The sequence below is a fragment of the Pseudonocardia sp. Ae150A_Ps1 genome (genome assembly GCF_001932315.1).
Lineage (GTDB): Bacteria > Actinomycetota > Actinomycetes > Mycobacteriales > Pseudonocardiaceae > Pseudonocardia.
Genome location: NZ_MCIJ01000001.1, coordinates 1545765 through 1656415, shown reverse-complemented (window position 1 = coordinate 1656415; position 110651 = coordinate 1545765). Strand labels below are relative to the sequence as shown.

Below are 110651 nucleotides of genomic sequence, written 5' to 3'. Positions count from 1 at the left end.
CACATGGCCGTCGTCGTCGACGAGTACGGCGGCACGGCCGGTGTCGTCACGATCGAGGACATCCTCGAGGAGATCGTCGGCGAGATCACCGACGAGTACGACACCGAGGAGGTCCCGGAGGTCTCCGAGCTCCCCGAGGGGGCGTTCCGGGTCGCCGCCCGGGTGCCGGTCGAGGACCTCGAGGAACTCTTCTCCGGCCGGTTCCGCGGCACCCCGCGGGAGGACGAGCTGCGTGAGGCGCTGGAGGCGGCCGACGTCGACACGGTCGGTGGCCTGCTCGCCCAGCGGCTCGGCAAGGTCCCCCTGCCGGGGGCGACCGCCGAGGTGGAGGGCCTGCTGCGGCTGGAGGGCGAGGGCGGCAAGGACGCGCGCGGCCGCATCCGGATCACCTCGGTGCTGGTCAGCCCGCTGGTCCCGGCCGAGGACGACGACGCCGACGACGCGGGTGGATCCGGCACCGGCGGTCCCGACGGCGACGTCCCCGACCCGGTCGCCGGCGACCCGACCGAGCACACCGGCGACGCCGCACGCCGCGCATGACACCGCTCCCCGCGCCGGGAGCACGACGAGCTGGAGACGGACCCGCGACCCGCGGGCCGGAGGAGGAACCGATGGCTGCACGCACGTCCGCCCCGACCGTGGAGCGTGCCGCGTGACGGGGCTGCCCGCGACGCCGTCGCACGACCTGGTGGTCGTCGGCGGGGGGATCGTCGGGCTGGCCACCGCCTACGCCGCGACGCGGTCCGGGCTGTCGGTCGCCGTCGTCGAGCGGGAGTCCCGCCTCGCGAACCACCAGACCGGCAACAACTCCAACGTCATCCACTCCGGGCTCTACTACGCGCCCGGCGGGTACAAGGCACGCCTCGCCGTCGCCGGGTGTGCCGAGACGGTCGCGTTCTGCCGTGAGCACGACCTGCCGCACCAGGTGTGCGGGAAGCTCGTCGTCGCCACCGAGCCCGAGGAGCTGCCGCGGCTCGACGAGCTCGCCCGCCGCGGCGCGGCCAACGGCGTCGAGAACCACCGCCTCGACGAGAACGGGATCCGGGACTACGAGCCCGACGTCCGCGGGCTCGCCGCGCTGTGGGTGCCCTCCACCGGCATCTGCGACTACCGCTCGGTCGCCGAGAAGCTCGGCGAGCTGATCGAGAAGAACGGCGGCGAGGTGCACCTGGGCCGCACGGTGACCGGCTTCGCGCGGCGGCCGTCCGACGTCGTCGTGCGCACCGACCAGGGCGACCTGCTCGGCTCCCGGGTCGTGGTCTGCGGCGGGCTGCGCTGCGACGAGCTCGCGACGCTGGCCGGGGCCGACCCGGGCGTGCGGATCGTGCCGTTCCGCGGGGAGTACTCGGGCTTCTCCGAGCAGGCGGCCTCGCTGGTCCGCGGCCTGATCTACCCGGTTCCGGACCCGGCGTTCCCGTTCCTCGGGGTGCACGCGACCCGCGGCATCGACGGCCACGTGCACGCCGGCCCGAACGCAGTGCTGGCCATGGCCCGCGAGGGCTACTCCTGGGGCACGGTCAAGCCGAAGGAGCTGCTCGGCACGCTCACCTACCCGGGCATGATCAAGGTCGCGCAGAAGCACTGGCGGTACGGGATCGGCGAGGTCCGGCGCTCGCTCTCGAAGGAGGCGATGGTCCGCCAGATCCAGCGGATGCTGCCCGACGTGCGGGCCGAGGACCTGCATCCCGCCGGCGCCGGTGTCCGCGCGCAGGCGGTGAAGGCCGACGGCACCCTGGTCGACGACTTCCTGTTCCTCGACCAGCCGGGCCCGGCCGGCACCGGCGGTGCGGGCTCGATCCTGCACGTGCTGAACGCGCCGTCCCCGGCGGCGACGGCGGCCCTGCCGATCGGGCGCGAGATCCTGGACAGGCTGGGCGCGTCGTGACCGTCCCCCAGCCCGCCGGGACCTTCCGCTCCGGCTTCGCCTGCTTCGTGGGCCGGCCCAACGCCGGCAAGTCCACGCTGACCAACGCGCTGGTCGGCCAGAAGGTCGCGATCACCTCGTCGCGGCCACAGACCACCCGGCACACGATCCGCGGGATCGTGCACCGCCCGGACGCCCAGATCGTCCTGGTCGACACCCCCGGCCTGCACCGGCCGCGCACGCTGCTCGGGTCCCGGCTGAACGACCTGGTGCGCGAGACCTGGGCCGAGGTCGACGTCGTCGGGTTCTGCGTCCCGGCGAACGAGAAGGTCGGCAAGGGCGACCGGTTCATCGCCGAGGAGCTGCGGAAGATCGCGACGCACACGCCGGTGGTCGCGGTCGTCACCAAGACCGACCTGGCCCGCCCGGAGCAGGTCGCGGAGCGGCTCACCGAGGTCTCCGGGCTGATGGACTTCGCCGAGATCGTGCCGACCAGCGCGCAGTCCGGCTACCAGGTGCAGCTGCTGGCGGACCTGCTGGTCGCGCGGCTGCCGGAGGGCCCGCAGCTCTACCCGGACGGCGACCTGACCGACGAGCCGGAGGACGTGCTCGTCGCCGAGCTCGTGCGGGAGGCCGCGCTGGAGGGCGTGCGGGACGAGCTCCCGCACTCGATCGCCGTCGTCGTCGAGGAGACGATCGCGAAGAAGGACCTCCTGGAGATCTACGCGATCATCTACGTGGAGCGGTCCAGCCAGAAGGGCATCGTGATCGGCCGCGGCGGCGCCCGGCTCAAGCAGGTCGGCACCGACGCCCGCCGCCAGATCGAGAAGCTGCTGGGCACCCGGGTGCACCTGGACCTGCACGTGAAGATCGCGGAGGACTGGCAGCGGGATCCCAAGCAGCTGCGCAAGCTGGGCTTCTGAGCACGCTCTAGGCTGGGTGCATGGCCCAGCTCTACCGCGACACCGGTGTGGTGCTGCGCGTGCAGAAGCTCGGCGAGGCCGACCGGATCGTCACCATGCTGACGAAGCAGCGGGGCAAGATCCGGGTCGTCGCGAAGGGCGTCCGGCGCACCCGGTCCCGGTGGGGGGCGCGGCTGGAGCCGTTCAACCACGTCGACGTGCAGTGCTACACCGGCCGCACCCTCGACGTCGTCACCCAGGCGCAGACCGTCGACGCGTTCGCGCCCGCCGTCGTCGCGGACTGGTCGGCGTACTCGTGCGGCTGCGCGATCCTGGAGACCGCGGACCGGCTGGTGTCCGAGGAGGGCGAGCCGGCGCTGCGGGTGTACCTGCTGCTGCTCGGGGCGACGCGGGCGCTGGCCGACGGCGTCCGGGAACCCGCGCTGGTGCTCGACGCGTTCCTGCTGCGCGCGATGAGCCACGCCGGATGGGCGCCGTCGCTGTCGGAGTGCGCCCGGTGCGCGACGCCCGGGCCGCACCGGGCCTTCACCGTCGCCGGGGGCGGGATGGTGTGCCCGCGCTGCCGCCCGCCCGGCTCGGTCACCCCGGCGACGGAGACCGTGTCCCTGCTCGAGGCCCTGCTGCACGGTGACTGGGCGACCGCCGACGCCTCGGCGACGCCGAACCGGCGGGAGGCGAGCGGGCTGGTGGCCGCGTACCTGCAGTGGCACCTGGAACGGCAGCTGCGATCCCTGCCGCTGGTGGACCGCCGGGCCCGCACGCGGGAGCCGGAACCGGCCGTCCCCGCCGGTCCGGAGGCCCCGGACGCCGCCACCGACTGACCCGGCAGGCGGTACGTCGTGCGTCCGTCCGGCCGGATGCGTTGTGCGGCAGGGCCGCCGAAAGGCCGGACCGGGCCGACGAACGGTCCCACCCGCCGGCGCCGGTGTCCCGGTACCACCGCCGGTCGCGTTGCGTGTCGCACCCGCCGACTCCACCGGGTGAATCCCGTCGTGGGTGGGCGACCGGGCGCCGATCTCGTTACGATCCTGTGATCGACGGGACCCCAGCCCGTCGACGGAGAGGTAGTCGTGACCCGACCCCACACCCCGCGGGACGACGACGGACGAGCCGAGAGCACCACCCGCCGGCTCCCCGCGACGACCCAGCGGATCCCCGTCCCGCCGACCCAGCAGATCCCGGTGCGCACCGAGGTGCTGCCGGAGTCCCCGCAGGACGGTCCCACCCGCGCGATGCGCCAGGTCCGCACCCGCACCGACGACGGCGCCTGGCCCGCGATCCCGATGCTGCCGGTGATCCGGCCCGACGAGTCCGACCCGCTGTCCGAGTCCGACCGCGTCCGCGGGCACCGCGGGATGCGGGACCTGCGCGAGACGGTGGAGCGCCTGGAGGACTCGGAGGTCCCCGCCTGGCCCGAGCGCGAGGAGCCCGACGAGCAGTTCCGGATCTGAGCGGCCCGGGGCCTGCCGGGCGGTCCGGCCGGGCGGCGGACGTAGGGTGAGGTCGTGCCGTTCCAGCCCCCACCGCCGCACCCGTCCGGTGCACGGCCCCCGGCGATCCCACCGGAGCTGGTGCCGCGCCACGTCGCCCTTGTGATGGACGGCAACGGCCGCTGGGCCAACGCCCGCGGCCTGCCCCGCACGGAGGGGCACAAGCGCGGCGAGGCGTCCCTGATGGACGTCGCCCGCGGCTGCATCGACATCGGGGTGACGTGGCTGTCGGCCTACGCCTTCTCCACCGAGAACTGGCGCCGCAGCCCCGACGAGGTCCGGTTCCTGATGGGGTTCAACCGCGACGTCATCCGCCGCCGGGTCGACGAGATGCACGAGATGGGTGTGCGGGTCCGCTGGGCGGGCCGCCGCCCGCGCCTCTGGCGCTCGGTCATCAAGGAACTCGAGGTCGCGGAGGAGCGGACGAAGCACAACGACGTCCTCAACCTCACGATGTGTGTGAACTACGGCGGCCGCGCCGAGATCGTCGACTCGGTCCGGCACCTCGCGCGGCTCGCGGCCGAGGGGAAGATCAAACCGGACAGGATCGACGAGCGGATGCTCGCGCGGCACCTCGACGAGCCGGACATGCCCGACGTCGACCTGTTCGTGCGGTCGTCGGGGGAACAGCGGACGTCGAACTTCCTGCTCTGGCAGTCCGCCTACGCCGAGATGGTCTTCCTGGACACGCTGTTCCCGGACTTCGACCGCAGGCACATCTGGGAGGCGATCGAGATCTACGCGCGCAGGGACCGCCGCTTCGGCGGCGCCGTCGACAGTGCGGGGGCGTCATGACCGACACCGTGATCGAGGGCATGCTCGCGACCGCCCGCGCGGCGCTGGAGCGGTTCCACGACGTCCAGGTGGACGACGACGGCGCCCTCACCTTCGCGCACGGCGGGGTGCTGTGCGTGGTCCAGGGCACCGAGCTGGAGGAGGGCCTGCCGGTCCTCAACATCACCTGTGTCGTCGCCTGGGACCTGGCCGACGACGACGTGCCCCGCCGGGTCGGGACGGGTGTCGGCGAGGGGCTCTTCGGGACCCCGCGAGTGGTGCAGGGCGAGCACGGCTGGGACGTGACCCTGCGCTACGCGTTCCCGGCCGTCGGACTCGAGGAACAGCCGATGGGGACGCTGCTGATGCTCGTCGTGTCGTCGGCGTCGAGCATGCGCGCCGAACTCGTGGAGTCCTGAGCCGCCGCCCGGGACCGGGAGGTCACCGGACGGCGGCGTACCGGGCACTCACTTCTTGCGGTTGGTGCCCAGCTCCTCCTCGATCGGGTTGACCGGGTCGACGTCCTTGGTGGCCTCGGACAGGCCGCCGTGGGTGTGCTCGGTCCGCCGCTGCTTGCGGAGCTGCTCGGTCTCCTCCTCGGACTCGTCGGCGGTGTCGACCGCGGCGACGACGTCGGAGGCGGACCGGTAGTCCTCGGCCGGCACGGCGCGGATCGCCTCGGTCGTACGGGCGTCGGCCCCGTTGCGCTCGGCGCCGGCGGCCAGCTCGTCCTTGCCTGCCGGGAACGTCACCCCGTCCAGGGCGGCGTGGACGGCGTCGGGGGTGGTCGTGCGGGCGGTCATCCGGTCGTTCCTCCTCGGACGGTTCGTGCGTGTCCTGAGAGGTGTTGCCGCTGCGCGCCGTTCCATGCACGTCCGGGCCGGTGGATCACCTCACCCGGCGCCGGTCCCGCCGTCGCCGTCCCCGTCGTCCCCGCCGGACAGGTGCATGATCGGGAGTGCCGAGAGCTGCGCGGGGGACATGTCCCGCGCGACGCCGAGGACGTCGTTCTGCGACCTGGTCATCCGGGCGTCGACCAGCGCGGACAGGCCGTAGGCGACCCGGCCGAGCAGCCGGACCGTCGTCTCGTCGACCTGCGGGCGGGGCGTCGAGACGATCGCGACGCCCCGCGGGCTGCCGTCGTTCGACTGGGCCACGCCGATCGTGTACGACTCGCGCGGGTTCACGTGCCGCGACGCGTAGTGGTCCCGCAGGGTGAGCACCATGTCGTGGAAGGCCGTGACGTCGCCGTCCAGCTCCAGCTCCCCCAGGTCGTCCTTCGTCAGGGTCCTGGTCCGCCCGGAGAAGCACCGCACGTAGCCGGTGACGGCGCCGGTCCACAACGCCTCGACGAGTGCGGGATCGGACTCCACCCGCACCGGGCCGGACTCCGGGCCGCCGAGCGTGGTGACCAGGTGCTCGCAGCACCGCAGGACGTACTGCAGGTCGTCGAGGACGCCCGCCAGCTGGGCCAGCTCACCCGACTCCGGGACGTCGATCCGGCGTACCGATGTCGGCGCCGCGGGCGCACCGTCCTGCTGCGTGTCGGTCATCGTCGACCCACCTCCGAACGTCCGAAGCTCCGAATGCCCGACGCTAGCCGCGCGGGCGGGGGCACGGTGTCGCGTTATGAGACGTCCGGTGACGTGGCACGCACCGCGACCGGGTCCGGACGGCCGCGTGCTAGCGTCTCGGCCCGAAGGTCACGAGTGCCAGCGCGAAGCCCCGGCTTGCTGGCCGGCAACCCTCCTCCGCGGCGGGGTGCCCCGGGTGATGACCGGGCCGTCGCGACACCCGCGCCGGCAAGCGCGGATCCGAGCTCGCCGTACCGGGCTCCGGGTCCCCGAGATCCGGAGGCCGGATCATGACTGCTGCCCTGCTGCGCGACACCGTCGCCACCACCCGTACTACGCCCGCCGGCGCGCTGCCGCGCGTCGTCGGCGCCGACCTGACCGTCCCGCTGGTCGACGGCACCCACGTCCGCTACTGCGACCTCGACTCCGCCGCGTCGGCGCCCGCGCTCGAGGCGGTCGCCGCACACGTCGCCGAGGTGCTGCCCCGCTACGGCAGCGTGCACCGCGGCGCGGGTTGGACCTCGCGGATCTGCACCTCCCTGGTGGAGCGGGCCCGCACCGACGTCGCGCGGTTCGTCCGGGCCCGCCCCGGCGACGTCGTCGTGTTCACCCGGAACGCCACCGACGCACTCGGCCTGCTCGCCCGCGCCGTCCCCGGCCCCGTCGTGACCCTCGATCTCGAGCACCACGCGACGCTGCTGGCCTGGCGGCACTCCGAGCACCGCGTCGTCCGCGCCGGGCGGACCGTCGCCGCCACCCTGGACGCGCTGCGCGCCGAGCTCACCGCGCGGCCGGACGCGGCGCTGGTCGCCGTGACCGGCGCGTCCAACGTGACCGGTGAGCTGCTGCCGGTCGCCGACATCGCCGCGATCGCGCACGCGGCGGGCGCCCGGGTCTGCGTCGACGCCGCGCAGCTCGCCCCGCACCGGCGGGTCGATCTCGCGGGCTGGGGCGCGGACTACGTCGTGCTGTCCGGGCACAAGCTCTACGCCCCCTACGGCGCCGGTGTCCTGGTCGGACGCCGGGACTGGCTCGACGCCGCCGAACCGCACCTGGCCGGGGGCGGCGCGGTCCGCTCGGTCGCGGTCGACGGCGACACCACCCGTACGGAGTGGCTGCCCGCGCCGCAGCGGCACGAGGGCGGCACGCCGAACGTGCTGGGTGCGGCGGCGCTGGGCGCGGCCTGCCGGGAGCTCGAGCCGCTGATCGACGACGTCGTCCCGGCGCACGAGCGGGCGCTCGCGCAGCGGCTGCGAGCCGGTATCGCCACGGTGCCGGGTCTGCGGACCCTGTCCGCGTTCGACGACGCCGGCGACCGGACCGCCACCGTCTCCTTCACCCTGGGCGACCTGCCGGCCGGGCTGGTCGCGGCGGCGCTCTCGGCGGAGCACGGGATCGGCGTGCGCGACGGCCGGTTCTGCGCGCACCCGCTGCTGGACAGGATCACCGGGGGCGACGCGGTCCGCGCCTCGCTCGGGCTGCGCACGACCGCGGACGACGTCGACCGGCTGGTCGGGGCGCTGGACCGGCTGGCGCGGCGGGGGCCGTCCTGGACCTACGCGATCGTCGACGGCCGGTGGGCCCCGACGCCGGACCCGCGCCCGGACCTCCCCTGCTGAGGGACTCCTCGTGGCGGGTCAGGACTCGCGTGCGGCGGTGCAGCGCCCGCACAGCCCGAAGATCTCCAGGGTGTGCGACACCTCGGTGAAGCCGTGCTGCTCGGCGACGGACTGGGTCCACGACTCGACGGCGGGGCCCTCGATCTCGACGGCGGCGCCGCACCGGCGGCACACCAGGTGATGGTGGTGGTGCTCGGTCTCGCACCGGCGGTAGACGGCCTCGCCGGACGCGGTCCGCAGCACGTCGACCTCGCCGCCCTCGGCGAGCGTCTGCAGGGTCCGGTAGACCGTGGTCAGGCCGATGCCCTCGCCGGTGCGGCGGAGCTCCTCGTGGATCTCCTGGGCGGACCGGAAGTCCTCGATCCGGTCGAGCAGCGCCGTCACCGCGGCGCGTTGCCGGGTCGCCCGGATGCCGCGCGGACCGGCTGTCGACCGCGTCGGCCCGTCCTGCACCGCCTGGTCCGTCACGGGCCCTCCTCCACGTGTGCCACCGCGTCCACCACGATGTGCGCGAGATGATCGTCCACCAGCGAGTAGAGCACCTCGCGTCCCTTGCGCTCACCCTCGACCACGCCCGCCGACTTGAGCACCCGCAGGTGCTGGCTGATCAGCGGCTGGGCGACACCCAGCGCGTCGACCAGGTCGTGGACGCAGCGCGAGTGTTCCAGGAGCTGCAGGACGATCGCGATCCGGACCGGCGCGGCCAGCGCCCGCAGCAGGTCGCCCGCGGCGGCCAGGGTGCGTTGGTCACGGACGGGGCCCGGCTCGGGCGCGGGGTGGTGGTCCCCGGAGTGGTCGTCGGGGGCCCGAGTCGCCTCCGTCGCGGCTGACATCAGATGACCGTCCCGTCCCCGGGGGCGGCGGTCACACCCCCGGCACCGAAAGAGCAGTGCCGACCGCGCCCGACATGGTAGGCGTGTTCGTTATCGTCGCGGGGTGCTGCTGGTCTGCCGGTTCTCCGTGTCGCCCGCCGGTGCCGCCGGCTTCACCGCCCGCGCCGCCAGGGCCCTCGAGCTGCTGGCCGCCCAGCGGGGGTACCGCGGTGGTGAGGTGGGCCGTGCGATCGAGGACCCGGAACAGTGGGTGCTGACCGTCCGGTTCGACTCGGTCGACGCCTACCGCCGCGCCCTGGGCCCGTTCGCGGTCCGGGAACACGTGCACCCGCTGCTGGCCGAGGCGGACACGACCACCGAGGCGACCTACGAGACCCGCATCTCGGCACCCCCCGGCACGACGGTCACCCACCACCCGAGCCTCCTGACCGACTGACGCACCCTCGCCGCCCCGGCCCCGGCCCCGGCCCCGGCCCCAGCCCCGGTTGCGGCGCCGGCCCGTTCCCGGCGCGCCGCTCCGTCGAACCCGCCTCGGCAAGTGACGGATCCAGGCACTGACGGATCCCGGCGCCCACGGATCCCGGCGCCCACGGATCCCGGCGCCACCGAGGGCCCCGTTGCCGCCCAGGGACTCCAGAGCCCCGGCAACGCTCACGGGTTCCGGTGCCGCTCGCGCGATCGGGTGAGCGTCGGCGTATCTGGTGAGCGTGTGCGGATGCGGTGGATGGTGCGGCGCGCGGGATCTGGCGTCGCTCGCGGGTTCGGGCACCCTTCGCGGGGGTGGGCACCGCCCGCGGGGGTGGGCGGCGCTCACTTGATCGGGCGGCGCTCACGCGATCGGGTAAGCGTCGGCGGATCTGGTGAGCGTCAGCGGATCTGGTGGGCAGCGCGCCTCGCGAGTTCTGGCAACGCTCACGGGTTCTGGCAGCGCTCACGCGATCCGGCGACGCTCGCGGAATGTGGGGCGCTCGCGGAATGCGGGGGCGCTCACGCGATCCGGTGAGCGGCGGCGTAGTCGGTGAGCGTCTGCGGATCCGGTGAGCAGCGCGGCTCGCGGATTCTGGCGGCGCTCACGCGATCCGGTGAGCATCGGCGGAACCGGCGAGCGTGTGCGGAGACGGTGGGCCCACGGATCCGTTCCGCACCCACGGATCTGCTGAAGCCCCACGGATCCGGTGAGCACAGACGGTCCGGTGAGCACAGACGGTCCGATGAGCGCCGGCGGGTCGGTCAGGGTCGGCCCGACCGGTGGGCGCCCGGACCCGCCGGGACCGCTGGGGGTGGTGGCGGTTGTCCACAAGTCGGTTCGGTGTCCACAGGTTCGCAGGCCGTCGGTACAGGGGCGTGTCGCGGCGGCAGGGTCGTGGCATGGGCGAACTGCACCTGAGACGCAGGCTCCTCGCGGAGGGCCGCACCGACGAGGAGGTCCGCTCCGCGATCGGGCGCGGAACGCTGTGGCGGGTACGCCCCGGCGCCTACCTCGACGCCGACGACCCTCGCCGACGCAGCGCGGTGGAGCGCCACCGGCTGCTCGTCGAGGCGACGCTGCCTCTTCTCGGGCCGGGCGCCGTCGTCAGCGGTCTGTCCACGGCGGTCCTGCAGGACCTGCCGGTGTGGGGCGTGCCGCTGCGCCGGGTCCACGTCACCCGTGACCGTTCCGGGGGTGGCCGGAGCACAGCTCGTGTGTGCCTGAGCGCGGCCCCGCTCCCGGACGGGGACGTCACCACGGTCGGCGGGGTCCCGGTGACCTCCGCCGCGCGCACGGTCGTCGACGTGGCGCGGACCGCACCGTTCGAGACGTCGGTGCCGGTCGCCGACGCCGCACTGTTCCGGGGGCTCTGCACGGAGGCCGAGGTCGCCGACGCCGTCGGGCGGGCCGCCGGCCGCCGGGGTGCGGGCCCGGCACGGGCGGTCGCCGCGTTCGCCGACGGGCGCGCCGACGGCCCGGGGGAGTCGCGGAGCAGGGTCCGCATGCAGGTACAGGGCGTGCCGGCGCCCCGCCTGCAGCACGTCGTGCGGGACCGGTCCGGGGGCTTCGTCGGGCAGGTCGATTTCTGGTGGCCGGAGCACGGCGTCGTCGGCGAGTTCGACGGCATGGAGAAGTACGGCAGGTCGCTGCGTCCGGGGGAGACCGTGGCCGACGCGGTCCTGCGGGAGAAGCGGCGGGAGGACGCGCTGCGGGCACAGCCGGCCGTCCGGACCGTGGTCCGCTGGACCTGGCACGACATCGACCACTACGACGAGGTGACCACGAGGCTGCGCTCCCTGCTGGAGCCGCAGACGCTCACGAGTTCCGGCAACGCTCGCCCGATCGCGTGAGCGGCGGCGGAACCAGTGAGCGTCCGGCGGGTGAGGGCGAGCCGGGCGCGGGCCGCGGCGCGAGCTGCGCGCGGGCCGGGCGGGAGAGATGCGGTGACGGCGGGTCGGTAATCTGGGACGCCCCTCTGGCCGCCCTGCCGGTGGGAGAGTCCGAACCACGTTCCTGGAGTACCGCTGTGGCCAGCAAGCCGACCTCCGCCAAGATCGAGACCATTGTCGCGCTGACCAAGCGGCGCGGATTCGTCTTCGCCTCCAGCGAGATCTACGGCGGTACGCGGTCGGCGTGGGACTACGGACCCCTCGGCGTCGAGCTGAAGGACAACATCAAGCGCCAGTGGTGGAAGACCGTGGTGACCGGCCGCGACGACGTCGTCGGCCTGGACTCGTCGGTCATCCTGCCGCGCCAGACCTGGGTCGCGTCCGGCCACGTCGGCACGTTCTCCGACCCGCTGGTCGAGTGCGAGTCCTGCCACAAGCGCTACCGCGCCGACCAGCTCGCCGAGGAGTTCGCCGAGCGCAAGGGCCGCGACCCGGAGCAGGCCGACCAGAACGACCTCTCCGAGGTCCCGTGCCCGAACTGCGGCACCCGCGGGCAGTTCACCGCGCCCCGCGAGTTCAACATGATGCTGAAGACCTTCCTCGGCCCGGTGGAGTCCGAGGAGGGGCTGCACTACCTGCGCCCGGAGACCGCGCAGGGCATCTTCGTGAACTTCCTGAACGTGCAGACGACCTCGCGCAAGAAGCCGCCGTTCGGCATCGGCCAGATCGGCAAGAGCTTCCGCAACGAGATCACCCCGGGCAACTTCATCTTCCGCACCCGCGAGTTCGAGCAGATGGAGATGGAGTACTTCGTCGAGCCGGGCAGCGACGAGGAGCTGCACCAGTACTGGATCGACGAGCGCACCCGCTGGTACACCGACCTGGGCATCTCCCCGGACAACCTGCGGCACTACGAGCACGCCAAGGAGAAGCTCTCCCACTACTCGAAGCGCACCGTCGACATCGAGTACCGGTTCAACTTCACCGGCCAGGAGTGGGGCGAGCTCGAGGGCATCGCGAACCGCACGGACTTCGACCTGACAGCCCACTCGAACCACTCCGGCGTCGACCTGTCGTTCTACGACCAGGCCACCGACACCCGGTACAAGCCGTACGTGATCGAGCCGGCGGCCGGTGTCGGCCGGTCGATGATGGCCTTCCTCATCGAGGCCTACACCGAGGACGAGGCGCCCAACGCGAAGGGTGGCGTCGACAAGCGGGTCGTGCTGAAGCTCGACCGCCGGCTCGCCCCGGTCAAGGCCGCGGTGCTGCCCCTGTCGCGCAACGCCGACCTGTCGCCCAAGGCGAAGGACCTGGCCGCGCAGCTGCGAAAGAACTGGAACGTCGACTTCGACGACGCCGGCGCCATCGGCCGCCGCTACCGTCGTCAGGACGAGATCGGCACCCCGTTCTGCATCACGGTCGACTTCGACACCCTCACCGACCAGGCCGTCACCATCCGCGAGCGGGACTCGATGGCCCAGGAGCGCGTCGCGCTCGACCAGGTCGAGACCTGGCTGGCGACCCGCCTGCTCGGCTGCTGAGCACCCGCGCACGAGAACGCCCCGCCCGGATCCCGGGCGGGGCGTTCTCGTGTCGGGGGCCGGTCAGGCCCGGTAGGCCAGCAGCTGCACGCCGAGCTCGTTCTCGGTCCGGCGGACCTCGGCGAGGTCGTCCTCGCTGAGCGCCGCGTACGGCGACTCCGGACGGTAGGCCACCAGCGGCCCGCCGATCCGGTCCTCGAGCTGCTTCAGCCGGGTGAGCGCTGCGTCGTCCAGCTCGGCCGGACGGAGCGACGGTGCGGTCATCGGTGGGACCTCCCACGGGAAGTGGCGACGGAAGGCGACCCAGAGTAGGACGGTCCCGGACCGGGCGCAGCGCCGGTACCCGGTCCGGGGGACGTCCTACACCGGTTCGGGCAGCAGTCGTTCCACCAGGTCGGACAGGGTGACGATGCCGACCTGCCTGCCGTCGGACTCCACCAGCGCCAGATGCGCACGCTGGTCGCGCATCGTGTTCACCGCCGTGTGGTAGAGCGTGTCACCCGGCAGGGTGAGCACCGGGCGCATCAGGTCGCGGGCCCGGGTGCCGGGATCGCGGGTCAGCGTGTCCCGGACGTGGACGTAGCCGACGGGTGTCTCGCCGTCGCGGACGATCAGCCGCAGGTGCCCGGTGCGCCGGGCGGTGTCCTGGACGGTGCTGACGTCGTCGTCGGCCGACACCCCGGACGGCTCGTGCGCCAGATCCCGCAGCGGGGTGCGCTCCAGCTCCAGCGCGGTGACCAGCTGGTCACGGTGCTCCTGGTCGAGCGCGCCGGTCTTCGCCGAGTGGTCGACGAGCTCACGCAGGTCGTCGGCGTTGCGGCCGGACGCCATCTCGTCGACCGGCTCGACACCGACGGCACGCAGGCAGCGGTTCGCCGCGCCGTTGAGCAGCAGGAGCAGCGGCCGGGCGACGACCATGAACGCCCGCATCGGGATCGCCAGCATGATCGCCGAGCGCTCCGGGTGCGAGATCGCCCAGGACTTCGGCGCCATCTCACCGACGACGAGGTGCAGGAACGTCACGACGATCAGGGAGATCACGAACGACACGACGCCCGCGACGCCGCCGGGAAGCCCCCAGCCCTCCAGGACCGGGCGCAGCGCGTAGTCGACGGCCGGCTTGGTGACCGCACCCAGACCCAGCACGCACAGCGTGATGCCGAGCTGGGACCCGGCCAGCAGCAGCGAGATGTCCTTCGCGCTGCGCAGGGCGGCACGTGCCGACGCCGAGGTCTGCGCGGCCTCCTCCAGGCGGTAGTTGCGCGCGGCGACGAGTGCGAACTCGACCGCCACGAAGAACGCGCTCGCCGCGATGAGCGCGACGGAGACGACGATCTCGACGGTGCTCATGCGCGCACCTCCTGCTCGTCGTCGGAACTGGTGGCCGGTTCGGTCCAGACCAGGTGGACCGCGGCGGGGACGCGGCGGTCCACCTCCTGCACCGTCAGGCGCAGGGCGCGGTCGTCGTCGTCCGGGTTGTCGGCGGGGATGACGACGGTGACCTCGTCACCGGTCTCCGGCAGCCGCTGCAGCTCGGCCATCACCAGGCCGCCGACGGTCTGGTAGTCGCCGTCGGGCAGTTCCGCGTCGATCAGCCTGCCGACCTCGTCGACGTGCCGGTCGCCGGGCACGACCCAGCCGTCGCCGGCCGCGGTGGCCTGGTCGGTGCCCGCCTGGTCGTGCTCGTCGGTGATCTCGCCGACGAGCTCCTCGGCCACGTCCTCGACGGTGATCACGCCGGCCAGGCCGCCGTACTCGTCGAGCACGCAGGCGAGCTCCTCGTCCTCCTCGCGCAGCCGGGCCAGCACCTGCGGCAGCGGCAGCGACGAGGGCACCAGCACCGGCACCCGCATGAGCTCGGAGACCCGGACCTCGGCGAAGCTGCGCCCACCGAGGCGCTCGGACAGCGCCAGCACGTCCTTGAGGCAGACGACCCCGACGAGCTCCATCGCGTTCTCCGGGTCGGCGGCGTCCGGCGGGGTGCCGAGCACCGGGTAGCGGGAGTGCTGCACCGCCATCTGACCGATCAGGCTCTCCACCGTGGCGTCGTCGCGGACCCAGGACACCCGCGGCCGCGGGATCATCGCCGCGCGCGCCGTGCGGTCGCTGAAGTCGACCGCGCGGTCCAGCAGCGTCGCGAGCTCCGGGTCGATGTCACCGGAGTCCTTCGAGTCGTCGATGATCGCCTCGAGGTCACGCCGGGTGGCGGAGTGCTCGACGTCGTGCACCGGCTCGATCCGCAGTGCCCTGAGCAGCACGTTGGACGCGGCGTCGAAGATCTTGATGATCCAGCCGAAGATCGCCAGGTAGGTCTTGGTGGACAGCGCGAGCGCGCGGGCCACCGGCTCCGGGCGGGCGATCGCCAGGTTCTTCGGGAACAGCTCGCCGAAGACCATCTGCACGACGGTCGAGAGCAGCAGCGCGAACGCGATGCCGATCGCGGCGCCGACGCCGGTCGGCACGTTCACCACGCCGAGCAGCTCGCCGATGCCGTCGCCGATCAGCGGTTCGGCGACGTAACCGACGAGCAGACCGGTGACGGTGATGCCCAGTTGGGCGCCGGACAGCATGAACGACGTCCGGCGGGTGATGTCGAGGGCGCGGGCGGCGCCGGCGTCGCCCTCGGCGGCCCTGGCCTTGAGCCGGGACCGGTCGACGGCCATGTAGCCGAACTCCTGGGCCACGAAGTAGCCGGTCAACGCGGTGATCGCGAGGACGACGAGGATGCCGAGCAGGATGCCGAGGATCGTGCCGATCACCGGAGCGTCACCACCCGGTCATCGGGGCGGGCGGGCCGGAGGGCCGTGCGCGCGGGGACGAGGGCGGTGCGGGGTCGCCGTCCGGGTGTGGGGCGGACGGCGCCGGGACTGTCGCTGGGGTCCATGACTCCTGACTCGAAATCGGATGGGCGTACGACGCGTACAACGCGTGCCGGAATCGTACGGTTCCGGGGCGGCTCCGTCGTCCCGGTCACCTCTCTCTCGCCCGAACGGCGGTACCGGACATCCGCTCACCTGCGGGAACACCGTCCACTGCTGGATCCGACACGCTCGGCGGCGCCGCGTACGCAGCTCTCAGCGTCCTGTCAGACCCCGTCGTTACCCTGACGGCGTGACCACTCCCACGACGCAGGCCACGGCGGATCCGCGGCGCGCGCTCGGTGCCGCGCTGCTCCGCTGGGCGTCCGGGGGCGCCGGCGGGATCGGCGTCGTCCGGGTGCTCGACCGGCACGGCTTCGGCTCCGTCGAGTCCGGCCAGCTGATCGCGGGCACCCCGGCCGGCGAGGTGTCCGGCAGCCTCTACCTGGGGGCGCTCGACGACTCGGCGCACCCGCTGGCGGCCGAGGCCGCCGGGGAAGCGACGAGCGTCCGGGAGGCGCAGGTCGCCGAGGCGTCCGCGGTGGCCGCCGGGCTCGCCTGTGCGGGCGGGGCGACGCTGCTCGGCCACCCGCTGCCGCACGGTCCGGCGGCCGCGCTCGGCGAGGCGCTGGAGAACGCCCGCCCGGCAGCACTGCTGTCACGGTCCGACGGCGCCGCCGCGCTCGTGCTGACCGGCCCGGAGCTGACCGAGGAGCACGGCGACCTGGGCGCCGTCACCGCCGCCGCGGCCGGTGAGGCCCGCACCCTGCTCCGGCGCGGGGCCACGACCACCGAGCGGGTCACCGCCGACGGCGTCGACGTGCTGATCGACCTGTGGGTGCCGGTGCCGTCGATGCTGGTCGTCGGCGAGGGCGCGCTCGGTGCCGCGTTGCAGGCCCAGTCCGGGCTGCTCGGCTGGTCCGCGCGGACCGTGACCACCCTCGACGACGCCCGCGCCGCCGTCGCCGCCTTCTCCGACGCCGACGTGCTGGTCCTGCTCGACCACGACCCGGCGTTCGACGCGATCCTGCAGGACGGGCTCGCCCACGGGCGCGGCTTCCTCGGTGCGCTCGGCTCCCGCCGCACCCAGGCCGCACGCCGCGAGCGGCTGCTCGCCGCCGGTGCCGACGCCGACGCGCTCGCCGCGATCCACGGGCCGGTCGGGCTCGACCTCGGTGCCCGCACCCCGGCCGAGACGGCGGTGTCGATCGTCGCCGAGGTGATCGCGCTGCGGGCCGGGCGCTCGGCGTCCGTGCTGGCCGGGACGACGGGGCGGATCGGCGGATGAGCGCGCCCTCCTCCCGTCGCGGCCTGGGCGGGTCGCCGCCCGCCGGCCGCCCGTCCGCGCGGCCGTCCGCACCGCCGCCCGGTCCGGTCCGCACCGGGATGACCTGGGGCGCCCGGCTGGTGGTCGGCGGTCTCGTGATGCTGATCGCCGTGGTCGGCGTGACCGCGCTGCGGGTGTGGCAGGTCGCCCGGATCGACGACCAGCGCCCGGTCGACGCCGTGATCGTGCTCGGGGCGGCGCAGTACAACGGTGAGCCGAGCGCGGTGCTCGCGGCCCGGCTGCGGCACGCGGAGGACCTCTACCGCGACGGTGTGGCCCCGCGGATCGTCACGGTCGGCGGCGGGCAGTCCGGCGACCGCTACACCGAGGCCGAGGCCAGCCGGGAGTGGCTCATCGAGCAGGGCCTGCCGAGCACCGCGGTCGAGGCGGTGCCGGAGGGCGTCGACACGCTCGGCAGCCTGCAGGCCGTCGCCGGGACCGCGCGCGAGCAGGGCTGGGAGTCGGCGCTGCTCGTGTCGGACCCGTGGCACAGCCTGCGCGCCCGCACGATGGCCCGCGACGCCGGGCTGGAGGCGTGGACGTCGCCGACCCGCAGCGGGCCGATGGTCCAGACCCGGGAGACCCAGTTCCACTACATCTACCGTGAGACCGGGGCGCTGCTGTTCTACGAGCTGACCCACGCCTCGGTCGACACCGCGAGCAGCGGCCAGGGATGACCTCGTCCGTGGACCCGGGCTACACCCCGGCCGACGCCGAGCGCCGGCACCCCGAGCCGCCCAAGGGGTCCGGGCTCGGTGAGCGCGGCCGGGTGGAGCGGCGCAGCCCGTTCTCCCGTGACCGGGCGCGGGTGCTGCACTCCGCGGCCCTGCGCCGGCTGGCCGGCAAGACCCAGGTCGTCGGGCCGGGGGAGGGCGCCGAGGTCACCGGCATCCCGCGGACGCGGTTGACGCACTCGCTGGAGGTCGCCCAGATCGGGCGCGGGATCGCCGAGGAGCTGGGTCTGGACCCGGACGTCGTGGACGCCGCGGGGCTCGCGCACGACATCGGTCATCCGCCGTTCGGGCACAACGGTGAACGTGCTCTCGACGAGGCCGGAGCGGCGTGCGGCGGGTTCGAGGGCAACGCGCAGACGTTGCGGATCCTGACCCGGCTGGAGCCGCAGTCCCGCTCGGTCGACGGCCGCGTGCCCGGCGGGCTCAACCTCACCCGCGCCACCCTCGACGCGTCCACCAAGTACCCGTGGCCGCGCCGCGGCGCGGAGCGGAAGTTCGGCGCCTACGCCGACGACGCCGCCGCGCTGGAATGGGTGCGGCTGGGTGCCCGCCCGGGCGTGCGGAGCACGGAGGCCCAGGTCATGGGCTGGGCCGACGACGTCGCGTACTCCGTGCACGACGTCGAGGACGCGGTGCTGGCCGGCCGGATGGATCTCGCCGTGCTGTCGTCGCGCGCCGAGCGGGAGGCGCTCGCGGCCGAGGCCGCGGCCGGGTTCGGGGCGGACGCGGCCGCCTGCACCGAGGCCGCGGCCCGGCTCGACGCGCTGCCGGTGGTCCGGGCCGTCCGCGGGTTCGACGTGCGCACCGCGGCCGGTGACGACCTGGTCGCCATGAAGCGGATGACGTCCGAGCTGGTCGGGCGGTTCGCGCTGGCCGCCACCGACGCGACCCTCGACGCCCACGGCGACGCACCGCTGGCCCGGCACCGTGCCGGGCTGGTCGTCCCGGCGCGGGCCGAGGCCGAGGTCGTGCTGCTCAAGGCGCTCGCGACCCGCTACGTGATGAGCGATCCGCAGCGGCTGGCGATGCAGTCCCGCCAGCGGGAGCTGCTCCACGAGCTGGTCGCGACCCTGGCCGGGCGGGGTCCGGCCGGCCTGGACCCGGTCCGGGCCGAGGACTGGGCGGCCGCCCCCGACGACCGGGTCCGCCTGCGGGTCGTCGTCGACCAGGTCGCGCTGCTCACCGACCCGCAGGCGATCGCGTGGCACCGCGAGCTGTGCGGTCGCGACCGGGGCGGGCGCGCGGTCAGCGCAGGCTGACCGCCGGCTTCGCCGCATCGGCCTCGGTCGGGACCGACCGGTCGGGGCAGGTCCGCAGCACCCGGTCGATCGCGTCCCGCTCCGCGGCGGTGACCCAGAGCCGGTACTTGGCCTTCACCGCGACCTGGCGGGCGACGTAGGCGCACCGGTACCCGCGGTCCGGTGGGAGCCAGGTGGCGGCGTCGCCGTCGCCCTTGCGGCCGTTGGTCGGGCCGTCGACGGCGACGAGGTTGAGCGGGTCGTTCCCGATCCGCTCGCGGGTGGCCTCGTCCAGCTGCTGGGCGCCCTTCTGCCAGGCGTCCGACAGGGCGACGACGTGGTCGATCTGGACCTTGTCGCTGGTGCCCTGGCCGCGGGTGAAGGAGATCGTCGTCGCGGTGTAGGAGTCGCGCAGGGAGCCGGTCAGCACGACGCAGTCGCGGGTGCCCGCCTTGAACGTCTCACGGTCCATGTCGCGGGCGAGGACCTGGTTGCGCTGGTCGCAGCCGTCTCGGTCGATGTCGGCCCAGCGGCGCCCGAACTCGCCGCGGGCGTACCCGGTCTGCGGGGCCCGGCCCTTGACCTGCAGGCCCGCGAGCGCCGCCGACGCGTTCCCCGCGGCGGGCGCCGCGGCGTGGCCGTCCGGCGACGACGGCGCCGCCACCCCCGCCTCGACCACGTCCGTCTCGACCACCCCGGTGCCGGCGGCCGCCAGGTCCGCGAAGGACCCCGGCGCTCCGCAGCCCGCCACCACCAGCACCGCCGCCAGCACCCCTGCGGCTCTCACCCGACGACCCCGACGACACCGATGACCCTGACGACCACGACGACCACGCACGGAGCGATGTTCACCGACGCGATCGGCGGCGGGCGGCGGACACGCCGCGCGGGTCGTCACTCTGTGTGAAAGCTCGCTCCGGGTGGTCCGGGTCGTGCTACGGCGCCACCGGTGAGGTCCCGCCCACCTCCGCTTGCCGACATCTTTAGCAATGCGTTGAAGTGGTGGGGTGACCTTCCCGCGTTGGCTCGTTCCCGTGCTGGCCGTGCTCTTCGTCCCGCTCTGGGCGTCCGGCTTCATCGCGGGCAAGATCGCGACCGGGTACATGGAGGTCCCCACGGTCCTGCTCTGGCGGTTCGTGATCGCGCTGGCGGTGATGCTCGCCGCCGCCCTGGTGCTGCGGCCCGGGCTCCCGCGCGGCCGTGCCTGAATGCACCTCGGCGTCACTGCGCTGCTGCTGCAGGTCGGGCAGTTCTCGTTCGTCTACACCGGACTGTCGTCGGGCGTGCCCGCCGGGCTGTCCAGCCTGATCCTGGGCATGGCGCCGCTGCTGGTCGGGCTGCTGACGCCGCTGCTGCTCGCGACCCGGCTCGGCGTCGCGCCGGTCCTCGGGCTGCTGATCGGCGCGGTGGGCGTCTACGTCGTGCTCGCCGACGACCTGGGCGGCGGCATCGGCGGCGACGTCGTCTTCCCCGTCCTCGGGATGCTCTCGCTGACCGCCGGCACGCTCTACCAGAAGCGGTTCAACGACCGGACGCCCGTCGTGACGAGCGTCGTCGTCCAGATGGGGACGTCGCTGGTGGCCACCCTGGTCGCCTGGCCGTTCCTCGGGGCGGGATGGGTGCCGTCGTCGGCCGGGGGGGTGGCTGGCCGTCGGCTGGCTCGGGATCTTCAACTCGGCCGGGGCCTTCGTACTGATGTTCCTGCTGCTGCGCTGGCGCTCGACGGTTTTCGTGTCGTCGCTGCTCGACCTGGTCCCGGCGACGACGGCGCTGTGCGCGGTCCCGATCCTCGGCGAGCCGCTCACGGTGCAGGCCGTGCTGGGTCTGTGCATCGCGCTCGTCGGGATGTTCGTCGGTCTCGGCAGGCTCCCGGGCGCCCGCAGGCGGGCCGTCGAAGCCGCCGATCCGGCGCCGGTCGGGACCGCGCCCCGGAGCTGAACCGGCGGGCCTAGAATCGGATCCGTGGCAGGACGGATCCGGGACGCTGACATCACCGAGGTCCGGAACCGTGTCCGGGTCGAGGAGATCGTCGAGGAGTACGTCGCGCTCCGCCGCGCCGGTGCCGGCTCGCTGAAGGGGCTCTGCCCCTTCCACGACGAGAAGACCCCCTCGTTCAACGTCCGCCCCTCGCACGGCACGTTCCACTGCTTCGGCTGCGGCGAGCACGGCAGCGTGATCGACTTCGTGATGAAGATGGAGGTCATCGGCTTCCCGGAGGCGGTCGAGCGGCTCGCCGACCGGTGCGGGGTCCGGCTGACCTACGAGGGTGGCGGGTCGTCGGTCCAGCGGGACCGCGGTACCCGCTCCCGGCTGCTGGAGATCAACCGCAAGGCCGCCGAGTTCTACGCCGAGCAGCTGCGCACCCCGGCCGGCCGGGCCGCGATGCAGTTCCTGTCCGAGCGCGGGTTCGACCAGGCCGCCGCCGAGAAATTCGGGTGCGGCTACGCGCCCGCCGGCTGGGACACCGTCACCAAGCACCTGCTCGGGCAGGGCTACCAGCTCGACGAGCTGATCAAGTCCGGGATCGCGAAGGAGGGCCGCCGCGGCGCGATCGACCGGTTCCACCGGCGGCTGCTGTGGCCGATCCGCGACCTCGGTGGCGACGTCGTCGGGTTCGGCGCCCGCCGCCTGTTCGACGACGACGGCATCGAGGCCAAGTACCTCAACACCTCCGAGACACCGGTCTACCGCAAGACGCACGTGCTGTTCGGGCTCGACCAGGCCAAGCGGGAGATCGCGAAGTCGCGCCAGGTCGTCGTCGTCGAGGGCTACACCGACGTCATGGCGATGCACCTGGCCGGGGTGCCGACGGCCGTCGCGTCCTGCGGCACGGCGTTCGGTTCCGAGCACATCTCGGTCATCCGCAGGCTGATCGGCGACGACTCGTTCGACCGCGGCGAGGTGATCTTCACCTTCGACGGCGACGACGCCGGCCAGAAGGCCGCGCAGAAGGCGTTCGAGGGCGACCAGAGCTTCGCGACGCAGACCTACGTCGCGATCGCCGCCGACGGCCAGGACCCCTGCGAGCTGCGGCACAACCACGGCGACGCCGCGGTGAAGGACCTCGTCGCCCGCCGGGAGCCGCTGTTCGAGTTCGCGATCCGCACCGAGCTGCGCAACCACCGGCTGGAGACCGCCGAGGGCCGGGTCGCGGCGCTGCAGCAGACCGTCCCGATCGTCGCCAAGATCAAGCGGGAGGACCTGCGCGACGAGTACGCCCGCCGGCTGGCCGGCTGGGTCGGGTGGGACGACATCGCCGTCGTCGTGCGGCGGGTACGCGAGACGGCAGGGGGCCCGGCCGAGGGCCGGTCGCGCCGCCGGGCGCCGCTCCCCGCCCCGAAGCGCGACGACACGCAGCTGCACCTGCAGCGCGAGGCGCTCAAGGCCGCCCTGCAGATCCCCGGCGTCGTCGGGCCCGGGTTCGACGAGCTCCCCGAGGCCGGTTTCACCCACCCGCAGTTCGCCGCGGTGCAGCGGGCGATCCTCGGAGCGGGTGGGGTGGGAGCCGGGCTGGAGGGGCCGGAGTGGCTCGACGCCGTCGTCGCCGAGATCGCGACCGACGACGTGAAACGGCTGGTCAGCGAGCTCGCCGTCGAGGGACTGGAGCTCCCCAAGCGGAACACCGACGAGCTCCGCTACGTCAACGGCGTCCTCGCCGGGGTACGGCTCGGCCTGGTCGAGCGCGAGATCGCCGATCTCAAGTCGCAGCTGCAGCGGACCAACTCCGAGACCGACCACGACGAGTACATGGACCTGTTCGGCGTGCTCGTCCCGCTGGAACAGTACAAGATCCAGCTGCGCGAGCAGGCCGCCGGGGTCGCGTCGTGAGCGGGTTCTGGGGCCGGCTGTTCGGCCGGGACCCGGTCCCCGCCGCCGTCGCCGACCGGCTGGGGAGCGAGGAGGCGGTCGTCGCCGTGGCGACGGTCGCGGGTGGCGGGACGCTCGTCGTCACGTCCTGGGGGGTCTGGCCGCCCGCGGGGGAGCGGATCGGCTGGCACGAGATCGCGAAGGCGACGTGGGACAGGACGGCGCTGGTGGTGACGCCGACGACCGCCGAGGAGATCGCCCCCGGCACGGAGCTGCTGTCCGACGCCGTGCCGCAGCGGTTCCGACTCCCGGAGCCCGGGAAGGTGCCCCAGGCGGTCCGGGACCGGGTCGACCAGTCGATCCGGTCCCGCAACCGGCGCGAGCTCCCCGGCGGCGGGGCGTGGGTGCTCCAGCGCAGGATCCCGGGACTGGACGGGCTGATCGTCCAGGTCCGGCCGGACACCGGCACCGACCCGGTGGCCGTCCGGCGGCTCGCCGAGGGCATCGCGGACCGGCTGCCCGGAGGCGACGCCGGGTGAGGGCGCCGAGGTGACGGCCGCGAGCTGGGACCCCGAGCTCTACCGGGCGTTCGACGACCACCGCTCCCGCCCGTTCGTCGACCTCCTCGCGCGGGTCGGCGCGGTCGATCCCGGGCTGCCGCGGGTCGTGGACGCGGGTTGCGGGCCGGGCCACCTCACCGGCCTGTTGTCCCGGCGCTGGCCGGACGCGACGGTCGACGCGTTCGACTCGTCGCCGGACATGGTCGAGGCCGCACGGTCGGCGGGCGTCGACGCGGCACTGACCGACGTCCGGGACTGGACCCCGCCACGGGACACCGGCGTGCTCGTCAGCAACGCGGTGCTGCAGTGGGTGCCCGAGCACGCCGACGTCCTGCGCCGGTGGATCGCCGTGTTGGCTCCCGGGGCGTGGCTCGCGATGCAGGTGCCCGGCAACTTCGGCGCGCCCTCACACGTCCTCACCCGCGAGGTGGCGGCGCAGCCCCGCTGGCGCGCACGGATCCTGCTGCGCGGCGACGAGACCGTCCTGGACCCGCTCGGCTACGCGGATCTGCTCGCGCACTCCGGGGCCGTGGTCGACGCGTGGGAGACGACCTACCTGCAGCGACTCGAGGGCGACGACCCGGTCCTGCGCTGGATCTCCGGCACGGCGCTGCGGCCCGTGCGCGACGCCCTCGACGACGACGCCTACGCCGCCTTCGTCGACGAGCTCGCCCCGCGGTTGCGCGCGGCCTACCCGCCGAGCGCCGACGGCAGCACCTGGTTCCCGTTCCGCCGTGTCTTCGCGGTGGCCCGGAAACACTGACCGCCCGCCGCGAGGTGCCTCAGGAGTGCCCGTCGCCGTCGGCGCGCTCGCCACGCACCTTGCCGATCGCGCCCTCCACGCCCGCCTGCGCGACTCCCGCCGCGCCCTGCACCACGGGATGGTCCACGGCCCGGTGGTAGGCACGCACCAACTGCTCGTACCGCTCGTGCCCGGCTCTGGTGCCGAGGACGTACCCGACCGCGACTCCCACGAGGAACCTGACCATTCCCCTCACCTCCGACCGCGACCGTACCCGGGTGCCGCGGGACACCGGGGTGGTACCCGGATCGGGGCCCGACCTGCGACAACAGCGGCCGAACGGGGGGTTGCGAGACGGGTCCGGAGGGTGTTGTAGAGTTTGATCCGTCGCCGGGACGAGTGTTCAGGGCGGCGACAAGCGGTCCTCCGTAGCTCAATGGCAGAGCACCCGACTGTTAATCGGGCGGTTACTGGTTCGAGTCCAGTCGGAGGAGCACATTCCCCAGATCAGGGGGCTACTTCACGGCTTCGGCCGCGATCAGCCTCTAGAAGAACCCAGAAGTGGTCTCAGCGGACCACGTGTCACCGAAGGCTTCCAGCACGTTCTTGGTGCCGGTCGAGGTGATCCTGCCGCTGAACCAGGAGTCCCAGAGGTCGGCCCAGGTGCTCGACGGGTCGCGCAGGCCGCCCATGGCAGCGGGGAGCACCAGATCGTCTCCGACGACGTCCGAGTCGGCGGAAGAGACTCACGGAGCGTCGTCACCGCCAGGTTCGACAGCTCCAGCATTCCGTTCCCGCTCGTGCGCTTCGGCTTCCACGTGATCGACAGGTCCTGCCCTTGATGCGGATGGCGGTGCCCCCTTGCCTCGGTGGTTCTCGCGTCCAGGTCCAGTGCGTCCCAGGTGACCGCAGCACGGAGTTGCAGTCCATGTTGTCGTGCCGCACCGCCGGTCCGGTGAGGGACGGACGGTCTTCTGCGGTGCCGCTCTTCTCTGCGCCCTGTGAACGCGGTTCGTGGCGTCCCCGTGTGACGGTAGTGACTGACGGGGCGTAAGCAGAGCCGAGTCCGCCTAACGAGTAATTTTCTCCAGAATTCTCATGCGGTTCCATCTGAGTGGTAGAGGACCTCAGGAGAAGGAGCTTGCTGTGCAGCGATCCACGACGTGTCGAATGCTGTCCACCGTAGTGCTCATGGCAGCGTGCATCGTACTGACTCCCGGCGCAGCCGCTGCGCATGCGATGCACGGGTCATCGCGTGCGGCGGTGAACTCGTCGGTTGCTCCGGTGCCACCGGACGAGGGCGGCCTCGGTGAGAGTCGTGACTATCGAGCTGGTCAGATCGGACATGAAGCAGGCTCGGAGCAGATTGCGTGCCGGGGTGGGATCGACTATCCACACATCTCCGGGACCCCCGGTGTGACGTACACCGTGAATGTTCACTTTGATGGTCAGTGCCGGCTTCCGCCGTCGGTCCACTCTGTCGAGGGGAGCTTGTACAGATCACGGTGGTACGGATGGGAACATCTCACGAGTCGACGCGACAGTCGGCCGGTCCGGAATATTCGTGTCGTGACGCCGAAGGCATGTGCTCCCGGTCAGATCTACAATTATCGAGGTAGTGGACGATTCTATGCGATGATCAACGGGCGTAGCTGGTCGGAAAGCTTCTACAACCAGACGCCTCAGCCCTTGAAGTGCGTCAGTCGCCCGGGGGCTGTGTCCTGACCGTCGGATACGGGAGGCTATCGCCGGGAACTGTTTCGACGGTGGTGGCGAGGCGCAGGAACGACTCAGGTGCAGCGCCATGGTGGCTGCTCTGTCTGGTCGGCGTACTGTCGGCAGGGACTCTCGCCTGCTCTGCTGATTCCAGGCACCCCGCTGGGCTGGGCTTCTCGGACCAGGGGAGGCGGCTTGAGCTGGTGCCCCGCAACGGGGACTTCAGGACGCTCCCGCGCGCTGTGGACGCGACCGACGGCGAGATGTTGAGGCAGGTCTTCTCCGCTGGGATGGAGTCGATCGGCGTGGGGGTGGACATGATCCCGCCGTCGCAGCCCTCGTGGAGCGGGGCGCCCGTCGTGACGGATCTGGTGAGGGTCGACTCTGCGACGCCTCCTGAGCGTATCGAGGTGTTTGCTTTCCGTGGGATGCAGGAAGGGGCAGACATGTCGACCATGGACGCGGTCCACGAGATGTGCCGCTCGAATGCGAGTTCGGGGTGTCGGCTCCGGACGGACGATGGGCCCGGCGAGATCGATGTCTCCGGGATTCCGGATGACTACGACCTCCTTACCGTCCAGGGGTTCTGGGTGGTAGAGGATGTGCATGCGGTTCCTGTGGAGGTCTCGATCTCATGGATCGCACGACGCTCGCATCTGTCACCCGAGTAGGGCGAGCGTGCTCCCTCGCTGGTCGCGCTGTCGGATGTAGTCCCTCCACAGGAGGCCCGCGAAACGCCCATCTGCGTAGCCTGCCGGCGGAGTCAAGGTCTCCGCTCTCCCGAGGTGGTACGGACGACCATCCTCCAGGATGAACTCTGAGTCCGGCGCCGCGTCCGACTCAGGGAGCAGTTCGATGCACGAACGGCGGGTGAACAGTCCTCCGGTGTCGAAATCGGAGAACCCGGCGGTGTCACGGGGGAGTCGCAGGGAGCGTTTCGTTCCTAGCTCGCCGAGCAGGAGGTAGTCTCCCCGGAACTCGTGTTCGTCGTGCATCTCCAGATCTGTCGAAAAGCTATATGCGGCCGGGTCCAGTGCGGTCACTCCGAGGGTGAAGATCGGCGAGGATCGGAGTTCTCCGTGCCATTGGGTGATCACTGTAAGGAATGTTCCACTTGAATGCAGCACGATGTCGCCGTCGTACAGGTCTTCCGCGGACGCGCGCGTCGGTAGTCGCGCGAGTAGCGTGTCCCGTCTGGAGTTCGTCATGTCCCCACATTGCTCGAATCGTCGACACCTGTCCAGTCCGTACCGGGGTGCACCGTTGTCCGGACGGATGGTCTGCGAACCTCCAGTGTCCGGATCGGTTCATTGTCGACGAAGGTCGTCCTCTCGGCGAGAATGTCGCACTTTGCCGTCACATCACACTCCACCGTGGTCGGCGCTCCCGCGCGATACGTGTCGCCGGGCCCCTGCGGCTACGCGCGCGTCGGTGGATGCCTGCTCGACTCGGTGTGCTGGCCCCGGGCGTCGCTGCTCACCGCCGGACCGGCCCGGTGCAACGACACGGCCGTGCCACGGAGACCTCTCGCGGTAACGGCAACGGCGGGACGACCGCAGAGCGTCTACTGCATGCCGTCGCGTCGGTGGCGGTCGTCGTCCACGCGATCGGGAGGCCGTCGGACGGGTGGTGGACCGGCGCACTGCGGCGGCATCGGCACCGGGCACGTGGCTGCCCCACCGGTCTCGACGACGTCCGCCACCGTTCACGAGGAGCGCGGACCGAGAACTCCGTCGACGGCCGTGTAGAGGGTGTCCGTCTCCGTCTGCAGCAGTGACTCCCCGGCGGGCAGCGCCCGCTCCAGGCCGAGCCCGTTGACGACGGTGAGCAGGAACTTCGCCCGTCGTGCGGTGTCGTCGGCGGCGACGGCTCCCTCGTTCGCCAGCACGGTCAGCCAGTACTCGACCCGTCGCTGCATCTCCCGCTCCATGGCGAGGTAGGCGGCCCGGTTGTCCTCGGTCGGCTCGGGCTCGACCCACTCCCGGACGACCTTCAGCGTCGCGGCTCGCGCCTGTTCGCCCACGCCGGTGCCGACGAGCACCTGGCGGAGGCAGCCGACCAGCCGGTCCCGGGCGGGCGTCGTGGTGTCGTGGATCGTGTCGTCGGAGACGACGAGGTCGTAGATGCGGGTGAGCACCTCGTCCTGCAGTTCGCGCTGGGTCGGGAAGTGGTAGCGGAGCGATCCCGTGCTCACCCCGGCCCGGGCTGCGACCGCCCGCACGGTCAGTCTCGTCCCGGGGTCGTCCCCGAACATCTGCATGGCGGCGCGGAGGACCTTGTCCCGGCTGCTCGGCTCACCGTCGTCACGCTCCATCGTGCACCTCCGCTCGCATCGTACTAGCACAACGTGTTAGTTTCTCGATGCAGCGGCTAACACAGTGTGTTAGCCAGGTCGGACAAGCGTCGGGGGACGACATGTTCAAGCAGTGGCGACGGGACCGTGCCGTCCGGCGGGTGAAGCCGGGGGACGGGCGTCCGTTGAAGCGCTTCCGCTGGTGGCAGATGCTCACCGGCCGGGCACTTCTCCACCTGCGGCTGACGGGCGACGACGGCCGTCCGGTCGAGTACAGCGTCGACGTGCGGCACAACGGCGACAAGGAGGACGGCGTCGTGCGGGCCCAGCTCTACCGCGACGGCCGCCACCACGCCGAGTCGAAGGTCCCCGCCGTCTTCCCCGTCGAGGGCGGCGCGATCGAGGTGGCGACGACGAGCTTCGGCGTCAAGCGGTGCCACTACGTGACGACGGCCGGTGCGGAGTACCAGCTCACCCCGGACCCGAGGTCGGCCGAGGGACGCCGGGCCCGGTTCGAGCGGGAGAGCCCCGGGCTGAGCCGCGTGCTCGGGTTCGTCTCGGTGATCGTCGTCGTGATCGGTCTGGGGCTCAACATCCTGCAGATCCTCGAACCGATCTCCCGGATCCCCCCGATCGCCGAGAACATCGGCGTCTTCGTGTCGCCGATCCACCTGCCGATCTGGCTCAACATCACGCTCGCCGTCGCGGCCGCGCTGGGGAGCACGGAACGGGCCCTGCGGCTCCGCTACCACTGGCTGCTCGACGCCGGTGGGAACTGACCCCGCGTCACGTCGTACACGCACCCCGGTGGGGCGTGACGCAGCGCGCGACCGCCCGGTCGTGAGACCTTCCCGGTCGGACCGCCCAGCGGCAGGGCCCGCCGGGTGACGGCTCACCCGGCGGGGGACGGAGGTCGGGATGGGCCGACGGCGCGCGATCGCCGGCGCGGTGCTGCTCGATCTCGCCGTGAGCCCCCTGTTCGCGTGGGACGTGTTCACCGCGTCGGCGCAGCGTGAGCTGGGGGCCGGGACCACCGCGCTGGCCGGCGTCTTCTCCGTCGGTCTCGCGGCGTTCACGGCCGGGGTCCTCGCAGGCGGCCGGATCGCCGACTCGGTCGCTCCCCGCCGTCTCGCACTGGTGACGGCGGCCGGCAGTGTCGCCGGTCTGCTCGGGAGCGCCGCGGCGACGTCGGTCGTCGTCCTGGTGATCGCGTTCGGCGTGGTGCTCGGTGCCACCGCCGGACTCGGCTACGCGACCGCGGTGCGGGTGGCCGGGACCGTGCGGTCCGGCCGGGGGCTCGCGCTCGGGCTGGTGGTGGCCTCCTACGCGGTCGGGACCGCGGTCCTCGCCCCGGTCGCGGCGGTCCTGCTGGTGGTGGCCGGGCGCGGCGGGACCTTCGTCGTGCTGGCCGCGGTCCTCGGCGCCGTCCTCCTCGCCGCCGCGGTGCTGCTGCCGGGTGCCGCCCCGGAAGCCCCGGAAGCCCCGGAAGCCCCGGAAGCCCCGGCTGCGCCGTCCGGTACCGACGGCGGACGGGTGCCACGCCGCCCGGTCGTCGCCCTGTGGCTGGGGTTCGGTCTCGGCAGCGCACCGGCCCTGGCCGCCTTCGCACTCGCCGGCCGGCTCGCCGGACCGGCCGCGGCCGTGGCGTCGGCGGTGGTGCTGCTCAACCTCGGCAACGTCGTCGGGCGGCTGGTCGCCGGACCGGTCTCGGACCGGGTGGGCCGCCGCGCGACCCTGCACGCGAACTCGGCGCTGCTCGTGGTCGTGTGCGTCGCGCTCGCCGCCGGGGCGGGCGGCCCCCTGGCGCTGACGGCGCTGTTCCTGCTCGGGACCCAGTACGGCGCGCTGTCGACCCTCGTCCCGGCCGCGGTCTCCGACGTCGTCCCCGGTGGGCGGTTCGGCGCGACCTACGGCCGTGTCTTCACCGGCTGGGGCGTCGCCGGTCTCGTCGCCCCGGTCGCCGCGTCGGCGGGTGCGCTCGCCGCCGGGTACGGGGTCGTCTACTCCGTGTTCGTCGTCGTCGCGGTCCTCTCGTGGGTCTGCGTGGCGGTCCACGGCGGAGGACCGGGGACGGCGCCCGGGCTCACCGGCGGACGTCCCGGTAGCCCGCGACGGTCGCGATGATCCGGCGCCTGGCATCGGGGTGCGAGTAGCCGAGATGACCGAAGGAGAACTGGTGGAAGCGCGCCGCGGGATTGCGGTCCGCGAGCACGAGTGCGAACGGGGCCTGCGCGTCGTGGGCGCCGCAGAAGATGTCGAGTGGCACGGGGATCGAGTAGTGGTCGAATCCCCACCTCGCGCTCGCCCACCGCATCTCGGCCAGCAGTGCCTGCCGGCCGGCGCGCTCCGTCAGGACGCGCCGGTGGAACTCGCCGACGTCGTGCTCGATCCCGGGAGGCGGACCGGCCGGATCCACGCGGGATCCCGGGCCGTCCGCGTCCGGGGCGGACGTCGACCGGCGGGTACGCGCCGGCGAGTACCGCTCCAGCGCGGCGACGAGCCGGGGCGCGTACCGGATCAGGCGATACCCGGTCGCCGCCGACCGTGAGGACACCTGCCGCGCCACCGGATCGAACCACGGGAGCGTCGGGTTGACGGGCACGGCGCCGATGATCCGCTCCGGGATCGTGGCGGCGACCGCCATCGTGACCAGGCCCCCGTTCGACTCACCGACACACGCGAGGGTCCCGACGGCGAGGCCGTCCAGCAGCTCGGTCACGTCGTCCGAGTAGGCCCCGACGGGCCGCCCGGGGCAGAGGCTCGAGCCGGCCGCGCCGGGCCGGTTCGGCGCGATCAGACGGATCCCGTTCCGGACGGCCTCCCGGTGGAAGATGCCGCTCTCCAGGCCGGTGCTCCCGCCACCGTGGAAGTACAGGACGGGCTCGCCGTCCGGCACACCGAACTCCTGCCAGGTCAGTCGCCTGCCGTCGGCCAGCGTCGTCGACCGCCGTGGCGGATCGATCAGGGGGACGCTCCCGGGGTATCGGCGCGTCACGTCGTCCCTGGGCCGTCCGGCGAGCCGGGCAGGCGCGTCCAGTCCAGCCCGTCGACGTCGGTCCCGAAGGCGTCGAGCGTCATGGTCGTCGCGTCCCGCCCGGCCCGGATCCGCCGGACGTGCGTGTCCAGCCACACCTCCACCGGCTCGGGCGAACCGTCCGTCGTCGCGGTGACGTGCCGGAGGCCGTCGTCGGGCCCCCGGTCCTCCACCGCCGTGACCGTCGCGAGCCTGTCGAACAGCCGGAGCGGGGTGACGAGCTCCGGGGCCGTGCCGGACGGGAGCGAGTCGAGCGTGCGTCCGGGGCGTCCAGACCACACCCGGTCCCCGAGCTGCACCGCGGCCATGTGGCCCTGGTCGAACATGGCCCGCCGGCCGGCGACGTCGAGGACCCCCTCGGCGTCGAGCTCGCGGGGGAGACGCCGGACGACCGCGCGGGCGAGTGCCGGCAGGATCCCGCGGCGCCGCGGCCCCTCCTCGACGGCCTCCCGGTTCCGGGAGAAGTCCATGTGCAGGGTGATCCGTGCGGGGCCCGCGGCGACGGTCCGGCCGACCGTCTCGTGGAACTCCGCAGGTGTGAGGGCGTCGGGCATCGTGCGGTCCTCCCGTCCAGGTGTCCGGCCACCACGAGACACCCGGACGCTGCGGCACACTCAACCCTGGCCGGCCCAAGATCACCGATCGGGAAGCACGGCGGCCGGATGTGGCCGGATCCCTTCCCGACTCGTGATCACCGGGCTCACTGCGGCGGGACGACGGCGCGGATCCGCGGGACGAGCTCGTCGAGCGCGTAGTCGAGGCTGAGGATCGTTCCCCAGCTGAACGCCCCGGAGACGACCGGGTCCTCGATCCACAGCACCCTGCCCTGCTGCACGACCGGCAGTGCCGCGTGGAGCGGGCTGTTCTCGATCTCCGGCCGGACCTCGGGGGACGCGCCGATGTTCCACACGAGGAGGTCCTCGGACAGCTCGGACATGAGCTCGTCGGAGACGTCGATCTCGCCGTACTCGTCGGGCGCGATCCCGCCGATCTCGCCCGGCACGGTGAAGCCGAGCCCGCCGAAGAACCGGGCGCGCACGTCGTTGCCGGACCGCACGACGCTGGCGCCGGGCTCGAACCGCTCCGCGACGACGGCGGTCCTCCCCGCGAACTGCGGGTTCTGCGCGGCGGCCTCCGCGAACCGGCCCTCGACGCGCTGCACCAGGCCGACCGCCTCCTGCTCGCGGCCGAGCGCCTCGCCGGTGGCGCGGGTGGCCTCCTGCCAGGTGATGGTGAAGTTCGTGAACTGCTGGTCGGGGACGACGGTCGGGGCGATCCGCGACAGCTGGTCGTACTGCTCCTGGGTGGTCCCGTTGTAGAGGCTGAGGATCAGGTCCGGCTGCAGGGAGGCGATCTCCTCCAGCGGGGGAGCCTCCTCGTTGCGGACGCCGCCGTTCAGTACGACCGGCGTCGCACCTCCGAGCTCGTCCTGCGCCCACGGCCAGGTCGCGCTCGGGTAGTCGCCGTACCACTGGCTCACCGCGACCGGCGTCACGCCGAGGGCCAGCAGCGGGTCCTGGTCGGACAGGCCGAGCGCGATCACCCGCGTCGGCTCGGCCGGGATCTCGGTGGTGCCGTAGGCGTGGTCGATCCGCACGGGGAACGTGCCGCCACCGTCGGTCGCCGGCCCGGGGGCAGCGGGCTCCCCGGACGACGTGCAGCCGGCCACCAGGAGGACGGTGGCGAGGGGCAGGAGTACCGCGGTGCGCAGGCGACGCCGCAGGGCGAGGCGGAGGTACACGAGTCGACCCGTTCGTCCGAGGAGATGAGTGTCGCCTAACCTAATCCGCGCGGGACCGGATGACCATGCCGCGATCGCCGTCCGGCGGCCGGCACCGCGCGGGCGACCGCGTCCCGCGCCGCCTCCGGTGGGACGCCGAGGGTGAGGAGGTGCCCGACCGCGACGTCGGTCTCGTCGCCGTCCCACCGCCCGCTCTCCGCCGCCCGCAGGTAGGTCGCCGAGCCGTTCTCCAGCACCTCGCCGAGGATCGCCGCGTCGACGTGACGTGCGAACACCCCGGACTGCTGGCCGTGTGCGATCAACCGGGCCATGACGGCGTGGAACGGCGTCATGGCGGCCCGCACCTCGGCGTCCACCGTCTGCCGGGCGAGGGTGATCAGGGGGCCGTTGCGCCGGGCGGTGCTCCAGGTCCGGACGACGACGGCGGCCAGCTCCGTGGCGGGGTCCGCCGCGGCGGTGTCGACCTCCCCGACCTGCTCGACGAAGTCGGCAGCCGCGGCGTGCACCAGCGCGACCAGCAGGGCCTGCCGGTTGGCGAAGTGCCCGTAGACCGTCCGCCGGACGACGCCGGCCCGGGCGGCGACGTCGTCGAGCGTCGCCTCCGGGTCCTGCCGCAGCACCTCGCTGGCGGCGTCCAGGATCGACCGCCGGTTGCGCTCGCGGGCGGAGGACCTCTTCATCACGAGTGCATTTTTGCACAAGCTGTGCAAGTCTGGAAGGGGCCGAACCGCGCACCCGGACGGAGCGGACGATGACCACCACGCAGGACACCGAGCCGCTCCGGCTCGGGGCGGACTTCTTCGACGACCCGGACGCGCTGTACCGGGAGCTGCGGGTGGACCGGCCCGTGGTGCGGGCCGTCGCGCCCAACGGCCTCTCGTTCTGGATGATCACCCGCTACGACGACGCCCGGGCCGCCCTCAACGACGGCCGGCTCGCCAAGGACGCCGCGCGCATCCCGGAGATCCTCGCCCGCGAGGAGGAGGCCCCGTCGGCCCGGGCGCTCGCCGAGTCCCTGGTCCAGCACATGCTCAACGCGGACCCGCCCGACCACACGCGGCTGCGCAAGCTCGTCGGCCGGGCCTTCACGATGCGCGCGATCGCCCGGCTGCGGCCGCGGATCGAGGAGATCGCGAACGAGCTGGCCGACGCGATGGAGGCCGCCGGGCCCGACGTCGACCTGCTCGACGAGTTCGCCTTCCCGCTGCCGATGACGGTCATCTGCGAGATTCTCGGCGTCCCGCAGGGCCGCCGCGACGACTTCCGCGAGTGGTCGAACACGCTCCTCTCCGGCGCGGGCGACGACGAGCGCGGGGCGGCCGCCGGCGCCATGGCGCAGTTCCTCGCCGAGCTGGTCGCCGACAAGTCCGCGAACCCGGGCGACGACATGCTCTCCGAGATCGTGCGGGCCTCGGAGGACGGTGACTCGCTCAGCCACGCCGAGACGACGGCGATGGCGTTCCTGCTGCTCGTCGCCGGGCACGAGACGACGGTCAACCTGATCGGCAACGGGATGCTCGCGCTGCTGTGCGACCCCGAGCAGCGGGACCTGCTCCGGCGCGAGCCGGAGCGCGTGCCGAACGCCGTCGAGGAGTTCCTGCGCTACGACGGCCCGGTCAACCTCGCGACCTTCCGGTTCACCGCCGAGCCGGTCGAGTACTCCGGCACGACGATCCCCGCCGACCAGTTCGTCCTCGTCTCACTGATCGGGGCGAACCGCGACCCCGAGCGCTACGCCGACGCCGACCGGCTCGACGTCACCCGGGACACCTCGGGCCACCTGGCCTTCGGCTACGGCATCCACCACTGCGTCGGCGCGCCGCTGGCCCGGCTGGAGGGCGAGGTCGCCTTCCGCACCCTGCTCGAACGATTCCCGGACCTGACGCTCGGCGGTGAGCCCGGCCCGCACCGGGAGAGCACGCTGATCCACGGGCTCACGAGCCTGCCGGTGCGGACCGGTCCCCGCTGAACTGCTGGCTGCCGATCACCCCGAGGAGCTCGAACCGTCGCGCGGTCTCGCTGCGCGGTGCCGCGGTGAGCACGAGCAGCGCCTGCGACCGGTCCTCGGTGAACAGCACCTGGCAGTCGACCTCGAGCGGGCCGAGCTCGGGGTGCAGCAGCGTCTTGTGGTCGGCGAACCGGCGGCCGACCTCCTGGAGCTCCCAGAGGCCGTCGAACTCGGGGCTGCGGTCGCGCAGTACCCGGACCAGCTCGCCGGCCCGGGACTCCGGCCCCAGCAGCCCGAGGGCCGCGCGCAGGGTCGCGACCTGTGCGCGGCTCTGCCGGTCCCGGTCGTCGGAGGGGTAGCGCTCGCGCTCGGTGGGATCGGTGAACCAGCGGTAGACCTCGCTGCGGGCGTGCCCGGTGTGCCGGGCGTGGTCACCGAACAACGCCCGGGCCATGTCGTTCTGCACGAGCGTCTCGCCGAGCACGGACAGGACCATGGCCGGGGTGTCCTGCAGCCGGTCCAGCACACGGAGCAGTGCCGGGGCGACGTGGCCGGACAGCGGCGCCGTCGCGGGTGCGTTGCGCCCCGCGCACCGGAACAGGTAGTCGCGTTCCTCGGAGCCGGGGCGCAGCGCCCGGGCCAGCGAGGCGAGCATCTGCTCGCTCGGCTGCGGGCCGCGCTGCTGCTCCAGCCGCGTGTAGTAGTCGGTCGACATGACCGCCAGCGACGCGACCTCCTCGCGACGCAGGCCCGGTGCCCGCCGGCGCGGCCCGTCGGGCAGGCCGACGTCGGAGGGGCGCAGGTCCTCCCGGCGCCGGCGCAGGAAGTCGGCGAGTGCGGCGCGGTCCATGCCGCCGAGTATCGGCTCCCGTCCGGTCGGCGGACCAGGGACCGGTGATCCCCCGATGACGGGTCTCTGCCGGAGGCGCCGTCCCCCCGGCGACGGTGGTGCCCATGCAGATCACCGGACGCACCGTCTTCATCCCCGGCTCGACGAGCGGGATCGGCCTGGTACTGGCGCTCGCCCTGCGCGAGCGCGGGAACACCGTGATCCTCGGTGGCCGCCGCCGCGCACTGCTCGACGAGCTCACCGCGGCGCACCCCGGTCTGGACGCCGTCGAGATCGACACGGCCGACCCGGCGAGCATCCGCACGGCCGTCGCGGAGGTCCTCGACCGGCACCCGGACCTCGACGTCCTCGTCGCGATGGCCGGGATCATGCGCGTCGAGGACTGGCACACCCCCGACGGGTCCGTGGCCTCCGCCGAGGAGGTCGTGACCACGAACGTGCTCGGCCCGGTCCGGCTGATCGGGGAGCTGGTCGAGCACTTCCGGACCCGCCCCGCCGCGACGATCGTGACCGTCTCCTCCGGGCTCGCGTTCGTCCCGCTCGGCGCGACACCCAGCTACAACGCCTCCAAGGCCGCCGTGCACATGCTGACCGAGTCGCTCCGCCTCCAGCTCGCGGACACGACCGTGGGGCTGCACGAGATCGTGCCGCCGTCGGTCGCCACCGACCTGCTCCCGACCCAGCGGGAGAGCCCGATCGCGATGCCGCTGGACGAGTTCGTCGCCGAGGTGGTGCAGATCCTCGACACCCGGCCGGACGACGGCGAGGTGCTCGTCGAGCGGGTCGGGTTCCTGCGGCACGCCGAGGCCCGCGGCGACTACGACGACGTCGTCCGCAGGCTCAACGCCTCGGACCCGCACCGCGGGCACGTAGCCTGACCGACGATTCCGACGGGGGAGGGCACGTGACGGCACCGGGGCGGGCGCGGCAGGAACGGATCTACCGCGAGGGGGTCTCCGGCGCGCGTCCGCGGGTCCCCACCGGCCCCGCCGAGCTGGAGCGGCGCGCCCGGCGTGCGATGAGCCGCCGCGCCGACGCCTACGTCACCGGCGGCGCCGGTGCGGAGACGACGATGCGCGCCAACCGGGAGGCCTTCGCCCGCCGGGAGGTCGTGCCGCGGATCCTGCGCGACGTCGGCGAGCGGGACCTCTCGGTGGAGCTGTTCGGCCGCAGGCTGCCCGCTCCGCTGCTGCTCGCCCCGGTCGGCGCGCTCGATCTCGTGCGCCGCGGTGCCGACACCGCCGTCGCCCGCGGTGCCGCCGCGGCCGGCGTCCCGATGGTGATCTCGAACCAGGCCGGTGCACCGACGGAGGAGATCGTCCGGGCCGGTGGGCCCACCTGGTTCCAGCTCTACTGGTCCACCTCCGACGAGCTGGTCGACAGCTTCCTCGCCCGCGCCGAGGCCGCCGGGTGCGAGGCCGTCGTCGTCACCCTGGACACGACGATGCTCGGCTGGCGTCCGCGCGACCTCGACCTGGGGCACCTGCCGTTCGCCCGGGGCATCGGCATCGCGCAGTACACCTCCGACCCGGTCTTCCGGCGGCTGGTCGAGGAGACCCTGGCCGCGCCGCGGACCGGACCCCCGCCGAAGGTCACCCCGCAGGCGGTGCGGACCCTCGTCGAGATCTCCCGGAACGCACCCGGCGGGTTCCTGGAGAATCTGCGCTCGCCGGTCCCGCGTGCCGCGGTGGAGACGTTCCTGCGGGTCTACTCCCGGCCGCAGCTGTCCTGGGACGATCTCGCCGGGCTCCGCGAGCGGACCCGGCTGCCGATCGTCGTCAAGGGCGTCCTGCACCCCGACGACGCCCGCCGGGCCGCCGACGCAGGGGCGGACGGCGTCGTCGTCTCCAACCACGGCGGACGGCAGGTCGACCACTCCGTCGCGTCGCTCGACGCGCTGCCCGGTGTGGCCGCGGCGGTGGGGGACCGGCTGGCGGTGCTGCTCGACAGCGGTGTCCGGACCGGCGCCGACGTGGCGACGGCCGTGCGTCTCGGTGCGCGGGCCGTGCTGCTCGGGCGGCCGTTCGTGCACGGCCTCGCGCTCGACGGCGCGCGCGGCGTCGCGCAGGTCGTGCAGAACGTCGTCGCGGAACTCGATCTCGCGTGCGGCCTGGCCGGTGCGACGACGCCCGCGGGCATCGAGCTCCGCGACCGTCCCTGACCGGCACGGACGGGCCCGCGCACGGGGCCCGGGCGCTCCGGATCCCCGAAAAGATCAGGACGAAACGGACACCTCCTCGCGACGCGCCGCACATTGTTGGGGGCGCGGCGCCCCTCTCGGGGCGAAGGAGGGCTAGGGTCCCCTCTGAAGGTACCGGCAATACGCGAGGAGACATCCGGATGCCACAGGGAACCGTGAAGTGGTTCAACGCCGAGAAGGGTTACGGGTTCATCACGCCGGACGGAGGCGGGCAGGACCTGTTCGTCCACTTCAGCGCGATCCAGAGCTCCGGATACCGCAGCCTGGACGAGGGTCAGGCCGTGACCTTCGAGGTCACCCAGGGCCAGAAGGGCCCGCAGGCGGACCAGGTCGTGCCCTCCTGACCGGCTGACGTCCGACAGACGAGAGACGCCCGGGGTGCTCAGCACCCCGGGCGTCTCCGTGTGTCGGGCCGGTCGTCGGCGGGCGCTCAGCCCGCGAGGCGGGTCTCCAGGCCGGCGACCAGCAGCTCGACCCGGCGGAGCGTCCACGCGCGGGGCGGGTCGTCGACCTGGTCGCGGTACACCGCGCAGACCTCCGGTGCGAACGGCTGCTCGGACTCGAGCACCTGGTCACGCCGTGGGACGTCGCCCACGCTGCCGCCGACGGCGCTCAGCCACGGCTGCACGCCCAGGTTCATGGCCGTCCCGGCGCCGAGGACCGCGTCGTCGGCCGGGAAGCCGGCCGCGATCAGCTGGTCGGTGCACCGCCGGAACGCCGCCAGCATCGCCTCCGGCGCGTTCGGCAGCCGCACCATCGCGGGTGCGAGACCGGGGTGCTGGGCCATCACGTCGAAGGTCGCCCCGGTGAAGGCGAGGAGCTGGTCCTGCCAGCGGCCCCCGGTGTCGGGGAACGCGTCGTCGGTGACGACGTCGTCGACGAGCGCCGCCACGAGGGACTCCAGGCTGGGGAAGTGCCGATAGAACGTCGAGTACTTGACCCCGACCCGGGCCGTCACGGCGCCGACCGTCAGGTCGGAGAAGCCGAGGTCGCGGGCAGCCGCGAGCAACGTCGCCCGGTCGGTCAGCGGCGGGCGTCCGGTACGCCTCGCCGGTTTACTCTCGGTCTCGGTCACGCCCGCATGCTACTGCTCCTGCCCGAACCGGTGGGAGGGTAGTCGCTGATCGACTGACGACTATCTGTGACCTGCATCATCGCTGGTTCTTCGAGCCGTCGGCGGTGCCGCCGGATGGCCGGACGGGCACCTCGCAAAGCGGTCTGACCGTCACTCAGGGTCATGATTCGCCCGCGCGCCCCGAAACGATCTTCCCCAAGGCGGTGAGGCTCGGCGAACCCGGGTCCCAGTACGCGCTGTGTGCGGAGGCGGGCGCGGACTCGTCGGTCGGGGTCGCGGGGTCGTCGCGCCGCGGCAGCGCCGCGCCGGGGGCGGACTCGACGATCCGGGCGCCGAACCCGGGCGCCGCCGGGTTCGCCCCGTGCGCGAGCCCGTTCGGCCCGAGACCCCGCGAGGTGGCGAACAGTTCGCTGCCGGGCACCCGCGAGATCGGGTCGTGCTGCGCCGTCGTCGCCCACACCCGGTCGGCCGGGACGCCGAGCTCCCCGGCGTGGCGGACGCCGGCGCCGGGGCTGCCGACGAACACGACGTCGTCCACGGCGAACCCCGGGGCGGCGGCCCGCCCCGCGACCGTCGAGCCGTACGAGTGGCCGACGACGGTCAGGTGCACCGGCCCGTGGTGCCCGCCACGCAGCCCGTCCTGGAACCGCCGCAGGTCCCCGGCGGCGGAGCGGGCCGGCTCGTCGTAGGCGGCCGCCGCGAGGTGGGCGGGAGCGTCATAGCCGGTCCAGAGCACGGCGGCGACGTCGGTCCCGGCCGCGGTCCGGATCGCCTCCACGCGCCGCAAGTCCTCGGGCACCGACGCCCAGCCCGCCCCGGTGCCCGGCACGTGGGTGAGGACGTGCGCGGCGCGCTCCGGATCGCCCACGGCGAGCACCACCCGCCCCGGCCCCGCGCCCGCGCCCACGTCGAGCAGCGCCGCGTCGCCGCGGGCGAGCCGCTGCGCGACGGCGTCGAGCCCCGCCAGCGCGGCCCCGGTGCGGGCGGCGGCCGCGGGGTCTCCCGCCTGCCGCTGCCGGGCCGCGAGCGAGCGCAGCCGTGCGCGTTCGGCGTCGAGGCGGATCCGGTTGGCGCGGTCCCGGTCGGCCACCGGCACCCCGTCGGTGCCACCGACCAGGTCGGGACGGGTGCGCGTCAGCCGGTCCCGCTGGTCGCCGGACAGCCCCGCCCACCAGGCGCGGGCCGCGCCGGGCCCGGCGGGGACCGCCGCGGGCGACGCCACGACCGGCCCGTCGCCGCCGGCCGACGCGGCCCGCAGCGCGGCGGTCGCCGCCGCGTCGGACCGGGCGGCGTCGGAGACGGCCTCGTGGACCGCCCTGCTCCACCGGAGGAGGTCCAGCGCGAGCCTGCCGCCGGTCAGCGCCATCCCCGGCACCTGCAGGACCTGCGGGAACCCGACGGCCCCCGGTGCGAGCCGCACCCCGCCGGTGACCAGGTCGACCTCCAGCACCGGGTGCACGTCGAGCGCGGCCAGCACCACGCGGCGCTGGGCGGCGAGCACCTCGCCGGCGTGCCTGCCGAGCACCCCGGCGGCGTGCCCGGCGGTGCCGGCACCGGCGCGCAGCCGGCGGCAGAGCGCGTCGCGGGCGGCGCGGGCCCGGTCGGCGTCGGCGCCGCTCCAGTCCGCCGGCGGGGCCGCGGACCCGGGACGGTCGAGGTCGTCGGCCTCCGCCGCCAGCGTCGCCGCCAGCCGGTCCCAGGCCCCGGCCCGGCGCAGCCAGGACCCGGGATCGGCGGCGAGGAGCTCCGCGAGCGACGGCACGGTGCTCTCACCCGCCGAGGGAGGTCGCGGCGGCGTCGTCCGCGGAACGCCAGGCCGTCGCCGTCGCCCGCAGTGCCCCGGCGGTCCGGGCGGCGCGACCGGCGTCCGCTCGGACCGCGGCGACCAGGCCGGCGTCCAGCGCCGCCGCCGCGCCGGCGGAGGCGAACCCGGCGTCGGGCACCGTCACCGGGACGGCCGCGGCGGCCGCGGTCAGCGTCGCGGCGAGCGCGTCGTACCGCGCGGCGGCCGCGACCAGCCGCTCCGGTTCGACCCGGGCGGTCCCCGTCCCGTCGGCGTCGTGCACCCGGCACTCCTCCCGTCCACCGGCGGGTGCTCGGCACGCCCCGCCGGAGAGCCGGAGTCTGCGCCGGGCGGCACGGGCGGCGCGGCGGAACGCCGGAAGCCGATCGCGGTCGCGATCAGCGGTCACAACCCGGCGTCGCTCTCGATCTTGCTCGGGCGGCGTGAGACCATCTCCGCCGACCGGGTCGGGGTGAGAGGAGCGTCGTGGTCGGCGTCCAGCGGGTGATGACGGTGTCCACCCCTCCCGAGACCGTTCTCGGCTACCTGGCCGACTTCGGGCACAGCGAGGTCTGGGACCCGGGCACGAAGTCGTGCACGCGGTCCGACGACGGCGGCCCGATCGGGGTCGGTGCGACCTGGCACACCGTGTCGGTGTTCAACGGCAGGGAGACCGAGCTCGACGTGACGCTGGTCGACGCCGCCGGTGCGCGGCTGGTCTTCGTCGGGGAGAGCGCGACCGTCACCGCGACCGACGACCTCGTCGTCGAGCCGACCGACGACGGCGGGAGCACCGTGACCTACCGCGCCGACCTGCGGTTCAAGGGCCTGCTCAAGCTCGCCGCCCCGTTCCTGCGGCGCGAGTTCGAGCGGATCGGCGACGAGGTCGAGCGCACCCTCCCGCCGGTCCTGGAACGCCTCTGACGCAGGCCGTCAGTCGTGCTGCCAGAACCCCATCCGGTGGCTGATCTCCCGGCCCGCCGCGACGACGTCGGTGGTGATCTCCTCGATGCGCTCGGCAGGCAGCCGGTAGGCGGGCCCGGACACCGACAGCGCCGCGACGACGGTGCCGGAGTGGTCCCGCACCGGGGAGGCGACGGCGTTGAGCCCGGTCTCGAACTCCTCGATCGACCACGCGTAGCCGAGCTCGTGGACCCGTGAGAGCTCGGTCGTGAGCTTCTTGCGGCCGCGGGCCGGCACGTCGTCCGGCATCGCGTCGGGATCCTCGGTCAGGGCTGCGGCCAGCAGGACCTTCCCGCTGGAGGTGTTGTGCATCGGGGTGATGCGTCCGAGCCAGTTGTAGGTGGTGACCATCGCGGGGCCGCGGGCCTGGTCGACGTTCACCGCGTAGCCGCGGTCGGGGATGGCGATGTTGACGGTCTCGCCGAGCCGGGACGCCAGCTCCTCGCAGACCGGACGCCCCTGGGTCGTGACCTCGAGGCGTTCGGCGACCCGGCTGGCCAGCGGGATCAGCCCGAAGCCGAGCCGGTACTTGCCGCGGTCGCCGATCTGTTCCACGAGCCCGTGCTCCTCGAGCGCGCCGAGCAGCCGGAACGCCGTCGACTTGTGCACGTCGAGCGCCGCGGCCAGCTCGCTCACCCCCGCCTCGCCCCGGACCGCCATTAGTTCCAGGAGCGTGATGGCGCGGTCGACCGACTGCACCCCGGACTCACGGGTACGCACCGGGTTGCCCATGGCGCAACCGTACCCCCGGGCCCGCCGGAGCGTGCGGTGCCCGCCCGCGCGTGAGCATGATCATCCGGCGCGACACCGGGTTGCGCTCTTCCCGCCGCAGGTGAACGCTGCCCCGGTGCCGAGCCTCTACATCGACGGAACCTGGACCACCGGCTCCGCGGGAACCGCGCCGGTGATCAACCCCTACGACGCCTCCACCGTCACCGAGGTGGACCAGGCCGGGCCCGACGACGTCGACCGGGCGGTGGCCGCCGCCCGTCGCGCGTTCGACGACGGGCCGTGGCGGGCCACCTCCGCCGGGGAGCGCGGGGCGCTCCTCGGGCGGATCGCGGACCTGCTGGTGCGTGACCGGGAGCAGATCGCCCGTTCGGAGACCCTGGACACGGGCAAGACGATCGCGGAGGGACGGCAGGACGTCGACGACGTCACCGCGGTCTTCCGCTACTACGCCGGTCTCGCCGACAAGGACGCGGGCCGGATCGTCGACACCGGCAGCGACACCGTCGTCTCGCGGATCGTGCACGAGCCGGTCGGGGTCTGCGCCCTCATCACGCCGTGGAACTACCCGCTCCTGCAGCTGTCCTGGAAGGTCGCCCCGGCGATCGCCGCGGGCAACACCATGGTGATCAAGCCGAGCGAGGTCACGCCGCTCACCTCGATCGCGCTGGTCGAGCTGTGCGAGGAGGTCGGGATCCCGGCGGGCGTCGTCAACATCGTGCTCGGGGACGGGCCGTCGGTCGGTGCGCCGCTGACCGAGCACGCGGACGTCGACATGGTGTCCTTCACCGGCGGGCTCAGCACCGGTCAGAAGATCATCAGGGCCTCCGCGGAGACCGTGAAGCGCACCGCCGTCGAGCTCGGCGGGAAGAACCCGAACATCGTGTTCGCCGACACCGACGTCGAGCTCGCGGTGGACTACGCAATGCTCGCGGTGTTCCTGCACTCCGGGCAGGTCTGCTCGGCCGGCGCCCGGCTGATCATCGAGGACTCGGTCGCGGACACCGTCGTCGACGAGATCGTGCGGCGCGCACAGCTGATCCGGCTGGGCGACGGCCTGGCCGACGGCGTCGAGGTCGGCCCGCTCGTCTCCGCCGCGCACCTCGCGAAGATCGAGGACTTCGTGGCCGCGGCGCGCGCGGAGGGCGCGACGATCCGCTGCGGCGGCGCCCGCCCGGACGCCCCCGAGCTGAAGAACGGCTACTTCTACCTGCCGACGGTCATCACCGACCTGGCGCCGGGCTCGCGGCTGATCAAGGAGGAGACGTTCGGCCCGCTGCTGACGGTCGAGCGCTTCACCACCGAGGACGAGGCGATCCGGCTCGGCAACGACACCGAGTACGGACTCGCCGGCGCGGTCTTCACCCAGGACATGGGGCGGGCCAACCGGGTCGCGAACGCGCTGCGGCACGGGACCGTCTGGATCAACGACTTCCACCCGTACTTCCCGGGTGCGGAGTGGGGCGGCATGGGCCGCTCCGGCAACGGACGCGAGCTCGGGCCGACCGGGCTCGCGGAGTACCAGGAGATCAAGCACATCTGGCAGAACACGGCACCCGAGCCGCAGAGGTGGTTCTCGGGTCAGGAGTGAGGTGCAGTTGTGAGCAGCCCGGAGCCGGTGAAGCCGGCAGCGACGCACGGTGGTGACGGGGACGGGGGAGGGCTGGCCGAGTTCGGCTACAGCCAGACCCTGGACCGCAGTATCGGCAAGTTCTCGAGCTTCGCGGCGGGGATCAGCTACATCTCGATCCTGACCGGGACGTTCCAGCTGTTCTACTTCGGCTTCGGCACCGGCGGTGCCGCGTACTGGTGGTCGTGGCCGATGGTGTTCGCCGGCCAGTTCATGGTGGCGCTGTCGTTCGCCGAGCTCGCCGGGCGCTACCCGGTGGCCGGGTCGGTCTACAACTGGTCGAAGCGCCTCGCCGGCCCGACGACGTCGTGGATGGCCGGCTGGATGATGTTCACGGCGTCGGTGGTGTCGCTGTCCGCGGTCGCGCTGGCCGCCCAGCTCACGTTCCCGCAGATCTGGTCGGGCTTCCAGGTGGTCGGGGACGCCGCCGACCCGGGCGCCGCCGCCGTCAACGGCGTGCTGCTCGGCGCGATCCTCATCGTGTTCACCACGGTGATCAACGCGATCGGCGTCAAGCTGATGGCCCGGATCAACTCGACCGGGGTGTTCATCGAGCTCATCGCCGCCGTCGTCATCGTGGTCGCGCTGCTGCTGAGCGTCCACAACCCGGTCTCGGTGCTGTTCGAGACGCCGCCGACGACCGGGGGCGGCGGGTACTTCGGCACCTTCCTGGTGGCGGCACTGGCCTCGGCCTACGTGATGTACGGGTTCGACACCGCGAGCTCGCTGGGCGAGGAGACCGTCGACCCGCGGCGGACCGCGCCGGCGGCGATCCTGCGCGCCGTCGTCGCGTCGTTCGTGCTCGGCGGGCTCATCCTGCTCGGGATCATCCTGGCGGCGCCGGACCTGTCCGACCCGCGGTTGGGCACCAAGGACGGCGGCGGCCAGCTGGTGCTGCTCCAGGTCGCCGGCGGCACGATCGGGCGGATCTTCCTGATCACGATTAGCATCGCCGTCTTCGTGTGCCTGCTGGCGGTGCAGACCGCGGCGATCCGGCTGATGTTCGCGATGGCCCGGGACAACGGTCTGCCCGCGGGCGCGCTGCTGGCCCGGATCGACCCGAAGCACAAGACGCCGGTGGTCCCGGCGATCGTCATCGGTGCCGTGGCGATCCTGATCCTGCTCGCCAACGTCGGGGTGCCGGAGGTCTTCACCGCGGTCACCAGCGTGGCGATCATCATGATCTACATCGCGTACCTGCTGGTCACGGTGCCGATGCTGGTCCGGCGACTGCGCGGGCAGTGGCCCGACGAGGGGCAGAAGGGGTACTTCACCCTCGGCCGTCTCGGGCTGCCGGTGAACATCCTGGCGGTGTGCTGGGGTGCGGCGATGGCGCTGAACCTGGCGTGGCCGCGCGAGGAGGTCTACGGCACCGGATGGCTGCGGTTCATCGCGTTCATCTTCATCGGGGTGGTGGCGTCGGCCGGGCTCCTCTGGTTCCGCCTGAAGGGCCGTCACCAGCTGGGCTGCCTGCCCGAACACAGAGCGAAGGAGATTTCCGAAGGCATGGGGGAGAAGGCATGACGGACCGGTTCGACTACGTCGTCGTCGGCGGGGGGTCGGCGGGCTGTGCGCTCGCCGCGCGGCTGTCGGAGGACCCGTCGACGCGGGTGCTGCTGCTGGAGGCCGGCCCGTCCGACGTGGGCGACGACAACATCCTGAAGCTCACCGACTGGATGAACCTGCTCGACTCCGGCTACGACTGGGACTACCCGATCGAGCCGCAGGAGCGCGGCAACTCGCACATGCGGCATGCCCGCGCGAAGGTGCTCGGCGGGTGCTCGTCGCACAACTCGTGCATCGCGTTCTGGACCCCGCGCGAGGACCTGGACGAGTGGGCGTCGCTGGGCCTGACCGGCTGGTCGGCCGACGAGTGCTGGCCGCTGATCACCCGGCTGGAGACCAACGACGGCGAGTGGTCCGGGCACGGTCGCTCCGGCCCGGTCAACCTCATGCAGGTGCCCTCGAAGGACCCGTGCGGGAACGCCGTGCTGGCGGCGGCCGCCGACGTCGGGATGCCGACGGTGCGGTTCAACGAGGGCCACACCGTCACCGACGGCGCCGGGTACTTCCAGATCAACTCGTTCCCGGACGGGACGCGGGCGTCGTCGTCGGCGTCGTATCTGCACCCGGTCCTGGGGTCGCGCCCGAACCTCGAGGTACGGACCGACTGCTGGGCGTCGCGGGTGCTGTTCGAGGGCACCCGGGCGACCGGGATCGAGTACCAGCGCGGGATCGGCCCGGGCCGGGAGACCGTCCTCGCCGACCGCGAGGTGATCCTCTCAGCGGGTGCGATCGACACCCCGAAGCTGCTGATGCTGTCCGGCATCGGCCCGGGCGACCACCTGCGCGAGTTCGGCATCGACGTGCTCTCGGACCTGCCCGGGGTCGGGTCGAACCTCGACGACCACGTCGAGGGCCTCGTCTTCTGGGACGCCGCGAAGCCGATGGTCACCGAGTCGACGCAGTGGTGGGAGATCGGGCTTTTCCACCGTACCGACCCGCGGCTCGACCGGCCGGACCTGATGATGCACTACGGCTCGGTGCCGTTCGACATGAACACGCTGCGCTGGGGCTACCCGACCACCGACAACGGGTTCTGCCTCACACCGAACGTCACCCGCGGGCGGTCGCGCGGCACCGTCCGGCTGCGCACCCGGGACTTCCGCGACCGGGCCCGCGTCGACCCCCGCTACTTCACCGATCCCGAGGGTCACGACATGCGCGTGATGACGGAGGGGATCCGGCTCGCGCGGCGGATCGCCGAGCAGCCGGCGCTGAAGGAGTGGGTCGCCGCGGAGCTGGCACCCGGCCCGGACGCCGTCACCGACGACGAGCTGGCCGACTACATCATGAAGACCCACAACACCGTCTACCACCCGGCCTGCACGGCGAAGATGGGCACCGACGACGACCGGACCGCGGTCCTGGACCCCCAGCTGCGGGTGCGGGGGGTGCAGAACCTCCGCGTCGCGGACGGGTCGGCGATGCCGTTCCTGCCGGCGATCAACCCGAACATCACGACGATGATGATCGGGGAGAAGTGCTCGGACCTGCTGAAGGCCGCGCACGCCTGACCCGCGCACCGGCCGCGGGGGTCACGTCGTGGTGACCTCCGCGGTCAGCGGGGTGTCGGTCACCGAGAAGCCGAGGTGCAGCGTCCAGGTGCCCGGCTCGGTGGCCCAGCCGGTCCCCGTCCGGTGCCGGAACGCGCGGCGGGACACCGGGACGGTCACCGTCGTCGTCCCCGGGGCGGCGTCGACGACGGCCCATCCGGCGAGCCACCGCGCCGGGCGCTCGACGTCGCTGCGGTCCCGGGACAGGTAGGCCTGCACGACCTGGCGCCCGGGGCGGTCGCCGGTGTTGGTGAGGGTCACGGTCACGTCGATCCCGTCCGCCGACCAGCGGCCGACCGACATGCCGTCGAGGGTCCAGGTCGTGTAGCCGAGACCGTGCCCGAAGGGGTACGCCGGTGTCTCGCCGTGGCGCAGCCAGTTCCGGTGCCCGGCGTGCACGCCCTCGTCGTAGCGCAGCACCCCGTCCGACGGGACCCCGGACAGCACCGACCGCTCCCGGCCGGTGCCCGGCCAGGTCGTGGGCAGCCGCCCGCCGGGCTCGGCGGCGCCCAGCAGGACGTCGGCGACGGCCTCCCCGAACTGCTCCCCGCCGAACCAGCCGAGCAGGATCGCGGCGACCTCGTCACGCCACGGCAGGAGCACCGGCGCGCCGGAGTTCACGACGACGACGGTGCGCGGGTTCGCCGCGGCGACCGCGCGGACGAGGTCGTCCTGCCGTCCGGGCAGCGCCAGCGTGGAGCGGTCGAAGCCCTCGCTCTCGATCCGGTCGTTCGTCCCCACCACGACGACGGCGACGTCGGTCCCCGCGGCCAGCGCCGCCGCTGCGGCGATCTCGGCGTCCGGGTCGTCGACGACGGTCTCCTCACCGAACGTGACCGCGACCAGCGGCATCCCGGCCTCCTGACCGGACGGGCGGAAGCGCAGCACCAGGTCGACCGGGCCGTCGGTGGTGACACCGGCCGTCACCGACGGTGCCTCGAAGATGGCCGCCCCGGGCCCCTCGTCGCCGGTCAGGACGCCGTCGGCGTCGAGCACGGTCGTGCCGCCCGCAACGAGGACGACGTGCCCCACCGCGGCGGCCCCGAGCCGGTGGGCGCCGGCCGGGGCGTCCCAGCGGAGCGCGATCTCGACGTGGTCGGTGCCCTCGGGGATCTCGGCGCCCATCCAGATGAGCGAGGAGCTCAGCCGGTCCTCGGTCCGCAACGCGGCCCCGCCGACGTCGCGGAACACCGCGCGCAGCCCCGAGCCCCCGGTCACGGGATTCGTGATCGACGCCGGATCGAACGGCTGCACCCCCTCCGCGACCTGCGCGCCCAGCCGGTACCGCACCCGGTCCGCGCCGAGCGCGGCCCGCAGCCCGTCGAGCGGGGAGACGACGGCGGCGGGCCGCACCGTCGCGCTCCCACCGCCCTGGGTGCGGGCGAGGGCCGCGTTGTGCCCGAGCACCGCGACCGACCCCGGCCCGGCGAGGTCCCACGGCAGCTCGGCGGAGCCGTCCGCCCGGGTGTTGCGGACCAGCACCGATCCGGCGGCGGCCAGCTCCCGGGCGACGGCGGCGCCGTCCTCGGCGGGCGGTGGCTCCGTGACCTGCGGTGGGACGCCGTCGAGGGCGCCGACCCGGGCCGCGAGACGCAGCAGTCGCCGCACCTTCCCGTCGATCACGTCCTCACCGACGCGGCCGTCGCGGACCGCCTCGACGAGCCGCGCACTCCAGGCCGAGACCGGGCCGGGCATCACGAGGTGCTGCTCGGCGCGTGCCGACGCCTCGGTGCTGCGCACCCCGCCCCAGTCCGACATCACCAGGCCGTCGAACCCCCACTCGCCGGTCAGCGGCTCGGCGAGCAGCGGGTTCTCGCTCATCGTCGTGCCGTTGACCGCGTTGTAGGCCGACATGACCGCCCACGCACCGGCCCGGGTCACCACCGGCTCGAACGCGGCCAGGTACAGCTCGCGCAGCGCCCGGTCGCCGACCCGGTTGTCGACCGAGAAGCGCTCGGTCTCGGCGTCGTTGGCGACGTAGTGCTTGGGCGTCGCCGCGACCCCGTGCGCCTGCAGCCCCTCGACGTAGGCGGCGGCCAGCTCCCCGGTGAGCAGCGGGTCCTCGGACAACGCCTCGAAGTGCCGGCCGCCGTACGGGGTGCGGTGCAGGTTGATCGTCGGGCCGAGGACGGCGTCGGCGTGCTGCCGCCGGGCCTCCGCGCCGAGCGCGGAGCCGTACCGCCGGGCCGCCGCCGGGTCCCAGGTGGCACCGAGCGCCGACGACGACGGCAGCGACAGTGACGGCTCCCGCTCGTCGAAGCTCTCCCCACGGACGCCGGACGGCCCGTCCGACAGCACCATCCGCCGCAGCCCGATCGCCGGTTCGGCGGGTGTCGACCAGAAGTCGGCGCCGGTGAGCAGCCGGACCTTCTGCTCGAGGTCGAGCGTCGCGATCAGGGTGCCGAGCAGTTCCTCGTCGACGTGAGCCATACCGCCGACCGTACCGTCGAATCCCGAGTGACACTCGGGATCGGATCGGGCTAGCGTGACCGGCGTGACGACGCCACCCGGGAACGACGGAGGGCGGGCCCGCGGGCGGTACGCCAAGGGGGAACGGCGACGCGCGCAGATCCTCGCGACCGCCCTCGAGGTGTTCACCGAGGGCGGGTTCCACGCGTCGTCGACGAAGGAGATCGCCCGCCGGGTCGGCGTCACCGAGCCGACGCTGTTCCACTACTTCGGCTCGAAGCAGGCCCTGCTGGCCGCGGTCCTCGCCGCCCGCGACGAGCGCGCCGGCACGGGGACCGGCACCGGACGGCTGCTCGACGCCGTGGCGGCGAACGCGGCCGAGCCCGATCTCGTCCGGCTGCACGCCGTCACCTCGGCCGAGGCCACCGACCCCGACCACGCCGCCCACGACTGGTTCGCGCGCCGCTACGAGCGTCTGCGGGCAGGGCTGGCCGAGGAGCTGGCCGCAGCTCCGACTGCAGGGCCGGCCGCAGCGCCGGTTGCAGGACCCATTGCAGAGCCGGCCGCGGGACGCGCCACGGAGCAGGAGCGTGCCGCCGGACTCGGCCCCGAGCGGCTCGCGCGGCTGCTGGTCGCCGCCGCCGACGGGTTGCAGATCCAGTGGCTGCTCGACCGGGAGTCCGGGGACCCGGCCGGCATCGACATGGCCGACGATCTGCGTGCCCTGCTCGACGCACTGGCCGGCCCGCCCAGCCGACGGTGACGGCCCCGGACCGCCGTCCGTTGGCGGGCCCGACGGCGTGATCCGCGACGCCCGCGGCTCGCGGACCGGTGGCCGGCGGCCGGTGGTCGGCGCTCCGGTCGCGGCGGGCAGGGGGGTTCCGTGGAATCGCTGCGTGAGGCAGCGATCTCTCGGGGGTGGGCCGGGTCGGTCCCGGCCGGATCGGTGCTCGGAGGTGCGCTCCCGAGAACCGGGGGTGTGCTCGTGCAGAATCGCTGCTTGGGGAAGCGATTCTGTCCGGTACCCGGCGCCGGGCTGGGCTGCGCCGGACTGGGCTGGGCTGCGCCGGACCCGGCTGGGCCCAGCCGGACCGGGCTGGGCCGAGCCGGACCGGGCTGGGCCGAGCCGGACCGGGCTGGGCCGCGCCACACCGAGCCGCACCGAGCTGGGCCGCGCCGCACCGGGCTGGGCCGCGCCGGACCGGGCCGAGCCGCGCCGGGCGTCGCCGGACCGGGCCGCACCGGGCGTCACAGCTCCCCGGCGAGCACCTCACCGTCGGTCAGCAGCGCCGGGACCGGCAGGGTCAGCACGACGGTGGGGAGGTCGTCGTCGACGGGGGAGGCGCAGTGCGGGCAGTGCACCCCCGGGAGGTCGTCGCGGCGGACCGCCCGGCAGAGCGGCACGACGTCGGCGAGCTGCTCGGACATCGGCCACCTCCGGTACACGGCGTCGTGTTACGACCACGTTACCGGACCGGGCAAGGCACCCCCGCGCCGAGGAAGTCCTCGTACAGGCGCAGGTGCCGGTCCGCGGCCGTCGCCCACGAGTGGGCCGCGGCGAGCTCCCGGCCGGCCCGTTCCCGGTGCGGGTCCGGCTCGGCGACCGCCGCCCGCAGCGCCGCGGCGAACCCGGCCGGCTCGGCCGCGAACCGGGCCGCGCCGTCGAAGACCTCTCGCAGCACCGGCAGGTCCCGGGTCACCAGCGGGACCCCGGCGGCGAGCGCCTCCATCGCGGCGAGGCCGAAGCCCTCCTTCACCGACGGGAACGCGAACGCGGCGGCACCGGCCATCAGGCCGGGGAGCTCGTCGTCGTCGACGGGGCCGAGGATCTCGGGCCGCACGCCGAGCGCGTCGGCGCGGGCGAGCACGCCGGCCCGGTAGCCGCGGTAGTCGAACAGGGTCTCGCCGCCCCCGACGACCAGCCGCAGGTCCGGGAGCAGCGCCATCGCCTCGACGAGGTCGCCGGTGCCCTTGCGCGGCTCGATCCCGCCGACCGAGAGGACGTAGCTCCCGAACCGCGCGCGCCAGGCCGCCCCGGCGCCGGAGTCCGCGGCCCGGGCGAACCGGGCGGCGTCCACGCCGTTGCCGATCACGGTGGCGTCGCGGCCCCAGCCGTCCCGCACCTCCGTGGCGACCGCGCGGGACACGCACACCAGCGCGGCGGGGGAGACGATCGCCCGCTCGTGGCAGGCGGCCAGCTCGGGGGTCGTGAACTCGTCGAGGTGATGCACCGTGCGCAGCAGCGAGCCGTCGCCGTGCGCGCGGCCCTCGGCGTTGGCGGACAGGCAGTCCTGGGCGTGCCGGACGTCCACCTCCGGCGCGGACCCCAGCGCGTCGGCCAGCAGGTCGATCGAGCGGAGGATCCGGGCGCCGACGGACTCGCCGTCGACGTCCGGGACCGGCACGAGCCGCACCCCGACGTCCGGGGCCACCCGCCGGAAGAACCCGGTGTCCCCGCCGCGGGCGAGCGACCAGACCTCGACGTCGTGCCCGGCCGCCGCCAGCGCCTCGGCCAGCGCGAGGGTGTGGACCACGCCGCCGCGCGGCTTCGTCGAGTAGGTGGACAGCCGGATACGGAGCCGGTCGGTACGCATCAGCCGCCCGTCAGTCGCGGTAGAGGTCGGGGCGGCGTTCCTTCAGGTGGTGCAGCACGGCCCTGGCCGCGCCGATCACGGCGTCCGGGTCGACGTCGGCGACCGCGAGACCGCCCTTCGACCAGGTCCGGGCGAGGACGTCCCCACCCGGCCCGACGACCTTCGCCCGGCCCAGGAAGTGCAGCGACCCGTTGCGCCCGCTCTGGTTCGCCGACAGCCACAGCACCTGGTTCTCGGCGGCCCTGGCCTGGTCGTAGAGATCGAAGAGCCGGGCCTGCCGGTCCTGCGCCATCCGCGGCGCCCGGTTGGTCAGCGACGTCGGCCACGCCGACGGGCAGGCGATGAGCTGGGCGCCGTCGAGGGCCAGCGAGCGGGCCGACTCCGGGAACGTCTTGTCGTGGTCGATCAGCATCCCCATCCGGCCGGCCGGGGTGTCGAACGCGGTGAACCCGTCACCGGCGGCGAACAGCGCGGCGACGCCCGCGGGCTGGTGCACCTTCCGGTGCCGGCCCAGCACACCGTCGCCGGTGAGGCAGACCGCTGCGTTGTAGCGCTCGCCCTCCGCCGCGCCCGCCTCGCAGAAGCCGAGGCAGACGACCATCTCCCGGGCCATCTCCGCCACCGCCCGCACCTCGGGGCCGTCCGGGTCCAGCTCCGGGGGCAGCACCGACCGGTCGGTCGGGTCGGGATTGCGCAGGTCGTGGACGTAGCCGCCGAGCGCGCCGTCGGGCAGCGCGAGCACCGACACCCCGGCGTCGCGGGCGTGCGCGATGATCACGCCGATCCGCTCCAGGTCGAACGCGGCGTCGCGGGTGAAGTTGGCGGCTGCCGCGGCGACCCGCACCCCGCTCACGCCCCCGCGGCGACGGGTTCGGGGCCGTACGCGGCCGGACGCCGGTCGCGCAGATGTCCCATGAACCGGCGGGCGGCCTCGACGGCGGCGTCGACGTCGACGGACGCGACGGCGAGCCCCGCCTCGGTCCCGGTCGTCGCGAGCACCTCACCGCCCGGGTCGACGACCTTCGCGCTCGCGACGAGCTGCAGGTCGCCGAACGTCCCGGCCTGGTTCGCCGACACCCACACGATCTGGTTCTCCAGCGCGCGGGCGCGGTCGTGCAGGTCGAACCGCCGCGCCCAGCGGTCGTCCGCGAGGACCGGGGCCCGGTCCGTCCGTGACGCGGGCCATGCCGACATGCACACCACCGTCCTCGCACCGTCCATCGCCAGGGCGCGGGCCGCCTCCGGGAACGCCTTGTCGTAGCAGATCATCATGCCGATCCGCCCGACCGGAGTGTCGAACGCGGCGAACCGGTCCCCGGCGGCGTACGAGTGGTTCTCGTCCAGCGGCTGGTGCACCTTCCGGTGCCGGCCGAGCACCCCGTCGCCGGTCACGGCGACGCAGCTGTTGTACGGCAGCCCGGCGGACGCGGCGTCCCCGGCCTCGCAGAACCCCGCGGTGACGACCATGTCCCCGGCCAGGCCGACGAGCCTGCGGATCTCCGGCCCGTCCGGGTCGAGCTGCGGCGGGACGTCGTCGACGGCACCGTGCAACGACGACAGGTACCCGCCCAGGGCGGCCTCGGGCAGCGCCAGCAGGTCCGCGCCCCGGGAGCGGGCCTCGGCGATCGTCGCCGCGACCCGGGCGAAGTCCTCGTCCAGGTCGCGCACGAAGCCCTGCGCGGCGGCGGCGAACGTCGTCGTGGTCATGCGATCTCCTCTCCGGCGGCCGGGCCCATCCCGGTGACGCCGCCGGGCACGGCCTCGGTCTCCTCGCCGTCCGGCCAGCGCAGCCGGACCCCGGTCCCCGCGACGAGCTCACCGCACGCGGCCGACACGGCCGGCCCGGCGTCGATCGCGGGGGCGCCCGGGTCGTCCGCCGTGAGCAGGCCGAACCCGGGGAAACAGGTGAACCAGTCGCCGACGCTCACGCCGCCGGGGCGCGGCACGGCGGCGACGTCGAGCACGGCACCGGTGCCGGACGCCTCGGCGAGCATGCCGAGCGTCCCGGCGATGCCGGCCATCGAGACGTCCTTCGCGGCGGCGGGGCGGTACCTCGCGGCGGGACCGATCGCCCCGACCGTCGCCGCCAGCTCGGCCCGGGTCCGCGACGTCGTCGAGTCCCACTGGCGGCCGTGGTAGCCGGGCCGCCAGCCGCCGCCCAGATCGGTGGTCAGCCGCACCGTGTGCCCGGTCCGGCCACCGCCGGCCGGGACCGGGTGGGCGGTGCGGCCCAGCGCGGTCAGCGACAGCGCGGCCGGGACGTCGAGCTGGGTGTGGCCGCCGAGCAGCGGGACACCGTAGGCGTCGGCGGCCGCCCGCACCCCGGACAGCACGCGGTGCGCGAACGACGCGTCCCGCGCCCCGACCGCGTCGAGCAGCCCGACCGGGGCGGCACCCATCGCGGCGAGATCGTTGACGTTGACCAGGACACCGGCCCAGCCCGCCCACTCCGGGTCGCGCTCCACCATCGCGGGTGAGATCGCGTCGCAGCAGGCCACGACGTCGGTGCCCGGGACAGGGGCGCCGTCGTCGCCGACGAACCCGGCCGGGCCGAGCCCGCCGAGCAGCGCCCCGAGCGGGGCCTTCGTCGCCGTCGCGAGGGCGCGGACCCGGGTGATCGGCCACCGCATCCGCACGTGCGGTGCTCCGGCGGTCACGGTGTCGCGGACCCGCTCCCAGCCCAGCCGGGCGAACATCGCGGCGTTCGGGAGCTGCACGTCGGCGTCGAACCGGAGCGCCCCCGCGGACTCGGCGCGGGCGCACGCGGCGCGGACCAGCGCCGCGCCGAGCCGGGCACCCGCGATCCGCCGCGCCGACGGCGCGACGACGAGCCGGCTGCCGGTCCACCACCCGACGTCCGGTGCCGCCGGGTCGGCCGGTCCCAGCCGGACGCCGCCGAGCAGCGTCCCGGCCGCGTCGTGCGCCAGGAGCACGACGGTGCGCGGGTCGGCGTCGTGGTCGTCGAGGTCGCCGGTCCCGGTGTCGGGGAACAGGCCCTGCTCCCGGCCGAACACCTCGCGGCGCAGCGCCCGGTGGGCGGCGACGCCGGGATCGCCCGTGTCGGCGGCGCGCGCCTCGGAGATCGTGGTGGCGGTGCGGCCGGCGCCGCTGCGCGGGCGGCCGCCGAGTAGCTCGTCGGCGACCCAGCGGGACACCGGGGTGAGCCGGCGGGGCGAGCCGGTGACGAATCCCGCGGCGCCGCGGGCCACCGGGCGCCGCGGGCCGTGGTCCTGGACGGTCACGGCTCAGCCCCCCGCCGCCGACAGCGCGCTGCACGCGCCGCACGCCGCGCAGCCGGCGGCCTGGTCGGCGCCGCGCATGCCGGACGCCCGCAGCTCGGCCGCGACCCGGGAGGTCACGTCGGCGAGCAGTGCAGGATCCGGGCCGGGCACGCCGTCGTCGAACGCGAGGGTTCCCGGGATCGGGCGGTAGGGGACGACGAACGGGTAGACCCCGCGGGCGATCAGATCGGCGGCCCCGGCGACGAGCTCGTCCGGGTCCTCGCCGAGCCCGACGATGAGGTACGTCGACACCGCGTCCGGGCCGAACACCCGGACCGCCTCGTCCCACGCGGCCCGGTACTGGGCGAGCGGCACGGTGGCCTTGCCGGGCATCCAGCGGCGGCGGACGTCGTCGTCGAGCGACTCGACGTGGATGCCGATCGCGTCCGCGCCGGCCTCCTTCAGCGACGTGATCACGGCGATGTCGCCGGGCGCGGGCGGCTCGCACTGCACCTGGACGGGCAGTCCCGGCACCGCGGCCCGGATCGCGCGCACGCAGCGGACCAGGTGCCGGGCGCCGCGGTCGCGGCCGTTCGACGTGCCCGTGGTCAGCACCATCTGCCGGACCCCGTCCAGCCGGACGGCGGCCTCGGCGACCTCGGCGAGCTGCTCGGGCGTCTTCACGGCGGTGGTGGCGCCGGAGCGCAGCGACTGCTCGATCGCGCAGAACCGGCAGCGGTCCGACTCGCCGTAGCGCACGCAGGTCTGGACGACGGTGGAGGCGAGCACGTCGTTCCCGTGCAGCCGGGCGATCTTCTCGTAGGGCACGCCGTCGGCGGTGGTGAGGTCGTAGAACGCCGGTCGCGCGACCGTGTCGACGGCGACGCCCATGTCGGTCACGCCGCCGCCCGGCTCGCTGCGGACCAGACGGCCGTCGCGGAGCCGGTACGGGGAGTCCGCGACGATCGGCACGGTGGTCTTCAGCCCGTCGACGAGCACGTGGCCGTCGGCCGAGGGGCCGGCGCCACCGGGGCGGCGCAGCGGGATCACGGAGCCGAGCTCGGTGACCGTGCCGGAGCCGGAGCCGGAGCCGGAGGCCGGCGAGGTGTCGGGGTCGATCGCCACGCCGCGAACGGCCATCTCGGCGCGGACCTGCAGGGCCGGCACGAGGGAGTCGGTGGTGTCGGGGGACGGAGCGGACATGCGGCGGACCTCCTGGGGTCGTGAGTGGTTATCGCGGTCCTGACCGCGATAACCACTCACGGGCTCTCAGAGCTGGTAGGTCGAGTTGATGATCGCGCCCTTGCGGGCGTAGTGGATGAGCGCGTCCTGGACGTCGAGCGGGTGCGTCGGGATGACGCCCTCGATGAGGTCCTCCTCGCGGGCACCGTGCAGCGACAGCCCGAAGCGGCAGCAGTAGACCTTGCCGCCCTCGCCGATGAACGTCTTGAGCTGGTCGTTGATGTTGTGCTCGCCGGGGAAGGCGGACGTCCCGGTGGTCGGGAACCCGCGGGTCGCCAGGCAGTTCAGCGAGCCGGGGCCGTAGAAGTACATCGCCGACTCGAATCCCTTGCGCAGCGCGCGGGTCGCCTGCAGGACGGCCACGAAGCTCACCGAGGACTCGTGGGCGATGCCGTGCACCAGGGTGAAGTAGGTCTCGCCGTCCTCGGCCTGCAGGTCGGGGAAGACCTTGGTGCCGCCGTAGATGCTGGAACCCTCGGGCAGCGAGGGGTGCGGGATCTCCTCGAGGCTCTTCTTCTCGATGTCGGACAGCTCGGCGCTGGTCATGGTTCGGCTCCTCGTGGGGGTGACGGGTACGGTGCGCGTGGGAGCGCCGGGGAGAGGTCCCGATGGTTCGTCCCACCGGGTCCGGCGAGTCACAACGACACCAGCGCCGCGTTTCGGAAACGTTGTGTGCTGACTACGGGAACAATTCCGGATCGGCCATTTGTGAAGGAATTGTTGCGTAACATCGGGCAACATTCTGGTCGTCCGATCGACACCATCCGGAAATACGACGGGTCGACCGTGGATCACCTCAGCCGAATCGAGGAGGTCCGATGACCGCGGTGGCACAGCGCGACGGGCGACGCACACCGCCGTCCGACCTGGACGGCGAGCACCGGCCGGTGGTCGTCGTCGGCGGCGGGCAGGCCGGGCTGTCGATGAGCCGGTGCCTGGACGTGCGGGGGATCGACCACCTCGTCCTGGAGCGCGACGTCGTCGCCTCGTCCTGGAAGTCCTACCGGTGGGACACGTTCAGCCTGGTCACGCCGAACTGGCAGTGCGACCTGCCGGACTTCCCCTACGCCGGTGACGACCCGCACGGGTTCATGGTCCGCAGCGAGGTCGTCGACTACCTGGAGGCCTACCGGGCCTTCGTCGACCCGCCGCTGTGCGAGGGCGTCACCGTCACCCGGCTGACCCGCGACGAGCGCGGCACCTTCCGGATCGAGACCTCGGCCGGGACCTGCACGGCCGACCAGGTCGTCGTCGCCACCGGCGGTTACCACACACCGATCACTCCGCCGCTGTCCGAGCCGCTGCCGCCGTCGATCACCCAGGTGCAGTCGCACGAGTACCGCAACGGTGGGCAGCTGCCGCCGGGCGAGGTGCTGGTCGTGGGGTCCGGGCAGTCCGGGGCCCAGATCGCCGAGGACCTGCACCTGGAGGGCAGGGCGGTGCACCTCGTCGTCGGGCACGCGCCCCGGGTGGCGCGGTTCTACCGGGGCCGTGACGTCACCGACTGGCTCGACGAGATGGGCTACTACCGGATGCCCGTCACCCGGCACCCGCGCCGGGAGGCCGTCCGCGCGCAGGCCAACCACTACGTGACCGGCCGCGACGGCGGCCGCGACGTCGACCTGCGCCGGTTCGCCGCCGAGGGCATGCGGCTCTACGGCGTGCTCACCGACCACACCGCGGGCACCCTGCGGTTCCGGCCCGACCTGGAGTCGTCCCTGGACCACGCCGACGAGGTCAGCGAGTCCATCAAGGACACCATCGACGGCTTCGTGGAGTCCCAGGGGATCGACGCGCCGGTGGAGGAGCGCTACACCCCGGTGTGGCGCCCGGCGTCCGAGACGACCGAGCTGGACCTGGCCTCGACCGGGATCACGTCGGTCGTCTGGTGCATCGGTTTCCGGCAGGACTACTCCTGGGTCGACGTGCCCGTGTTCACCGGCCGCGGCGCGCCGGTGCACCAGCGCGGCACCACCGGCACCCCCGGGCTGTTCTTCCTCGGCCTGCCCTGGCAGTGGACATGGGGGTCCGGCCGGTTCTCCGGTGTGGGTGCCGACGCCGACTTCCTCGCCGAACGCATCCGCTCGCAGCGCGGGCTCACCTCCACCGGCGGCCGCGGCGACGTCTGCAACGTCCTGGCCCTGGGCTCCTGAGTGGACACCGCCGACCTCGGCGGGACGGACGGGTGGGGACCGGTCGTCCGGCCGTCCGACGTCGAGCCGGAGCCGCCGTTCCCGCACCCGTGGGAGGGCCGGGCGTTCGCGCTGACCGTCCTGACCATGGGACGGATCTCCGGGCGCAACCTCGACGCGTTCCGGTACGCGCTCTCCCGCCTCGACCGGGCGTCCTACCTCGACGACGGCTACTACGGCCGCTGGCTGAACGCCGCCGAGCTCATGCTCACCGACTCCGCGATCCTGGCACCGGGAGCCGTCGAGGCCAGGGCCCGGGCGCGGTGTGGCGAGGACGTCTCCGAACCGGCCGCCCCAGAGCCCGCCCGGCCGGACTACGCGCCGACCGCGCCCGGTTCGTTGCGCGAGATCGGGTCGCCGCCGCGGTTCGCGCCGGGCGACCCGGTGCGGCCCCTGGCAGAGGCACCGGCCCCGACGGCGAAGCTGCCCCGCTACGTGCGCGGGCGGGCCGGTGTCGTCACCGCCGTCCGGCCGCCGCACGTCCTGCCCGACACCCACGCCGTCCTCGCCGGCGAGCACCCGCAGCACGTCTACACGGTCGCCTTCACCGCCCGCGAGCTGTGGGGCGACGGCGCGGAGGACGCGACCGTGCACGCCGACCTGTCCGAGTCCCACCTGGAGCCGCGATGACCCCCGACGACCCCGCGCCGCGCCCCGGCCCGGCGCTGCGCACCGAGGCGCTCGAGGAGCTGCTCGTCGAGCGCGGCCTGGTCGACCGGGCCGTGATGGATGGGTTCGTCCGGACCTACGAGCAGGACGTCGGCCCGCTGAACGGGGCGACGGTCGTCGCCCGTGCCTGGACCGACCCGGACTACCGGGAGTGGCTGCTGCGCGACGGCACCGCCGCGATCGCCTCGCTCGGGTTCACCGGGCCGCAGGGCGAGTACATGGTCGTGCTGGAGCAGACGGCCGAGGTGCATCACGTCGTCGTCTGCACGCTGTGCTCGTGCTACCCGTGGCCGGTGCTCGGCCTGCCGCCGAGCTGGTACAAGGACCCGGCCTACCGGGCGCGGGTGGTGCGCGAGCCGCGCACCGTGCTCGGCGAGATGGGACTCGACCTGCCGCCGGAACGACGGATCGAGGTGTGGGACTCCTCGGCCGAGGTCCGCTACCTGACCCTGCCGCGCCGTCCCGCCGGGACCGGCGGCCTCATGCCGGACGAGCTCGCGGCGCTGGTCACCCGGGACGCGATGGTGGGCGTCGCCGAGGTGGGGGCGCCGTGAACGTCGCGGCCGAGACGTCCGGGCCGGCCGCGCCGCCCCGCGCGAACGGCGAGCTGGTCTTCGCCGAACCGTGAGAGGGCCGCGCGTTCGGGATGGCGGTGGCCCTCGCCGAGAGCGGCCGGATCACCTGGGACGCGTTCCGGGACCGGCTGGTCGCGCGGATCGCCGCCGACCCCGCGGCGCCGTACTACGTGTGCTGGCTCGACGCGTGCGAGGACCTCCTCGTCGGCGCGGGCCGGATCGGCGGCGGCGAGGTGCGCGGCCGCGCGGAACGGCTCGCCGGCCGGCCCGCGGGTCACGATCACGACCACGGGGCTCCCGTCCTGTGAGAACGGAGCGGAACCGTTCCTTACATCATGATCGAACTGCGGGACAGCCCCGTCCGGGAACGAAGTGAACGATCATCCGGATGAGGACACCGATCCGGTTCTCGTCCGGACCGGAACGGGAAACCGGTCTACCGTCGACGACATGAGCGGATCCGGGTCCCTGGTCCTGCGGACCGTGGCCTGGTGTGTGGGGGTCGTCCTGGTCGGCGCGGCGGTGCTGACCGCCGTCGTCGTCGGGGCCGGGATGCTCGTCGGGCCGGCCCAGGCCGAGGCCGGCAAGGAGATCGACGGCGCGGTGACGGCCGCGCAGGACTTCGCCCGCCTCGCCGCGACCGACCCGGCCGCCGCGCTCGCCTCGTGCACGCCCGCCCGGGACACCGACGCCGACGCCCTCGCCGGCGCGCTGCCGGACGGTGCGCGGATGGCCGCGCAGCGCTACGCCGTCCCCGGCGGCGACGTCGAGTTCCTGGCCGCCCGGGTGAGCGGCGCCGACGTCGGCGAGACCGGCGGCGACCGCGCGGTGTGGGCCTACGGGCGGCAGGGCTTCGCCGCCGTCACCGACGACGCCCGCGCGCTCTCGCCGGATCTGCCCGGGCCGCAGCTGTACGGCACGACCGCGGAGTCGCCCGGCGCCGTCCGTGCCGCGAGCTGCGTCGACGCCGCCGTGCGGGTCGCGGGGCCCGGCGGCGGGTGACGCCGCCGGAGTGGTCCGGCTCACAGATCACTTGAGTGTGCCGCTACGGCACCTCGTCTCCTGTCGTCACCACCGGCGAAGGAGGCGAGACCCCCCATGATCACTCGAGACCACCCGGCCGCTCCGGCAGCGACACGGCCCGGCCTGACGGCCGAGGTGCCGTCGTGAGGAGGATCGTGACCGCGGGGGTCCTGACCCTGTCCGTGGCACTGCTCGCGGGCTGCAGCGACGTCGCCACCACGCAGTCCGCGTCCGTCGCGCGGTCCGCCGCCGTCGCCACCGACACCGACGCCGTCACGCACGCGCAGAACGACCGCGTCCCCGAGGGGGCGCGCTGGACCCAGCACTACTTCCCGACGGCCGACGGCGTCGAGCTGCACGCGGACGTCCTGCTGCCCGAGGACCTCCCCGAGGGCGCGAAGGTCCCGCTCGTGATGTCCGCCGGCGGCTACTTCGGACACTCCGGGCAGCTGAGCGTGGAGGGGTTCGCCCACACCGGCCCGTCGGCCCGCTTCGAGGACCTGATCGCCGAGGGCGGCCTGCTCGAGCGGGGCTACGGGCTCGTCATGGTCGACTCCCGGGGCTCCGGCGGCTCGACCGGCTGCACCGAGGCGATCGGCGGTCCCGCCGACCAGGCCGACATCCGGGCCGCGCTCGACTGGGCCGCCGCGCAGCCGTGGTCCACCGGGTCGGTCGGGATGTACGGCAAGTCGCTCGACGGCGTCACCGCGCTGGTCGGCAACAACCTGGAGCACCCGGCGCTCAAGGCCGTCATCGCGCAGGAGCCGATCTGGGACATCCAGCGGAACATGCGCTCCGGCGGCGTGCCCCGGTCGACGATCACCTCCGTGCCCACCGTCTACAACGAGGTCGCCACGCAGCCGCAGATGCCGGACGACGACCCCCGCTACCTCGCCAACGCCGCGTGGGACACCCCCACGGGGCCGCACCCGGAGTGCCCGCTCCTCAACACGGCGTCGTACATGGAGCCGAACCCGGAGTCGGAGACCTGGACGGTCCGGGACCTGGCCGAGCGGGCGAAGGGCACCACGACGCCGTTGTTCCTCACCCAGGGTTTCCTGGAGTGGAACACCGAGGCCGAGGGCATGGCCGAGTTCCTGGCGAACCACGAGGGCCCGCAGCGGGCCTGGCTGGGGCAGTGGGACCACAAGCGGGGCGGTGAGCGCACCGCGGACGGACGCCTGGAGCTCGGCCGCGAGGGCTGGTTCGACGAGGTCTTCTCGTTCTACGACCAGTACCTGAAGGGCGTCCAGCCGGCCGTGCAGTACCCGGCCGTCGCCGTCGAGGACAGCACCGGCTCCTGGCGCGCCGAGGACAGCTGGCCGCGCGCGGACCGCACGGCGACCGTGCGGCTCGGCGGCGGGACCTACACCGACGACGGGGCCACCTCCGCGTTCGTCCAGCGGTCCGAGCCCGTGGCCGCGGCCACCCGGCTGACCGGCACACCGACCGCGACGGTGACGGCGCGGGGGACCGGCAACGTCATGGTCCGGCTGCACGACGTCGCCCCCGACGGCAGCGGGACGATGATCAACCAGCAGGTGTCGGTGCTGCGTGCCGGCGAGACCCGGCTGCAGCTGAAGTCCATGGACTGGACGCTGCCCGCGGGGCACTCGCTCGCCGTCGACATCGGGACGGTCCAGCCCGGGATCCCGCTCACCAACGACTGGCTGCCCTCGGTCTCGAACCAGGAGGTGACGGTGCAGGGTGCGCGGCTCGACCTCGCGCTCGACGACCCGGCGAAGGACTCCGGGCTCCCCGGGTCCCCGGCGCCGTGGTCGGACCTCTACCGGCAGAGCCACGTCAGCGCGCCGGCCGCCGGGGCGCCGAGCTTCCGGCTCCCCTGAGCGGGGGCGGGGGCGGCGCGGGCCGCCCCCGCCGGTTCAGCCGCCGGGCAGGATCATGCAGCTCGACGTGGCCTCGCCGAGCAGCCTGCCGTCGCCGTCGGTCAGCTCGGCCCTGGCCAGCGCGGTGCGGCGGCCGGCGTGCACGACGCGCCCGGTGCAGGTGACCGTGCCGGTGTCGGCGGTGATCCGGCGCAGGAACCGGACGGACAGGTCGAGGCTGGTGTAGCCGGTCCCGGCCGGCAGCGTCGAGTGCACGGCGCAGCCGCAGGCCGAGTCGAGCAGCGTCGCGTAGACGCCGCCGTGCACCGAGCCGATCGGGTTGTACTGGTGCTCGGCGGGCTCGAACGCGAACACGACCGTCCCGCGGTCGGCCGAGACGGCCCGGAAACCGACGAGGCTCGCGATCGGCGCCCCCGGGAGCCGCCCGTCGACGATCTGCCGCAGGAACTCCAGCCCGTCGAGCCCGCCGGCCGCGGCGGCGAGCGCCTGCGGGTCGGACCACTCGTGCTCGCGACGACGGGTGCTGGTCTCGGCGGTCATGCGTCCTCCTGCTGGGGTGGGTGGTCGGGGGCTCCGGGGCCCGGTTCGAGCAGCACACGGTCCCCGCCGGCGAGCCGGTGGCCCTCGGCACAGACGCTCACCAGCCGCACCGGGGCGCCGCAGCCGTCGTGCACCCGGACGACCGGCGGCCCGGCCTCCCCGGCGAGGTGCCGGTCGCCGAAGTCCATGAGCGCGGCGAGCACGACCCCGAGGTCCTGCCCGCGCCGGGTGAGCCGGTACTCCGCACGCGTCCGGGAGCCGGGGTCGCGGTACTCCACCCGCTCGGCGAGCCCGTCGCCGACCAGCGTCGCCAGCCGCCGGCTCAGCACCGTGCGGGCGACGCCCAGCCCGCGGGCCAGGTCGTCGAACCGGTGGACGCCGCGTCCCAGGTCCCGGACCACGAGCACCGTCCACGGGTCGGACAGCAGGGCCGCGGTGCGCGCGACCGAGCACACCTGCGCGCCTGCGGCCTGCCTCGCGTCCATGCTCCGCTCCTGGGTATCGCTACACTACTCAGATGGGACGGTAGCCGACCGCGCGGGCGACCGGAAGGCGGCCCGGGTGATTGGACGGCACGTGAGCGGGAACGCACCGGCCAGGCACCGCACCCGAGCGATGGAGGAACCACGGTAGCGAACGAACTCGAGGGCCGGACGGTCGCGATCCTGGCTGCGGACGGCGTCGAGCAGGTGGAGCTGACCCGGCCCCGCGAGGAGCTGAGGAAGGCGGGCGCCCGGGTCGACCTGGTGTCGCTGTCCACCGGCTCGATCCAGGCGATGAACGGCGACATCGACAAGGCGGACACGTTGGAGGTCGACAAGGCCGTGGCCGACGTCTCGGCCGACGACTACGACGCGCTCGTGCTGCCCGGCGGCACCATGAACCCCGACAACCTGCGGGTCGACGGGACCGCGGTCGCCTTCGTGCAGGCGTTCTTCCGGGCGGGCAAGCCGGTCGGCGCGATCTGTCACGGACCGTGGACGCTGATCGAGGCCGACGTCGTGAAGGGACGCACGCTGACGTCGTTCCCGAGCATCCGCACCGACCTGCGCAACGCCGGCGCGACCGTCGTCGACGAGCAGGTGGTCTGCGACGAGGGGCTGGTCACCAGCCGCAACCCGGACGACCTCGACGCCTTCTGCGCGAAGCTCGTGGAGGAGTTCGAGGAGGGCAGGCACCCGGTGCTGCGCCAGGGCGCGACCGCCTGAGGTGCCCGCACGACAGAAAAGGGGCGACGGGCGGCCTGCCCGTCACCCCTTTTCACCCATGAGGGGGTCGATCAGGAGTCGGCTTCGACGACCTCCGCGCCGTCCGCCGCGCGCTGCACCGACTCGCAGCCCTTCTTGGCGGCCGACCTGCTCTCGTAGGCCTCGCCGACGGCGACGACCTGCCCGTTGGTGGCCTTCAGCCGGAAGCGGAACTTCCCGGCGCGGTCCTCGTACACCTCGAACTTGCCTGCCATGACGGCCTCCTCGGCTCGTGCTGGTCGGTGTCGTGGCGACCCGATTGACGGGGCACTCGATACCCCATTTGCCGTAACGATGCGCGCTGAAACATCGGACCGGGCCGACCCGCCGATCGGGGACGGTGCCGGCGGGTACTCAGCGGGGTCTCAGCGGGCGCGCCGTTCTCAGTGACCACACAGCGACCGGTTCCTACCGTCAGGGACATGCCGACAGCACTGGTCTCCGAGGTACGCAGCGGGCTCGGGGCGGCCTACGCCCGTGAGCTGGCCGAACGCGGGTACGCGGTCGTCCTCGTCGAGCGCGACGCCGCCCACCTCGCCGACCTCGCCGAGCGGATCGGCCGGGCGACCGGCGCGATCGTCGAGACCCTCGCCGCGGACCTCACCGACCCGGCCGGGATGGCCGCCGTCGAGCGGCGGATCGCCCAGCCGGGCCTGCCGGTCGAGCTGCTGGTGAACACCGGCGAGGTGACCGGTGCGACGACGCCCGACGCGGTCGGCGCGGCATCCGCGCGGCTCACGCGTGCGGCCGCCACCGCCATGGGCGTCCGCGGCCGCGGCGGGATCCTGGTCGTCGCCGACGTCGGTGCCGACGCCGCGGGGACCCGTGGCCGGGTCGTCCCGGACGAGGTCGCCGTCCCGCTGCGCGGGTCCGGCGTGACGCTCACCGTCGTCGCGATGGGCAGCGGGGTCTTCCCCTCGATCGGGACCGTCGTGCTCCGCTCGCTGGGCGATCTCGCCCGTGGCCGCGAGCTCTGCCGGCCGGACCGCAGCGCGCTCGCCGGGTACCTCGACCCGACCCGCGACGCGGTGCGCCGGGCGGCACGGGCCGCGGTGCGCGGCCGTCGTACCGCCTCCGCCTCCGCCGGCGACGCCGTGGCCGCCCGGACCGGGCACACGCGCCCGTCGCCGGTCCCGACCCCCTTCCGGGACGTGTCCCACCCGCACCTCGCCGCGGCGACCGGTGCGGGGTCGCCGGTGCTCCCGGAGCTGCCGGTCCGGCCGGCCCACGTGGCCGCCGCGTTCCCGGAGCCGCGGGTGTCGGGCACCCGGCCGCTGCCGCGGGTGACCCCACGACGTCCGGTCACCCCGGTCGTCCCGGCCCGTGTCGCGGCCGCCGGCCGGACCGCCGTCACCCGGCTGCCCGAGGTGCCACGTCCGGCCGTGCGTCCCGTGCAGGGGCCCGCGCACGACCCGGCGACCGTCCGCACCGCCGGCTGACCCGGGCCCGCGGTCCTCGACACCGGCCGACCCGCCTGTTCACCTGAAGTTCGCAATACGGACAGATGTGACGAGCGTCGCGGACGGCGCGGGTGTCGGGAACCGGACGCCATGGCCTAGCGTTCGCCGGGAAGAAGGGGAGTACTCCCGAACACGGCGTCGCCGTCATCACGGATCCAGGACGAGCTGGACCCGGTGGCGCCGGTCCGAGCGCATCACGGTCGCCCGGGCGGAGGAGACCTTCAGCGCCCGATCCTGCGCTGGAGGCCCCTGCACATGCACGTCCCTCTCTGGGTGTGGCTGGCGACGCTCGCCGCCGTCATCGGCATGCTCGTGTTCGACTTCGTCGGGCACGCCCGCGACCCGCACGAGCCCACACTGCGCGAGTCGGCCATCTGGTCCGCCGGCTACATCGCGATCGCCCTGCTGTTCGGCGTCGGCGTCGGCGTCTTCTCCGGCTGGCAGTACGGCGGCGAGTACATGGCCGGCTGGCTGACCGAGAAGGCACTCTCGGTCGACAACCTGTTCGTCTTCCTGCTGATCATGACCAGCTTCGCCGTGCCGAAGATCCACCAGCAGAAGGTGCTGCTGATCGGCATCGCGATAGCGATCGTCATGCGCGGCGCGTTCATCGCGGTCGGCGCGGTGATCATCGAGCAGTTCGTCGCCGTGTTCTACCTGTTCGCGATCATCCTGTTCTGGCTGGCGTACTCCCAGATCAAGGGGGCCCTGTCCGCCGACGACGAGGACGAGAAGGACGCCGGCGACTCCCGGCTGATCCGCATGGTGCGCAAGGTCCTCCCGACCTCCACCGAGTACGACGGCGCCAAGCTCGTCACCCGGATCGACGGCAAGCGGCTGCTGACCCCGATGGCCCTGGTCATCGTCGCGATCGGTCTCACCGACCTGCTGTTTGCGTTCGACTCGATCCCGGCGATCTTCGGCCTGACCCAGGAGCCGTTCCTGGTGTTCACCGCGAACGCCTTCGCCCTGCTCGGGCTGCGCCAGCTGTACTTCCTGATCGGCGGGCTGCTGGAGCGCCTGATCTACCTGGCACACGGGCTGTCGGTGATCCTCGCCTTCATCGGCGTGAAGCTCACCCTGCACGCGCTGCACGAGAACAACGTGCCCTTCATCAACGGCGGGCAGCCGGTGCCGGTGCCCGAGGTGCCGATCTGGCTGTCGCTGCTGGTCATCACGGGCACCATCGCGGTCGCGGCGATCGCCAGCCTCGTGGTGTCGAGGCGCCGGGCCGCGGAGGGCGGGGGCGCGGACGACGCCTCGGTCGCATCCGGCTCCTCGGGCGCCGAGGCCTCCGCCGGCGCACAGCCGGGTACCGGGTCCGCCGGTACCGGGTCCGCCGGTGCCGACCGGTCCGCCGGTGCCGACGCCGCCGGGTCCGCTGCCGACGGCTCCGGCGAGCGCGCCGACGAGCCCGTCGACAGCACCTCCGGCGGCCGCCCCGCCGATGACGGCCGCTAGCTTCGCGAGCCCGAGGCGGCCCCGGCACGACCCGGGTCCGCCGCGGTCCGGAACCGCGCCGCCGCGGCCGGCCGCACCACGCACCCGCCGGCCGCCCCACGCACCCGCCGGCCGCGCCACGCACCCTTCGAGCGGCCCGCGCACCTGCTGCAACGGGTGCGCGGACCGGCGACGGGGTGCGTCTGCCCGCCCACCGCATCCCCCGTGCGGAGATTTGTCCGTTTGGCTACGATGGGTGGGGTCCGTCGCAATCTCGGACCGCCGGTCCTGGCCGGCCCCGGGGAGGAGCCATGTCCGCCACACTGCCGCCCCCACCGCCGTCGCAGCCGGCCGGTGGGATGCCGGAACCCGACCCGCGCCACGGCGCACGGCCGCTCGACCGCGACGAGGAACGCGCGCTCGCCGGCCTCGAGGGTGAGCTGCGCAGGTCGGACCCCGACCTCGACACCGGGATGACCGCGCTCGAGACCACCGAGACACAGCCCGCCGCCGGCCACGGCTCGGCGGACCGGGTGCTCCAGGCGGTCGCGATCGGCGTCATCGTGCTCGTGCTGGTGCCCGGTGAGTGGCTGGCCGGCATCCTGTCGTTCGGGTTGCTCCTGGGTGTCCCGTTCGCCATGGCGATGATCGCCGCGCGGGCCCGGCGGGACAGCGCCCGAAAGGCCGACGAGACCGACGAGACCGGCGACGAGCGCCGGGACTGAACTCCGGGTCCCGGCGGTTCGGACGGCGCCGGGACCCGGTCCGCTCCGGGCGGAGCCGAGTCAGGCGCCGGGCGCTGCGGTGGCGGCCGCGGTCGGGTCGGTCGTCGTCGCGACGGCCGGGAGCCCGAGGTGCTCGCGCAGTGTCGTCCCCGCGTAGTCGGTGCGGAACGAGCCGCGCTCCTGCAGCAGCGGGACCACCCGGTCGGCGAACTCGTCGAGCCCGCCCGGGGTGACGTGCGGGACGAGGACGTAGCCGTCGGCGGCGTCGGTCTGCACCGCGTCGTCGATCGCGCCGGCCACCGTCGCCGGGCTCCCGACGAAGGTGTGCCGCCCGGTCACCTCGATGACCGTCTCGCGCAGTGAGAGGCCCTTCTCGGCGGCGAGCGCCCGCCACTGGTCGGCGACGGCCTTCGGGTCCCGGTACTGCCGCACGCTCGCCCTGTCCTGCGAGACCAGCTCGCCCTCGACCGGGTTGAACTCGGGCAGCGGACCGTCCGGGTCGCGGTCCGACAGATCGGTGTTCCACAGCTGTTCGGCGAACACGATCGCCGTCTGCGGGCTGACCTGCTGGTAGCGGATCACCTCGGCGCGCTCGGCGGCCTCGGCGTCGGTGTCGCCCAGCACGTAGGTCGCGGCGGGCAGGATCTTCAGGTCGTCCCACCCGCGGCCGTACCGGGCCAGGCGGCCCTTCACGTCGGCGAGGAACGCACGCCCGGCCCCGGGCTCGGCGTGTCGGGAGAAGATCGCGTCCGCCGACGCCGCGGCGAACTCGCGTCCCTCCTCCGAGTCACCGGCCTGGAGGATCACCGGGCGGCCCTGCGGGCTGCGGGGGAGCGCGAACCGGCCGTGCACGTCGAACTGGTCGGAGGTGTAGTCGAACCTGCCGCGGTCCTCGGGCCCGGTGCGGGAGTCCCAGATCGCGGCCGTCGCGGCGAGCTGCTCCTTCGCCCGCGAGTACCGCTTCTCCTTCGGGAGGAAGCCGCCGCGCCGGAAGTTCTCGCCGGTGAAGGCGTCCCACGACGTCACCACGTTCCACGCGGCCCGGCCGCCGGAGAGGTGGTCCAGCGACGCGAACTGGCGGGCGACGTCGTACGGCTCGGTGAACGTCGAGTTGATCGTCCCGGCCAGGCCCAGCCGGTCCGTGACGGCCGCGAGCGCGTTCAGGATCGTGAAGGTGTCCGGCCGGCCCATGACGTCGAGGTCGTAGATCTCCCCGCGGTGCTCGCGCAGCCGCAGCCCCTCGGCGAGGAACAGGAAGTCGAACCTCGCCCGTTCCGCGGTCCGTGCGAAGTGCGCGAACGAGTCGAAGTCGATGTGGCTGCCGGACGCCGGGTCGCTCCAGACCGTCGTGTTGTTGACGCCCGGGAAGTGCGCGGCGAGATGGATCTGCTTGCGCGGCATACGGTGGCCTCCCGACTCCTCGAACGGTGTCCTATCGGTGCAACACCCGCCGCGCGAGCGTGTTCCCGGCCAGCTGCGCCAGCTGGACGACGACGACGATGATCGCCACCGTCAGCAGCGTCACCGGCCAGTCGAACTGCTGGTAGCCGTAGGAGATCGCGAAGTCGCCGAGCCCGCCACCGCCGACGTACCCGGCCATCGCCGACATGTCGACGACCGCGACGTAGATGAAGGTGTAGCCGAGCACCAGCGGGGCCAGCGCCTCGGGCACCAGCACGCTCCACACGATCCGGGACCGGCTCGCCCCCATCGCCCGGGCCGCCTCGACGACGGCGGGATCGACCGACACCAGGTTCTGCTCGACGATCCGGCCGATCACGAACGTCGCCATCGCGATCATCGGGAACAGCACCGACCGGGTGCCGATCGTCGTGCCCATGACCAGCAGCGTCACCGGCCCGACGGCCGTGATGAAGATGATGAAGGGGATCGGCCGGACCAGGTTCACCAGCACGTTGAGCACGGTGAACACGAACCGGTTCGCGAACAGCCCGCCCGCGCGGGTGGTGTGCAGGGCGACGCCGAGCAGCAGGCCGAGCACGCCCGCGATCAGCATCGTCCAGAACACCATGTAGGCGGTCTGCAGGATCGACAGCAGCAGCACCGGCTGCAGGCCGGCCCAGTCGGTGTTCATGCGGACGGCTCCTGGGAGTTCACGGACAGCTCCGTCACCCGGGCGGCCCGGGACAGCTCGTCGACGCAGGCCTGCACGGCCGCGTCGGCACCGGTCAGTTCGAGGGTCAGGCTGCCCACCGGACGCCCGGCGAGCTCGCGGATGCCGCCGTGCACGACCGTGCTGCGCACACCGTGCGCGGCGGGGATCCGGGCGACGGCGTCCTGGGCGTCGGCGGCGCCGGTACCGGTCCCGCCGACGGCGACCGTCACCAGCCGTCCGGGGTGGCGTTCCCGCAGCCGCTGCACCGTGTCCTCGGACGGCACGTCCTGCAGCACGCCGTGCACGAACCGCTTCGTCGCCGGGTGCGAGGGCACGGCGAACACGTCGTACACGTCGCCGTGCTCGATGACCGCACCGTCCTCCATGACGACGACGCGGTCGCAGATCGCCGCGGCCACCTCCATCTCGTGAGTGATCACGACGACGGTGGTGCCGAGCTCGGCGTTGACCCTGCGCAGCAGCGTGAGCACCTCACGGGTGGTCTCCGGGTCCAGCGCGCTGGTCGCCTCGTCGGCGAGCAGGATCGACGGCGAGGTCGCGAGCGCCCGCGCGATCCCGACCCGCTGCTTCTGCCCGCCGGAGAGCCGGGCCGGGTAGCGCCCGGCGAGATCGGACAGGCCGACGAACTCGAGCAGCTCCGCGACCCGTTCCCGGCGGGCCTCCCGGGACCAGCCGGCGACCCGGAGCGGGTAGCCGACGTTGCCGGCCACGGTGCGGGACTGCAGCAGCGCGAACTGCTGGAAGATCATCCCGACCTCGCCGCGCAGCTCGCGCAGGCCGCGCTCGGACAGCTCCGAGGTGACCCGGCCGCGCACCGTGACGGTGCCCGACGTCGGCAGCTCCAGCGCGTTGATCATCCGGACGAGGGTCGACTTGCCCGCCCCGGACCAGCCGATCACGCCGGTGATCCCGCCCTCGGCGACGTCGAGATCGACGCCGTCGACGGCGGTGACCCCGGGGCCCCGGCGGGCCGGGAACGTGCGGGTCGCCCCCGAGAAGGAGATGACCGCCGGCGGTGCCGGCGTGCCCATCAGCCCGCCCGCAGCTGCTGCTCGATGCCGGACAGGGTCTGCTGCAGGTCCTCGGGCGTGTTGTCCCGGAAGACACCGTCCTCGCCGAGGTCCTTGCGGGCCGCGTCGAGCACCTGCTGGTCGTGGTAGATCCGGACCAGCGTCGCGAAGTCCGGGTCCTGCGCCTGGTCGGCGCGGGCGACGAAGAGGTTGATGTAGGGCTTCGCCGCGTCCGAGTCCGGGTCCTCGCCGTAGAGCACCTGGTCGGCGGTGAGGTTCGCCGAGGTCGCGTAGTTGTTGTTGACGACCGCGCCGTCGGCGCTGGGCAGGTTCGCCGCGGTCTGGGCGGCGTCGACCGGCGTGACGGTGACCGTCGAGGCGGCCCGGTCGATGTCGGCGGGCGTCGACGTCGTCGTGCCGCCGTCGGTGAGGCGCAGCAGCCCGGCGGACTGCAGGACGTTGAGCGCACGGGCCTGGTTGACGGCGTCGTTCGGGATGACGATCTGGCCGCCCTGCGGGATCTGCGCCAGGTCGGTGTGCTTCGCCGAGTACAGCGGCAGCGGGTAGACCGCGGTCGCGCCGACCGGCACCAGGTCCTCGTCGTTCTGGACGTTGTAGTTCGCGAGGTACTGCAGGTGCTGGAACTGGTTGAGGTCCAGCTGGCCCTGGGACAGCGCCGGGTTCGGCTGGTTGTAGTCGGTGAAGTTGACCAGCTCGACGGTGATGCCCTCGGCGGCCGCCTTCTCCGTGAAGACGTTCCAGTAGGGCTCGGCGCCGTCGGAGACGCCGATCCGGACGGTCCGGTCCTCCCCGTCACCGGCTCCGGAGCCCGACTCGCCGGGCGCGGCGCAGCCCGCGGCGAGAACGGCGGCGGGGATCAGCAACGTCAGTGCGCGCAGCAGGCGCATCGGGGTTCCTCTCGGCACCGGCCGCGGGCGGATCGCGCCCGCGGGGGACGGCGCGGCGGTGTGTCGGGTGGTGTGCGCCGGTGATGCTGGTGCTCGGCGCACGGGACGTGCGCCGGGGCTGCGGCGCCCGGACGCCGGCCGCGAGCGGGTGCTCCGGGGGACGTACGGGGAGGACCGGGCCGCCGGTGACGGGCCGCCCCGGGGTGGGGAGCGGCCGCCGCGGCGGGGCGGTCGGCACGGACATCGAACCTACAGGGGACGAACCTCCCGGACCGCGACTCCGCGACAAAGCTCACGACGGAAGCTCACCGCGCAGTCGCGGCCCGCGGCGGGTCACCGGGGCGGCGCGGCCAGCAGCCCGCGGCGCCGGAGCTCGGGGAGCACGCCCTCGCCCACCCGGTACGCCTCCTCGAGGTGCGGGTAGCCGGACAGCACGAACTTGTCGACGCCGATCTCGTGGTACTCGGCGATCCGGTCCGCCACCTCGGTGTGCGACCCCACCAGCGCGGTCCCGGCGCCCCCGCGGACGAGTCCGACGCCGGCCCACAGGTTCGGTGAGACCGTCAGCGCGTCCCGGGACCCGCCGTGCAGGGCGAGCATCCGCTGCTGGCCGACCGACTGGCTCGACCGCAGGGTCGCCTGTGCCCGTTCGATCTCGGCCGGGTCGAGCGCGTCGAGCAGCCGTCCGGCCTCCGCCCACGCCTCCTCCGGGGTGTCCCTGGTGATCACGTGCAGCCGGATCCCGAACCGCGGGCTGCGCCCGAGCTCGTCGGCGAGCTTGCGCACCCGCCCGATCTTCTCGGCGACGGCCGCGGGCGGCTCGCCCCAGGTCAGGTAGACGTCGGCGTGCCGGGCCGCGACCGGGAGCGCGGCGTCCGACGACCCTCCGAAGTAGACCGGCGGCACCGGGTCCGGCGGGGCGAGCGTGGTCGCACCGGTGACGTCGTAGTGCCGGCCGGCGAAGTCGAACGGCTCGGGGCCCCACGCGCCCCGCAGCACGGACAGGAACTCGTCGGTGCGGGCGTAGCGCTCGTCGTGGCCGGCGTGGTCGCCGAACCGCTGCTGCTCGACGGCGTCGCCGCCGGTGACGATGTTGAGCATCAACCGGCCGCCGGAGACCCGCTGGTAGGTCGACGCCTGCTGGGCGGCCAGGGTGGGGGAGACGACGCCCGGCCGGAACGCCACCAGGTAGCGCAGCGTGCGGGTCTCCCGCAGCAGCGCCGCGGTGGTCAGCCAGGCGTCCTCGCAGAACGTCCCCGTCGGGGTCAGCACGCCGTGGAACCCCTGCGACTCGGCGGCCCGGGCGATCTGGGCGAGGTAGTCGATGCCCGCCTCGCGTGCGGTGCTGCCGGCCTCGCCGCGGTCGGCGTGCCGCCGGGCGACGATCGTGCGGCCGTCGCCGGACGTCGGCAGGAACCAGTGGGGGACGATCGCGCCGCTCATCGTGCGCCTCCTCGGGTGTCGGTGGGGGTGCCGGGGATCCCGTTCCGGGCGGCCTCCAGCGTGGTCGCCTCGAAGCGTCGGTCGACGAACGCGGCGAAGTCGGCCCGGCCCGGGACGACGCCGGCCTGGGTGAACGCGTCGGCCAGCTGCTGCTGGGAGGCGACGACGCCGTCGTCGAGCGGGACGGGCAGGTCCGGGCCGCGCTCGGCGGCGCGCCGGGTCACCGCGATCGGGAGCTTCGTCTCCTGGCTCCACACCGCGGCCCGCTCCTCGCGGTGGGTGTCGGAGTAGGTCTGCGCGGCCGCGATCCGGGCGAGCAGGTCGCCGACGGCGGCGCTCCTCGCCGGTTCGGCGAGCGCCGCGTTGGACGCGACCTGGAAGCCGAACCCGTTCGCGGTGCCCTCGCCGTCGGCGAGGACCCGGGCGCCGTCGTCGAGCTCGGCCTGCGCGGTGTAGGGGCCGCAGACGGCCCAGGCGTCGACGTCGCCCTGGCGGAACGCCCCGTAGGCGTCCGCGGGGGCGAGGTAGGTGAGGTCGACGTCGTCGAGGGTCATGCCGGCGGCGCGCAACGAGTAGAGCAGCTGCCCGTGCGCCGAGGTGCCCTTCCCGACGGTGATCCGCTTGCCGCGCAGCTCCTCGACGGAGCGCAGCGGCGAGTCGCCGCGCACCAGCACCGCGTCGCTCGCGACGTTGCCGCGGTTGGCCGAGACGATCTGCACCCGGGCCTTCGCGGCCGTCGCGAAGATCGCCGGGGTGTTGCCGGTGCCGCCGAGGTCGATCGCCCCCGCGCGGGCCGCCTCGATCAGCGGCGGCCCGGAGGTGAAGGTCCGCCACTCCACCCGGTACGGGAGGTCGTCGAGCAGCCCGGCCGCGCGCAGCAGTGACTGCGACCCGCCCTTCTGGTCGCCGACGACGAGCGTCACGCCGCCGAGCGTGGAGTCCTCCACCGGCGGCTGGACCGGGGGCCGGGTCACCGGGACTCCCGAGCACCCGGCGAGCGTGAGCACGGCGGCCAGCACCGATGCGAGGAGTGCGGCGGGCCGGAGCTCACGCCGCATCGTCGACCACCCCGAGCTCGTCGAGCACGGTGCGGCGCAACGCGGACAGCCGGTCCGGGTCACGCGGGCGCCCGCCGGGCCGGTGCTCGCGGCCGATCCGGCCGTCGGACAGCACGAGCACGCGGTCGGCGAGCAGCAACGCCTCGTCGACGTCGTGGGTCACCAGCAGCATGCCGGGCCGGTGCCGGTGCCACAGGTCCAGGACGAGCCGGTGCATGGTGATCCGGGTCAGCGCGTCGAGCGCCCCGAACGGCTCGTCGAGCAGCAGGAGGTCCGGCTCGCGGACCAGCGCCCTGGCGAGCGACGCGCGCTGGGCCTCGCCGCCGGACAGCGTCAGCGGCCAGGCGTCGGCCCGCTCGGTGAGCCCGACCTCGGCGAGGGCCCGGTCGGCCACACCAGCCGGGGTGTCGCCGTGCAGGTCGCGGTGCAGGCCGAGCGACAGGTTGTCGCGGACCGGGCGCCAGGGCAGCAGGCGCGGCTCCTGGAAGGCCACGGCGACCGACCCCGGGACCTCGACGGTGCCGCTCACGCCGGGATCGGCCGACCCGTCGAGCCCGGCGAGCAGCCGCAGCAGGGTGGACTTGCCCGAGCCGGAGCGGCCGAGCAGGGCGACGAACTCGCCGTCGCCGATCGTCAGGTCGAGACCGTCGAGGACCCGGCGGCCCCCGAACTCGCGGACGAGACCGTGGACGCGGGCGCTCACCGGTCGCCCCCCGCCGGACCGGCGGGGCGCCAGGCCAGCACGGTCCGTTCCAGCTTCCGCACCAGCAGGTCGGTGCCGAGCCCCAGCAGGGCGTAGACCGCGAGCCCGACGACGATCACGTCGGTGCGCAGGAACTCCCGGGCGTTCATGATCATGTAGCCGAGCCCGGCGTCGGCCGACGTCGTCTCCGCGACGATGATCGACAACCAGGCGATCCCGAGCGCGAGGCGCAGCCCGGTCAGCGTCGAGGGCATCGCGCCGGGCAGCACCACGTGCCGCAGCCGCTCGGCCCGCGTGAACCCGGAGACCGACGCGGCCTCCAGCAGCTTCGGATCCACCCCGCGGACACCGGCGTGCACGTTGAGGTACATCGGGAACAGCACCCCGAGCGCGACGAGCAGCACCTTCGGCAGCTCACCGATGCCGAACCAGAGGATGAACAGCGGCACCAGACCGAGGTGCGGCAGGGTGCGCAGCATCTGCACCGGCGGGTCCACCAGGTGGTCGCCCCACCGCGACAGCCCGGACAGCAGACCCAGCCCGACCCCGACGGCCAGGCCCAGGACGAGCCCGGTCGCGACCCGTCCGAGCGAGACGAGCAGTCCCTCGGGCAGCTCGCCGCTCGCCGTCACGTCGACGGCGGCGGTCACGACCCGCAGCGGGGAGGCGAGCTCGTCCTCGGCGAGCAGGCCGGTGGTGGACGCGAGCTGCCAGACCAGCAGGATCGCGACGGGTGAGATCCACCGCCGGAGGTCGGGCAGGCGGTGGGTCGTCGACGCCGGGTGGGCGGCGACGCGCCGGTCGCCCGCGGTGCGGGCGAGGGTGGTCGATGACACGGGTGTCTCCCGGGACGCGGTGGGTGGGACCCCGCCGGGGGGGGGCGCGCGGCGGGGCGGGTCCGGAGCGGCGCGGACGGAACGGCGCGGCCGCCGTGGCGACGGCGGCGCGGAGGCCCGGACGCGTCGGTGTGGACGCGGTGCGTGAACGGGTCGTCAGCGACAGGTGCAGCCGGCGAGCCGGAGCAGGTCGACGTGCCGGCGCCGGGTGAGCAGGTGCCCGGGCCCGGACACCGGTCCCCACCACTGCTCGCGCTCGGTCACTCCCGCAGGTGAACACGGGCGTCCGGATCCCGACAACCGGACGTCCGGCCGTCGGGATCCGGGCCCGGGTGTCCGGACAGTGCCCGGCGCCTGCGCCGTCCCGGGCTCCCGCATGGCGGGAGCCCGGCCGCCCGGGTGCCGACTACGGTGGGCCGGTGGGTGAGAACGGTGCCGAGGGCCGCCCGACGACGGGCCGCGCACGCGACTCCGGTGCCGCACCGCGCGGCCCGGAGATCCAGTCGGTCGCCCGCGCGTCGACCGTCCTCGGCCTCGTGGTGGACAGCGGCGAGGGACTCACCACCACCGAGATCGCCAAGATCACCGGGATGACGGGGTCCACCGTGCACCGGCTCGCGCACACCCTCGTCTCGGGCAACCTGCTCTGCCGCGACGCCGCCTCCGACCGCTTCCTGCCCGGTCCGCTGCTGTTGCGCCTGGCCCGCAAGTCGCTGGGCGCCTCCGGCGTGCCCGAGGCCGCCGACGTGCTCAAGGAGCTCGCCGACCGCACCGGCGAGACGGCGAGCATCGGCCTGCGCCGCGGCGACGACGTCCTCGTCGTGCTGTCGGTGCCCTCGACCCGCCCGCTGCGCTACACCGGGCGGCCGGGGGAGCGGGTCCCGCTGCTGGAGTCCGCGATCGGCGCCGCGATCGTCGCGTTCGGCGCCGACCCGCTCGACGAGGCCGCCGCCGTGCTCACCCGGTCCGGACACGGCAGCCCCGAGGCGTGGCTGGCCGAGACCGACCTGCTCGCCACCCAGTTCCGTGGCTACGCGGTGCTCGACGACCCGCACGACGAGGCGCTGCGCGCGGTGGCGGCCCCGGTCGTCGCCGCCGGTGACGTGGTGCGGATGGCCGTCGAGATCCAGGGCCCGGCCAGCCGGCTGCCCGAGAACGCCCTCGACGGGCTCGGCGCGCTCGTCCGGTCCGCGGCGGACGCGCTGGAGGGCCTGCCGGTGTCGATGGCGTTCGGGGAGTTCTGACCCGGTCGGGGAACCGGTCGTTTCTGGACACGTGTCCGTACATTGCGCACTGCGGAAGTGTGTCCCGCATCCCGCAAAACCGCTGTTGACGGGCCTGTTCGTTGCTCCTTACGGTGGCGTCACCGGATCGGGGAAGGAGGACGGATCGTGGCTGCCGAGCGTGACGAGATCGTGGTGTCGCCGAACCACGTCGTCTTCGACCTGCCCGAGCTCGTCGCGGTCTCCGAGGGTCTGTTCGCCGAGGCGGGCCTGACGGTCCGCTTCGAGGACGCGGCCGACCGGTCCGCCGACGCCCTGCGCAACCCGGCCGTCCGGCACAAGGAGTCGCAGTTCTCCGCGTCCCGCGCGGACGTCTACAACGTCTGCGAGTGGGGCGGCATCGACCGGCTGGAGCGCGACGCCCGCGGCGGCCGGATCGGGCACCTTCGCGCGGCCGTCGTCGCCCAGGCGCTGGTCAGCCTCGATCCCGGCCTCAACGAGCCGCACGACGTCGCCGGCGTGCCGGTGTCGATCAACGAGTACACCGGGTCGCACTACACCGCGCTGCACCTGCTGGAGGGCACCGTGCCCCGGCAGCGGATCACCCTGGTGCACGGCGGCCGCCCGGTCGACCGGCTCGACGCCCTGCTCGCCGGCGACTCCCGCGCGACGATGCTGATGGAGCCGTTCCTGTCCGCCGCGCTGGTGCGCGGCGCGCACGTCCTCGGCACCTACGCCTACCGGGGCTCGCAGGTCGTGGCCCCGCACCTGACGGCGGAGCAGCAGGAGGCCTACCGCGGCGCGGTGAACCGGGCCGTCGACCTGATCAACGCCGACCGGGACCGCTGGGCGCCGCTGGTCGCCGCCGAGGCCGGTGACCGGCTCGACCCGGCCGACCTGCGCCGGGACCACTACCGCTACACGCACATCGTTCCCTTCACCGAGCGGCGCTTCACCGAGACCTACGCCTGGATGCGCTCCTGGCGGCTCACCGACGGGCGCTCCGGCTACGAGACCCTGAAGGCGCTCCGATGACGGGCGCCCGGCCCAGGCTGCTCACCAGCCGTCGCCACATCGACCTCTGCCTGATCAACGGCGGGACCTGTCCGGGCCTGCTGCCCTCCTGACACCCGGGCCACCAGCGCCCACCCCCACCCGGCCGCGCCGTGCGCGTCGCCGGCCCTCGCCGCGCGCCCGCGCGGACCCCACCCCTCCCACGGAGCCCTCGCATGCCCGCACGCCCCCTGACCACCGACCGGCGCACCGTCCTGCGCGCCGCCCTGTTCGGCGCCGCCGGCCTGGCCGCCGGCCCGCTGCTCGCCGCCTGTGGTGGCGGCGGGGCCACCGGGCGGGTGAGCGCCCGGGTCGAGGACTCCGGCGGCGGCACCGCCAGCTCGGTGATCCGCCCGATCGCCGAGCAGAACGGCTTCCTCGCCGACCTCGACTTCTCCTACGTCGCGGGGACCGGCCCGGGCGACGTCCAGAACAAGCTGCTCTCCGGCGCGCTCGACGCCGCCAGCTTCGGCCCGCTCGGCGCGGTCGTCGCCGCCGAGGCCGGCTCCGACGTCGTGCTGTTCTCGCCGAACCTCAACAACCACGTCCGCTGGCTGGTGCCGGAGAACAGCCCCTACCGCACCCCGGCGGACCTGCGGGGCAAGCGGATCGCGATCCCGCCGAACAACAGCGACGCGTTCCGGTCCACCCAGCTCGCCGCCGCCGTCGCCGGCACCGACCTGAACGCCGAGTACGAGCTGTTCCCGGGCGCCGTGCTGGCCGGTCTCGCCCTGTTCGACCGCGGCGACGTCGACGCCATCGTCACCATCGAGCCGAACGCGACCCGGCTGGTCGGCCGCGGCGCACGGCAGATCGCCACCGTCGGTGAGCTGTGGGCGCAGGGTACCGGCGAGGACCCGAACTCCCTGATCCTCAACGGCCAGGGTGCGCTGCGGGAGTTCGTCTACGGGAACGCGCCCGCCGCCCGCGCCGTCGCCGACGTGCGGCTCCGTGTGCACCAGGTCATCCGGGAGCGGCCCGCCGTCCTCGCCGAGCTGCACGAGGCGTACGGCATCCCGGCCGAGGAGCGCGCGGCGATCGCGTTGCTGCCCGAGCGGCTCCGCGATGTCTACCCGGTCGAATGGGGTGCGACGGCGTTTGCGAACCTGCAGCGCCAGGTCGAGATCGCCCAGCGGGTGGGACTGGTGGAGGCCGTGCCCGCGCAGCAGCCGTGGACCGAGCTGGGGGCGGCATGACCACCGGGACCGAACGGACCGGAACCGACCGGACCGGCGCCGAACCGAGCGGAACCGAACGGCCCGGAACCGAACAGCCCGGAACCGGATCGATCGTTGCCGATCCGCCAGGCACCGCGTCCGGTGGGCCGACCGGAACCGCACCCCGGGTGCGGCGGAGTCGTCGTCTGCTGCGGGCCGTGGGCCCGGCCGCGCTGTTCGTCGTCCTCGCGGCGGCGGGCTGGCAGCTCATGGCGGTCGTGGTCGACTCGGTCCTGGTCCCGGGTGTCGGTGACATCGCGGGCGAGCTCGCCGGGATCGTCGTCGACGGCTCGTTCGCCCAGGAGCTCGGCATCACCGTGCTGCGGGTCGCGCTCGGCTTCGCACTGGCCTTCGTCGTCGCCGTCGCGGCCGGGATCGCCATGGGGCGCAACGAGTTCGTGCAGCGGTTCGGGGAACCTGCGGTGCTGCTGGGGCTGACCATCCCCGGCCTGGTGTGGGCGCTGCTGTGCGTCATCTGGTTCGGCGTCGGGCTGGCCAACCCGGTGATCGCGGTCGCGCTGTCGTCGGCGCCGGCCCTGGCGCTGACGATCTACCAGGGCGTGCGCTCGGTCGACCCGGACCTGCTGGAGATGGCGCACGTCTACCGGTTCTCCCGCACCACCCGGCTGCGCAGGCTGTGGCTGCCCGCGCTGGCGCCGTCGCTGTTCGCCGGGGCCCGCCTCGGCCTGTCCCTGGGCTGGAAGGTGATCGTGCTCGTGGAGGTCTTCGGCATGTCGTCGGGTGTGGGGTACCAGCTCAACAACGCCTTCGCCGAGCAGAACGTCGCCGCCGTCCTCGCCTGGACGTTGCTGTTCGCCGTCGTCATGGCGGTGCTGGAGTACGGCGTCCTGCAGGGGCTCGAACGGCGCGCCGGCCGCTGGCGGAAGGCGGTGATCGTGTGAGCGAGCTCGCGAGCGCACCATCGGTGCCGGGCGCACCCGCCACGACCGCGATCCGGCTCGACGGGGTCGGCAAGACCTTCGTCGACGCCCGCACCGGTGCCCCGCAGACCGTCCTCGACGACTTCTCCCTCACCGTGTCCTCCGGCGAGCTGGTCGCGCTGGTCGGCGCCTCCGGGACCGGCAAGACGACCCTGCTGCACGTCGTCGCCGGTCTGACCACACCTGACCGCGGCACCGTCGAGGTCGGACACCCCGGCTCGGTGTCGTGTTCCAGCAGCCCCGGCTGCTGGACTGGCTGCCGGTCCGGCAGAACGTCGTCCTGGCACTGGAGGCGGCCGGGCTGGACCCGGACGCCGCCGACGCCGTGCTCGAGGCCGTCGGGCTCACCGCGTACGCCGGGTTGTACCCGAGCGTGCTCTCCGGCGGGCAGCGGCAACGGGTCGCGGTGGCCAGGGCGTTCGCCGTCGAGCCCGATCTCGTGCTGCTCGACGAGCCGTTCAGCGCCCTCGACGAGCTCACCGCCCGCAAGCTGCGGCTGCTGCTGCAGGAGCTGTGGATGAGCCGTCCGCGCACCGGGCTGCTCGTCACCCACAACCCCCTCGAGGCGGCGTTGCTCGCCGACCGCGTGATCGTCCGGCCGGGCGCCCGGCCCGGGTCGCCGCCGAGCACCGGATCGAGCGGGACCGGCCGCGCTCGGCCGAGGACCCGTACCTGTTCGACCTGCACACCCGCATCGTCGCCGCGCTCGCGTGAGCGGCGCGAATCAGCACCGCGCTCGCGTGAGCGGCGGCCCCCACCGGAAGGAACGTGACATGACCGAGCGTCCGAAGGTCACCATGGAGCTGCTCTCCCTGGTGTTCTCACTGCCCCAGCTCGTCGCCCAGGACGAGGGCTACTTCGCCGACGAGGGCGTCGACGTCGAGTTCGTCACCAAGGCCTACGCCGACGCCGGGGTCTCCCCGCTGGAGGACCACCAGCTGCTCAGCGCGTTCGGGCAGACGAAGTCGCACTTCGAGAGCGGCGAGGCGTCGCTGTACCGGGCCTGCGAGTGGGGGCAGGTCCGGCGGGCCCAGGACACCACGGTCGGCGGCCGGGTCGTGTCCAAGCGGGCCGCCGTGAACGGCCAGGCGATCATGGTCCGCGGCGACCACCCGGCGACCCATCCGCAGGACCTCGCCGGCGTCACCGTGGCGGTGAACTTCCACCACGGCTCGCACTACGTCGCCCTGCAGACCCTGGAGGGCTTCCTGCCCCGCGAGGAGATCACCGTCGCGCACTACGGCGGCCCGCAGGTCCGGTTCGAGGCGCTGCGCGACGGCACCGTCGAGGCCGCCGCCCTGATGGAGCCGTGGATCACCCTCGCCGAGAAGCAGGGGTACAAGGTCCTCGCCGAGGCGTTCTACGTCGGCGCCGAGATCGCGAGCCCGCAGGTCGACGAGGACACCTACGCCCGGATCAACCGCGCGGTCGTCCGGGCCGTCGCGACGATCAACGAGGATCCGCGGCCCTACCTGCACCACCTCACCGCGGAGATCCCCGCGGAGCTCGGCTCCGTCGAGCCGCACGAGATCCCGCTGGGCCGGCTGCGCTACGTCGACCCGGCGCCGTACCCGGAGGCGCAGTTCCAGCGCACCTACGACTGGATGGTGTCCTGGGGTCTCATCGAGGACGACCGGACCTTCGACGCGCTCGTGAAGAACCTGGTGGATGTCTGACGGGTCGACCGCCGTCGCGCGGCCACGCCCGGGTGTCCGGGCGTGGCCGCTCTACGTCGGCGGCTTCCTCGGCCCGTACGCCAGCACCATGGTCACGCCGATGGTGCACGAGGTGGCGGTGGGGCTGCGGACGACACCGGAGGTCGCGGCCGCGGCCGTGACCACCTACATGCTCCCGTTCGCCGCGGTGATGCTGGTGTCCGGTACGCTCGCCGAGCGCTGGGGGCGGGCCCGCACCATGCAGCTGTCGCTGATCGCGTTCGTCGTCGCCTGCGCGTGCTGCGTGCTGGCCCCGACGATCGAGTGGTTCCTCGCCGCGCGGGCGCTGCAGGGCGTCACCAACGCCTTCACGACCCCGCTGCTCGTCGCCGCGATCACCGACCTGGTGCCGCGCGCCGGTCTGGGGCGGGCGCTCGGGTTCTTCGCCGGGATGCAGGCCGCCGGGCAGGCGGCAAGCCCGCTGGTGTCCGGGCCGTCGGCGGTGCTGGACTGGCGGCTGGCGTTCGCGTTCCCCGCGCTGGTCGCGGTCGTGCTGGCGGTGCTGCCCCCGACGATGACGTCGGGCCCGCGCCCCACCGGCCCGCCACCGGTACGGGCTCTGCTGAACCGGAACCTGGCGCTGGCCTGCGCGTTGTCGTTCCTGTGCTACTTCGCGGCGGTGGGCCTCACCGTGCTGGCGATCCTGCGGGCGGAGGAGGACTTCGGGCTCGGCCCGTGGCAGCGAGGGCTGCTGGCGGCGGCGTTCGGCGTCGCCGGGCTGCTCACGGCGCCGTTGCTGGGCAGGCGGCTCGACGCGCTCGGCCCGTGGCGCACCGGGGTGCTGATGAACCTCCTGCTCGCCGTCGGCCTCGTGGTTGCGGCGCTGGGGCCGTCGGTGCTGCTGCTCGGGCTCGGGGTCGCCGCGGTCGGCGTCGCCGTCACCGGGCTGCGGACGACGGTCAACGCGATCGCCGCGACCAGCACGGACGGGAACCGTGCGGGGGCGGCGTCGCTGGCGCTGTCGTTCCAGTTCTTCGGCGGCGCGCTGGCGCCCCTGGTGTGGGTGCCGCTGCACGCCGCGGCCGGCGGCCTCGGCTTCGCCGCGACGGCACTGGCGCCGCTGGTGGGTGTGGGCCTCGCGGCCCGTGAGTGGTTATCGCGGTCCTGACCGCGATAACCACTCACGAGCCGGAGGCCCTCGCCGCCGGTGTGCTCCGCCGCGGCGGACGGCGTTCCGTGCGGATCATGCTCGCCGAGATGCGGCTCAGCGTCGGATGTCGATCACCACGGAACGCTGGGCCGCATCTCGGCGGGGACCGGGCGTGCGGGCGGTGCGGTCAGGACCCGGCGGGGGCGCCGAGGTCCTCGATCGCGGAGCCGACGTCGACCCGGTTGCGGAGCACGCCGTAGTCGGAGTACCGGTCGGCCACCCCCTGAAGCTCGGCCGTCAGGTCCGGGGTCAGCGGCTCGGTGCCGCGCAGTGCCCGCTGCGCCATCAGATCCGCGACGGCAGCCGGACGGTCGGTCAGCTTCGCGTAGATCGCCGCGTTCTCCTGCGGGTTCTCCCGGGCCCACTGCAGGGCCCGGGCGTAGCGCTGGGTGAAGTCCGTCAGCGCGGCCCGGGTGCCGGGGTCCTCCAGCGCCTCGGTGTTGGCGTCGAGGAACGTGAGCCCGGTGCCGAGGCCCTTCGCGTCCCGCAGAACGCGGGCGCCGGACTCCTACTGGGCGACCGCGGTGTACGGGTCCCAGGTGGACCACGCGTCGATCGCGCCGGAGTTCATCGCGGCGGCCGCGTCGACCGGCTGCAGGAACGAGATGTCCACCTGGTCCGCGGGCCCCCCTGCCTCCTCGAGAGCGCGCAGCAGCAGGTAGTGCCCGATGCTGCCCTGGGTGGTCGGCGAGACCGTCTTCCCGCGCAGGTCGGCGACCGAGCGCACCGGCGAGTCCTTCGGCACGAGCAGCGCCAGGCCGCCCTGGCTGGGCGAGCGGGTCGCCGTGACGATCCTGATCCGGTCGGTGGAGGAGAGCGCGGTCAGGGTGGGCGCGTCGCCGGCGAAGCCGACGTCGACCGCCTCGCTGCGCAGCGCCTCCAGCAGCGGGGCGGCGGCCGGGAACTGGGCCCACTCGACCGTGTAGGGGGTGCCCTCGAGCGCACCGGACGCCTCGACGAGCGCCTGCTGGATCCCGGCCTGGTCACCGACCCGCAGCGTCACCTGCGAGAGGTCGGTGGGGCCGTCGTCCGCGGCACCGCCGGAGCAGCCGGCGAGCACCAGGGCGAGCGCGGCGAGCAGGGCGGGGAGGGTGAGTCGGCGGGTCACGGGGTGGTCTCCGGATCGGTGAGCGGGGTGAGCGAGGGGAGGTTCACGACGATCCCCTCCTGGGTGCTGCGCGAGATCACGACGACGGCCGGGTGCTCCGGGTCGGGGTTCTCCTCGCGGTGCGGGACGAAGGGCGGGACGAACACGTGGTCGCCCGGCTCGGTCTGCAGCACGACCTCGCCGGTGCCGTCGTGGAAGACGAACCGGGGCCGTCCGCTGACCACGTAGATCGAGGTCTCCGCCTCGCCGTGGTGGTGGTCGCCGGAGTTCGTGTCCGGGGCGACGTGCGTCTCGCCGGTCCACAGCGTCGACGAGCCGACGGTGCGGCCGCTGATCGCCTCGCGGCGGCTCATCCCGCTGGTCTGGGCGGTGTCGACGGACAGGTCGGCGCCGCGGACCAGGTGCACCCGGGCGTGGTCCGGCACGGTGGTGCCGAGGTCGGGGTGGAAGGAGTCGGTGCTCATCGGGCGGAACGCTCCAGGTCGGTGAGGGTGCGTGCGGTGAGGAACTCGGCGACCGTGCGCTCCAGGTCGGCCCAGAGCAGCGACGCCGGGCCGGTGCCGCGCAGGACGGCGACCGCGCCCTCGGTCGCGCGCACGACGTCGGCGACGGTGATCTCGTCGGCCCGGCGGGCGAGCCGGTAGCCGCCCTCGCAGCCCCGCCTGCTCGTGACGAGCCCGGCGCGGCGTAGCTGCAGCATCACGTTCACCAGCGAGTTCAGCGGGACGCCCCGGGCACGTGACATCGCGTCGCAGGTGACGGTGTCGCCGTCGGCGTCGACGAGCTCGGCGAGCGCGGCCAGCGCGTGGTCGAGCCGGGCCGAGACGGTCAGCGGCGCGGCGCGGCGGGTCCGGGACCCGCCGGACGCCGGTGCGGGCGGTCCGGCGAACCGGGCGCCCTTGGCCAGCCGCTCCAGGAAGAGCACGAGCCGGGCCGCGACGATCCGGTGGAACTGGTCGTTCAGCACGTCGTGCACCCCGTCGGCGACGACGGCGACGTCGTCGGCGGGGCGGGCCAGCGCCCGGATCCCGGCGGCCGGGGCGATCGGATCGGCGTCGCCGTGCAGCCACAGCACCGGCAGGTCGGGCAGCGCTGCGGCGGGCACCGGCGGCGGGGCCTCGGCGAGCGCGCCCCACCCGAAGTCCGGGTCGGCCTCGAGCACACCGCGGTGCACCGGGCAGGCGGTGCGGGCGTCGAGCTCGCCCTCGTGGTCCAGCGCCGGGGACGTGGCGGTGGGCAGCCCGGCCAGCACCAGACCGTCCGGCCGGACGGTGCCCGACGCGGCGAGCCCCCACGCCCGCAGCGCGCCGGTGTCGGAGCCGAGCAGCACCCGGGCGCCGGTCGCGACGGCGAGGGCGTCGGCGACGGAGTCGTCGCCGGCACCCGGACCGGGGACGGCGACGGTCCAGCCGTCGGACGCGAGGCGGCAGCCGAGCCGGGCGTAGATCCCGGGGTGCTCACCGCGCCCGGTCAGGACGGCGACGGTGCCGCGCGAGGTGCCCTCGGGCGCCCACACGGTCGCCGCGGCGGGTGCGGTGCGGCGGGGCGCGGTGGCGGGCCCGCTCACGCCGGGACCCCCTGCACGGCGGCGTCGCGGTCGAGCCCGCGGCGGGACAGCTCGGCACGGACAGCGGGCAGCAGCTCGCGGCCGTAGCGGCGGGCGTCGTCGATCGGGTCGTAGCCGCGGATCAGCAGGGTCGTGACGCCGATGCCGACGTAGTCGGCGAGCGCGGCGGCGACGGTGTCCGGGGTGCCGACCAGCGCCGTCGAGTTGCCCGCGGCGCCGGACGCGGCGGCGGTCGCCGTCCACAGGCAGCGGTCGTGCAGCTCGCCGGCCTCCGCGGCGGCGAGCAGCCGTTGCGAGCCGACGTTGGGCGGCGCACCGGCCTCGCGCATCCGGCTGCCGGTGAAGGAGCCGTGCCCGCCCTTCGCGGCGATGATCCCGTCCCGGACCGCGTGGGCGCGCGCCCACGCCTCCTCCTCGGTGTCGCCGAGGATCGGCCGGAACGACACGCTGATCCGCGGCAGCTCGGTGCGCCCGGCCGCGCGGGCGGCGTCGTGCACGCGGGTGATCTGTTCGGCCGTGCCCGCGAGGGGCTCGCCCCAGAGCGCGAAGACGTCGGCGTGTCGCCCGCCGACCCGGTAGGCGGCGTCGGAGGACCCTCCGAAGTAGAGGGGGATCGGGGCGAGCGGGCGGATCTCCTGCCGCACGCCGGCGGCCCGGTAGTGCTCCCCGGTGTGGTCGAACGCGTCCGGCTCGGACCAGGCGCGGCGGAGGACGGACAGGTACTCGTCGGTGCGGGCGTAACGCTGCTCCTTGTCGAGCCAGTCGCCGTCGCGCCGCTGGTCGGTGTCGCTGCCGGCGGAGATGACGTGCATCGCGACCCGGCCACCGCCCGAGAAGTGGTCGAGGGTGGCGTACTGCCGGGCGGCGAGGGTGGGCGCGGTGAACCCGGGCCGGTGCGCGACGAGGAAGCCGAGCCGGTCGGAGTGGGCGGCGCCGTACGCTGCGACCTGCAGACCGTCCGGTGTGGACGACGAGTGGCCGACCAGCACCTTGTCGAAGCCGCCGTTCTCGTGGGCGGCGACGAACCGGCGGACGGTGTCGCGGTCGACGACCGGCCCTGCGGCGGGGTGGATCTCCGAGACCTCCTGGGTCCCGATCATGCCGATGAACTCGACGGACATGGTGTCCCTCCGATGGTCAGTGCACGCCCAGGCGGCCGAGCAGGTCGGCGCGCAGGCGCTGGAAGTCGGGGTGGGTGACGTCGCGGGGCCGGTCGAGGTCGACGGGCGCGTCGTGCGCGATCCGCCCGCCGTCCATGACGAGCACGCGGTCGGCGAGCACGAGCGCCTCCTCGACGTCGTGGGTCACCAGCAGCACCGCGCAGCGGTGCCGCTGCCAGACCTCGTCGACGAGGCCGCGGGCGGTGATCCGGGTGAGCGCGTCGAGCGCGGAGAACGGCTCGTCGAGCAGCAGGAGGTCGGGGTCGTGGACCAGGGACCGGGCGAGCGCGGCCCGCTGGGCCTCGCCGCCGGAGAGGACCTTCGGCCAGACGTCGATGCGGTGCCCGAGCCCCACCTCGGTGAGCGCCGCCTCGGCGCGGGACCGGTCCGGGCGTCCGGGCAGGCCCATGACGACGTTGCGCCACACCTTCTTCCACGGCAGCAGCCGCGGGTTCTGGAACCCGACGGCCCGCTTCCGTGCCACGGTGACCTCACCGGTCACGTCGTGGTCGAGGTCGGCGAGGATCCGCAGCAGGGTGGACTTGCCGCAGCCCGAGGCGCCGAGCAGCGCGACGAACTGGCCGGGCGGGATGTCGAGGTCGAGGTCGTCGAGGACCGCCCGGTCGTCGAAACGCCGGGTCAGGCCCCGCACCGAGACGGGGTTCACCGTCCGCTGAACGCCGGTCGCCATGACAGGAACCCCCTCTCGAGGAGTCGGACGATGCCGTCGCCGACCAGGCCGAGCAGCGCGTAGAGGACCAGGCAGACGACGATGACGTCGGTCTCGAAGAACTCCCGGGCCCGGTTCATCTCGTAGCCGATGCCGGAGGTGGCGTTGATCGTCTCGCCGAACACGAGCGCCATCCAGGCCGTGCCGAGCGAGTAGCGCAGGCCGACCAGGAACTGCGGCATCGCCGACGGCAGGATCACGTGGCGGACCTGGCCGAACCAGCCGAGCCCGAGGGTCCGGGCGGCCTCGACGAGGGTGGCGTCGACGTTGCGGATGCCGCCGAAGAGATTCATGTAGAGCGGGAAGGTCACGGCCAGCCCGATCAGCACGATCTTCGGCTCCTCGCCGATGCCGAACCAGATGATCAGCAGCGGGATCAGCCCGATCACCGGGACCGTGCGCAGCATCTGGACGGGTGCGTCGATGACGTCCTCCCCGCGCCGGAAGAGCCCGGACAGCGTCGCGAGGACGACGGCGGTGACCACGCCGATCGCGATCCCGGCGACGACCCGCGTCCCGGACACGACGACGGCGCTCTGCACGGCCCCGTCGGCCCACATCCCGGCCGCGGTCTCCACCACGGTGACGGGTGAGGCGAGCACGTCGCGCGGCAGCAGGCCGGTGCTGGACAGCACCTGCCACAGGGCGACGAGCAGGACCGGGGACGCGGTCTTCACCACCCAGCGCGGCACCCGGGCGGGGCCCCGGGTCTGCCGGGTGCGGAGGGTCTCGACGTCGGGCGGCGCCTGGGCGCGCGCCCGTTCGGACGTGGTCGTCATACAAGCTCCTGGAGAAGGGCGCGCCGGAACCACACCCCCACGAGCCGCGGAGGCGCGATGGCGGGCGCTCACCGGTTGCGTCGCCGCTCGCGCGATCGGGCGAGCGTGGCCGGGTTCCGTGAGCGCCGGGAGGGTGTGCCGCGGGGCGGCGCGGGGCAGAGGGGTGACGGGCGGGTCGGGCTCAGGGCCGACAGAGGGCCGACGCGACGCGGGCGAGGTCGATGTGCTCGCGCGTCGTCAGCAGCAGGGAACCGGTCACGACGTCGACGGTAACCGGCCCGGACCTGAAACCCAACCCTTGGTGTTGGGATTGCCGTCACCTGTTTCGCCTGGTGGGAGCAGGTGTGGAACCGGTCCGGACACGTCGTCCGCCCACCGGCGCCGGAACGACGGCGCCGGCCCGCGGGCGCGGTGTCCGGACATCCTCGGCCCGGTGGCCGCGGTGCTCCCGCCGGTCGGGAGGATGCGGACGTCGCGGATCACGTGCCGGGCGCGCGGGTTGACACGGAGGTGCCCACGCTCCCTACAGTCGGGGGACACACCATCCGGAGCGGCCGAGAGACCCGGCTCGACGACGCCGCAGCAACCCCCCGCCGCACGCGGGTGAGGGTGCTCCCGCCGGGACGCGATGGAGGAACCATGCGGTCGACGGCGGAGCGGGCCCACCCGGGCGTCACCCGCGCGACGACCGCACCCCGGGAGCTTCTCGCTGCGACCGCCGGTAGACGGGCGGGGGTGGTGACATGACCCGCACCGTCCTGTCCCGGCGGCGAGTCATCGACTACGTGCGGGTGTGCACCACGCGCTGTCCGTCGAGGTGATCGACCCCCGATCCCCGAGGCACCCTGAGACCACAGGAGACAGACACGATGAGTGCACCGACCCTGCCCCCGCCGGGGGCGACGACCGATCCCGGGACCCGGCTGCTCGACGGCCTGGAGGCCCTCGTCCGGCGGCACCGCGCGCTGCGCACCGCAGGACCCGACGGGGTCTCCGACCGCGCCGACGTGCTGATCACAGCCGAGGTCGCCCAGCAGCTGGCGGTGGCGCGCAACGCGCTGCGCCGCCGTCCCCGGACGGCCTGACCCCGCACACCGGACGGCCCGGCCCCGCACGCTCGCGGGGCCGGGCCGTCCGGGCGTCGCGGGGCCTCAGGCGACCTCGTTCAGCTTCCCGGTCGCGACGTCGAAGACGAAGCCGCGGACCGAGTCCTTCCGCGGGACGAACGGGTTGGCCGTGATCCGGGCGATCGACTGGCGGACGTCGCCGTCGAGGTCGGGGAAGGCCTCGGCGGCCCACTCCGGCTTGATCCCGGTGTCGTCCTGGATGGACTTCTTGAAGTCGTCGTCGGTGAAGGTCAGCATCCCGCAGTCGGTGTGGTGGATGAGGATGATCTCCTCGGTCCCCAGCAGCCGCTGGCTGGTGGCCAGCGAGCGGATCTCGTCGTCGGTGACGACACCGCCGGCGTTGCGGATGACGTGCGCCTCGCCCTCGTTCAGGCCGAGGATGCGGTAGACGTCCAGCCGGGCGTCCATGCAGGCGACGACGGCGACCTTCTTCGCCGGCGGGAGGGGCAGCGGGCCGGAGAAGCTCTCGGCGTAGCGGGCGTTGTTCGCGAGCAGATCGTCGGTGACGGACACGGTGGCTCCCTGACGGTGGGTCGGTGATCGCGGGCGTCGTGCCCGCGGACCTGGGCACGGGGACGGCCGCGCCGCGACCCGGGAGTCGGTGCCGGGGTCGCTACGCGGCCCACCGACAGAGCTCGTCGAACGCGGTGATGCGACGGCTGGGCCAGAACGGTTCGAGCCGGGTGCGCATCACCGCATGATTCGATCGCGGACCGCCGCCGCCGGGCAAGCGCGCGTCCGCACGGTGGTACGGCGGCGGCCGTGTCCGGACACGGCCGCCGTCGCACCGGGGTCCCGGTCCGGGTCAGCCCTCCGGGAACGCGAAGAACTCGAGCGCGATGTTGTCCGGGTCGCGGAACGAGAGCCCGCTGCCGTAGTGCCCCTTCTTGACGCCGCCGTGCGCGATGCCCAGGTCGGTCAGCTTCTGCGCCCACTGTTCCAGCTCGGCCTGCGAGCCGACGGCGAACCCGACGTGGTCCAGGCCGGTGCGCTCCTCGTCGAAGGAGTCCTTCGACTCGCGCCCCTGGTGGGTGTGCAGGCCGAACAGCATGCCGCCGTCCAGCGCGAAGACGGTGTGGTGGAAGCGGCCGCCCTCCTCGTCCTCGACCAGTACCGGATCGGCGCCGAACAGGGCCGAGTACCACTTCGTGCTGCGCTCGATGTCGCCCACGGTCAGCGCGACGTGCTGCAGTCCGGGGAAAGCCACGATGAAGCTCCCTTGCTCCTTGCGTGCAGGTATCCGCACCTGTCTATCAGTGGTGTCCCGGCACCGGCCCCTCCGAGCGGACGGGCTCAGGGCGGCGGGAGCTCCGGACGGCCCAGGGGCGAACGGTCGCCCTCCCAGCCCCAGCGCGACACCCTGTCGGACCGGACGTCGTAGGCGTCGACGGCGAGGTCCGTGTCGATCCGGGTGACCCGCCCCCAGTCGTCCTGCTCGGGGTCGTCGGCGGTGTCGACCCGGGTGCCGATCACCGACTCGGTGGTGGTCCGGCGCATCGCGGCGAAGCTGCCCCCGGCGGCGCCGGTGAAGGAGACGTCGAGGGCGAACCCGAGCGACGACGGCCCCAGCACCAGATAGCGGGGCGTCTGCACCAGCCCGGCCCGCACCGCCGGCAGGTCCCGCAGGCAGGGCGCCGACCAGAGGATGGACCAGTCGACGTAGACGGGGCCGTCGGCGTCGCGCAGCATCGGTGCCGGCTCGACCAGCCGCGGCGCCGCGACGGCGACCCAGCCGCCGGCGTCGGTGGTGTCGTCGACCGCGTGCACGCGGACCCGGTCGGTCCCCTCCGGCAGCTCGCCGACGGTGACGCGCACCCCGCGCCACCCCGGCCGGTCCAGCGGGGTGGCCTCCTCGACCCGCTCGGACGGGTAGTCGGCGCGGGCGTCGTCGGACGTCGCGGTGTCGTCGAGCGGCAGCGCGCCGTCCGGCTCCGCGGACCCGGCCCGGGCGTACTCGAGCTCGACGACGTTGCCCTGACCGGTCCGCCCGGCCACGTCGACCGTCAGCTCCCGGTCCGGTGGTCCCGCCGGGACGGAGTACCAGCGGCTGGTGAACTCGCCGGTCGTCCCCGGGCCGCCGTCGCGGCTGCCCCAGCCGGTGCCGCCGTCCGGCGGGGGCTGCGGCCACCCGCCGCCCTCGGTGAACCCCGTCAGGGTGTCCTCGCCGCCCGCGGCCGCGAGCGCGCCGCCGTCCCGCGGGACGGTCACGTGGTCGAGGATCCCGCAGCCGCCGCGGCCGGTGAACTCGTCCCACATCTGGGCGCCGACCGAGTAGCCGCCGTCCTGCCGCAGGGGTGCGACGGCGAGCGAGCCGACCACCACGGCGACCCCGGTGACCAGCGCGGTCACCACGACACCGGCGGGCAGCATCGCCGCCGCCCGCGGCACGGGCCGGACCGCGAGGAGCGTCCCGGCGAGCACGAGCACCGCCACGAGCAGCCAGACGGCGGGGGAGTCCAGCGGCTCGAACGGCCCGTCGAGCCGCGGGACGCCCCACCCCGACCACAGGAACCAGTCGTTGCGCCCGGCGAACACCAGCGCCGTCAGCACGACCGCCGCGACGGTACCGGCCGCCGCGGCGCCCCGCACCGTCGCGTCGGCGGGTCTGCGCGCGGCCGCGACGACCAGCGCCACCCCCGCGACGACGGCGAGCGCCCCGACCCCGGCGAGCGTGCCGAAGTAGTGCGTCCACTTCGACGGCGACGGCGTGAGCAGCACGAACCCCAGCGCGACGCCGACCAGCGGCACCGGCGTCCGGCGCAGTCCCGCGGTCCACCGGTGCGCGCCGCGCGCGACCAGGGGCAGCGCGGCCACGAGCAGCGCGATCGTCAGCAGCACCGGGAGCCGGCGGCCCAGCCCGCCCTGCTCGTTGTCGAACCCCAGCAGGTACTCCCACCGGCGGATCTCGGAGAACCAAGGCGACAGCGGGCCCGTAGAACGCGTGCATCTCCGTCGCTCGTGCCACCGTGTAGAAGCTCTGCCCGGTGAACACGACGACCGCGCCCGCCGCCGCGATCCCGGCCGCCGCGACCGTCGCGGCGGCCCCGGTGAGGGCCGCGGCGCGCGGGCCGGGCACGCCCCGCCCGGCGAACCGCCGCCATAGGGCCGGGACCAGCAGCAACAGCGGCCCGGCGAGGGTCAGCGCCGACGGCGTCACCGCCAGCGCCAGCCCGGACGCCAGCGCCGCGCCCGACGTCCAGAGCCCGGCCCGGCCACCCGGCCGCGCGACCGCCCGCAGTGCGCAGCACAGGGCGGCCGTGACGGCCAGCGCCGCGAACGGCTCCGGGCGGACCCCCAGGTTCAGCGGGAGCCACCACGCCAGCAACGCGACGCCGAGCGTGCCGCGCACCCACGCCCGGCGGTGCAGGCGGGGAAGCACGGCGGGCAGCGCCACCCGGGACAGCAGCAACCACACCGCGATCCCGGCCAGGACCGACGGGACCCGCAGCCCGAGCGGGCCCACCCCGGCGCCGGCCAGCGCCTGGACCATCCGGATCACCAGGGTGTACGGCGCCTCGGACGCGTTGCCCCAGCGGTAGACGTTCCCGAAGTCGTCGCCCGTGGTGTTGCGGGCGATGGCCTCGGTGAACCCGTCGTCGGTGCTCAGCGGGCCGATCACGGTCCAGACCGCGAGCGTGCCCACGACCAGGACGTCGGCGACGGTCCGCCCCGCCCCGGACGGAGTCCGCAGCGCCGCGAGCCGGGCCCGCCACAACCGCCATGCACCCCGGCGCCGGCGGAGACGGTCCCCGGCGAGCCGGGCGAGCAGGACCAGCGCGGTGGCCGCGGACGCCCACTGCAGGCCGAGCAGGACCAGCTTCGTCCCGGTCGGGGCGGCCTCGAACCAGTCGGCGGTGCGGGCGGTGACCTGCAGGCCCTCGGCGTCCCCCGGGGCCAGGTCGGTGGTGAAGGCCGCGACGGTCCGGACGACGTCGCCGGGGAACGACCGCGGTGCGGCGTCGCCGAGGGTGACCCGGGCGCCGCCGGCGTCGGCGGTGAGCAGCACGCCACAGGCGTCGCCGCCGGGTATCGGCTCGCGCACCAGTTCCCGGCCCCCGGCCTGCACCCGGACGTCACCGCCGTCGGTCAGCACGGTGAACCCGGTCCCGGGTGTGCCCGGCCGCTCGGTGGACACCACGGTCGTCGCCCCGCCCCGGTCCTGCGCGGCACGCAGCACCGGGCAGGGCACCGTCACCCGCACCGACTCGGGCGCGGTGGGCTGGAACGCCGCCGTCGTCGAGGCCGGGAGCTCGCCGGCCTGCGGCCAGGTGACCGTCGTGTCCCGGGTCTCGACCGGCGCGAACGGCACGAGCGCGGCGAGCACCACGGCCAGCACGCCGGACAGGAGGGTGGCCAGGACGAGCGCGCGCGACGGCGGCCGGTCGTGGCCGGGGCGGTCGGTGGGGGACGGGCTGGTCATCGTCTTCCGGGTCGGCGTCGTCGGTGTCCGCGGGCGGGGCGGCATGATCCACCGTGCCCGGGCGGGGCCGGGGCCGCACGACGGCGCGGGCCCGGGACGTCACGCCCCGGACCCGCGCCGTCGCCGGACCGGTGGATCAGCCCGCCTTCGGCATCAGGACCTTGTCGATCACGAACACGGTGGCGTTCGCGGTGGGGATGTTGCCGCACAGGACGTTGGCGGTGTTGCCCTGCCCGTCGGTGACCGTCGGGGCCTCCGCCGTGCCGCCGATGGTGAGGTCACCACCCGCCAGCTCGGTCAGGGTCTTCTTCTGCACCAGGCCCGCGGCGTCCAGGCGCTCCGGGGTGACGTGGTAGCTGAGCAGGCCCTGCAGCTGGTCGGTGTCGGCCAGCAGCGCGTTGAACTTCTCCTCGCCCAGCTGCTGCTGGACGGCGGTGAAGGCGTCGTTCGCCGGGGCGAAGACGGTGATCGCCTGCTGCTGGTTCAGCGTGTCGGCCAGGCCCGGGACCTTCCCGACCGCGGTGACCAGGGTGGTGAGCAGCGGGTTGGTGCTCGCCGCGGTCGCGACGGGCTGCGGGCCCATGGAGTCGAGCGAGCCGGGCTCGTCGCCCTGCGGCAGCTGGCCGCAGGCCGGGCCGACGACGTCGTCGTTGGTGGTGACGCCGTCCGCCGCCGGTGCGGCCGCGGCCGACGAGGACGGTGCGGGGGCAGCCGGGGCGGCCGGCTCCGCACCACCACCGCACGCGGCGAGACCGAGGGACAGGGTGGCGAGCAGGCCGACGGTGGCCAGGGTGCGGGTGGCGCGCATCTGTCGATTCCTTTCGAATGCCGACGGCGTGGCCGCCGTCGATGGTCGGTGAGTTGTTCGGTGTCCCGTGGTGCTCCGGTTCGGTTTCCCCGGACAATCTTCCGAAGATTTCCCGGAGGAATTCCGGCGGTTCCGGAAAAGGGCACGGCGGAGCCGGGAAACGGCGGGAACGGATTTCCTGTCGCGGTTCAGCCGACGGAGACGATCACCATCGGCCTGCCGGTTGCGCCGTCCGGGATCGGGTCGGCGCGGACCTCCGTCTGGGTGCGGCCGTCGCGGTCGGTGGCGCGCGCGGTGAGGGTGTGGCTGCCGGGGGCGAGGTCGAGCTCGGCCCGCCACATCCGCCAGGTGGCGGGTCCGACGTCGGTGGCGAGCTCGGCCGGGACCCACGGCCCGTCGTCGGCCCGGACCTCGACGCCCGCGATCCCGACCGGCTGCGCCCAGGCGACGCCCGCGACCTGCACCCGGCCCGGCGCGAGCCGGGCGAACCCGGCGGGCGCGTCGATCCGGCACTGGGTCTTGATCGGGGCGCGCTCGGCCCAGCCGCGGTCGCGCCAGTAGACGCTGCGCTCGGCGAACGTGGTGAGCTCGATGTCGGCGAGCCACTTGGTGGCCGAGACGTAGCCGTAGAGGCCGGGCACCACCATCCGCACCGGGAACCCGTGCTCGACGGGCAGCGCCTCCCCGTTCATGCCCAGTGCCAGCAGCGCGCCGCGGCCGGGCTCGAGGACGGTGCCGGTCGGGGTGCCCGCGGTCCAGCCGTCGCGGCTGGTGGACACGATCTGGTCTGCGCCGGGCTCGACCCCCGCCTCGCGCAGCAGCGGGGCCAGCTCGACGCCGACGAAGTTCGCCGTGGAGACGAGGTTCCCGCCGACGGTGTTGGAGACGCAGGTCATCGTGATCGTGCGCTCGACCAGCGGCCGGGAGAGCAGGTCCTCGACGGTCAGGGTGAGCTCACGCCGCACCCGGCCGTGGATCCGCAGTGTCCAGTCCTCGGCGCGGACCGCGGGGATCTGCAGCGACACGTCGATCCGGTAGAAGTCGGCGTTCGGGGTGAGGAAGGGGCCCGTGCCGAGCTCCGGGAACGCCGCGGACGCGGGGATCGCCGGCGCCCGCTCCGCGAACCGGGCCGCGGCGAGCCTGCGCGTCAGCGCCTCGCGGGAGCCGGCGATGCCGCGTCCGGTCGACGCGAGGACCGCCCCCGCGCCGCCGGCCGCGAGAGAACCGGCGAGCACGGCCGCGGACGCACCGGCCAGCACCGTACGACGGCCGACCCGGTGACCGGGACCGCCGGGGGCCGTCGTCGCGGCCGCGGCGCGGGCGAGGCGGTGCAGGCCGCGCTGCACGACGACGCCGGCGACCAGCGCGGCCACCGGGGCGGCGACATCGGCGGGCCGCAGCGCCGGGGCGGTCAGCACGGCCGCGAGCGCGAGGACGCCGAGCGCGGTGACCGCCACCGTCCCGGCGGCGGGACGCCGGCGGGCGGCGAGCCCGGCGACCGCGCCGGCGACCACCAGCAGGACCCCGACACCGGCGAGGAGGACGGGCTTGTCGGCCGTGCCGAAGACGGACTTCCCGAACTCGACGACCGGCTGCGGGGACAGCCGGACGACGGCGTCACCGATCGAGACGAACGGGGACGACGACGGCGACAGAATGCCGGCCGTGAGATGCCCGGCCGCGACGGCCGCGACGATCCCGAGCAGTTCCACCGCGATCGCGACGACCCGCCCGAGGACGGGTGTGGCCCCGTTCACCCGCTCCTGTTTCCCGGTCTGCACGCCGGTTGTTCGGAATCCCCTGCCGAACCGGTTCGGGCGTTCTCCGGGAACCCGTTCTCAGCCGAGGCCGAGTTCCGCGGGGGCGGGGTCCGCCGGCGCCGGGGCCGGTGCCGGGACCGGCAGCGTGGTGTCGGCGCCGAGTCCCTTCTCCGCCGCCGAGGTGCGGACGGCGTCGACGACCAGCATCAGCGCCGCGCGGCGCGCCGAGCCGGTCCGGTAGGCGAGGGACACCGTGCGGGTGAGCGTGTCCCCGAGCGCGACGACGTCGACCCCCGGGGGACGCAGCGCGAGCCCGAGGTCGGTCACCAGCGTCACACCCAGGCCGGCGGCGACCATCGCCATCGCGGTCGCCTGTTCCTCGACCTCGTGGTCGATCCGCGGCCGGAAACCGGCGGTCTGGAAGGCGAGCCGTACCGCGTGCCCGAAGTGCGAGCGTGCCGGGGACACGATCCACGGGTGCTCGGCGAGCTCGGCGAGCGTCACGCTGGCCGTCGGCACCGCACCGGCGGGGACCGCCGTGTAGAGCCGCTCGACCGCGATCACCGCCCGCTCCAGGCCCTTGTCCCAGGTCATCGGGTAGTTCGAGTAGTCGATGACGAACGACAGGTCGAGCTCGCCGTCGCGGACCGCGGCCGCCGTCTCCTCCGGGGCGAGCTCGCGGGTGCGTACCTCGACTCCCGGATGGGTCCGGGCCAGCGCGGTGAGTGCGTCGGGGAGCAGGCCGGACGCCACCGACGCCCACACCCCGGCTGTGAGCTTCGCCGCGACGGACTCGCCGGCCTCCTCCAGGGCCTGGGTCGCGCGCTCGACCGAGGCGAGGATCTCCTCGGCGTGCTCGGCGAGCAGCACCCCGAGGTCGGTGAGCTGGACCCGGCGCCCGCGGCGCTCGAACAGCCTGGTCCCGACGTCGCGTTCGAGCTGCGCGAGCTGCTGGGACACCGCGGACGCGGTGTAGTGCAGGGCCGTCGCGGCGGCGGTGATCGTCCCCCGCCGGTGCAGCTCACGCAGCATCCGCAGGCGCGGCAGCGACAGGTCCATGGCGGCGAGCCTAGGCGTTGTGCAGGAACGGTGAACACCGCCGTGAATGATCCGTAAATGGACGCCGGGCGGGATCCGGCCCCAGGCTGGCCCCACCGGCACGGCAGGCCGCCGACCGGGTGGACGACGAGGTCCGGACAGGCGATGACGTGGCCGGCGTCCACCCCTCGGTGGCGGCGGTGACCGGTAGAGCACGACGAGGAGGTGGGTCGCCATGACGACGATGCAGAACCCGGCCGGAGGCACCCCGCAGGTTGCCGCGCAGACCGTTCCGGCCGCCGGTGTCCCGGCTCCGGCCGTCGCCCCCGCGATCCGCCGTTCCGAGCCCTACATGCGGCTGCAGTGGAACGACTCGGTCACCGGTGCCGTCGGCTACCTCGTGGTGCACACCCTGCGGGCGGGGCTCGCCACCGGCGGGACCCGGATGCGCGCCGGCTGCACGCTGAGCGAGGTCGAGGACCTGGCCCGCGGCATGGCCAACAAGACCGCCACCTTCGACCTGCCGATCGGCGGGGCCAAGGGCGGCATCGACTTCGACCCCAAGGACCCGCGGGCCGTCGAGGTGCTCGAGCGCTTCTGCGAGGCCATGCGCCCGTGGATCGACGCGCACTGGGTCACCGCGGAGGACCTGGGCGTCCCGCAGCACCTGATCGACGAGGTCTTCGAGCGGCTCGGCCTGGGCCAGAGCTACCACGCCGCGATCAGCCGGGCGGCCGACCCGGCCGCCACCCTGGAGCGTGTCCGCACCGGTCTGACCGCGAAGGTCGAGGGCGGCTTCGAGCTCGGGGACGTGATCGGCGGGTACGGCGTCGCGCACGCCTGTCTCGCCGCCGCCGTGTCCTGGGGCCAGATCCCCGCCGAGACGACCGTCGCGATCCAGGGCGTCGGCACGATGGGCGGCGCGGCCGCCTACTACCTGCACGAGGCCGGGGTGAAGGTCACCACGGTGGCCGACGCCGCGGGCACCCTGCACTGCGCGGACGGCCTGGACGTCCCGGCGCTGCTGGACCTCCGCGACGGCTACGGCGAGATCAACCGGACCCGGCTGCCCGCCGGCGTGGAGCAGCTGCCGCGGCCCGCGATCCTGGCCGCCGACGCCGACATCCTCGTCCCGGCCGCGATCTCCTACGCGATCACGCCGGACAACTCGTTCGACGTCCGGGCGCGGGTGGTCGTCGAGGCCGCGAACGCCGCCACCACGCCGGAGGCCGAGGCCATGCTGGCCGCCCGGGGCGTGCCGGTGCTGCCGGACTTCGTCGCCAACGCCGGTGCGGTCGCCTGGGCCTGGTGGCTGCTGCTGGGCGAGGTCGACGACGTCCCGGAGAACTCGTTCGACCGGCTCCGCACCGTGATGCACAGCAAGGTCGCGCAGCTGCTCACGGCCTGGGCCGACGAGGGCGTCACCCCCCGCGAGTCCGGGCACCGCTGGGCCGACGACCCGGCGCCGACCACCGGGCCGGTCGTCGTCCCCTGAGCGGCGACCGCTCCACGACGAGCGTCACGACGGCCCGGACCCCACGGTCCGGGCCGTCGTGCGTGCGGGGTCCGGCGGTTCAGCGCAGACCTTCCCTGGCGACCCGGGCGAGGAAGGACCGCGTGGTCTGCTCGACGACGGGGCGGAACTCGATCCAGCGCATCCGGGCGTCGACCTCGAACCGGACCCGGACGGCGTCGTCGGCGCTGTACAGCAGGCGGCCGGCCTCGGCGACCCGCCCCCGCGGCTCCAGACCCGCACGGGCGAGGTCGACGACGTCGACCCGGGTACCGAGCACCGCCGCGAGATCCGCCGCGAGCCGCTCGGTGGCGTCGAGGGGGAGGTCGTCGCGTCCGAACAGCACCGGCACCGACACCGGTGGGGTCAGCCCGCGCGGTCCTGCCGGCTGCGCTCGTCGCGGTGCAGCTCGTCGTGCCGCAGGCGCTCGGTGACGTGCTGCTCGGAGCGCCGCGCCTCCCGCGTCGCGGCGGCCGCACCGACCGGGTAGCCGGCCTTCATCACCCGCGTCTCGCACGCCTCGACGGTGTAGACGGCCGAGTAGAAGTAGCCGATCAGGGCGCCCGACACGATCGCGCCCAGCCGCACCCAGGGCGGGCCGGGGACGACCAGGTACAGCACGACCAGCAGCGGGAGCAGCTGGACGGTCGTGCGGGCGAGGTGGCGCAGCACCCAGGTGCGGCAGGTGACGTCGTGCAGGACCCACCGGTGGTGCCGCTCGGGCAGGCGGGCACCGAAGGCGTAGGCCAGCCAGCGGAGGGGATTCGGACGTCGCATCTCGGAGTCCATGTTAGGTGACCCTCACTTCCGTGGCCACGTGACCTGTCACGCCCCCGGGTGGCGGACGAGGTGGGCGACGAGGTCGGTCGCCGCGCGGGGACTCCCCGCCGGGGCGACGGTCACCCCGTCCGGTCCCGGCACCGGCTCCGGCAGCGGGTGGCCGCTCCGGGCCCCGGCGAGCAGGTCCCGGACCCGCTGCCCCGCCCGATGGTAGAACTCCAGCTGCACCGCGCGCCCGAACAGCCCGAAACCCAGGCGGTAGAACGGGTTCGGGATCCGGGCGGGCCGGGAGAAGGCGCGGATGACGAACTCCACCTCGCCGTCCGCCAGGTCCTTCACCACCTCGTAGGTGAGCCGGCCGCGTTCGAGGTGCCCGTCGAGCGTCTCGTAGGTCCAGCCCCAGATCCGCTTCCCGTCGCGGGTGGTGTCGACGACGTCCGTCACCCGGACGCCCAGGTGGAACCGCAGCGGCCCGAACCGGCCCTCCAGCAGCATGTCCCGGCCGAGCAGCGGGTCGGCCGGGCGGAACACGCCGCGCAGCCGGTGGTGGTCGGTGAACTGGTAGCCGCGCACCACGGCGCACGCCCGTTCCCAGTCGCCGTCGGGAACGGGGTCGCCGGGCGGCTCGGAGCCGACGAGGGCGCGGCCGTGGTCGACGTGCCAGCGCCGGTCCGACGCGGTGACCGGCGCGTCGGCCGCGTCGAAGTTCACCGCGCGGGCGGCGAGGCCGTCGAGGTCGGCGCGGCGGCGCTCGGAATCGGGACGGTTCCTGCGCACGCCGCTCAGGACCGCCGCTCCTCGCGCCGCATCGAGTCGCCGATCATCCACAGCATCGACGGCCACAACCCCACGAACACCGCCCGCCGCTCGGCGTTGCCGCGCTCGTCCTGGTCGACCGTCTTGGCGCGCAACCACAACCCGATGGACAGCCCCACCGAGCCGAGCGAGATCCACTGCAGGTGCGCGCCGCGCAACCCGCTCCGGCGCACCACCGATCCGACCGTCATGCCCGGAAGGTTCCCCGCCCGCGGGCCGGGTACACCCCGGGTGCGATGACGAACCCGACGCACACCCGCACCCCACCGGTGACCGGCGACCGGCGCTCCCGGCGGGTCGCCGCGCTCGCCCGGTGGCCGGTGGCACTCGTCCTGGTGTCCTGGCGGTACTTCTGGCGGACCACGCCGATCCACCGCAGCGACGTCGTGGGGGACCGGTCCGACCTGCCACCGCCCGCCCCGCACGGCGCCGGCGACGAGCGTGTCCAGCGCCCCGAGGACGGGCGCGGCACGTTGCTGCACCGGCACTACTCGGTCCGGATCCGGGGCTCGTCGCTGGGACCGGAACAGCTGATGGAGCGGCTCGCGGCGAACCACGACCGGTGGTCGCCGGAGTTCGCGGTGTTCCGCCGCACCCGCGGCACGCCCGGCCGGACGGCCGTCGGCGACGAGTTCCTCATCCGGATGCCCGGCCCCTGGGACGGCCCGGTCCGGGTGTGCGCCGCCGACCCGACGAGCTTCACGTTCGTCACCCTGCGCGGGCACCTCGAGGCCGGCCGGATCACGTTCGCCGTTCGGAGCGACGGCGACCGGCTGGTCTTCTCGATCGAGTCCTGGGCGCGGCCCGGGGACTGGCTCTCGCACCTGCTCTACAACCACCTCCGGGTGGCGAAGGAGGTGCAGCTCAACATGTGGACGCACGCCTGCATCCGCGCCGCGGCGCTGGCAGGGGGACGCCCGGACGGCGGCGTGACCGTGCGGACGCGGCGGTTCGGGGCTCGTCGTGGGTGATCACGCACGGCAGACTCGGCGGGTATGAGCACCGTCGCTTCCGAGTTCACCGAGATCGCCTACGACGTCGAGGACCGGGTCGCCACGATCACCCTGGACCGCCCGGACCGGCTCAACGCCTTCACCGCGACGATGGCCCGCGAGCTGATCGCCGCCTACGACCTCGCCGACGCCGACGACGGGGTCCGCGCGATCGTCCTGACCGGCCGCGGCCGCGGGTTCTGTGCCGGTGCCGACCTGGGCCGTGGCGGGGCGTCGTTCGACGCGAACGACCCGCAGCGCGCCGCGGACCGGGCCCGGGTCGGCCGGATCGGCGACGTGCCGCGCGACGGCGGCGGCACCGTCACGATGCGGATGGCCTCGCTGCGGACACCGGTGATCGCCGCCGTCAACGGCCCGGCCGTCGGGATCGGGGCGACGATGACGCTGCCCGCCGACATCCGGCTGGCCGCGTCGTCGGCGCGGTTCGGGTTCGTCTTCGCCCGCCGCGGCCTGGTGCCGGAGGCGGCGTCGAGCTGGTTCCTGCCCAGGATCGTCGGGATCTCGCAGGCGATGGAGTGGGCCGCGACCGGCCGGGTGTTCGACGCCGCCGAGGCGCACGCCGGCGGGCTGGTGTCCCGCGTCGTCGACGACGGCGAGCTCCTGGCCACGGCACGGGCCATCGCCACCGAGATCGCGGAGAACACGTCCGCGGTGTCGGTCGCGCTGACCCGCCAGCTGCTGTGGGGGATGCTCGGCGCGCCGAGCCCGTGGGACGCGCACCGCGCCGACTCCGCGGCCATCCACCACCTCGGCCAGGGCCGCGACGCCGCCGAGGGGGTCGTGTCGTTCCTGGAGAAGCGGCCGCCGGAGTTCCCGGCGACCGTGACGGAGGACTACCCGGACCACGTCGTCGAGCCCTGGCCCGGCCGGCCCGGCGACCTGACGGACTGAAACCCCGGTGCGTGGCCGCCACGGCCCGGCTAATGTCCGGGCCGTGGCAGCCTTCATGCGCCTGCGCGTCGCCTGACGGCGGCGCCCAGCACCTCTCCGCGGCACCGCCGTCCCCGCAGCCGGTCCTGTACCCCTGCCGGGCGGCGCCCTCTCGCGCGCGTCCGGCTCCCCACCCGGGAGCCCCCGTTGACGACCCGTCGCACCCGTCCCACCCCGCTCGGCCGGCACGAGCACGGCCAGAACTTCCTCGCCGATCCCGCCGTCCCGGCCGCGCTGGCCGCGGTCGCCGCCGGCTGGCCGCCGCGCCCGCTCCTCGAGTTCGGCGCGGGCGACGGCGCCCTCACCGCCGCCCTGCTCGACCTCGGCCGGCCGGTCACCGCGGTCGAGCTGGACCCGTACCGGGCGTCCCGGCTGGGGGAGCGGTTCGGCACCGCCGTCGACGTCCGCCACGGCAACCTCGTCCGGGAGCCGCTGGGCCGCGCGGTCGACGTCGTCTCCAACGTCCCGTACGCGCTCACCACCCCGCTGCTGCGCCGGCTCCTCGCGGCGCCGCGGTGGGGGCACGCGCTGCTCCTGTTGCAGTGGGAGGTCGCCCGCAAGCGGGCCGCGGTCGGGGGCACGACGGCGCTGACCGCGCGCTGGTGGCCCTGGTACGAGTTCCGGCTGCACGGGCGGGTGCCCGCGCGGTCGTTCCGGCCCGTCCCGTCGGTGGACGGCGGGATCCTGGAGATCGCCCGCCGGGACCGGCCGCGGGGTCGTCGACGTCGTCGGGCGGCGGTACGGGCGGCGGGTCGCCCGCGACTGGGCCGCCACGTGCGGGATCGGCGCCCGCGCGCTGCCCCGCGACCTGGGCGTCGCCGCCTGGGCCGACCTGCACGCCCGTACCCGCGACGGGGCCTCGCCGTCACGCCACACCCGGTGAGCCGCACGCAGTGCTGCTCACTCTCCGTTGCGCCGGAGGTGTCCGGTCTGTTCGGCTGGGCCCTGTGGAGCGCACGGAGCTGACCCGCAGGCGGTGGCTGGACCACGGCCGCCTGTCGTCGCACGCCTGTCGCTGACGCCGCGTCGTCACCATCCAGCCCCCGGGCCGTCTCCCAGCCGGGGCCCTCCCACCTCCCGGCAGGTCACCCGTGTCCAGCACGTCCGCACGTCCCGGTGCGTCCCCGCGCCGCGCCGCCGTCGCCAGCCTCATCGGCACCACCATCGAGTGGTACGACTTCTACCTCTACGCCACCGCCGCCGCGCTGGTCTTCGCGCCGCTGTTCTTCACCGACGTCGATCCCGCGGCCGGCGTGCTCGCGTCGTTCGCGACCTACGCCGCCGGGTTCGGTGCGCGGCCGATCGGTGCCGTCGTCGCGGGGCACCTCGGGGACCGGGTCGGACGCCGGTCGGTGCTGGTGGGGTCGCTGGTCCTGATGGGCGCGGCGACCACGCTGATCGGGCTGCTGCCCACCTACCCGACGGCGGGGCTGCTCGCCCCGGTCCTGCTCGTCGTGCTGCGGCTGGTCCAGGGGCTCGCCGTCGGTGCCGAGTGGGCCGGTGCGGTGCTGATGGCCGTCGAGCACGCCGACGGCGAGCAGCACGCCCGCCGCCGCGGCTTCTACGGCAGCTTCCCGCAGATCGGGTCGTCGGCGGGGATGCTGCTCGCGTCCGGTGTGTACGCGTCGGTGCTCGCGATCGCCGGGAAGGAGGCGTTCCTCGCCGGTGCCTGGCGGATCCCGTTCCTGCTCAGCTTCGTGCTGGTGATCGTCGGCCTCGCGATCCGGCTGACCCTGGCCGACCCGGCCGTGTTCACCGCCGCCCGCGACTCCGGCACGCTGTCCCGCCGCCCGGTGCTGGAGGTGCTGCGCACCGACTGGCGGACCGTGCTGCTGACGATCGGCAGCCGGATCGCGCAGAACTCCGTCTACATCCTGGCGACGACGTTCGCGCTGACCTACCTCGCGCAGGGCACCGACGCCGCCGAGAGCGCCGGGCTGACCGCCGTGATCATCGCGTCGGCGATCGGGCTGTTCTCGACTCCGCTCTGGGCGATGCTCTCCGACCGGGTCGGCCGCAAGCCCGTCTACCTGATCGGCGCGATCGGCGCGCCGCTGTTCCTCGGCGGGTTCTTCCTGCTGCTCGACACCGGGTCCACCGTGATGGTCGTGGTCGGCATGGTCGTGCTGGTGAACCTGTTCCACGACGCGATGTACGGCCCGCAGGCCGCCTGGTACGGCGAGCTGTTCGACACCCGGCTCCGCTACAGCGGCGCCTCGCTCGGCTACCAGATCGGATCGGTGATCGGCGGGACGACGCCGCTGGTCGCGACCGCGCTGCTGCTGGCGGGCGACGGGCGCCCGTGGCTGATCTGGGGGTACTTCGGGCTGCTGTTCGCGCTCTGCATCGGCTCGACGGTCCTGCTGCCCGAGACCCACCGGGCCGGTCTGCGCCGTGATGAGAGGGTCGCCGCATGACCGGCCGCATCCTGCTGAACGCCTTCGACATGGCCTGTGTGGGCCACCAGTCCGCCGGACTCTGGCGGCACCCGTCCGACGAGGGGTACCGCTACACCGACCTGGAGCACTGGACGTCGCTGGCGACGATGCTGGAGGAGGGCGGGTTCGACGCACTGTTCCTCGCCGACGTCCTCGGTGTGTACGACGTCTACGGCGGGTCCCGGGACGCCGCCGTCCGTGCGGCCGCGCAGGTCCCGCTGGCCGACCAGCTGCTGCTGGTCCCGGCGATGGCGGGGGTGACGTCGCGGCTCGGGTTCGGGGTGACGGTCTCGGTCGCCTACGAGCACCCGTACGCACTGGCCCGCCGGTTCGCCACCCTCGACCACCTCACCCGCGGCCGGGTCGCGTGGAACGTCGTGACGTCCTACCTGGACTCCGCGGCACGCAACCTCGGCCGGTCCGGGCAGATCCCGCACGACGAGCGCTACGAGCTCGCGGAGGAGTTCCTGGAGCTCTGCTACAAGCTGTGGGAGGGCTCCTGGGCCGACGACGCGGTCGTCCGGGACGCGGAGCGGGGCGTGTTCACCGAGCCGGACCGGGTGCACGACATCGCGCACCACGGCCGCTGGTTCGACGTGCCCGGCGCGTTCCTGACCGAGCCGTCGCCGCAGCGCACCCCGGTCATCTTCCAGGCAGGCGCCTCGCCACGGGGTGCCCGCTTCGCCGGGACGCACGCCGAGGCCGTGTTCGTGTCCGGGCCATCGCCCGCCGTGGTGCGCCGCTCGGTGGACGCCGTCCGTGCCGAGGCCGAGCGGGCGGGCCGGGACCCGCGCTCGGTGAAGGTCTTCGGGATGCTCACGGCGATCGCGGGGGAGACCGACGACGCGGCGCACGCCACCCTGCGCGAGTACCTGGAGCTGACCGACCCGCAGGCGGCGCTGGCGCTGTTCGGCGGCTGGTCCGGTGTGGACCTGTCCGGTGCGGAGCCGGGCCAGAAGCTGGAGTACGTGCAGACCGAGTCGACCCGGTCCGCGCTGGCGTCGTTCACCGGCCCGGACCGGGACTGGACGGTCTCCGAGCTCGCGGAGTTCATCACCGTCGGCGGGCGCGGACCGGTCGTCGTCGGGTCCGGGGCGACGGTGGCCGACGAGCTGGAGCGGTGGGCGGACGAGGCCGACCTCGACGGCTTCAACCTCGCCTACGCGGTCACCCCGGGCACCATGCGCGACATCGTCACGCACGTCGTGCCGGAGCTGCGCCGCCGCGGCCGGATGCCCGCCGCGGCCGACGCCGGCGGCCCGACCCTGCGCGAGCGCTACGGCACCGGCGACGGCGCCGGGCTCGCGGGGGACCACCCGGGTGCGGGGTACCGCAAGCTCTGAACCCGTGCCCCGGTGAGCGCGGTCGCAGCCGGCCACGGGCGGACTACCCACGGCCGGGTGAAATGCGGACACGGCTCCACCGTTCTCCGCACCCGGCATGATCATCTCGACCCCGTCGGAACGGCGATCGGGGGGAGCGGTCATGTCGGGTCGGGTGGGTCACCGGAGCTCCGGGGCACTGACGGCGGTCGCGCTCGCCGCGCTGGTCCCCGTCCTCGCCGCCCCGGTCGCGCCGGCCCCGGCACCCGCCGGTGCCGCGCTCGCCGCCGCCCCGGCCGCGGTCCCCGGGCAGACCCACGGCACCCACCGGGCCGCCGGATCCGCCGGCGTTGACGGGAGCACCGTGCGCCCCGCCGCCGCGCCCGCACCCGCCGCGCCCGCGCCGGTGCCGGGCCCGGAGGCGGCGCCCGCGCCGCGCCCCGCAGCCCCCGCCGTCACCCACCGCGAGGAGCGGATCGACACCCCGGCCGGCCCGGTGACCACCGACGTCGTCGTCGCCGACCTGCGGCGCGACGGCGTGCGGGCCACCCTCCTGACCGGTGCGACCGTCGGCGACCGCTCCGACGTGCCCGCACACGCCGCGCGCGGTGGCGCCCTCGCCGCCGTCAACGGGGACTTCTTCGACCTCTCGCGCAGCAACGCCCCGGCCGGGCCGTCGGTGCGTGACGGCACGCTCCTGACCTCGGCCGTCCCGGCCGGCCGCCGGTTCGCCCCGGCCGTGCCGGGCAGCGAGCCGGGCGACGTGCTCGCCGTCGACGCGGGCGGGACCCCGCGGATCGACCGCGTCACCCTCGCCGCCTCGGCCACCGGCCCGGACGGGCCGCTGACGATCCGCACCCTGAACGCCTACGCCGTCCCCGTCGGCGGCATCGGCCTGTTCACCTCCGACTGGAACGGCGACCGCAACGCGGCCCTGTGCGGCAGCGACACCGACCGCGACGCGCCGTGCGCTCCGGACCGGATCGAGGTGGTGGTCCGCGACGGTGCCGTCGCCGAGGTCCGCCCGCCCGGCGGCGGGCCGATTCCGCCCGGCGGCCGGATCCTCGCCGGTCGCGACGAGGGCGCGGCCGCGCTGCGCGGCCTCGCCGTCGGCGACCGGGTCACGGTCCGTTCGCGCGCCGTCGCCGAGTCGGGTGCGGCGCCCGAGACCGCCGTCGGGGGCAGCCCGATCCTGCGCGACGGCGCCCCCGTCCCCGGCCTCGACACGGCCTCCCGGGACCCGCGCAGCGCCGCCGGGATCACCGGCGACGGCCGGCTCGTGCTCGTCACCACCGACGGGCGTGAGTCCACCAGCGTCGGCACGACCCTCAGCGAGACCGCGGAGCAGCTGCGCCGGGCGGGCGCGGTCGACGGCGTCAACCTCGACGGCGGCGGGTCCTCGACGATGGTGTTCGGCGGGCAGGTCGTGAACCGGCCCTCGGAGGACGCCTACCGGCTGGTGCCGAACGCGCTGGGCATCGTCGCGCCCTCCTGAGCGCCGGGCCCGTCGTCGCAGCGGACCGTCACCGCGAGCATCGCGAACAGCTGCTCGACCAGCCAGCCCCGCAGCCGGTCGCGGTCGGGCTCGCGGTCCGCCTCCAGCCAGGACAGGGCCGATCCCTCGACGAGTGCCACCCAGCCGCGCAGCGTCATCAGCTGCAGCCGGGACGGTCCCGGGACCCCGCCGCGCACGCACAGCAGGTCGACGATGTGGTCCCGGACGCCGTCGACCAGCGCGTCGGTCGCGCCGGTCGAGATCACCGACCCGCTGCGCAGCAGCGCCACGTAGGCGCTGCCGTGACGCTGCACGACGTCGAGGAACACGTCCAGCGCCTCACCGAGCTGCTCGGCGAGCGGCCCGTCGGCGGGCAACGCGACCCGCTCGATCAGCTCGTCGGCGACGCTGCCCAGCGCCGCGACGTGCAGCTCCTCCATGCTCGAGAAGTAGCGGTAGAACAACGCCCGGGAGACGTCCGCGGCCCGGGTGACGTCCTCGATCGCGACCTCCTCGGGCGACCGGCGGCCGTAGAGGTCCAGTGCGGCGGACACGAGCTGTGCACGCCGGGCCTCGGGCGTCATGCGCCGGGGTGAACGGGTCGGGGTCGTCGCCATCACCCCAGAGGGTACGGACCGGCCGGGTCTAGCGACCGAGGTCGACGACGACACGGTCGCCCTCCGCCCGGCCGACGCACAGCGCGGTCCGGCCGGGACCGGCCGGGTCACCGGTCGTCGTGCCCGCCAGCAGCGGGACGTGGCAGGTGCCGCAGAAGCCCTGCCGGCACGAGTACGGGACGTCCGGGCGCACCTCGCGCACCGCGTCCAGCGCCGTCCGGTCCGCGGGCACCGCGATCTCCGGACCGCCCGCGACCTGCACGGTGAAGGGCCTGCCGTCCCGGATCGGGGGCGGGGAGAACCGCTCGGAGTGGAACCGGCGCACCGCGGGCAGCGCGCGGCGCACCGTCTCGATCATCGCGGGCGGGCCGCAGCAGTAGACGGCGGTGACGTCGTCGGCGGTGCCCGCCGAGAGCAGCTCGTCCGCGCCGGGCGCGCCGCGGTCGTCGTCCGGGCGGCGGACCACCCGCCGCGGGTCGAGCGCGGCGAGCTCGGCGGACAGCGGCATCGACCCGAGGTCGCGTCCGGTGTGGACCAGCCGCCACGGCAGGCCCGCCGCGTGGACGGCACGCACCATCGGCGCGATCGGTGTGATCCCGATGCCACCGGCCAGGAACAGGTACCCGGGAGCGGCGGCCAGCGGGAACGCGTTGCGCGGCCCGTGCAGCCGCAGCCGGGTCCCGGGCACGAGCCCGTGCACCTCGGCGGAACCCGTCCCGCCGGGGACCGCGCGCACCGCGATCCGGTACACCGACCGGTCGGCCGGGTCCCCGCACAGCGAGTACTGGCGCAGCCGCCCGGACGGCAGCTCGACGTCGACGTGTGCGCCGGGCCGCCAGCCGGGCAGCGGCGCGGGGCCGGCCGGCACCAGTTCGAGCGACGCGACGTCAGGGCACGGCCGGTGCACCGACCGGACCTCGACGAGCAGCGTCCGGTCCACCGGGTCCGACGGGCGGCGGCGTCGGGCGCCGCGGGCCGAGAGCCGCTGCGCGAGCGTCGTCACCGCCGACAGCGTGGTCGCGGCCCGGTTCGGGTACGGCGGCGGGGCGACGCTCATGCCGTGCCGCCGGTCTCCGGGTGCTCCCCGCCCTCGGCGCGGCGCGCTGCGGGGGAGAGCGCCAGGTAGGCCACCGCGGCGTCGGTGTCACCGTGCCGGGCGGGATGGAAGCGCGGGCTCAGGTAGGTCAGCACGGCGCGGGTGAACATCCACGGTCCCGGAACCAGGCCGCGCCGCGACGCCCGCAGGTAGTCCCGCAGCCGCACCCGCCGCTGCGGGGTGCCGCGCAGCTGCGGGTCGCGCGCGCAGAGCTGGCGGGTGCCGTCGGCCCA

Annotated in this window: 116 protein-coding genes, 1 tRNA gene, 4 pseudogenes and 1 riboswitch (2 of these 122 cut by a window edge); of the genes and pseudogenes, 59 read left to right on the top strand and 62 right to left on the bottom strand. The window is 74.2% G+C overall.

Features of this window, described 5'->3' with window-relative positions; all coding sequences use genetic code 11:
* From Ae150APs1_RS07400 to Ae150APs1_RS07370, 7 genes are all read left to right on the top strand, one after another.
* A protein-coding gene (locus Ae150APs1_RS07400; RefSeq protein ID WP_075296600.1) for a hemolysin family protein crosses the window boundary here: on the top strand, positions 1-540 show its 3' end. The gene continues 897 nt to the left of window position 1, outside the view; only the last 540 of its 1437 coding nucleotides appear in the window; its start codon lies off the left edge, out of view; it ends in the stop codon at positions 538-540.
* Positions 541-652: 112 nt separating this feature from the next.
* Positions 653-1885, top strand: a complete 1233-nt coding sequence (gene lhgO, locus Ae150APs1_RS07395; RefSeq protein WP_075296598.1) for an L-2-hydroxyglutarate oxidase — start codon at positions 653-655, stop codon at positions 1883-1885.
* Positions 1882-2787, top strand: a complete 906-nt coding sequence (gene era / locus Ae150APs1_RS07390; RefSeq protein WP_010226189.1) for a GTPase Era — start codon at positions 1882-1884, stop codon at positions 2785-2787. The genes lhgO and era overlap by 4 nt, the downstream gene beginning before the upstream one ends.
* A 20-nt stretch (positions 2788-2807) precedes the next feature.
* Positions 2808-3608 carry a DNA repair protein RecO gene (recO, locus tag Ae150APs1_RS07385; RefSeq protein ID WP_075296596.1) on the top strand — a complete coding sequence of 267 codons (801 nt, stop codon included), beginning with the start codon at positions 2808-2810 and terminating at the stop codon, positions 3606-3608.
* A 249-nt stretch (positions 3609-3857) separates the two neighbouring features.
* Positions 3858-4238 (top strand): hypothetical protein, encoded by a 381-nt coding sequence (locus Ae150APs1_RS07380; RefSeq protein WP_075296594.1) that lies wholly within the window; start codon positions 3858-3860, stop codon positions 4236-4238.
* A gap of 54 nt (positions 4239-4292) precedes the next feature.
* The gene (locus Ae150APs1_RS07375; RefSeq protein ID WP_075296592.1) at positions 4293-5072 is read left to right on the top strand and encodes an isoprenyl transferase; all 780 of its coding nucleotides are present in this window, start codon (positions 4293-4295) and stop codon (positions 5070-5072) included.
* Entirely contained in the window at positions 5069-5470 is a 402-nt protein-coding gene (locus Ae150APs1_RS07370; protein ID WP_010226197.1) for a hypothetical protein, read from the top strand. Before Ae150APs1_RS07375 ends, Ae150APs1_RS07370 begins: the two co-directional genes overlap by 4 nt.
* 48 nt (positions 5471-5518) lie before the next feature.
* Here the strand turns inward: Ae150APs1_RS07370 and Ae150APs1_RS07365 are convergent, their stop codons facing one another.
* Positions 5519-5854 carry a DUF2795 domain-containing protein gene (locus Ae150APs1_RS07365; protein WP_075296590.1) on the bottom strand — a complete coding sequence of 112 codons (336 nt, stop codon included), beginning with the start codon at positions 5852-5854 and terminating at the stop codon, positions 5519-5521.
* Between the two features lie 90 nt (positions 5855-5944).
* Positions 5945-6604 (bottom strand): hypothetical protein, encoded by a 660-nt coding sequence (locus tag Ae150APs1_RS07360; RefSeq protein ID WP_010226200.1) that lies wholly within the window; start codon positions 6602-6604, stop codon positions 5945-5947.
* A gap of 148 nt (positions 6605-6752) precedes the next feature.
* Positions 6753-6866: riboswitch (SAM riboswitch) on the top strand.
* A 49-nt stretch (positions 6867-6915) separates the two neighbouring features.
* Here Ae150APs1_RS07360 and Ae150APs1_RS07355 point away from each other — a divergent pair.
* Positions 6916-8244 (top strand): aminotransferase class V-fold PLP-dependent enzyme, encoded by a 1329-nt coding sequence (locus Ae150APs1_RS07355; protein ID WP_075296588.1) that lies wholly within the window; start codon positions 6916-6918, stop codon positions 8242-8244.
* An 18-nt stretch (positions 8245-8262) separates the two neighbouring features.
* Here the strand turns inward: Ae150APs1_RS07355 and Ae150APs1_RS07350 are convergent, their stop codons facing one another.
* Both Ae150APs1_RS07350 and Ae150APs1_RS07345 read right to left on the bottom strand, forming a co-directional pair.
* Positions 8263-8712: a Fur family transcriptional regulator gene (locus Ae150APs1_RS07350; RefSeq protein WP_010226204.1), complete on the bottom strand. Its 450-nt coding sequence runs from the start codon at positions 8710-8712 to the stop codon at positions 8263-8265.
* The gene (locus tag Ae150APs1_RS07345) at positions 8709-9077 is read right to left on the bottom strand and encodes a metalloregulator ArsR/SmtB family transcription factor (RefSeq protein WP_010226206.1); all 369 of its coding nucleotides are present in this window, start codon (positions 9075-9077) and stop codon (positions 8709-8711) included. The genes Ae150APs1_RS07350 and Ae150APs1_RS07345 overlap by 4 nt, the downstream gene beginning before the upstream one ends.
* Before the next feature lie 103 nt (positions 9078-9180).
* On the opposite strand from Ae150APs1_RS07345, the gene Ae150APs1_RS07340 reads away from it, so the two are divergent.
* The 3 genes from Ae150APs1_RS07340 (at position 9181) to Ae150APs1_RS07330 (ending at position 12979) form a co-directional block, all read left to right on the top strand.
* The gene (locus tag Ae150APs1_RS07340) at positions 9181-9513 is read left to right on the top strand and encodes an antibiotic biosynthesis monooxygenase (protein ID WP_010226208.1); all 333 of its coding nucleotides are present in this window, start codon (positions 9181-9183) and stop codon (positions 9511-9513) included.
* Positions 9514-10445: 932 nt separating this feature from the next.
* Positions 10446-11396: a hypothetical protein gene (locus Ae150APs1_RS31035; protein WP_075296586.1), complete on the top strand. Its 951-nt coding sequence runs from the start codon at positions 10446-10448 to the stop codon at positions 11394-11396.
* A 176-nt stretch (positions 11397-11572) separates the two neighbouring features.
* Positions 11573-12979, top strand: a complete 1407-nt coding sequence (locus Ae150APs1_RS07330; RefSeq protein ID WP_075296584.1) for a glycine--tRNA ligase — start codon at positions 11573-11575, stop codon at positions 12977-12979.
* Between the two features lie 63 nt (positions 12980-13042).
* Here Ae150APs1_RS07330 and Ae150APs1_RS07325 read toward each other — a convergent pair whose 3' ends face one another.
* From Ae150APs1_RS07325 to Ae150APs1_RS07315, 3 genes are all read right to left on the bottom strand, one after another.
* Entirely contained in the window at positions 13043-13243 is a 201-nt protein-coding gene (locus Ae150APs1_RS07325) for a hypothetical protein (protein WP_010227453.1), read from the bottom strand.
* Positions 13244-13339: 96 nt separating this feature from the next.
* Positions 13340-14329 (bottom strand): hemolysin family protein, encoded by a 990-nt coding sequence (locus Ae150APs1_RS07320; RefSeq protein WP_010227451.1) that lies wholly within the window; start codon positions 14327-14329, stop codon positions 13340-13342.
* Positions 14326-15738 carry a hemolysin family protein gene (locus Ae150APs1_RS07315; RefSeq protein WP_075296582.1) on the bottom strand — a complete coding sequence of 471 codons (1413 nt, stop codon included), beginning with the start codon at positions 15736-15738 and terminating at the stop codon, positions 14326-14328. The genes Ae150APs1_RS07320 and Ae150APs1_RS07315 overlap by 4 nt, the downstream gene beginning before the upstream one ends.
* Before the next feature lie 352 nt (positions 15739-16090).
* Here Ae150APs1_RS07315 and Ae150APs1_RS07310 point away from each other — a divergent pair, with 352 nt between their 5' ends.
* From Ae150APs1_RS07310 to Ae150APs1_RS07300, 3 genes are all read left to right on the top strand, one after another.
* Positions 16091-17125, top strand: a complete 1035-nt coding sequence (locus tag Ae150APs1_RS07310; protein ID WP_249266252.1) for an XdhC family protein — start codon at positions 16091-16093, stop codon at positions 17123-17125.
* 98 nt (positions 17126-17223) lie between these two features.
* A complete protein-coding gene (locus tag Ae150APs1_RS07305) occupies positions 17224-17841 on the top strand; it encodes a YdcF family protein (RefSeq protein ID WP_029239822.1) in 618 nt (205 codons plus the stop codon).
* A complete protein-coding gene (locus Ae150APs1_RS07300) occupies positions 17838-19157 on the top strand; it encodes a deoxyguanosinetriphosphate triphosphohydrolase (protein ID WP_075296580.1) in 1320 nt (439 codons plus the stop codon). Before Ae150APs1_RS07305 ends, Ae150APs1_RS07300 begins: the two co-directional genes overlap by 4 nt.
* On the opposite strand, the gene Ae150APs1_RS07295 is transcribed toward Ae150APs1_RS07300, so the two are convergent.
* Positions 19144-19923 carry an HNH endonuclease family protein gene (locus Ae150APs1_RS07295; RefSeq protein ID WP_249266251.1) on the bottom strand — a complete coding sequence of 260 codons (780 nt, stop codon included), beginning with the start codon at positions 19921-19923 and terminating at the stop codon, positions 19144-19146. The two genes, Ae150APs1_RS07300 and Ae150APs1_RS07295, sit on opposite strands and share 14 nt — an antisense overlap.
* A 220-nt stretch (positions 19924-20143) precedes the next feature.
* Between Ae150APs1_RS07295 and Ae150APs1_RS31025 the strand changes: the two genes are divergently transcribed.
* From Ae150APs1_RS31025 to Ae150APs1_RS07275, 5 genes are read left to right on the top strand one after another with little or no spacing between them, the layout of a single operon-like run.
* On the top strand, positions 20144-20344 hold the full coding sequence (locus Ae150APs1_RS31025; protein WP_139316825.1) for a hypothetical protein: 201 nt from the start codon (positions 20144-20146) through the stop codon (positions 20342-20344).
* Positions 20345-21088: a hypothetical protein gene (locus Ae150APs1_RS33385; RefSeq protein WP_249266250.1), complete on the top strand. Its 744-nt coding sequence runs from the start codon at positions 20345-20347 to the stop codon at positions 21086-21088.
* 10 nt (positions 21089-21098) lie between these two features.
* The gene (dnaG, locus tag Ae150APs1_RS07285) at positions 21099-22964 is read left to right on the top strand and encodes a DNA primase (protein ID WP_075296576.1); all 1866 of its coding nucleotides are present in this window, start codon (positions 21099-21101) and stop codon (positions 22962-22964) included.
* Positions 22961-23482, top strand: a complete 522-nt coding sequence (locus Ae150APs1_RS07280) for a hypothetical protein (RefSeq protein WP_075296574.1) — start codon at positions 22961-22963, stop codon at positions 23480-23482. The genes dnaG and Ae150APs1_RS07280 overlap by 4 nt, the downstream gene beginning before the upstream one ends.
* Positions 23483-23492: 10 nt before the next feature.
* A complete protein-coding gene (locus Ae150APs1_RS07275; protein WP_075296572.1) occupies positions 23493-24266 on the top strand; it encodes a trans-aconitate 2-methyltransferase in 774 nt (257 codons plus the stop codon).
* Positions 24267-24285: 19 nt separating this feature from the next.
* On the opposite strand, the gene Ae150APs1_RS07270 is transcribed toward Ae150APs1_RS07275, so the two are convergent.
* Positions 24286-24492: a hypothetical protein gene (locus tag Ae150APs1_RS07270; RefSeq protein ID WP_010224239.1), complete on the bottom strand. Its 207-nt coding sequence runs from the start codon at positions 24490-24492 to the stop codon at positions 24286-24288.
* A 175-nt stretch (positions 24493-24667) separates the two neighbouring features.
* Here Ae150APs1_RS07270 and Ae150APs1_RS07265 point away from each other — a divergent pair.
* Positions 24668-24739: transfer RNA gene (locus tag Ae150APs1_RS07265), tRNA-Asn, on the top strand.
* 51 nt (positions 24740-24790) lie between these two features.
* Here Ae150APs1_RS07265 and Ae150APs1_RS31935 read toward each other — a convergent pair.
* Positions 24791-24952: a hypothetical protein gene (locus Ae150APs1_RS31935; protein WP_170918055.1), complete on the bottom strand. Its 162-nt coding sequence runs from the start codon at positions 24950-24952 to the stop codon at positions 24791-24793.
* A gap of 1251 nt (positions 24953-26203) precedes the next feature.
* On the opposite strand from Ae150APs1_RS31935, the gene Ae150APs1_RS07260 reads away from it, so the two are divergent.
* Complete coding sequence (locus tag Ae150APs1_RS07260) at positions 26204-26632, top strand: hypothetical protein (RefSeq protein ID WP_075296570.1); 429 nt, start codon at positions 26204-26206, stop codon at positions 26630-26632.
* On the opposite strand, the gene Ae150APs1_RS07255 is transcribed toward Ae150APs1_RS07260, so the two are convergent.
* Complete coding sequence (locus tag Ae150APs1_RS07255; RefSeq protein WP_075324273.1) at positions 26621-27169, bottom strand: hypothetical protein; 549 nt, start codon at positions 27167-27169, stop codon at positions 26621-26623. The genes Ae150APs1_RS07260 and Ae150APs1_RS07255 overlap by 12 nt on opposite strands.
* 497 nt (positions 27170-27666) lie before the next feature.
* Entirely contained in the window at positions 27667-28275 is a 609-nt protein-coding gene (locus Ae150APs1_RS07250; RefSeq protein ID WP_075296566.1) for a TetR/AcrR family transcriptional regulator, read from the bottom strand.
* Positions 28276-28415: 140 nt separating this feature from the next.
* On the opposite strand from Ae150APs1_RS07250, the gene Ae150APs1_RS07245 reads away from it, so the two are divergent.
* Both Ae150APs1_RS07245 and Ae150APs1_RS07240 read left to right on the top strand, forming a co-directional pair.
* Positions 28416-29033 carry a hypothetical protein gene (locus Ae150APs1_RS07245; RefSeq protein WP_227012815.1) on the top strand — a complete coding sequence of 206 codons (618 nt, stop codon included), beginning with the start codon at positions 28416-28418 and terminating at the stop codon, positions 29031-29033.
* Positions 29034-29172: 139 nt separating this feature from the next.
* Entirely contained in the window at positions 29173-30378 is a 1206-nt protein-coding gene (locus Ae150APs1_RS07240; protein ID WP_075296562.1) for an MFS transporter, read from the top strand.
* Here Ae150APs1_RS07240 and Ae150APs1_RS07235 read toward each other — a convergent pair.
* The 4 genes from Ae150APs1_RS07235 to Ae150APs1_RS07220 all read right to left on the bottom strand — a co-directional run bounded on the left by Ae150APs1_RS07235 (position 30338) and on the right by Ae150APs1_RS07220 (position 33709).
* On the bottom strand, positions 30338-31249 hold the full coding sequence (locus Ae150APs1_RS07235; RefSeq protein WP_075296561.1) for an alpha/beta hydrolase: 912 nt from the start codon (positions 31247-31249) through the stop codon (positions 30338-30340). The two genes, Ae150APs1_RS07240 and Ae150APs1_RS07235, sit on opposite strands and share 41 nt — an antisense overlap.
* Positions 31246-31842 (bottom strand): hypothetical protein, encoded by a 597-nt coding sequence (locus Ae150APs1_RS07230; protein WP_010224250.1) that lies wholly within the window; start codon positions 31840-31842, stop codon positions 31246-31248. Before Ae150APs1_RS07230 ends, Ae150APs1_RS07235 begins: the two co-directional genes overlap by 4 nt.
* Positions 31843-31988: 146 nt before the next feature.
* Complete coding sequence (locus Ae150APs1_RS07225) at positions 31989-33029, bottom strand: iron-siderophore ABC transporter substrate-binding protein (protein WP_075296559.1); 1041 nt, start codon at positions 33027-33029, stop codon at positions 31989-31991.
* Positions 33030-33064: 35 nt separating this feature from the next.
* The gene (locus tag Ae150APs1_RS07220) at positions 33065-33709 is read right to left on the bottom strand and encodes a TetR/AcrR family transcriptional regulator (RefSeq protein ID WP_075296557.1); all 645 of its coding nucleotides are present in this window, start codon (positions 33707-33709) and stop codon (positions 33065-33067) included.
* Positions 33710-33780: 71 nt separating this feature from the next.
* Between Ae150APs1_RS07220 and Ae150APs1_RS07215 the strand changes: the two genes are divergently transcribed.
* Positions 33781-34998: a cytochrome P450 gene (locus tag Ae150APs1_RS07215; protein WP_075296556.1), complete on the top strand. Its 1218-nt coding sequence runs from the start codon at positions 33781-33783 to the stop codon at positions 34996-34998.
* Here the strand turns inward: Ae150APs1_RS07215 and Ae150APs1_RS07210 are convergent.
* Positions 34964-35827, bottom strand: coding sequence for a helix-turn-helix transcriptional regulator (locus Ae150APs1_RS07210; protein WP_075296555.1), 864 nt, complete (start codon positions 35825-35827; stop codon positions 34964-34966). The two genes, Ae150APs1_RS07215 and Ae150APs1_RS07210, sit on opposite strands and share 35 nt — an antisense overlap.
* 104 nt (positions 35828-35931) lie before the next feature.
* Here Ae150APs1_RS07210 and Ae150APs1_RS07205 point away from each other — a divergent pair, with 104 nt between their 5' ends.
* The 3 genes from Ae150APs1_RS07205 (at position 35932) to Ae150APs1_RS07195 (ending at position 38371) form a co-directional block, all read left to right on the top strand.
* Positions 35932-36705: an SDR family NAD(P)-dependent oxidoreductase gene (locus tag Ae150APs1_RS07205; protein ID WP_075296554.1), complete on the top strand. Its 774-nt coding sequence runs from the start codon at positions 35932-35934 to the stop codon at positions 36703-36705.
* Positions 36706-36731: 26 nt separating this feature from the next.
* A complete protein-coding gene (locus tag Ae150APs1_RS07200; protein WP_060575308.1) occupies positions 36732-37988 on the top strand; it encodes an alpha-hydroxy-acid oxidizing protein in 1257 nt (418 codons plus the stop codon).
* A 179-nt stretch (positions 37989-38167) separates the two neighbouring features.
* Positions 38168-38371: a cold-shock protein gene (locus Ae150APs1_RS07195; RefSeq protein WP_010224265.1), complete on the top strand. Its 204-nt coding sequence runs from the start codon at positions 38168-38170 to the stop codon at positions 38369-38371.
* 86 nt (positions 38372-38457) lie between these two features.
* Here the strand turns inward: Ae150APs1_RS07195 and Ae150APs1_RS07190 are convergent, their stop codons facing one another.
* From Ae150APs1_RS07190 to Ae150APs1_RS07180, 3 genes are all read right to left on the bottom strand, one after another.
* Positions 38458-39102, bottom strand: a complete 645-nt coding sequence (locus tag Ae150APs1_RS07190) for a TetR/AcrR family transcriptional regulator (protein ID WP_010224267.1) — start codon at positions 39100-39102, stop codon at positions 38458-38460.
* Between the two features lie 160 nt (positions 39103-39262).
* A complete protein-coding gene (locus Ae150APs1_RS07185) occupies positions 39263-40864 on the bottom strand; it encodes an alpha/beta hydrolase (protein ID WP_075296553.1) in 1602 nt (533 codons plus the stop codon).
* 7 nt (positions 40865-40871) lie between these two features.
* Positions 40872-41168: a hypothetical protein gene (locus Ae150APs1_RS07180; RefSeq protein WP_060575311.1), complete on the bottom strand. Its 297-nt coding sequence runs from the start codon at positions 41166-41168 to the stop codon at positions 40872-40874.
* Between the two features lie 203 nt (positions 41169-41371).
* On the opposite strand from Ae150APs1_RS07180, the gene Ae150APs1_RS07170 reads away from it, so the two are divergent.
* Positions 41372-41809 carry an SRPBCC family protein gene (locus tag Ae150APs1_RS07170; RefSeq protein WP_010225502.1) on the top strand — a complete coding sequence of 146 codons (438 nt, stop codon included), beginning with the start codon at positions 41372-41374 and terminating at the stop codon, positions 41807-41809.
* A gap of 9 nt (positions 41810-41818) precedes the next feature.
* Here Ae150APs1_RS07170 and Ae150APs1_RS07165 read toward each other — a convergent pair whose 3' ends face one another.
* On the bottom strand, positions 41819-42580 hold the full coding sequence (locus Ae150APs1_RS07165; protein WP_075296551.1) for an IclR family transcriptional regulator: 762 nt from the start codon (positions 42578-42580) through the stop codon (positions 41819-41821).
* Between the two features lie 115 nt (positions 42581-42695).
* Between Ae150APs1_RS07165 and Ae150APs1_RS07160 the strand changes: the two genes are divergently transcribed.
* From Ae150APs1_RS07160 to Ae150APs1_RS07150, 3 genes are read left to right on the top strand one after another with little or no spacing between them, the layout of a single operon-like run.
* On the top strand, positions 42696-44168 hold the full coding sequence (locus Ae150APs1_RS07160) for an aldehyde dehydrogenase family protein (protein ID WP_033198836.1): 1473 nt from the start codon (positions 42696-42698) through the stop codon (positions 44166-44168).
* A 9-nt stretch (positions 44169-44177) separates the two neighbouring features.
* Positions 44178-45731, top strand: coding sequence for an amino acid permease (locus Ae150APs1_RS07155; protein ID WP_060575314.1), 1554 nt, complete (start codon positions 44178-44180; stop codon positions 45729-45731).
* Complete coding sequence (locus Ae150APs1_RS07150) at positions 45728-47284, top strand: GMC oxidoreductase (protein ID WP_075296545.1); 1557 nt, start codon at positions 45728-45730, stop codon at positions 47282-47284. The genes Ae150APs1_RS07155 and Ae150APs1_RS07150 overlap by 4 nt, the downstream gene beginning before the upstream one ends.
* Positions 47285-47305: 21 nt before the next feature.
* Here the strand turns inward: Ae150APs1_RS07150 and Ae150APs1_RS07145 are convergent, their stop codons facing one another.
* The gene (locus Ae150APs1_RS07145; protein ID WP_075296544.1) at positions 47306-49753 is read right to left on the bottom strand and encodes a glycoside hydrolase family 3 C-terminal domain-containing protein; all 2448 of its coding nucleotides are present in this window, start codon (positions 49751-49753) and stop codon (positions 47306-47308) included.
* A gap of 64 nt (positions 49754-49817) precedes the next feature.
* Between Ae150APs1_RS07145 and Ae150APs1_RS07140 the strand changes: the two genes are divergently transcribed.
* Positions 49818-50495: a TetR/AcrR family transcriptional regulator gene (locus Ae150APs1_RS07140; protein ID WP_075301795.1), complete on the top strand. Its 678-nt coding sequence runs from the start codon at positions 49818-49820 to the stop codon at positions 50493-50495.
* Between the two features lie 485 nt (positions 50496-50980).
* Here the strand turns inward: Ae150APs1_RS07140 and Ae150APs1_RS07135 are convergent, their stop codons facing one another.
* From Ae150APs1_RS07135 to Ae150APs1_RS07105, 7 genes are all read right to left on the bottom strand, one after another.
* Positions 50981-51160 (bottom strand): hypothetical protein, encoded by a 180-nt coding sequence (locus tag Ae150APs1_RS07135; protein WP_060575322.1) that lies wholly within the window; start codon positions 51158-51160, stop codon positions 50981-50983.
* A 38-nt stretch (positions 51161-51198) separates the two neighbouring features.
* On the bottom strand, positions 51199-52326 hold the full coding sequence (locus Ae150APs1_RS07130; RefSeq protein WP_075296543.1) for an MSMEG_0565 family glycosyltransferase: 1128 nt from the start codon (positions 52324-52326) through the stop codon (positions 51199-51201).
* 10 nt (positions 52327-52336) lie between these two features.
* Positions 52337-53179 carry a carbon-nitrogen hydrolase family protein gene (locus Ae150APs1_RS07125; RefSeq protein ID WP_075296542.1) on the bottom strand — a complete coding sequence of 281 codons (843 nt, stop codon included), beginning with the start codon at positions 53177-53179 and terminating at the stop codon, positions 52337-52339.
* Positions 53176-54033 carry a carbon-nitrogen hydrolase family protein gene (locus tag Ae150APs1_RS07120; protein ID WP_060575328.1) on the bottom strand — a complete coding sequence of 286 codons (858 nt, stop codon included), beginning with the start codon at positions 54031-54033 and terminating at the stop codon, positions 53176-53178. The genes Ae150APs1_RS07125 and Ae150APs1_RS07120 overlap by 4 nt, the downstream gene beginning before the upstream one ends.
* A complete protein-coding gene (locus tag Ae150APs1_RS07115; RefSeq protein ID WP_249266249.1) occupies positions 54030-55568 on the bottom strand; it encodes an MSMEG_0567/sll0787 family protein in 1539 nt (512 codons plus the stop codon). Before Ae150APs1_RS07115 ends, Ae150APs1_RS07120 begins: the two co-directional genes overlap by 4 nt.
* Before the next feature lie 3 nt (positions 55569-55571).
* On the bottom strand, positions 55572-56750 hold the full coding sequence (locus Ae150APs1_RS07110; protein WP_249266248.1) for an MSMEG_0568 family radical SAM protein: 1179 nt from the start codon (positions 56748-56750) through the stop codon (positions 55572-55574).
* Positions 56751-56816: 66 nt separating this feature from the next.
* On the bottom strand, positions 56817-57335 hold the full coding sequence (locus tag Ae150APs1_RS07105) for an MSMEG_0572/Sll0783 family nitrogen starvation response protein (protein ID WP_010241441.1): 519 nt from the start codon (positions 57333-57335) through the stop codon (positions 56817-56819).
* Between the two features lie 272 nt (positions 57336-57607).
* Here Ae150APs1_RS07105 and Ae150APs1_RS07100 point away from each other — a divergent pair, with 272 nt between their 5' ends.
* The 6 genes and pseudogenes from Ae150APs1_RS07100 (at position 57608) to Ae150APs1_RS07075 (ending at position 63095) form a co-directional block, all read left to right on the top strand.
* Positions 57608-58942: an MSMEG_0569 family flavin-dependent oxidoreductase gene (locus Ae150APs1_RS07100; protein ID WP_083679978.1), complete on the top strand. Its 1335-nt coding sequence runs from the start codon at positions 57608-57610 to the stop codon at positions 58940-58942.
* Positions 58943-59611, top strand: a complete 669-nt coding sequence (locus tag Ae150APs1_RS07095) for an SH3-like domain-containing protein (protein ID WP_075296541.1) — start codon at positions 58943-58945, stop codon at positions 59609-59611.
* Entirely contained in the window at positions 59608-60204 is a 597-nt protein-coding gene (gene nthA / locus Ae150APs1_RS07090; RefSeq protein ID WP_060721911.1) for a nitrile hydratase subunit alpha, read from the top strand. The genes Ae150APs1_RS07095 and nthA overlap by 4 nt, the downstream gene beginning before the upstream one ends.
* A gap of 86 nt (positions 60205-60290) precedes the next feature.
* Positions 60291-60533 (top strand): annotated as a pseudogene (locus Ae150APs1_RS07085) (nitrile hydratase accessory protein); the annotation flags it as partial.
* Positions 60534-60675: 142 nt separating this feature from the next.
* Entirely contained in the window at positions 60676-61227 is a 552-nt protein-coding gene (locus Ae150APs1_RS07080; protein WP_060575339.1) for a hypothetical protein, read from the top strand.
* A gap of 164 nt (positions 61228-61391) precedes the next feature.
* Positions 61392-63095, top strand: a complete 1704-nt coding sequence (locus Ae150APs1_RS07075) for a CocE/NonD family hydrolase (protein ID WP_249266246.1) — start codon at positions 61392-61394, stop codon at positions 63093-63095.
* Between the two features lie 36 nt (positions 63096-63131).
* Here the strand turns inward: Ae150APs1_RS07075 and Ae150APs1_RS07070 are convergent, their stop codons facing one another.
* Positions 63132-63635 (bottom strand): PaaI family thioesterase, encoded by a 504-nt coding sequence (locus tag Ae150APs1_RS07070; RefSeq protein ID WP_010241451.1) that lies wholly within the window; start codon positions 63633-63635, stop codon positions 63132-63134.
* Complete coding sequence (locus tag Ae150APs1_RS07065) at positions 63632-64120, bottom strand: helix-turn-helix domain-containing protein (protein WP_010241453.1); 489 nt, start codon at positions 64118-64120, stop codon at positions 63632-63634. Before Ae150APs1_RS07065 ends, Ae150APs1_RS07070 begins: the two co-directional genes overlap by 4 nt.
* A gap of 144 nt (positions 64121-64264) precedes the next feature.
* Here Ae150APs1_RS07065 and Ae150APs1_RS07060 point away from each other — a divergent pair.
* Positions 64265-64843: pseudogene (locus Ae150APs1_RS07060) on the top strand (type 1 glutamine amidotransferase domain-containing protein); the annotation flags it as partial.
* Between the two features lie 71 nt (positions 64844-64914).
* On the opposite strand, the gene Ae150APs1_RS07055 reads toward Ae150APs1_RS07060, so the two are convergent.
* Entirely contained in the window at positions 64915-65097 is a 183-nt protein-coding gene (locus tag Ae150APs1_RS07055) for a DUF1508 domain-containing protein (RefSeq protein ID WP_010241459.1), read from the bottom strand.
* Positions 65098-65304: 207 nt separating this feature from the next.
* Between Ae150APs1_RS07055 and Ae150APs1_RS07050 the strand changes: the two genes are divergently transcribed.
* The 3 genes from Ae150APs1_RS07050 (at position 65305) to Ae150APs1_RS07040 (ending at position 68507) form a co-directional block, all read left to right on the top strand.
* Positions 65305-66321, top strand: a complete 1017-nt coding sequence (locus Ae150APs1_RS07050) for an SDR family NAD(P)-dependent oxidoreductase (protein ID WP_075296537.1) — start codon at positions 65305-65307, stop codon at positions 66319-66321.
* Between the two features lie 276 nt (positions 66322-66597).
* The gene (locus tag Ae150APs1_RS07045) at positions 66598-67803 is read left to right on the top strand and encodes a TerC family protein (RefSeq protein ID WP_075296535.1); all 1206 of its coding nucleotides are present in this window, start codon (positions 66598-66600) and stop codon (positions 67801-67803) included.
* A 290-nt stretch (positions 67804-68093) separates the two neighbouring features.
* A complete protein-coding gene (locus Ae150APs1_RS07040; protein WP_075296533.1) occupies positions 68094-68507 on the top strand; it encodes a DUF3040 domain-containing protein in 414 nt (137 codons plus the stop codon).
* 60 nt (positions 68508-68567) lie between these two features.
* Here the strand turns inward: Ae150APs1_RS07040 and Ae150APs1_RS07035 are convergent, their stop codons facing one another.
* The 9 genes from Ae150APs1_RS07035 to Ae150APs1_RS34545 form a co-directional block, all read right to left on the bottom strand.
* Complete coding sequence (locus Ae150APs1_RS07035; RefSeq protein WP_075296531.1) at positions 68568-69908, bottom strand: NtaA/DmoA family FMN-dependent monooxygenase; 1341 nt, start codon at positions 69906-69908, stop codon at positions 68568-68570.
* 31 nt (positions 69909-69939) lie between these two features.
* Entirely contained in the window at positions 69940-70602 is a 663-nt protein-coding gene (locus Ae150APs1_RS07030; protein ID WP_075296530.1) for a methionine ABC transporter permease, read from the bottom strand.
* Positions 70599-71675: a methionine ABC transporter ATP-binding protein gene (locus tag Ae150APs1_RS07025; RefSeq protein ID WP_075296529.1), complete on the bottom strand. Its 1077-nt coding sequence runs from the start codon at positions 71673-71675 to the stop codon at positions 70599-70601. The genes Ae150APs1_RS07030 and Ae150APs1_RS07025 overlap by 4 nt, the downstream gene beginning before the upstream one ends.
* Positions 71675-72562 (bottom strand): MetQ/NlpA family ABC transporter substrate-binding protein, encoded by an 888-nt coding sequence (locus Ae150APs1_RS07020; RefSeq protein ID WP_139316823.1) that lies wholly within the window; start codon positions 72560-72562, stop codon positions 71675-71677. Before Ae150APs1_RS07020 ends, Ae150APs1_RS07025 begins: the two co-directional genes overlap by 1 nt.
* 333 nt (positions 72563-72895) lie before the next feature.
* Positions 72896-74005, bottom strand: a complete 1110-nt coding sequence (locus tag Ae150APs1_RS07015; RefSeq protein WP_075296528.1) for an LLM class flavin-dependent oxidoreductase — start codon at positions 74003-74005, stop codon at positions 72896-72898.
* Positions 74002-75063 carry an ABC transporter substrate-binding protein gene (locus tag Ae150APs1_RS07010; RefSeq protein ID WP_075296527.1) on the bottom strand — a complete coding sequence of 354 codons (1062 nt, stop codon included), beginning with the start codon at positions 75061-75063 and terminating at the stop codon, positions 74002-74004. The genes Ae150APs1_RS07015 and Ae150APs1_RS07010 overlap by 4 nt, the downstream gene beginning before the upstream one ends.
* Positions 75053-75766: an ABC transporter ATP-binding protein gene (locus tag Ae150APs1_RS07005; protein ID WP_139316822.1), complete on the bottom strand. Its 714-nt coding sequence runs from the start codon at positions 75764-75766 to the stop codon at positions 75053-75055. Before Ae150APs1_RS07005 ends, Ae150APs1_RS07010 begins: the two co-directional genes overlap by 11 nt.
* A complete protein-coding gene (locus tag Ae150APs1_RS07000) occupies positions 75763-76602 on the bottom strand; it encodes an ABC transporter permease (RefSeq protein WP_075296525.1) in 840 nt (279 codons plus the stop codon). The genes Ae150APs1_RS07005 and Ae150APs1_RS07000 overlap by 4 nt, the downstream gene beginning before the upstream one ends.
* Positions 76603-76758: 156 nt before the next feature.
* Positions 76759-76866 carry a putative leader peptide gene (locus Ae150APs1_RS34545; RefSeq protein ID WP_010243110.1) on the bottom strand — a complete coding sequence of 36 codons (108 nt, stop codon included), beginning with the start codon at positions 76864-76866 and terminating at the stop codon, positions 76759-76761.
* A 155-nt stretch (positions 76867-77021) separates the two neighbouring features.
* Here Ae150APs1_RS34545 and Ae150APs1_RS06995 point away from each other — a divergent pair, with 155 nt between their 5' ends.
* The 8 genes and pseudogenes from Ae150APs1_RS06995 to Ae150APs1_RS06965 all read left to right on the top strand — a co-directional run bounded on the left by Ae150APs1_RS06995 (position 77022) and on the right by Ae150APs1_RS06965 (position 83859).
* Positions 77022-77846, top strand: a complete 825-nt coding sequence (locus Ae150APs1_RS06995) for an IclR family transcriptional regulator (RefSeq protein ID WP_075296523.1) — start codon at positions 77022-77024, stop codon at positions 77844-77846.
* Positions 77847-77993: 147 nt separating this feature from the next.
* Entirely contained in the window at positions 77994-78860 is an 867-nt protein-coding gene (locus tag Ae150APs1_RS31930) for a nitrate ABC transporter substrate-binding proteins (RefSeq protein WP_010243106.1), read from the top strand.
* A gap of 194 nt (positions 78861-79054) precedes the next feature.
* Positions 79055-80074, top strand: a complete 1020-nt coding sequence (locus tag Ae150APs1_RS06985) for a PhnD/SsuA/transferrin family substrate-binding protein (RefSeq protein WP_075296521.1) — start codon at positions 79055-79057, stop codon at positions 80072-80074.
* 179 nt (positions 80075-80253) lie between these two features.
* Positions 80254-80997 (top strand): ABC transporter permease subunit, encoded by a 744-nt coding sequence (locus Ae150APs1_RS06980; protein ID WP_212567172.1) that lies wholly within the window; start codon positions 80254-80256, stop codon positions 80995-80997.
* A pseudogene (locus Ae150APs1_RS34540) lies at positions 80994-81182 on the top strand (nitrate/sulfonate/bicarbonate ABC transporter ATP-binding protein); the annotation flags it as partial. The gene Ae150APs1_RS06980 and the pseudogene Ae150APs1_RS34540, both read left to right, overlap by 4 nt.
* Before the next feature lie 80 nt (positions 81183-81262).
* Positions 81263-81808: an ATP-binding cassette domain-containing protein gene (locus Ae150APs1_RS33380; protein ID WP_254849426.1), complete on the top strand. Its 546-nt coding sequence runs from the start codon at positions 81263-81265 to the stop codon at positions 81806-81808.
* Position 81809: 1 nt separating this feature from the next.
* Complete coding sequence (locus Ae150APs1_RS06970; protein ID WP_010225951.1) at positions 81810-82712, top strand: ABC transporter substrate-binding protein; 903 nt, start codon at positions 81810-81812, stop codon at positions 82710-82712.
* Entirely contained in the window at positions 82705-83859 is a 1155-nt protein-coding gene (locus Ae150APs1_RS06965) for an MFS transporter (protein ID WP_075296519.1), read from the top strand. Before Ae150APs1_RS06970 ends, Ae150APs1_RS06965 begins: the two co-directional genes overlap by 8 nt.
* Positions 83860-84028: 169 nt before the next feature.
* On the opposite strand, the gene Ae150APs1_RS32655 is transcribed toward Ae150APs1_RS06965, so the two are convergent.
* The 7 genes from Ae150APs1_RS32655 to Ae150APs1_RS06935 form a co-directional block, all read right to left on the bottom strand.
* On the bottom strand, positions 84029-84187 hold the full coding sequence (locus Ae150APs1_RS32655) for a hypothetical protein (RefSeq protein ID WP_212567171.1): 159 nt from the start codon (positions 84185-84187) through the stop codon (positions 84029-84031).
* A gap of 222 nt (positions 84188-84409) precedes the next feature.
* Positions 84410-85009 (bottom strand): PhnD/SsuA/transferrin family substrate-binding protein, encoded by a 600-nt coding sequence (locus tag Ae150APs1_RS32650; RefSeq protein ID WP_212567170.1) that lies wholly within the window; start codon positions 85007-85009, stop codon positions 84410-84412.
* Positions 85006-85473: a cupin domain-containing protein gene (locus Ae150APs1_RS06955; RefSeq protein WP_075296517.1), complete on the bottom strand. Its 468-nt coding sequence runs from the start codon at positions 85471-85473 to the stop codon at positions 85006-85008. Before Ae150APs1_RS06955 ends, Ae150APs1_RS32650 begins: the two co-directional genes overlap by 4 nt.
* On the bottom strand, positions 85470-86576 hold the full coding sequence (locus Ae150APs1_RS31925; RefSeq protein ID WP_075296515.1) for an Rrf2 family transcriptional regulator: 1107 nt from the start codon (positions 86574-86576) through the stop codon (positions 85470-85472). Before Ae150APs1_RS31925 ends, Ae150APs1_RS06955 begins: the two co-directional genes overlap by 4 nt.
* A complete protein-coding gene (locus tag Ae150APs1_RS06945; RefSeq protein ID WP_075296513.1) occupies positions 86573-87697 on the bottom strand; it encodes an LLM class flavin-dependent oxidoreductase in 1125 nt (374 codons plus the stop codon). Before Ae150APs1_RS06945 ends, Ae150APs1_RS31925 begins: the two co-directional genes overlap by 4 nt.
* A gap of 16 nt (positions 87698-87713) precedes the next feature.
* On the bottom strand, positions 87714-88427 hold the full coding sequence (locus tag Ae150APs1_RS06940) for an ABC transporter ATP-binding protein (protein WP_075296510.1): 714 nt from the start codon (positions 88425-88427) through the stop codon (positions 87714-87716).
* The gene (locus tag Ae150APs1_RS06935; protein ID WP_075296508.1) at positions 88400-89245 is read right to left on the bottom strand and encodes an ABC transporter permease; all 846 of its coding nucleotides are present in this window, start codon (positions 89243-89245) and stop codon (positions 88400-88402) included. Before Ae150APs1_RS06935 ends, Ae150APs1_RS06940 begins: the two co-directional genes overlap by 28 nt.
* An 869-nt stretch (positions 89246-90114) precedes the next feature.
* Here Ae150APs1_RS06935 and Ae150APs1_RS06930 point away from each other — a divergent pair.
* Complete coding sequence (locus Ae150APs1_RS06930; protein WP_075296506.1) at positions 90115-90330, top strand: hypothetical protein; 216 nt, start codon at positions 90115-90117, stop codon at positions 90328-90330.
* Between the two features lie 66 nt (positions 90331-90396).
* Here the strand turns inward: Ae150APs1_RS06930 and Ae150APs1_RS06925 are convergent, their stop codons facing one another.
* The 4 genes and pseudogenes from Ae150APs1_RS06925 to Ae150APs1_RS34215 form a co-directional block, all read right to left on the bottom strand.
* On the bottom strand, positions 90397-90885 hold the full coding sequence (locus Ae150APs1_RS06925) for a carbonic anhydrase (protein WP_075296504.1): 489 nt from the start codon (positions 90883-90885) through the stop codon (positions 90397-90399).
* Between the two features lie 292 nt (positions 90886-91177).
* Positions 91178-91579 carry a VOC family protein gene (locus Ae150APs1_RS06920; protein ID WP_010232037.1) on the bottom strand — a complete coding sequence of 134 codons (402 nt, stop codon included), beginning with the start codon at positions 91577-91579 and terminating at the stop codon, positions 91178-91180.
* A gap of 86 nt (positions 91580-91665) precedes the next feature.
* Positions 91666-92793 carry an arabinosyltransferase C-terminal domain-containing protein gene (locus tag Ae150APs1_RS33375; RefSeq protein ID WP_349289904.1) on the bottom strand — a complete coding sequence of 376 codons (1128 nt, stop codon included), beginning with the start codon at positions 92791-92793 and terminating at the stop codon, positions 91666-91668.
* Between the two features lie 3 nt (positions 92794-92796).
* Positions 92797-93318 (bottom strand): annotated as a pseudogene (locus tag Ae150APs1_RS34215) (arabinosyltransferase domain-containing protein); the annotation flags it as partial.
* Between the two features lie 38 nt (positions 93319-93356).
* Here Ae150APs1_RS34215 and Ae150APs1_RS34210 point away from each other — a divergent pair.
* Positions 93357-93911: a hypothetical protein gene (locus Ae150APs1_RS34210; protein ID WP_170918054.1), complete on the top strand. Its 555-nt coding sequence runs from the start codon at positions 93357-93359 to the stop codon at positions 93909-93911.
* Positions 93912-94928: 1017 nt separating this feature from the next.
* Here the strand turns inward: Ae150APs1_RS34210 and Ae150APs1_RS06905 are convergent.
* From Ae150APs1_RS06905 to Ae150APs1_RS06895, 3 genes are all read right to left on the bottom strand, one after another.
* Positions 94929-95600 (bottom strand): fasciclin domain-containing protein, encoded by a 672-nt coding sequence (locus Ae150APs1_RS06905; protein ID WP_010238688.1) that lies wholly within the window; start codon positions 95598-95600, stop codon positions 94929-94931.
* A gap of 188 nt (positions 95601-95788) precedes the next feature.
* A complete protein-coding gene (locus Ae150APs1_RS06900) occupies positions 95789-97357 on the bottom strand; it encodes a molybdopterin-dependent oxidoreductase (protein WP_249266244.1) in 1569 nt (522 codons plus the stop codon).
* 81 nt (positions 97358-97438) lie between these two features.
* Positions 97439-98419 carry a LysR family transcriptional regulator gene (locus Ae150APs1_RS06895; protein WP_075296500.1) on the bottom strand — a complete coding sequence of 327 codons (981 nt, stop codon included), beginning with the start codon at positions 98417-98419 and terminating at the stop codon, positions 97439-97441.
* A gap of 331 nt (positions 98420-98750) precedes the next feature.
* On the opposite strand from Ae150APs1_RS06895, the gene Ae150APs1_RS06890 reads away from it, so the two are divergent.
* Complete coding sequence (locus Ae150APs1_RS06890) at positions 98751-99893, top strand: Glu/Leu/Phe/Val dehydrogenase dimerization domain-containing protein (RefSeq protein ID WP_075301779.1); 1143 nt, start codon at positions 98751-98753, stop codon at positions 99891-99893.
* Positions 99894-99972: 79 nt separating this feature from the next.
* Here Ae150APs1_RS06890 and Ae150APs1_RS06885 read toward each other — a convergent pair whose 3' ends face one another.
* The 4 genes from Ae150APs1_RS06885 to Ae150APs1_RS06870 are packed head-to-tail and all read right to left on the bottom strand — an operon-like array spanning position 99973 to position 101698.
* Positions 99973-100257 carry a hypothetical protein gene (locus Ae150APs1_RS06885; RefSeq protein ID WP_139316821.1) on the bottom strand — a complete coding sequence of 95 codons (285 nt, stop codon included), beginning with the start codon at positions 100255-100257 and terminating at the stop codon, positions 99973-99975.
* Positions 100258-100277: 20 nt separating this feature from the next.
* Entirely contained in the window at positions 100278-100688 is a 411-nt protein-coding gene (locus Ae150APs1_RS06880; protein ID WP_139316820.1) for a DUF5313 family protein, read from the bottom strand.
* A gap of 48 nt (positions 100689-100736) precedes the next feature.
* On the bottom strand, positions 100737-101468 hold the full coding sequence (locus Ae150APs1_RS06875) for a DUF1990 family protein (protein ID WP_075296496.1): 732 nt from the start codon (positions 101466-101468) through the stop codon (positions 100737-100739).
* Between the two features lie 5 nt (positions 101469-101473).
* Positions 101474-101698 carry a hypothetical protein gene (locus Ae150APs1_RS06870; RefSeq protein WP_060575415.1) on the bottom strand — a complete coding sequence of 75 codons (225 nt, stop codon included), beginning with the start codon at positions 101696-101698 and terminating at the stop codon, positions 101474-101476.
* Between the two features lie 45 nt (positions 101699-101743).
* Between Ae150APs1_RS06870 and Ae150APs1_RS06865 the strand changes: the two genes are divergently transcribed.
* The 6 genes from Ae150APs1_RS06865 (at position 101744) to Ae150APs1_RS06840 (ending at position 108705) form a co-directional block, all read left to right on the top strand.
* Complete coding sequence (locus Ae150APs1_RS06865) at positions 101744-102478, top strand: DUF1990 family protein (RefSeq protein ID WP_075296494.1); 735 nt, start codon at positions 101744-101746, stop codon at positions 102476-102478.
* 24 nt (positions 102479-102502) lie between these two features.
* Positions 102503-103411: an enoyl-CoA hydratase-related protein gene (locus tag Ae150APs1_RS06860; RefSeq protein WP_010226274.1), complete on the top strand. Its 909-nt coding sequence runs from the start codon at positions 102503-102505 to the stop codon at positions 103409-103411.
* Positions 103412-103597: 186 nt separating this feature from the next.
* A complete protein-coding gene (locus Ae150APs1_RS06855) occupies positions 103598-104416 on the top strand; it encodes an rRNA adenine N-6-methyltransferase family protein (RefSeq protein ID WP_212567169.1) in 819 nt (272 codons plus the stop codon).
* Positions 104417-104541: 125 nt separating this feature from the next.
* Complete coding sequence (locus Ae150APs1_RS06850) at positions 104542-105867, top strand: MFS transporter (protein ID WP_010226272.1); 1326 nt, start codon at positions 104542-104544, stop codon at positions 105865-105867.
* Positions 105864-107231, top strand: coding sequence for an LLM class flavin-dependent oxidoreductase (locus Ae150APs1_RS06845; protein ID WP_075296492.1), 1368 nt, complete (start codon positions 105864-105866; stop codon positions 107229-107231). The genes Ae150APs1_RS06850 and Ae150APs1_RS06845 overlap by 4 nt, the downstream gene beginning before the upstream one ends.
* Positions 107232-107373: 142 nt before the next feature.
* Complete coding sequence (locus Ae150APs1_RS06840; protein WP_170918053.1) at positions 107374-108705, top strand: phosphodiester glycosidase family protein; 1332 nt, start codon at positions 107374-107376, stop codon at positions 108703-108705.
* On the opposite strand, the gene Ae150APs1_RS06835 is transcribed toward Ae150APs1_RS06840, so the two are convergent.
* The 3 genes in view from Ae150APs1_RS06835 to Ae150APs1_RS06825 are tightly spaced (at most 28 nt apart) and all read right to left on the bottom strand, a layout consistent with a single transcriptional unit that may run on beyond the window.
* Positions 108660-109322, bottom strand: coding sequence for a TetR/AcrR family transcriptional regulator (locus Ae150APs1_RS06835; protein WP_227012824.1), 663 nt, complete (start codon positions 109320-109322; stop codon positions 108660-108662). The genes Ae150APs1_RS06840 and Ae150APs1_RS06835 overlap by 46 nt on opposite strands.
* 28 nt (positions 109323-109350) lie before the next feature.
* Positions 109351-110379 carry a PDR/VanB family oxidoreductase gene (locus Ae150APs1_RS06830; protein WP_075296490.1) on the bottom strand — a complete coding sequence of 343 codons (1029 nt, stop codon included), beginning with the start codon at positions 110377-110379 and terminating at the stop codon, positions 109351-109353.
* Positions 110376-110651 carry the 3' portion of a metal-dependent hydrolase gene (locus Ae150APs1_RS06825; protein ID WP_010237342.1) on the bottom strand. 633 nt of this gene lie beyond the right edge of the window, so the window shows 276 of its 909 coding nt (coding positions 634-909); its start codon lies beyond the right edge, outside the window; it ends in the stop codon at positions 110376-110378. The genes Ae150APs1_RS06830 and Ae150APs1_RS06825 overlap by 4 nt, the downstream gene beginning before the upstream one ends.

Coding starts and splice junctions, on each gene's coding strand:
- recO (WP_075296596.1), top strand. CDS start 2,808: ATGGCCCAGCTCTACCGCGACACCGGTGTGGTGCTGCGCGTGCAGAAG.
- Ae150APs1_RS07370 (WP_010226197.1), top strand. CDS start 5,069: ATGACCGACACCGTGATCGAGGGCATGCTCGCGACCGCCCGCGCGGCG.
- Ae150APs1_RS07365 (WP_075296590.1), bottom strand. CDS start 5,854: ATGACCGCCCGCACGACCACCCCCGACGCCGTCCACGCCGCCCTGGAC.
- Ae150APs1_RS07360 (WP_010226200.1), bottom strand. CDS start 6,604: ATGACCGACACGCAGCAGGACGGTGCGCCCGCGGCGCCGACATCGGTA.
- Ae150APs1_RS07355 (WP_075296588.1), top strand. CDS start 6,916: ATGACTGCTGCCCTGCTGCGCGACACCGTCGCCACCACCCGTACTACG.
- Ae150APs1_RS07345 (WP_010226206.1), bottom strand. CDS start 9,077: ATGTCAGCCGCGACGGAGGCGACTCGGGCCCCCGACGACCACTCCGGG.
- Ae150APs1_RS31035 (WP_075296586.1), top strand. CDS start 10,446: ATGGGCGAACTGCACCTGAGACGCAGGCTCCTCGCGGAGGGCCGCACC.
- Ae150APs1_RS07325 (WP_010227453.1), bottom strand. CDS start 13,243: ATGACCGCACCGTCGCTCCGTCCGGCCGAGCTGGACGACGCAGCGCTC.
- Ae150APs1_RS07320 (WP_010227451.1), bottom strand. CDS start 14,329: ATGAGCACCGTCGAGATCGTCGTCTCCGTCGCGCTCATCGCGGCGAGC.
- Ae150APs1_RS07305 (WP_029239822.1), top strand. CDS start 17,224: ATGACCTGGGGCGCCCGGCTGGTGGTCGGCGGTCTCGTGATGCTGATC.
- Ae150APs1_RS07300 (WP_075296580.1), top strand. CDS start 17,838: ATGACCTCGTCCGTGGACCCGGGCTACACCCCGGCCGACGCCGAGCGC.
- Ae150APs1_RS33385 (WP_249266250.1), top strand. CDS start 20,345: ATGCACCTCGGCGTCACTGCGCTGCTGCTGCAGGTCGGGCAGTTCTCG.
- Ae150APs1_RS07270 (WP_010224239.1), bottom strand. CDS start 24,492: ATGGTCAGGTTCCTCGTGGGAGTCGCGGTCGGGTACGTCCTCGGCACC.
- Ae150APs1_RS07255 (WP_075324273.1), bottom strand. CDS start 27,169: ATGACGAACTCCAGACGGGACACGCTACTCGCGCGACTACCGACGCGC.
- Ae150APs1_RS07250 (WP_075296566.1), bottom strand. CDS start 28,275: ATGGAGCGTGACGACGGTGAGCCGAGCAGCCGGGACAAGGTCCTCCGC.
- Ae150APs1_RS07240 (WP_075296562.1), top strand. CDS start 29,173: ATGGGCCGACGGCGCGCGATCGCCGGCGCGGTGCTGCTCGATCTCGCC.
- Ae150APs1_RS07230 (WP_010224250.1), bottom strand. CDS start 31,842: ATGCCCGACGCCCTCACACCTGCGGAGTTCCACGAGACGGTCGGCCGG.
- Ae150APs1_RS07220 (WP_075296557.1), bottom strand. CDS start 33,709: ATGAAGAGGTCCTCCGCCCGCGAGCGCAACCGGCGGTCGATCCTGGAC.
- Ae150APs1_RS07215 (WP_075296556.1), top strand. CDS start 33,781: ATGACCACCACGCAGGACACCGAGCCGCTCCGGCTCGGGGCGGACTTC.
- Ae150APs1_RS07210 (WP_075296555.1), bottom strand. CDS start 35,827: ATGGACCGCGCCGCACTCGCCGACTTCCTGCGCCGGCGCCGGGAGGAC.
- Ae150APs1_RS07205 (WP_075296554.1), top strand. CDS start 35,932: ATGCAGATCACCGGACGCACCGTCTTCATCCCCGGCTCGACGAGCGGG.
- Ae150APs1_RS07195 (WP_010224265.1), top strand. CDS start 38,168: ATGCCACAGGGAACCGTGAAGTGGTTCAACGCCGAGAAGGGTTACGGG.
- Ae150APs1_RS07165 (WP_075296551.1), bottom strand. CDS start 42,580: ATGGGCAACCCGGTGCGTACCCGTGAGTCCGGGGTGCAGTCGGTCGAC.
- Ae150APs1_RS07150 (WP_075296545.1), top strand. CDS start 45,728: ATGACGGACCGGTTCGACTACGTCGTCGTCGGCGGGGGGTCGGCGGGC.
- Ae150APs1_RS07145 (WP_075296544.1), bottom strand. CDS start 49,753: ATGGCTCACGTCGACGAGGAACTGCTCGGCACCCTGATCGCGACGCTC.
- Ae150APs1_RS07135 (WP_060575322.1), bottom strand. CDS start 51,160: ATGTCCGAGCAGCTCGCCGACGTCGTGCCGCTCTGCCGGGCGGTCCGC.
- Ae150APs1_RS07130 (WP_075296543.1), bottom strand. CDS start 52,326: ATGCGTACCGACCGGCTCCGTATCCGGCTGTCCACCTACTCGACGAAG.
- Ae150APs1_RS07120 (WP_060575328.1), bottom strand. CDS start 54,033: ATGACCACGACGACGTTCGCCGCCGCCGCGCAGGGCTTCGTGCGCGAC.
- Ae150APs1_RS07110 (WP_249266248.1), bottom strand. CDS start 56,750: ATGTCCGCTCCGTCCCCCGACACCACCGACTCCCTCGTGCCGGCCCTG.
- Ae150APs1_RS07105 (WP_010241441.1), bottom strand. CDS start 57,335: ATGACCAGCGCCGAGCTGTCCGACATCGAGAAGAAGAGCCTCGAGGAG.
- Ae150APs1_RS07100 (WP_083679978.1), top strand. CDS start 57,608: ATGACCGCGGTGGCACAGCGCGACGGGCGACGCACACCGCCGTCCGAC.
- nthA (WP_060721911.1), top strand. CDS start 59,608: ATGACCCCCGACGACCCCGCGCCGCGCCCCGGCCCGGCGCTGCGCACC.
- Ae150APs1_RS07080 (WP_060575339.1), top strand. CDS start 60,676: ATGAGCGGATCCGGGTCCCTGGTCCTGCGGACCGTGGCCTGGTGTGTG.
- Ae150APs1_RS07070 (WP_010241451.1), bottom strand. CDS start 63,635: ATGACCGCCGAGACCAGCACCCGTCGTCGCGAGCACGAGTGGTCCGAC.
- Ae150APs1_RS07065 (WP_010241453.1), bottom strand. CDS start 64,120: ATGGACGCGAGGCAGGCCGCAGGCGCGCAGGTGTGCTCGGTCGCGCGC.
- Ae150APs1_RS07055 (WP_010241459.1), bottom strand. CDS start 65,097: ATGGCAGGCAAGTTCGAGGTGTACGAGGACCGCGCCGGGAAGTTCCGC.
- Ae150APs1_RS07050 (WP_075296537.1), top strand. CDS start 65,305: ATGCCGACAGCACTGGTCTCCGAGGTACGCAGCGGGCTCGGGGCGGCC.
- Ae150APs1_RS07045 (WP_075296535.1), top strand. CDS start 66,598: ATGCACGTCCCTCTCTGGGTGTGGCTGGCGACGCTCGCCGCCGTCATC.
- Ae150APs1_RS07040 (WP_075296533.1), top strand. CDS start 68,094: ATGTCCGCCACACTGCCGCCCCCACCGCCGTCGCAGCCGGCCGGTGGG.
- Ae150APs1_RS07035 (WP_075296531.1), bottom strand. CDS start 69,908: ATGCCGCGCAAGCAGATCCATCTCGCCGCGCACTTCCCGGGCGTCAAC.
- Ae150APs1_RS07030 (WP_075296530.1), bottom strand. CDS start 70,602: ATGAACACCGACTGGGCCGGCCTGCAGCCGGTGCTGCTGCTGTCGATC.
- Ae150APs1_RS07025 (WP_075296529.1), bottom strand. CDS start 71,675: ATGGGCACGCCGGCACCGCCGGCGGTCATCTCCTTCTCGGGGGCGACC.
- Ae150APs1_RS07020 (WP_139316823.1), bottom strand. CDS start 72,562: ATGCGCCTGCTGCGCGCACTGACGTTGCTGATCCCCGCCGCCGTTCTC.
- Ae150APs1_RS07015 (WP_075296528.1), bottom strand. CDS start 74,005: ATGAGCGGCGCGATCGTCCCCCACTGGTTCCTGCCGACGTCCGGCGAC.
- Ae150APs1_RS07010 (WP_075296527.1), bottom strand. CDS start 75,063: ATGCGGCGTGAGCTCCGGCCCGCCGCACTCCTCGCATCGGTGCTGGCC.
- Ae150APs1_RS06985 (WP_075296521.1), top strand. CDS start 79,055: ATGCCCGCACGCCCCCTGACCACCGACCGGCGCACCGTCCTGCGCGCC.
- Ae150APs1_RS06970 (WP_010225951.1), top strand. CDS start 81,810: ATGACCGAGCGTCCGAAGGTCACCATGGAGCTGCTCTCCCTGGTGTTC.
- Ae150APs1_RS06965 (WP_075296519.1), top strand. CDS start 82,705: ATGTCTGACGGGTCGACCGCCGTCGCGCGGCCACGCCCGGGTGTCCGG.
- Ae150APs1_RS32655 (WP_212567171.1), bottom strand. CDS start 84,187: ATGGCGCAGCGGGCACTGCGCGGCACCGAGCCGCTGACCCCGGACCTG.
- Ae150APs1_RS06955 (WP_075296517.1), bottom strand. CDS start 85,473: ATGAGCACCGACTCCTTCCACCCCGACCTCGGCACCACCGTGCCGGAC.
- Ae150APs1_RS06945 (WP_075296513.1), bottom strand. CDS start 87,697: ATGTCCGTCGAGTTCATCGGCATGATCGGGACCCAGGAGGTCTCGGAG.
- Ae150APs1_RS06940 (WP_075296510.1), bottom strand. CDS start 88,427: ATGGCGACCGGCGTTCAGCGGACGGTGAACCCCGTCTCGGTGCGGGGC.
- Ae150APs1_RS06935 (WP_075296508.1), bottom strand. CDS start 89,245: ATGACGACCACGTCCGAACGGGCGCGCGCCCAGGCGCCGCCCGACGTC.
- Ae150APs1_RS06930 (WP_075296506.1), top strand. CDS start 90,115: ATGAGTGCACCGACCCTGCCCCCGCCGGGGGCGACGACCGATCCCGGG.
- Ae150APs1_RS06905 (WP_010238688.1), bottom strand. CDS start 95,600: ATGCGCGCCACCCGCACCCTGGCCACCGTCGGCCTGCTCGCCACCCTG.
- Ae150APs1_RS06895 (WP_075296500.1), bottom strand. CDS start 98,419: ATGGACCTGTCGCTGCCGCGCCTGCGGATGCTGCGTGAGCTGCACCGG.
- Ae150APs1_RS06890 (WP_075301779.1), top strand. CDS start 98,751: ATGCGGCTGCAGTGGAACGACTCGGTCACCGGTGCCGTCGGCTACCTC.
- Ae150APs1_RS06880 (WP_139316820.1), bottom strand. CDS start 100,688: ATGCGACGTCCGAATCCCCTCCGCTGGCTGGCCTACGCCTTCGGTGCC.
- Ae150APs1_RS06870 (WP_060575415.1), bottom strand. CDS start 101,698: ATGACGGTCGGATCGGTGGTGCGCCGGAGCGGGTTGCGCGGCGCGCAC.
- Ae150APs1_RS06865 (WP_075296494.1), top strand. CDS start 101,744: ATGACGAACCCGACGCACACCCGCACCCCACCGGTGACCGGCGACCGG.
- Ae150APs1_RS06860 (WP_010226274.1), top strand. CDS start 102,503: ATGAGCACCGTCGCTTCCGAGTTCACCGAGATCGCCTACGACGTCGAG.
- Ae150APs1_RS06845 (WP_075296492.1), top strand. CDS start 105,864: ATGACCGGCCGCATCCTGCTGAACGCCTTCGACATGGCCTGTGTGGGC.
- Ae150APs1_RS06840 (WP_170918053.1), top strand. CDS start 107,374: ATGTCGGGTCGGGTGGGTCACCGGAGCTCCGGGGCACTGACGGCGGTC.
- Ae150APs1_RS06835 (WP_227012824.1), bottom strand. CDS start 109,322: ATGGCGACGACCCCGACCCGTTCACCCCGGCGCATGACGCCCGAGGCC.
- Ae150APs1_RS06830 (WP_075296490.1), bottom strand. CDS start 110,379: ATGAGCGTCGCCCCGCCGCCGTACCCGAACCGGGCCGCGACCACGCTG.